The organism is Nocardia aurantiaca (assembly GCF_009708175.1).
In the GTDB taxonomy this organism is placed as follows: Bacteria; Actinomycetota; Actinomycetes; order Mycobacteriales; family Mycobacteriaceae; genus Nocardia; species Nocardia aurantiaca.
In genome coordinates, this window is the sequence record NZ_WMBB01000001.1 from 171,252 (window position 1) to 285,470 (window position 114,219).

Annotated in this window: 101 protein-coding genes and 1 pseudogene (2 of these 102 running past the window's edge); 39 read left to right on the top strand and 63 right to left on the bottom strand. The window is 68.7% G+C overall.

The features are described from left to right. Window positions 1–43, top strand: the end of a protein-coding gene (locus GLP40_RS00760) for a LysE family translocator (RefSeq protein WP_328289528.1). 602 nt of this gene lie to the left of the window's left edge; the window shows 43 of its 645 coding nt (coding positions 603–645); its start codon lies off the left edge, out of view; its stop codon occupies window positions 41–43. 39 nt (window positions 44–82) lie between these two features. On the opposite strand, the gene GLP40_RS00765 is transcribed toward GLP40_RS00760, so the two are convergent. The 4 genes from GLP40_RS00765 to GLP40_RS00780 form a co-directional block, all read right to left on the bottom strand. Further along, on the bottom strand, window positions 83–1,486 hold the full coding sequence (locus GLP40_RS00765; RefSeq protein WP_154785875.1) for a M1 family metallopeptidase: 1,404 nt from the start codon (window positions 1,484–1,486) through the stop codon (window positions 83–85). Between the two features lie 61 nt (window positions 1,487–1,547). Further along, on the bottom strand, window positions 1,548–2,186 hold the full coding sequence (locus GLP40_RS00770; protein ID WP_154785876.1) for a LysE family translocator: 639 nt from the start codon (window positions 2,184–2,186) through the stop codon (window positions 1,548–1,550). 45 nt (window positions 2,187–2,231) lie between these two features. Further along, window positions 2,232–2,900, bottom strand: coding sequence for a DUF3239 domain-containing protein (locus GLP40_RS00775; RefSeq protein WP_328289529.1), 669 nt, complete (start codon window positions 2,898–2,900; stop codon window positions 2,232–2,234). 37 nt (window positions 2,901–2,937) lie between these two features. Further along, complete coding sequence (locus GLP40_RS00780; protein ID WP_328289530.1) at window positions 2,938–4,596, bottom strand: DNA repair helicase XPB; 1,659 nt, start codon at window positions 4,594–4,596, stop codon at window positions 2,938–2,940. Window positions 4,597–4,823: 227 nt separating this feature from the next. Here GLP40_RS00780 and GLP40_RS00785 point away from each other — a divergent pair, with 227 nt between their 5' ends. Both GLP40_RS00785 and GLP40_RS00790 read left to right on the top strand, forming a co-directional pair. Further along, window positions 4,824–6,392, top strand: a complete 1,569-nt coding sequence (locus GLP40_RS00785; RefSeq protein ID WP_154785877.1) for an endoglycoceramidase I — start codon at window positions 4,824–4,826, stop codon at window positions 6,390–6,392. A gap of 323 nt (window positions 6,393–6,715) precedes the next feature. After that, window positions 6,716–7,246 (top strand): LppU/SCO3897 family protein, encoded by a 531-nt coding sequence (locus tag GLP40_RS00790; RefSeq protein WP_328289531.1) that lies wholly within the window; start codon window positions 6,716–6,718, stop codon window positions 7,244–7,246. 248 nt (window positions 7,247–7,494) lie between these two features. On the opposite strand, the gene GLP40_RS00795 is transcribed toward GLP40_RS00790, so the two are convergent. From GLP40_RS00795 to GLP40_RS00810, 4 genes are all read right to left on the bottom strand, one after another. After that, window positions 7,495–9,822: a helicase-associated domain-containing protein gene (locus tag GLP40_RS00795; protein ID WP_328289532.1), complete on the bottom strand. Its 2,328-nt coding sequence runs from the start codon at window positions 9,820–9,822 to the stop codon at window positions 7,495–7,497. 160 nt (window positions 9,823–9,982) lie between these two features. Further along, the gene (locus GLP40_RS00800) at window positions 9,983–10,180 is read right to left on the bottom strand and encodes a hypothetical protein (protein ID WP_154785879.1); all 198 of its coding nucleotides are present in this window, start codon (window positions 10,178–10,180) and stop codon (window positions 9,983–9,985) included. A 309-nt stretch (window positions 10,181–10,489) separates the two neighbouring features. Next, window positions 10,490–11,122 carry a transglycosylase family protein gene (locus tag GLP40_RS00805; protein ID WP_154785880.1) on the bottom strand — a complete coding sequence of 211 codons (633 nt, stop codon included), beginning with the start codon at window positions 11,120–11,122 and terminating at the stop codon, window positions 10,490–10,492. Between the two features lie 390 nt (window positions 11,123–11,512). Further along, window positions 11,513–11,743, bottom strand: coding sequence for a hypothetical protein (locus tag GLP40_RS00810; protein WP_154785881.1), 231 nt, complete (start codon window positions 11,741–11,743; stop codon window positions 11,513–11,515). Window positions 11,744–11,923: 180 nt separating this feature from the next. On the opposite strand from GLP40_RS00810, the gene GLP40_RS00815 reads away from it, so the two are divergent. Further along, entirely contained in the window at window positions 11,924–12,361 is a 438-nt protein-coding gene (locus GLP40_RS00815) for a cold-shock protein (protein WP_328289623.1), read from the top strand. A 74-nt stretch (window positions 12,362–12,435) separates the two neighbouring features. Here GLP40_RS00815 and GLP40_RS00820 read toward each other — a convergent pair whose 3' ends face one another. The 3 genes from GLP40_RS00820 to GLP40_RS00830 all read right to left on the bottom strand — a co-directional run bounded on the left by GLP40_RS00820 (window position 12,436) and on the right by GLP40_RS00830 (window position 15,929). Further along, window positions 12,436–13,032 carry a DUF2771 family protein gene (locus GLP40_RS00820; RefSeq protein ID WP_154785883.1) on the bottom strand — a complete coding sequence of 199 codons (597 nt, stop codon included), beginning with the start codon at window positions 13,030–13,032 and terminating at the stop codon, window positions 12,436–12,438. 17 nt (window positions 13,033–13,049) lie between these two features. Then, window positions 13,050–14,981 carry an MFS transporter gene (locus GLP40_RS00825; RefSeq protein ID WP_154786313.1) on the bottom strand — a complete coding sequence of 644 codons (1,932 nt, stop codon included), beginning with the start codon at window positions 14,979–14,981 and terminating at the stop codon, window positions 13,050–13,052. A 153-nt stretch (window positions 14,982–15,134) separates the two neighbouring features. After that, the gene (locus GLP40_RS00830; protein WP_154785884.1) at window positions 15,135–15,929 is read right to left on the bottom strand and encodes a glutaminyl-peptide cyclotransferase; all 795 of its coding nucleotides are present in this window, start codon (window positions 15,927–15,929) and stop codon (window positions 15,135–15,137) included. A 47-nt stretch (window positions 15,930–15,976) separates the two neighbouring features. Here GLP40_RS00830 and GLP40_RS33495 point away from each other — a divergent pair. Together GLP40_RS33495 and GLP40_RS33500 are read left to right on the top strand one after the other, a co-directional pair. Next, window positions 15,977–16,673: pseudogene (locus GLP40_RS33495) on the top strand (DUF3027 domain-containing protein); the annotation flags it as partial. A gap of 734 nt (window positions 16,674–17,407) precedes the next feature. Continuing rightward, the gene (locus GLP40_RS33500) at window positions 17,408–20,656 is read left to right on the top strand and encodes a sacsin N-terminal ATP-binding-like domain-containing protein (RefSeq protein ID WP_456093998.1); all 3,249 of its coding nucleotides are present in this window, start codon (window positions 17,408–17,410) and stop codon (window positions 20,654–20,656) included. A 118-nt stretch (window positions 20,657–20,774) separates the two neighbouring features. Here GLP40_RS33500 and GLP40_RS00845 read toward each other — a convergent pair whose 3' ends face one another. Continuing rightward, the gene (locus GLP40_RS00845) at window positions 20,775–21,389 is read right to left on the bottom strand and encodes a TetR/AcrR family transcriptional regulator (RefSeq protein WP_230329135.1); all 615 of its coding nucleotides are present in this window, start codon (window positions 21,387–21,389) and stop codon (window positions 20,775–20,777) included. A gap of 112 nt (window positions 21,390–21,501) precedes the next feature. Further along, window positions 21,502–21,744 carry a DUF2530 domain-containing protein gene (locus tag GLP40_RS00850; protein ID WP_328289535.1) on the bottom strand — a complete coding sequence of 81 codons (243 nt, stop codon included), beginning with the start codon at window positions 21,742–21,744 and terminating at the stop codon, window positions 21,502–21,504. 110 nt (window positions 21,745–21,854) lie between these two features. Between GLP40_RS00850 and GLP40_RS00855 the strand changes: the two genes are divergently transcribed. Further along, window positions 21,855–22,292 (top strand): MarR family winged helix-turn-helix transcriptional regulator, encoded by a 438-nt coding sequence (locus GLP40_RS00855; protein WP_328289536.1) that lies wholly within the window; start codon window positions 21,855–21,857, stop codon window positions 22,290–22,292. Between the two features lie 3 nt (window positions 22,293–22,295). On the opposite strand, the gene GLP40_RS00860 is transcribed toward GLP40_RS00855, so the two are convergent. The 5 genes from GLP40_RS00860 to pdxH form a co-directional block, all read right to left on the bottom strand. Further along, the gene (locus GLP40_RS00860) at window positions 22,296–22,694 is read right to left on the bottom strand and encodes a YccF domain-containing protein (protein WP_407671513.1); all 399 of its coding nucleotides are present in this window, start codon (window positions 22,692–22,694) and stop codon (window positions 22,296–22,298) included. Between the two features lie 75 nt (window positions 22,695–22,769). Then, window positions 22,770–23,975: a GNAT family N-acetyltransferase gene (locus GLP40_RS00865; protein ID WP_154785886.1), complete on the bottom strand. Its 1,206-nt coding sequence runs from the start codon at window positions 23,973–23,975 to the stop codon at window positions 22,770–22,772. Between the two features lie 528 nt (window positions 23,976–24,503). Further along, window positions 24,504–25,817: a citrate synthase gene (locus GLP40_RS00870; protein WP_328289537.1), complete on the bottom strand. Its 1,314-nt coding sequence runs from the start codon at window positions 25,815–25,817 to the stop codon at window positions 24,504–24,506. Between the two features lie 187 nt (window positions 25,818–26,004). Then, on the bottom strand, window positions 26,005–27,288 hold the full coding sequence (locus tag GLP40_RS00875; protein WP_328289538.1) for an MFS transporter: 1,284 nt from the start codon (window positions 27,286–27,288) through the stop codon (window positions 26,005–26,007). Between the two features lie 176 nt (window positions 27,289–27,464). Beyond that, window positions 27,465–28,190, bottom strand: coding sequence for a pyridoxamine 5'-phosphate oxidase (gene pdxH, locus GLP40_RS00880; protein ID WP_154785887.1), 726 nt, complete (start codon window positions 28,188–28,190; stop codon window positions 27,465–27,467). 100 nt (window positions 28,191–28,290) lie between these two features. Here pdxH and GLP40_RS00885 point away from each other — a divergent pair, with 100 nt between their 5' ends. Beyond that, window positions 28,291–29,433, top strand: coding sequence for a citrate synthase 2 (locus GLP40_RS00885; RefSeq protein WP_154785888.1), 1,143 nt, complete (start codon window positions 28,291–28,293; stop codon window positions 29,431–29,433). Between the two features lie 143 nt (window positions 29,434–29,576). On the opposite strand, the gene GLP40_RS00890 is transcribed toward GLP40_RS00885, so the two are convergent. Then, window positions 29,577–30,353 (bottom strand): RDD family protein, encoded by a 777-nt coding sequence (locus tag GLP40_RS00890; RefSeq protein ID WP_230329136.1) that lies wholly within the window; start codon window positions 30,351–30,353, stop codon window positions 29,577–29,579. 142 nt (window positions 30,354–30,495) lie between these two features. On the opposite strand from GLP40_RS00890, the gene GLP40_RS34985 reads away from it, so the two are divergent. Both GLP40_RS34985 and GLP40_RS00900 read left to right on the top strand, forming a co-directional pair. Continuing rightward, window positions 30,496–30,660: a DUF1272 domain-containing protein gene (locus tag GLP40_RS34985; protein WP_154785890.1), complete on the top strand. Its 165-nt coding sequence runs from the start codon at window positions 30,496–30,498 to the stop codon at window positions 30,658–30,660. 50 nt (window positions 30,661–30,710) lie between these two features. Then, window positions 30,711–31,580 (top strand): polysaccharide deacetylase family protein, encoded by an 870-nt coding sequence (locus tag GLP40_RS00900; protein ID WP_328289539.1) that lies wholly within the window; start codon window positions 30,711–30,713, stop codon window positions 31,578–31,580. A 37-nt stretch (window positions 31,581–31,617) separates the two neighbouring features. Here the strand turns inward: GLP40_RS00900 and GLP40_RS33505 are convergent, their stop codons facing one another. Beyond that, on the bottom strand, window positions 31,618–32,670 hold the full coding sequence (locus tag GLP40_RS33505; protein ID WP_230329137.1) for a hypothetical protein: 1,053 nt from the start codon (window positions 32,668–32,670) through the stop codon (window positions 31,618–31,620). Window positions 32,671–32,867: 197 nt separating this feature from the next. On the opposite strand from GLP40_RS33505, the gene serC reads away from it, so the two are divergent. The 3 genes from serC to GLP40_RS00920 all read left to right on the top strand — a co-directional run bounded on the left by serC (window position 32,868) and on the right by GLP40_RS00920 (window position 36,277). Then, window positions 32,868–33,992, top strand: coding sequence for a phosphoserine transaminase (gene serC / locus GLP40_RS00910; protein WP_154785891.1), 1,125 nt, complete (start codon window positions 32,868–32,870; stop codon window positions 33,990–33,992). 267 nt (window positions 33,993–34,259) lie between these two features. Continuing rightward, window positions 34,260–35,300 (top strand): septation protein SepH, encoded by a 1,041-nt coding sequence (gene sepH, locus GLP40_RS00915; RefSeq protein WP_328289540.1) that lies wholly within the window; start codon window positions 34,260–34,262, stop codon window positions 35,298–35,300. Between the two features lie 233 nt (window positions 35,301–35,533). Continuing rightward, window positions 35,534–36,277, top strand: a complete 744-nt coding sequence (locus GLP40_RS00920) for a DUF6928 family protein (RefSeq protein ID WP_328289541.1) — start codon at window positions 35,534–35,536, stop codon at window positions 36,275–36,277. 10 nt (window positions 36,278–36,287) lie between these two features. Here the strand turns inward: GLP40_RS00920 and GLP40_RS00925 are convergent, their stop codons facing one another. Both GLP40_RS00925 and GLP40_RS00930 read right to left on the bottom strand, forming a co-directional pair. Next, the gene (locus GLP40_RS00925) at window positions 36,288–36,581 is read right to left on the bottom strand and encodes a DUF2537 domain-containing protein (protein ID WP_328289542.1); all 294 of its coding nucleotides are present in this window, start codon (window positions 36,579–36,581) and stop codon (window positions 36,288–36,290) included. Further along, entirely contained in the window at window positions 36,578–37,381 is an 804-nt protein-coding gene (locus GLP40_RS00930) for a TrmH family RNA methyltransferase (RefSeq protein WP_328289626.1), read from the bottom strand. The genes GLP40_RS00925 and GLP40_RS00930 overlap by 4 nt, the downstream gene beginning before the upstream one ends. 164 nt (window positions 37,382–37,545) lie before the next feature. Between GLP40_RS00930 and GLP40_RS00935 the strand changes: the two genes are divergently transcribed. Further along, window positions 37,546–37,908: an FKBP-type peptidyl-prolyl cis-trans isomerase gene (locus GLP40_RS00935; protein ID WP_154785893.1), complete on the top strand. Its 363-nt coding sequence runs from the start codon at window positions 37,546–37,548 to the stop codon at window positions 37,906–37,908. A gap of 77 nt (window positions 37,909–37,985) precedes the next feature. Here the strand turns inward: GLP40_RS00935 and GLP40_RS00940 are convergent, their stop codons facing one another. The 6 genes from GLP40_RS00940 to GLP40_RS00965 all read right to left on the bottom strand — a co-directional run bounded on the left by GLP40_RS00940 (window position 37,986) and on the right by GLP40_RS00965 (window position 45,030). After that, window positions 37,986–38,618 (bottom strand): RDD family protein, encoded by a 633-nt coding sequence (locus GLP40_RS00940; protein ID WP_154785894.1) that lies wholly within the window; start codon window positions 38,616–38,618, stop codon window positions 37,986–37,988. Between the two features lie 206 nt (window positions 38,619–38,824). Beyond that, the gene (locus GLP40_RS00945; protein ID WP_328289543.1) at window positions 38,825–39,982 is read right to left on the bottom strand and encodes a YhgE/Pip domain-containing protein; all 1,158 of its coding nucleotides are present in this window, start codon (window positions 39,980–39,982) and stop codon (window positions 38,825–38,827) included. Window positions 39,983–40,054: 72 nt separating this feature from the next. Continuing rightward, entirely contained in the window at window positions 40,055–41,458 is a 1,404-nt protein-coding gene (locus tag GLP40_RS00950; RefSeq protein WP_154785896.1) for a sensor histidine kinase, read from the bottom strand. After that, window positions 41,455–42,156, bottom strand: coding sequence for a response regulator transcription factor (locus GLP40_RS00955; protein WP_154785897.1), 702 nt, complete (start codon window positions 42,154–42,156; stop codon window positions 41,455–41,457). The genes GLP40_RS00950 and GLP40_RS00955 overlap by 4 nt, the downstream gene beginning before the upstream one ends. Window positions 42,157–42,375: 219 nt before the next feature. Further along, window positions 42,376–42,762 carry a hemophore-related protein gene (locus GLP40_RS00960; protein WP_154785898.1) on the bottom strand — a complete coding sequence of 129 codons (387 nt, stop codon included), beginning with the start codon at window positions 42,760–42,762 and terminating at the stop codon, window positions 42,376–42,378. Between the two features lie 126 nt (window positions 42,763–42,888). Then, window positions 42,889–45,030, bottom strand: coding sequence for an AMP-binding protein (locus GLP40_RS00965; RefSeq protein ID WP_154785899.1), 2,142 nt, complete (start codon window positions 45,028–45,030; stop codon window positions 42,889–42,891). A gap of 339 nt (window positions 45,031–45,369) precedes the next feature. Here GLP40_RS00965 and GLP40_RS00970 point away from each other — a divergent pair, with 339 nt between their 5' ends. The 6 genes from GLP40_RS00970 (at window position 45,370) to GLP40_RS00995 (ending at window position 53,353) form a co-directional block, all read left to right on the top strand. Next, window positions 45,370–49,365, top strand: coding sequence for an ATP-binding protein (locus GLP40_RS00970; RefSeq protein WP_154785900.1), 3,996 nt, complete (start codon window positions 45,370–45,372; stop codon window positions 49,363–49,365). Next, on the top strand, window positions 49,362–49,775 hold the full coding sequence (locus GLP40_RS00975) for a roadblock/LC7 domain-containing protein (protein WP_029930951.1): 414 nt from the start codon (window positions 49,362–49,364) through the stop codon (window positions 49,773–49,775). Before GLP40_RS00970 ends, GLP40_RS00975 begins: the two co-directional genes overlap by 4 nt. 7 nt (window positions 49,776–49,782) lie before the next feature. Further along, complete coding sequence (locus GLP40_RS00980) at window positions 49,783–50,157, top strand: DUF742 domain-containing protein (protein ID WP_067531005.1); 375 nt, start codon at window positions 49,783–49,785, stop codon at window positions 50,155–50,157. Further along, window positions 50,138–50,740 carry a GTP-binding protein gene (locus GLP40_RS00985; RefSeq protein ID WP_328289544.1) on the top strand — a complete coding sequence of 201 codons (603 nt, stop codon included), beginning with the start codon at window positions 50,138–50,140 and terminating at the stop codon, window positions 50,738–50,740. Before GLP40_RS00980 ends, GLP40_RS00985 begins: the two co-directional genes overlap by 20 nt. Window positions 50,741–50,829: 89 nt before the next feature. Beyond that, entirely contained in the window at window positions 50,830–52,377 is a 1,548-nt protein-coding gene (locus GLP40_RS00990) for a carboxyl transferase domain-containing protein (RefSeq protein WP_154785901.1), read from the top strand. 118 nt (window positions 52,378–52,495) lie between these two features. Continuing rightward, on the top strand, window positions 52,496–53,353 hold the full coding sequence (locus GLP40_RS00995; RefSeq protein ID WP_328289545.1) for an aldo/keto reductase: 858 nt from the start codon (window positions 52,496–52,498) through the stop codon (window positions 53,351–53,353). A gap of 2 nt (window positions 53,354–53,355) precedes the next feature. Here the strand turns inward: GLP40_RS00995 and GLP40_RS01000 are convergent, their stop codons facing one another. Continuing rightward, the gene (locus tag GLP40_RS01000; protein WP_328289546.1) at window positions 53,356–54,486 is read right to left on the bottom strand and encodes an NAD(P)-binding domain-containing protein; all 1,131 of its coding nucleotides are present in this window, start codon (window positions 54,484–54,486) and stop codon (window positions 53,356–53,358) included. 83 nt (window positions 54,487–54,569) lie between these two features. Between GLP40_RS01000 and GLP40_RS01005 the strand changes: the two genes are divergently transcribed. The 4 genes from GLP40_RS01005 to GLP40_RS01020 all read left to right on the top strand — a co-directional run bounded on the left by GLP40_RS01005 (window position 54,570) and on the right by GLP40_RS01020 (window position 59,388). Further along, complete coding sequence (locus GLP40_RS01005; RefSeq protein WP_154785902.1) at window positions 54,570–55,295, top strand: enoyl-CoA hydratase; 726 nt, start codon at window positions 54,570–54,572, stop codon at window positions 55,293–55,295. Between the two features lie 41 nt (window positions 55,296–55,336). Next, on the top strand, window positions 55,337–56,458 hold the full coding sequence (locus tag GLP40_RS01010) for an MBL fold metallo-hydrolase (RefSeq protein WP_154785903.1): 1,122 nt from the start codon (window positions 55,337–55,339) through the stop codon (window positions 56,456–56,458). Between the two features lie 34 nt (window positions 56,459–56,492). Then, entirely contained in the window at window positions 56,493–56,846 is a 354-nt protein-coding gene (locus GLP40_RS01015; RefSeq protein WP_154786325.1) for an antitoxin, read from the top strand. Between the two features lie 265 nt (window positions 56,847–57,111). Next, window positions 57,112–59,388, top strand: a complete 2,277-nt coding sequence (locus GLP40_RS01020) for an ATP-dependent DNA ligase (RefSeq protein WP_154785904.1) — start codon at window positions 57,112–57,114, stop codon at window positions 59,386–59,388. A 180-nt stretch (window positions 59,389–59,568) separates the two neighbouring features. On the opposite strand, the gene yczE is transcribed toward GLP40_RS01020, so the two are convergent. Then, window positions 59,569–60,210, bottom strand: a complete 642-nt coding sequence (gene yczE, locus GLP40_RS01025; RefSeq protein WP_154785905.1) for a membrane protein YczE — start codon at window positions 60,208–60,210, stop codon at window positions 59,569–59,571. A gap of 342 nt (window positions 60,211–60,552) precedes the next feature. Between yczE and GLP40_RS01030 the strand changes: the two genes are divergently transcribed. Continuing rightward, window positions 60,553–61,731, top strand: a complete 1,179-nt coding sequence (locus tag GLP40_RS01030; RefSeq protein WP_196054482.1) for a lipase family protein — start codon at window positions 60,553–60,555, stop codon at window positions 61,729–61,731. Between the two features lie 239 nt (window positions 61,732–61,970). On the opposite strand, the gene GLP40_RS01035 is transcribed toward GLP40_RS01030, so the two are convergent. From GLP40_RS01035 to GLP40_RS01065, 7 genes are all read right to left on the bottom strand, one after another. Next, on the bottom strand, window positions 61,971–63,263 hold the full coding sequence (locus GLP40_RS01035) for an RNA polymerase sigma factor (protein ID WP_154785907.1): 1,293 nt from the start codon (window positions 63,261–63,263) through the stop codon (window positions 61,971–61,973). An 11-nt stretch (window positions 63,264–63,274) separates the two neighbouring features. Further along, on the bottom strand, window positions 63,275–63,694 hold the full coding sequence (locus GLP40_RS01040; RefSeq protein WP_154785908.1) for a YciI family protein: 420 nt from the start codon (window positions 63,692–63,694) through the stop codon (window positions 63,275–63,277). A gap of 100 nt (window positions 63,695–63,794) precedes the next feature. After that, the gene (locus tag GLP40_RS01045) at window positions 63,795–64,313 is read right to left on the bottom strand and encodes a TetR/AcrR family transcriptional regulator (RefSeq protein ID WP_328289547.1); all 519 of its coding nucleotides are present in this window, start codon (window positions 64,311–64,313) and stop codon (window positions 63,795–63,797) included. Further along, the gene (locus GLP40_RS01050; protein ID WP_154785910.1) at window positions 64,306–64,731 is read right to left on the bottom strand and encodes a DUF4260 family protein; all 426 of its coding nucleotides are present in this window, start codon (window positions 64,729–64,731) and stop codon (window positions 64,306–64,308) included. The genes GLP40_RS01045 and GLP40_RS01050 overlap by 8 nt, the downstream gene beginning before the upstream one ends. Before the next feature lie 260 nt (window positions 64,732–64,991). After that, window positions 64,992–65,648 carry an ammonium transporter gene (locus GLP40_RS01055; protein ID WP_328289548.1) on the bottom strand — a complete coding sequence of 219 codons (657 nt, stop codon included), beginning with the start codon at window positions 65,646–65,648 and terminating at the stop codon, window positions 64,992–64,994. Between the two features lie 146 nt (window positions 65,649–65,794). After that, the gene (locus tag GLP40_RS01060; RefSeq protein WP_154785911.1) at window positions 65,795–66,559 is read right to left on the bottom strand and encodes an energy-coupling factor transporter transmembrane component T family protein; all 765 of its coding nucleotides are present in this window, start codon (window positions 66,557–66,559) and stop codon (window positions 65,795–65,797) included. After that, complete coding sequence (locus tag GLP40_RS01065; protein ID WP_328289627.1) at window positions 66,556–68,634, bottom strand: ABC transporter ATP-binding protein; 2,079 nt, start codon at window positions 68,632–68,634, stop codon at window positions 66,556–66,558. Before GLP40_RS01065 ends, GLP40_RS01060 begins: the two co-directional genes overlap by 4 nt. 380 nt (window positions 68,635–69,014) lie before the next feature. Here GLP40_RS01065 and GLP40_RS01070 point away from each other — a divergent pair, with 380 nt between their 5' ends. Continuing rightward, a complete protein-coding gene (locus GLP40_RS01070; protein ID WP_154785912.1) occupies window positions 69,015–69,395 on the top strand; it encodes a hemophore-related protein in 381 nt (126 codons plus the stop codon). A gap of 191 nt (window positions 69,396–69,586) precedes the next feature. Here the strand turns inward: GLP40_RS01070 and GLP40_RS01075 are convergent, their stop codons facing one another. Continuing rightward, window positions 69,587–71,041, bottom strand: a complete 1,455-nt coding sequence (locus GLP40_RS01075) for a flavin-containing monooxygenase (protein ID WP_154785913.1) — start codon at window positions 71,039–71,041, stop codon at window positions 69,587–69,589. Window positions 71,042–71,136: 95 nt separating this feature from the next. On the opposite strand from GLP40_RS01075, the gene GLP40_RS01080 reads away from it, so the two are divergent. Beyond that, complete coding sequence (locus GLP40_RS01080) at window positions 71,137–72,204, top strand: AraC family transcriptional regulator (protein ID WP_154785914.1); 1,068 nt, start codon at window positions 71,137–71,139, stop codon at window positions 72,202–72,204. On the opposite strand, the gene GLP40_RS01085 is transcribed toward GLP40_RS01080, so the two are convergent. The 4 genes from GLP40_RS01085 to GLP40_RS01100 all read right to left on the bottom strand — a co-directional run bounded on the left by GLP40_RS01085 (window position 72,185) and on the right by GLP40_RS01100 (window position 76,229). Further along, complete coding sequence (locus GLP40_RS01085; RefSeq protein WP_154785915.1) at window positions 72,185–72,964, bottom strand: metallophosphoesterase; 780 nt, start codon at window positions 72,962–72,964, stop codon at window positions 72,185–72,187. The genes GLP40_RS01080 and GLP40_RS01085 overlap by 20 nt on opposite strands. Window positions 72,965–73,100: 136 nt before the next feature. Beyond that, window positions 73,101–73,889, bottom strand: a complete 789-nt coding sequence (locus GLP40_RS01090; RefSeq protein ID WP_328289549.1) for an RluA family pseudouridine synthase — start codon at window positions 73,887–73,889, stop codon at window positions 73,101–73,103. A 74-nt stretch (window positions 73,890–73,963) separates the two neighbouring features. Then, a complete protein-coding gene (locus GLP40_RS01095; RefSeq protein WP_154785916.1) occupies window positions 73,964–75,322 on the bottom strand; it encodes a WS/DGAT/MGAT family O-acyltransferase in 1,359 nt (452 codons plus the stop codon). A 181-nt stretch (window positions 75,323–75,503) separates the two neighbouring features. Then, on the bottom strand, window positions 75,504–76,229 hold the full coding sequence (locus tag GLP40_RS01100; RefSeq protein ID WP_154785917.1) for a HalD/BesD family halogenase: 726 nt from the start codon (window positions 76,227–76,229) through the stop codon (window positions 75,504–75,506). Between the two features lie 225 nt (window positions 76,230–76,454). Here GLP40_RS01100 and GLP40_RS01105 point away from each other — a divergent pair, with 225 nt between their 5' ends. Beyond that, window positions 76,455–77,333: an LLM class flavin-dependent oxidoreductase gene (locus GLP40_RS01105; protein WP_154785918.1), complete on the top strand. Its 879-nt coding sequence runs from the start codon at window positions 76,455–76,457 to the stop codon at window positions 77,331–77,333. Window positions 77,334–77,346: 13 nt separating this feature from the next. On the opposite strand, the gene GLP40_RS01110 is transcribed toward GLP40_RS01105, so the two are convergent. Further along, window positions 77,347–77,751 (bottom strand): hypothetical protein, encoded by a 405-nt coding sequence (locus GLP40_RS01110; protein ID WP_154785919.1) that lies wholly within the window; start codon window positions 77,749–77,751, stop codon window positions 77,347–77,349. Window positions 77,752–78,012: 261 nt separating this feature from the next. Here GLP40_RS01110 and ctaD point away from each other — a divergent pair, with 261 nt between their 5' ends. The 3 genes from ctaD (at window position 78,013) to GLP40_RS01125 (ending at window position 82,567) form a co-directional block, all read left to right on the top strand. Continuing rightward, window positions 78,013–79,749: an aa3-type cytochrome oxidase subunit I gene (ctaD, locus tag GLP40_RS01115; protein WP_328289550.1), complete on the top strand. Its 1,737-nt coding sequence runs from the start codon at window positions 78,013–78,015 to the stop codon at window positions 79,747–79,749. A 178-nt stretch (window positions 79,750–79,927) separates the two neighbouring features. Then, window positions 79,928–80,827, top strand: a complete 900-nt coding sequence (locus GLP40_RS01120) for a quinone oxidoreductase family protein (protein WP_154785921.1) — start codon at window positions 79,928–79,930, stop codon at window positions 80,825–80,827. A gap of 204 nt (window positions 80,828–81,031) precedes the next feature. Continuing rightward, window positions 81,032–82,567 carry an AMP-binding protein gene (locus tag GLP40_RS01125; RefSeq protein WP_154785922.1) on the top strand — a complete coding sequence of 512 codons (1,536 nt, stop codon included), beginning with the start codon at window positions 81,032–81,034 and terminating at the stop codon, window positions 82,565–82,567. A 52-nt stretch (window positions 82,568–82,619) separates the two neighbouring features. On the opposite strand, the gene GLP40_RS01130 is transcribed toward GLP40_RS01125, so the two are convergent. Beyond that, complete coding sequence (locus GLP40_RS01130) at window positions 82,620–83,381, bottom strand: SDR family oxidoreductase (protein ID WP_154785923.1); 762 nt, start codon at window positions 83,379–83,381, stop codon at window positions 82,620–82,622. 119 nt (window positions 83,382–83,500) lie between these two features. Between GLP40_RS01130 and GLP40_RS01135 the strand changes: the two genes are divergently transcribed. After that, a complete protein-coding gene (locus GLP40_RS01135; RefSeq protein ID WP_154785924.1) occupies window positions 83,501–84,343 on the top strand; it encodes a helix-turn-helix transcriptional regulator in 843 nt (280 codons plus the stop codon). Window positions 84,344–84,362: 19 nt separating this feature from the next. On the opposite strand, the gene GLP40_RS01140 is transcribed toward GLP40_RS01135, so the two are convergent. The 6 genes from GLP40_RS01140 to GLP40_RS01165 form a co-directional block, all read right to left on the bottom strand. Then, window positions 84,363–85,358, bottom strand: coding sequence for a cation diffusion facilitator family transporter (locus tag GLP40_RS01140; protein WP_154785925.1), 996 nt, complete (start codon window positions 85,356–85,358; stop codon window positions 84,363–84,365). A 111-nt stretch (window positions 85,359–85,469) separates the two neighbouring features. Then, window positions 85,470–85,655, bottom strand: coding sequence for a hypothetical protein (locus GLP40_RS01145; RefSeq protein WP_154785926.1), 186 nt, complete (start codon window positions 85,653–85,655; stop codon window positions 85,470–85,472). 350 nt (window positions 85,656–86,005) lie between these two features. After that, window positions 86,006–86,662, bottom strand: coding sequence for a hypothetical protein (locus GLP40_RS01150; protein WP_154785927.1), 657 nt, complete (start codon window positions 86,660–86,662; stop codon window positions 86,006–86,008). 162 nt (window positions 86,663–86,824) lie between these two features. Beyond that, a complete protein-coding gene (dmpI, locus tag GLP40_RS01155; RefSeq protein WP_154785928.1) occupies window positions 86,825–87,010 on the bottom strand; it encodes a 4-oxalocrotonate tautomerase DmpI in 186 nt (61 codons plus the stop codon). 157 nt (window positions 87,011–87,167) lie between these two features. Then, window positions 87,168–88,049: a LysR family transcriptional regulator gene (locus GLP40_RS01160; RefSeq protein WP_328289551.1), complete on the bottom strand. Its 882-nt coding sequence runs from the start codon at window positions 88,047–88,049 to the stop codon at window positions 87,168–87,170. Window positions 88,050–88,091: 42 nt separating this feature from the next. Beyond that, window positions 88,092–89,033 (bottom strand): dienelactone hydrolase family protein, encoded by a 942-nt coding sequence (locus GLP40_RS01165; RefSeq protein WP_154785929.1) that lies wholly within the window; start codon window positions 89,031–89,033, stop codon window positions 88,092–88,094. Between the two features lie 245 nt (window positions 89,034–89,278). Here GLP40_RS01165 and GLP40_RS01170 point away from each other — a divergent pair, with 245 nt between their 5' ends. Beyond that, window positions 89,279–89,884, top strand: coding sequence for a hypothetical protein (locus GLP40_RS01170; RefSeq protein ID WP_230329138.1), 606 nt, complete (start codon window positions 89,279–89,281; stop codon window positions 89,882–89,884). Between the two features lie 187 nt (window positions 89,885–90,071). On the opposite strand, the gene GLP40_RS01175 is transcribed toward GLP40_RS01170, so the two are convergent. The 3 genes from GLP40_RS01175 to GLP40_RS01185 all read right to left on the bottom strand — a co-directional run bounded on the left by GLP40_RS01175 (window position 90,072) and on the right by GLP40_RS01185 (window position 93,527). Next, the gene (locus GLP40_RS01175; protein WP_154785930.1) at window positions 90,072–91,568 is read right to left on the bottom strand and encodes a flavin-containing monooxygenase; all 1,497 of its coding nucleotides are present in this window, start codon (window positions 91,566–91,568) and stop codon (window positions 90,072–90,074) included. Continuing rightward, the gene (locus tag GLP40_RS01180; protein ID WP_328289552.1) at window positions 91,561–92,631 is read right to left on the bottom strand and encodes an FO synthase; all 1,071 of its coding nucleotides are present in this window, start codon (window positions 92,629–92,631) and stop codon (window positions 91,561–91,563) included. The genes GLP40_RS01175 and GLP40_RS01180 overlap by 8 nt, the downstream gene beginning before the upstream one ends. 260 nt (window positions 92,632–92,891) lie before the next feature. Further along, window positions 92,892–93,527, bottom strand: a complete 636-nt coding sequence (locus tag GLP40_RS01185) for a DUF4097 family beta strand repeat-containing protein (RefSeq protein WP_154785931.1) — start codon at window positions 93,525–93,527, stop codon at window positions 92,892–92,894. A 129-nt stretch (window positions 93,528–93,656) separates the two neighbouring features. Between GLP40_RS01185 and GLP40_RS01190 the strand changes: the two genes are divergently transcribed. Beyond that, window positions 93,657–96,803 (top strand): BTAD domain-containing putative transcriptional regulator, encoded by a 3,147-nt coding sequence (locus GLP40_RS01190; RefSeq protein ID WP_154785932.1) that lies wholly within the window; start codon window positions 93,657–93,659, stop codon window positions 96,801–96,803. Here the strand turns inward: GLP40_RS01190 and GLP40_RS01195 are convergent. Beyond that, on the bottom strand, window positions 96,787–97,569 hold the full coding sequence (locus GLP40_RS01195) for an ABC transporter permease (protein WP_230329139.1): 783 nt from the start codon (window positions 97,567–97,569) through the stop codon (window positions 96,787–96,789). The genes GLP40_RS01190 and GLP40_RS01195 overlap by 17 nt on opposite strands. Further along, a complete protein-coding gene (locus GLP40_RS01200; RefSeq protein WP_154785933.1) occupies window positions 97,566–98,510 on the bottom strand; it encodes an ATP-binding cassette domain-containing protein in 945 nt (314 codons plus the stop codon). Before GLP40_RS01200 ends, GLP40_RS01195 begins: the two co-directional genes overlap by 4 nt. 167 nt (window positions 98,511–98,677) lie before the next feature. Between GLP40_RS01200 and GLP40_RS01205 the strand changes: the two genes are divergently transcribed. Both GLP40_RS01205 and GLP40_RS01210 read left to right on the top strand, forming a co-directional pair. Beyond that, the gene (locus GLP40_RS01205) at window positions 98,678–98,917 is read left to right on the top strand and encodes a hypothetical protein (RefSeq protein WP_154785934.1); all 240 of its coding nucleotides are present in this window, start codon (window positions 98,678–98,680) and stop codon (window positions 98,915–98,917) included. A 206-nt stretch (window positions 98,918–99,123) separates the two neighbouring features. Beyond that, entirely contained in the window at window positions 99,124–100,395 is a 1,272-nt protein-coding gene (locus tag GLP40_RS01210) for a diguanylate cyclase domain-containing protein (protein ID WP_154785935.1), read from the top strand. 197 nt (window positions 100,396–100,592) lie between these two features. On the opposite strand, the gene GLP40_RS01215 is transcribed toward GLP40_RS01210, so the two are convergent. Genes GLP40_RS01215 through GLP40_RS33510 form a run of 7 tightly spaced genes read right to left on the bottom strand, consistent with a single transcriptional unit; the run spans window position 100,593 to window position 108,771 of the window. Beyond that, on the bottom strand, window positions 100,593–101,603 hold the full coding sequence (locus GLP40_RS01215) for a DUF5914 domain-containing protein (RefSeq protein WP_154785936.1): 1,011 nt from the start codon (window positions 101,601–101,603) through the stop codon (window positions 100,593–100,595). Beyond that, a complete protein-coding gene (locus GLP40_RS01220; RefSeq protein ID WP_154785937.1) occupies window positions 101,600–103,189 on the bottom strand; it encodes an FAD-dependent oxidoreductase in 1,590 nt (529 codons plus the stop codon). Before GLP40_RS01220 ends, GLP40_RS01215 begins: the two co-directional genes overlap by 4 nt. Continuing rightward, the gene (locus GLP40_RS01225) at window positions 103,186–103,512 is read right to left on the bottom strand and encodes a lycopene cyclase domain-containing protein (RefSeq protein ID WP_328289553.1); all 327 of its coding nucleotides are present in this window, start codon (window positions 103,510–103,512) and stop codon (window positions 103,186–103,188) included. Before GLP40_RS01225 ends, GLP40_RS01220 begins: the two co-directional genes overlap by 4 nt. A 5-nt stretch (window positions 103,513–103,517) precedes the next feature. After that, a complete protein-coding gene (locus GLP40_RS01230; protein ID WP_154785939.1) occupies window positions 103,518–103,859 on the bottom strand; it encodes a lycopene cyclase domain-containing protein in 342 nt (113 codons plus the stop codon). Window positions 103,860–103,907: 48 nt separating this feature from the next. After that, a complete protein-coding gene (locus GLP40_RS01235) occupies window positions 103,908–104,852 on the bottom strand; it encodes a phytoene/squalene synthase family protein (RefSeq protein WP_154785940.1) in 945 nt (314 codons plus the stop codon). Next, window positions 104,849–106,381 (bottom strand): phytoene desaturase family protein, encoded by a 1,533-nt coding sequence (gene crtI, locus GLP40_RS01240; RefSeq protein ID WP_154785941.1) that lies wholly within the window; start codon window positions 106,379–106,381, stop codon window positions 104,849–104,851. The genes GLP40_RS01235 and crtI overlap by 4 nt, the downstream gene beginning before the upstream one ends. An 11-nt stretch (window positions 106,382–106,392) precedes the next feature. Beyond that, entirely contained in the window at window positions 106,393–108,771 is a 2,379-nt protein-coding gene (locus GLP40_RS33510) for a polyprenyl synthetase family protein (protein WP_230329140.1), read from the bottom strand. Window positions 108,772–109,589: 818 nt separating this feature from the next. Between GLP40_RS33510 and GLP40_RS01255 the strand changes: the two genes are divergently transcribed. The 3 genes from GLP40_RS01255 to GLP40_RS01265 all read left to right on the top strand — a co-directional run bounded on the left by GLP40_RS01255 (window position 109,590) and on the right by GLP40_RS01265 (window position 112,867). Next, entirely contained in the window at window positions 109,590–110,207 is a 618-nt protein-coding gene (locus tag GLP40_RS01255; protein WP_154785942.1) for a lipocalin family protein, read from the top strand. Between the two features lie 455 nt (window positions 110,208–110,662). Beyond that, entirely contained in the window at window positions 110,663–111,133 is a 471-nt protein-coding gene (locus GLP40_RS01260; RefSeq protein ID WP_328289554.1) for a MarR family winged helix-turn-helix transcriptional regulator, read from the top strand. A 108-nt stretch (window positions 111,134–111,241) separates the two neighbouring features. Next, window positions 111,242–112,867 (top strand): carboxylesterase/lipase family protein, encoded by a 1,626-nt coding sequence (locus GLP40_RS01265; RefSeq protein WP_154785943.1) that lies wholly within the window; start codon window positions 111,242–111,244, stop codon window positions 112,865–112,867. 73 nt (window positions 112,868–112,940) lie between these two features. Here GLP40_RS01265 and GLP40_RS01270 read toward each other — a convergent pair whose 3' ends face one another. Then, window positions 112,941–114,219 carry the 3' portion of a flavin-containing monooxygenase gene (locus GLP40_RS01270; protein WP_154785944.1) on the bottom strand. Its footprint extends 248 nt past the window's final position, so the window shows 1,279 of its 1,527 coding nt (coding positions 249–1,527); the start codon falls outside the window, past its right edge — the gene reads right to left on this strand; the stop codon is at window positions 112,941–112,943.

The window sequence follows — 114,219 nt, forward strand, 5'->3', positions numbered from 1 at the left end:
CGCGCTGGTGCTGTCGGATCGCACCCGTCCGCTGCCGGCCTGAACGGGTCGCCCGCCACGAATTCCCTTGGCGGGCAGTGTCTCACGCGCGCAGATTGCCGGGGTAGAGGAATTCGTCCGCGGGGCGATCGGTGCGGTCCAGCCAGGCGGTGAAGAAGCCCGTCAGGTCATGGGATGTACGGGTCTGCATGAACGTGCGGAACTCCGGCATGGACGCATTGCCGTACGTGTGCGCCATGACGAAGTCGCGGACCGCCGGGAAGTAGGCGTCATCGCCCATGGTGCGGCGCAGCGCGTGCAGGAACAGCGGCCCCCGGTAGTAGACCGAGGTGAATTCGCTGCCCTTGCCCGGATTCTGGAGCGCGATCTCCCAGAACCTCGGATCGTCATGGTACTTCGCGACGGTCTCTCGATACTGGGCGTCGACGTCCTTGCCCTCCTTGCGTTCCGGCCACAGATAGTCGGCGGTGTAGCTGGCGAAGCACTCGTTCAGACAGACATCCGACCACTGCTTCACCGACATGGAATCGCCCCACCACTGGTGGGTGATCTCGTGCACGACGGTGTCCAGGTCCGTCCAGGGGGCGTAGATCGGCCTCGACTGCGTCTCCAGCGAGAACTGGAGATCGGTGTCGACATAGATGCCGCCCGCGGTGTCGAACGGGTAGGGGCCGTACAGCTGCTCCTGGAAGTCCAGGATCTCCGGCAGCCGCGACTCCACGTCCTCGGCCTTCACAGCGTCCGGCGCGAACGCGCTCAGCAGCGGAGTTCCATTGGCGCGCCGCTGTTCCAGGAACTCGAACCGGTCGATGGCAATGGTGGTCAGGTAGCCGATGACCGGCTGGCGCATCTCCCAGGAGACGGTCCGATTCGCGCCCTGCACGGTGTCGGACACCTTGTCGCCATTGGACATCACCTCCCACTCCTGCGGCACGGTGGCGTGCAGTGTGAAAGTCGCCTTGTCCAAGGGCGTGTCGTTGAGCGGATACCAGCTGGCGGCCGAATGCGGTTCGCCCGCAACGAAAGCCCCGCCGCTGGGCGAGAACACCCAGCCCTCGCCGTCGGTGCCGGTCACCGCGCCCGCGTACTGCACCTGCACGGTGAACGGCAGGCCGGGCAGCAGCGGGATCAAGGGCGTGACGACCAGTTCGTGCTCATCGGTTCGGTCGAACCAGGCGGGCAGGTTGTTGACGGTCACCTTGGAGACCTGCGGCCCGCTGTAGTCCAGGTCGAAGGACCGCAGCGCCTGCGACGCCACCGCGTCGATCCGGGTCGACCCGATCAGCTGATGCGACGGGGGATCGTAGGAGATGGTGACGTCGTAGTGGTCGGCGTGGTAGCCGCCATTGCCGTCCATCGGGTAGTAGGGATCGCCCAGCCCGGGCGAACCCGCCAGCGGTTCACCCGAATTCGCCTGCGCGGGAGCCGCATTCGCGCCCGCCAGCAGTACCGCCCCCACCGCCAGGTACCGCCAGTTCCGTCTCATGCGCTCCAGCCACCCCTTTCCGCGCGATTATCGATGAGCCCGATGCTAATCGGCCCGAGTCTCAGTTACCGCCGCCCGACACGGCCACGCCGGCGCCCAGGCCGATGATCATCACTCCGCCGACGCCGCCGACCACCTCCAGCCGCTTGGGCGAGCGCGCGAACCAGTTCCGCGCGGTACCCGCCAACAGGGCGTAGACCGAGTCGGAGATCAGCGCGACCATCAGGAACAGCGCGCCCAGAATCAGCATCTGCACCGGGACCGCGCCCGCCGCCGGCTCCACGAACTGGGGCAGCACCGCCGAGAAGAAGATGATGGCCTTCGGGTTGGTCAGCCCCACCAGCACCGCCTGTCGCAGCACCCGGCCGTTCTCCATGGGTTCGACCTTCGCCTCGAAGGCCTCGCGCAGCGTCCGCCGCTCCCGGATGGCCTGGATGCCCAGGTAGATCAGATACAGCGCACCGGCCAGCTTCACCACCGATAACGCGATGGCCGATGCGGCCAGGATGGCGCCCAGCCCGGCGGCCACCAGCCCGAGGATCACCAGGACGCCGACCGAATGGCCCAGCACCGACAGCAGCGCCGCGCGCCGCCCGTAGGTCAGCGCCCTGCCGATCACGAAAAGCACACCGGGACCGGGGATTATGACAATGACGATGGATGCGACGAGGAATGCCAGCATATTCGCGGCGGGGATCATCGGATCATTGTATTTTCGGCGGCCCGGCCCGTCGTCCGGATTTGTTCAGCCGCGCAGTTCTTCCGGCAGCTGTTGCGGATCCAACAGCAGGCGCTTGGCGTCCGCGCCGCGCACCTTGGTGGCCAGATCCAGATTGTCGGTGAGCAGCTTCCACTCCACCTCGTGGATGGCCGCGCGGGCGCGCTCGATGATGTTCAGGTCCCGGGTGCCCCAGGCGATGGGCATGGCGCTCACCGTCTGCCACAGATCGCCGACCGGGCCGGGTGCGCGGTCCACGCGCACGGTCACGGCGGGGACGCGCTCTCCGGCGCGGGTCCGGTGGCCGGGTAGCGAGCGGACCGTGCGAGTCACCAGCGCGTAGCGCGGCCCCGCGGCATTCGGCTTGGCCAGATCGACCAGGGCCAACAGCGTCGCACCGTTCCCATGGGTCTCCGACACCACCGCCGGTATCAGCTCGCCCGCGGCGTAGAGCTTGTCGACCCGGCCGCGATGCGGCGTCCAGTACCCGATGAACAGCGCGGTCACCGCGGCGAGCAGGAACGCCACCGCCAGTAGCCATGACCACGGATGGTTCACCCAGATCAGGAATCCCGTGCCCAGCCCGAGCACGATGGCCGCGGTGTACGCCCAGATGCGAAGCCGGCGCAGGTACGCGACGACCTCGTTGACCGCCCGGGCATGATCGCGGTCCACCGCGAATTCGAAGCGCCGCACGTGCGTCCCTCCCGCCTTATGGAGGCTCTTCCTCCGCTTATCCTATCGTCGGCCCCAACAGGTCGTCCGCATCGGTGATGCGATAGGCATACCCCTGCTCCGCAAGGAAACGCTGCCGGTGCGCGGCATACTCGGCGTCCAGCGTGTCACGCGCGACCACGGAATAGAAGTGAGCCTGGCCGCCATCGTGTTTCGGCCGCAACAGCCGCCCGAGCCGCTGCGCTTCCTCCTGCCGCGACCCGAAGGTGCCCGAAACCTGCACGGCCACCGAGGCTTCCGGCAGGTCGATGGAGAAGTTGGCCACCTTCGACACCACCAGCACCGGAATCTCGCCGCGGCGGAAGGCGTCGAAGAGCTCCTCGCGCTCCCTGGTGCGGGTGGAACCCTGGATGACCGGGGCGTTCAGATGCTCGCCCAGCTCGTCCAGCTGATCCAGATAGGCCCCGATCACCAGGCTCGGCGCGTCCTTGTGCCGGGCCAGAATCGATTCCACCACCGGCAGTTTCGTGCGCGCGGTGGAGCACAGCCTGTAGCGCTCCTCCTGCTCGGCGGTGGCGTAGGTCATGCGCTCGGCGTCGGTCAGGGTGACCCGCACCTCGACGCATTCCGCGGGCGCGATCCAGCCCTGCGACTCGATGTCCTTCCACGGTGCGTCATAGCGCTTCGGGCCGATCAGCGAGAACACGTCGCCCTCGCGGCCGTCCTCGCGCACCAGGGTGGCGGTCAGGCCGAGTCGCCGGCGCGACTGCAGGTCCGCGGTCATACGGAAGACCGGGGCGGGCAGCAGGTGCACCTCGTCATAGATGACCAGGCCCCAATCACGGCTGTCGAAGAGCTCGAGATGCCGGTACTCGCCCTTGGTCTTGCGCGTGATGACCTGATAGGTGGCAATGGTGACCGGGCGGATCTCCTTGCGCTCACCGGAGTATTCGCCGATCTCGTCCTCGTTCAGCGAGGTGCGGGCCAGTAGCTCGCGCCGCCACTGCCGCCCGGCCACCGTATTGGTGACCAGGATCAGTGTGGTCGCCTGAGCCTTGGCCATGGCCGCCGCGCCCACCATGGTCTTGCCCGCGCCGCACGGCAGCACCACCACGCCGGAACCGCCCGCCCAGAAGGACTCCGCGGCCAGTTCCTGGTAGTCGCGCAGATGCCAGTCGCTGGACTCGTAGTCCAGGTCGATCCGATGCGCCTCGCCGTCCACGTACCCGGCGAGGTCCTCGGCGGGCCAGCCGATCTTGAGCAGCATCTGCTTGATGCGCCCTCGCTCGGAGGGATGCACGATCACCGTGTCGTCATCGATTCGCGCGCCCAGCATGGGCTGAATCTTCTTGTGCCGCAGCACTTCCTCGAGCACCGCGCGGTCCAGGCTGACCAGCACCAGTCCGTGCGCGGGATGCTTCACCAGCTGTAGCCGCCCGTAGCGGGCCATGGTGTCGACGATGTCGACCAGCAGCGGCTGCGGCACCGCATACCGGCTGAAGCTGACCAGCGCGTCCACCACCTGCTCGGCGTCGTGCCCGGCCGCGCGCGCGTTCCACAGCGCGAGCGGCGTCACCCGATAGGTGTGCACATGCTCGGGCGCGCGCTCCAGTTCCGCGAACGGCGCGATGGCCTGCCGCGCCGCATCGGCCGACTCGTGGTCGACCTCCAGCAGCAGCGTTTTGTCGCTCTGCACGATGAGTGGACCGTCGGTCACGACACCTCCTGGCTTTGTCCGGGCCCGAACGGGCCTCGTCCATTCTCCAGGAACCCACCGACATGGCCACGTGACCTGCGCCCTTTTCGCTCAGGGCGCAGGCTGCGGGGCGGAAAGCGGGGCATTTGTTCTCCCGAAAACGGTCAAGACCCGAGTTCCGGTGGCTACGATCACACGCAAATTGGACGGCTGTCCATTTGGACGATTGACCTGAACAGGGGGTGCCGATGCACAGGACCACCACGGCCCGGGGCGGGGGAAACCACATCGGGCGCTGGATCCGCCGACTGCTCGCCGCGGCACTCGCGGGCGCGCTGCTCACGCCCGCCGCTGTCGCACAGGCCGCGCCCGACACCGCCGCCCTCGGGCGGATACACACCGATGGCACGCACTTCGTGGACGACAGCGGCCGGGTCGTCGTACTGCACGGCGTCAACAATGTGGACAAGGAACCGCCCTTCATCGAGCCCGGCGACGGCCTCACCCTCACCGCCGACGACGCGGCGCTGCTGGCGCGGCACGGATTCGATACGGTGCGGCTCGGCGTGTCGTTCGACGGGCTGATGCCGACCCGGGGCGTGGTCGACACCGCGTACCTCGATCGGGTCGCCGGGGTGGTGGATACCTTGGCGCAGTACGGGATTCACACCCTGCTCGACAACCATCAGGACGGACTGTCGAAGATCTGGGGCGGCAACGGCTTCCCCGACTGGTCCATCCACGCGCGGCCCAGCGGGCTGGAACCCAATGTCGGCTTCCCGCTCTACTACCTCATGCCCAGCATGAACGCCGGCTGGGACGAGGTCTGGAACAACACCTACGGAGCGCTCGACTATCTGGGCGAGGCGCTCGGGGCGCTCGCGGCGCGGGTGAGCGGCCACCCGGGCGCACTCGGCATCGAACTGCTCAACGAGCCGTGGCCGGGCTCGGCCTTCATATCCTGCTTCCCGAACGGCTGTCCCGGCTTCGACGTGAAGTACCAGGCGGCCATGCGGAAGCTGACCGACGCGGTGCGCGCCCGCGGTGGCGATCTCATGGTGCTGTGGGAGCCGAACGTCACCTGGAACGAGACCATGCCCACCAACCTGGGCGAGAATCCGCCGATCAGCGCGCCCGACATTGCCTTCGCGCCGCACGACTACTGCGTGCCGAGCCAGCTCGCCATCTATATGGGGCTGCCCGCCTTCCTGCGCGGTCTGTGCCCGCTGCAGCAGGACAAGACCTGGAGCAATATCGACTCCTTCACCGCGCGTGCCCAGGTGCCCACCCTGGTCACCGAATTCGGTGACGGTGACGCGAGCGTCCTGCGCAATACCCTGATCCGCGCCGACGAGCGGTTCGTCAGCTGGCAGTACTGGCACTACGCGTCGCACTTCGGCGCGGGCGGCCCGAAGCCGGATCCGTTCCTCGGGGATATCGGCAAGCAGCTGGTGCGCACCTATCCGCGGGCGACCGCGGGCACGCCCGGGCGGATGATCTTCGATCCGGACACCGGTGACTTCGCCTACCGGTACACCCCGCGCCCGGCGGGCGGGCCGACCGAGATCTATGTCTCCGATGTGCACTATCCGGACGGCTATGCGGTGCGGGTCGACGGCGGGCATGTCACCTCCGCCGCGGGTGCGCGGGTGCTGACGGTGGAGGCGGACGCCTCGACGCCGGTGACCGTCTATCTCAACCGGCCGGGCTCGAAGGGCGCGACCGTGCCCAGCGGTCCGATCGGAACGGGCTCGGCGGACAGCGGTTCGGCGAGCGGTTCCGGGGGCACCGGATCGGGGACCGGCTCGGCACGGTAATGCGCGAACCTCTTGATGCGCTCATGTAACGAGGCGCGGGTGGGGAGCGACACAGAGCACGGCGGGCCACAGTTGGACGTGTGCCCAGTTTATTTCGATCGAGAGGTAGAGACCGTGAACGCCTTCAGCCTGCAATTGCTCGGCGCCCTTCCCACCATCCTCGTGAATCTCTCGTGGCTGGGCATGCGCGGACTGTCCATGCTGCACTGAGATTTCCATGCAGTCTTGATATAACCCCCATGTTGGATGCGGGTACGGTCGGCACACAGGTATTCTCACCGCGTTCACAGCCGTGAACTGTTCGGTGAGAAAGGTTTTCGCTAGTGAAGTTCGCAGGAACGAGGACGCTGGTGCGCCTCGTGCTCGCCCTCGTGGCGGTAGCCGTGGCCGTGCTGGCCGTTTCCGGCTGTTCGATGCTCGAGGACGCCAGCAAGTCCGACACCGCCAAGGCCAAGGTGGGCGACTGCATCAACGTCATCGAAGGCTCCGCCACCGACTCCAAGACCGCGCCCGTCGCCTGCTCCGATCAGAAGGCGGTCTACAAGGTAGCCGCGGTCTACGACAAGAAGACCGACTGCAAGGAGGAGCAGACCTCCTACGAGGAGACCCTCAACGGCGGCACCACGGCGTTCCTGTGCCTGAGCCCGAACTTCAAGGAGGGGGCCTGCTACAACGAGAGCCAGACCACCGGCTACAAGTTCGTGGCGTGCACGGCTCCCGAGGCGTCGTTCAAGGTGATCAAGCGGATCGACGGGCAGGCGGACGAATTCGCGTGCGACGCGAACACCGCCATCGGCTTCCGCATCGTGCCGGACCCGAAGACCACCTTCTGCCTGGGTAACCCCAAGGGGTAAACCAACTCTCGGGGCTCTCGGGTGCTTCGCCCCCGAACCCCAGGGATGCCGGGGCTCAGCCCCGAACACCCCGGAACTCTCGGGTGCACGATGCGAGCCGCGGAACCCTTGGGCGCTCGACCCGGGCCGCGGAGCTCTCGGGCGCTTCGATCCCAGCCCCGGAACTCCCGGGGAATCGACCCGGGCCTGGAAATCCCGGCCCGGTGCGCGGGCGGCATGGCGAATGCCGTTCGGGCGCCGGGCTTTTCCTATTCGACGAGGGCGACCGAGGCGATGCGGTGCAGGGTGAAGTGGCGGACCGCGCCGGTGACCGGGTCGAGGGCGTCGAGCTGGCCACCGCCGACCTTGAGGGGTTCCACCACCCGCTGGGTCGCGATGCCCTGGGCATCGACGTAGCCGATGTGGACAGGGCGACGGGCGCGGGCGGCGAGCTGGAGCAGGTTCAGGGTGGCGGCGGTGCTGGTGCGGGAGCCGTCGGAGCGAACCGCCTGCCCGGGACGGGCGTTCGCGGCGCGCTCGCCCGCGCGGAGTTCGGCCACCAGGGACTGGAGTTGCTCGGTGCTGGGCGGGTTGGGCCGCCAGTTGGGGCGCTGCTGCCGGCGTGCGGCCAGGCGGGCGCCGCGGGGGCGCAGATCCACGATCGACCCGGACGAGTCCTCGCCCGCCGGACTGAAACCCGCCGCGCGTAGTCGCTCCAGCACCTCGCCCAGCGGGGCCTGTGAGATGGCGACGGTCGGGGCCACCGCGCGCAGCGCCAGCTCCCCGGCCACGGGCGCGGCCAGCACCTCGGCCAGCAGTGTCGGATCCTCGCTGCGCAGGAAGCTCTGCGCCATGCCCGCGCGCAGGCGGCCGTGGCGGCGGGCCACGTCGTCGATGAGATAGGTCAGCGACTGGGGGACCGGGGTGCGGGAATGCGTGGTGAAAAGGTTGTGCAGTTCCGCGGCCGTCGCGCCCGCGTCCAGCGCGCGTCGCACCGAGGTCTCGCCGATGCGGTAAACCGTTGCGGCGCCCGCGGATTCGACATCGGCGACCATGGCGATCCGGTCCTGGAGTTCCGGTGCGAGCGGGCCCGGCGCGATGACCGTCAGATCCGCCTGCACCAGCACGTGATCCACCGGCTCCGGCAGCGCGATCGCCATCTCGGATTCGGCGTCCTCGGGACTGCCGTGCAGCAGGGCGCGCCCCGCGGAGGTGACGGCACCGCGCGCCACCAATCCGAGCGCCTCCGCCTCGGACAGCGTGCTCGCCACCGCGTTCAGCCGATAGTGCCGCCGCCGGCGCGGCTGCCGCCAGGCCAGGATGCGGCCCAGGTCGGCGGCGGAAACCTCGGTGCCGGGCGGGAATTCGGCCAGCAGGCCCAGGATGGCGTGCCGGTCGCGGACGGCGTGCGCGGTGCGCAGTTCCGCCGACAGCGCCGCGAGCGGTTTGTCATTGGCATCGCGCAGGCCGATCATCCAGGGGAACCGGTCCAGCTCCAGCCAGGCCTGGGCCAGCACCAGCCAGCGGCGCGGCGGCACCACCGCGAGCCAGGCGTCGGCGGTGGTGGTGGGCGTCCAGTAGTCCTCGGTGCCGTCGCTCTCGGGCGCGGGTTCGGGGGTGCCCTTGTCGATCAACCGAGCCGCGGTGAGGATTTCGGCCAGCAAGCCGACGCGGTTCTCGTCGATGCCGGTCTGCTTGGCCACGCGGCGCAGCTCGCGCACGCCGAGACCGCCGGAGCGCAGCACCGGGGCGGGCGCCTGGCCCAGCACGTCGAGGATGGCGGCGCTGTGCCGCAACAGCTCTCCGACCTCCCCCGCGGCCACCGCGTTGATGTCGGCGGGTGCGTGCTTGGTCGAATCGGGTTGCGGGGGCGTGAGCGCGTGCGGATCGGTGACCGGTTCATTGCGCAGCACCTGGCCGACCGCGACCGGCAGCTCCACGGTCTGCTCGTCGACCAAATTCAGCAGGCGGTGCGCCAGCAGTCGTTGCACCGGGCGTTCGGAGGGGGTGCCGGGCGCGGCGTCGCGGGTGCGGCCGCGCGGGCCGGTGCTCGCCAGCTTCTCCACCAGGGCGCGCTCCTGCGGCGAGGAGGCGGCCAGGGCCGCGGTGATCTCGGGTTCGGTGAGCGCGTCCGGCGGTGCGGTGGTGCTGCCCAGCGGCCAGGGCAGCGCCTCCTGGGCGGCGGGCGTCACGCGCAGGGCGGTGTCCGGGCCCCAGACGATGGCGCGGGCGCGCAGTTTCCGCAGCGCGGCATTGACGGCCGCCGCCGGCGCCCGGTCCGCCAGCTGTTTGCGCAGGGTCTTGGCGGGCAATGGCTCGCCGAGGCGGCCGTCCGCGGCCCCTTGCACGACAAGGGTTTCGATGACGGCGAAGTCGAGGGTGTCCAGCTCGTCGCCCGCCCGCAGTACGGAGGCGCGCTGTTCGGTGCGCGCGGCCAGTACGGCTATGGAGGCGGGCAGTGGGACGGCCAGATCCGGCCGCAATTGCAGCAGCGTGACGAGATCCTCGTCGCTGCGCTTGGAAAGCCATTCGGCCAGAGTCGCGTCCGCGCGCGCGGTGGACTTCGCAGACGTGGCCGGGGTGGGGGTTTCGGTCACTTCACCCGATCCATCGGGCAGCAGGCAGGCGGGACACGGTGCGGACGCGGTTCAGCGGCCGCCGCGGCGACCAGGCGGTAGACGAGGCCTGGAGTCGTATACGCGGCGGCCGCCCGGGAACGAGCGCCGTTAACCGCATGGTTGTCGGTCGGGCGTCGGATCAGCGGTTGACGACGGTGTGCGGGTGCACGTAAGGCAGCTGATCGGCCGGCAGCGGGAACTCGGTGTCCTCGCCGTACGGGGAGAGACCACCGGAGCGGGCCGAGGAGAGCTCGGTGACCGCGTGATCGCCATCGGCCATATCCGGCCAGCCATTGTCGACATAGGGTTTGTTCGATTTGTTCACCACGCCGCTCATTCTGGCATGCGGCCCTCGGGACCGCCCCCTCCGGCACTGCGTTATTTGCCTCCGCTTCGCTGTGGCGCGTTCGCGGCCCTGTTACCTCGGTCTTCCTTGCTCCGCCCGGCTCCACCGCTCCCAGGCGGAGCTCTGTCGAGCCCCGGTCCAGGCCGAGGCGGGCCCGCGAACCTACGGATTTCGGCGGGCGAAAAGGCAACGCGGGCAATCGGACCGGTGAAGCTCCCCGGGCGGCAGGGCATAGGGCCCGAAACAGGAATGCCCCGCATCGACGTTGATGCGGGGCATTCCGGAGGGGGAACGTGGTCGCTACTGGGGCAGCAGGCCCTTGTTCGCCTCGAAGAAGTTCACGACGCTCGGGTCCAGCTTGGCGCCGCTGGCCTTGGTGGCGTTGAGGAAATCCAGCGCGGGCTGCGGGATCTGGACGCCCTGCGACTGGGCGACCGCGATGGCACGGTCCACGGCCTGGAAGACCTCCTGGGTGCCGTCGGTGCCGGCGCCGGGGCCCGCCTGCTGCGGGTTCCACTGCGGGGTGTCGGAGGTCGCCGGCGCGGGGGCGGTGCGCGGAGTGGATCCGCTGGTCAGGCCGAGGCTCGAGGAGCAGGCGGGCCAAGCGCTCCAGCCTTGCGTGGCGAGCACCTTCTCGGCGACCGCGATCTGCTGCTCACGGCTGGCCTGGTTGGCGGTGGGGGCGTATTCGCCGCCGCCGTGGGCGGTCCAGGTGCCGGGCGAGAACTGCAGCCCACCCTGGAAACCGTTGCCGGTGTTGATGCCCCAGTTGCCGCCGGCTTCGCACTGTGCGAGGCGATCCCAGTCGGAGTCGGGTGCCGCGCTGGCGTTACCTGCCATGGCCACTCCAGCGCCGCCGAGGGCGATGCCCGTCAGGGCAACCTTGGCGACAGTGCGGCCGGTGTTGGTCGGCTTGCGATGGCGTCCACTCATATTCGGGTCTTCCTCTCGTACGCGCCTGCGAGGCCGACTACCGGGGTCGAACTGAGAGGTCGTCCGGCCCGGCGCACTGGATGTGCGCTGTTCCTCGTCTTCGCCCCTTTTTCCAGTTGGGGGTCCGTACCCGCGGGGCGAAGTTCGGTGCGGCGGGCCGGTGGCGCCGGGCTGACCCGGCGTGGAAGACACTACGACGACCGCGGCGAAAAATCACCATTTGGTAACCGCTGTGTCCGTCCGGGTCACTAACCGGCGCAAGCGGTTCCGGTTGGCTTCTGCGCAGGTAGTCTCGGCGAGTCTCGGCCGATAGGGGTCCGTCACCGCTCTGTGACCTTCCTGTTATGTGACGAAGATCACAGGAATGGTCGGGTAACGAACTGGGCAACCTCAGCGCGCCCTGCGCCCCGACCAGAGCGCGTAGACCACCGACAGCAGGAACCCGAGCGGCGCGCACATGGCGAGCAGATACAGCCACAGCCCCGGCTTGGAATCGGACAGCAGGCCGACGCCGAAGATTGCGACAACGGCCAGCAACCCAATCGCGAACAGGCCCATAGCGATATACAGCAGCCAGCTCGAGGAACCGCGAGGGGCCTGCTTCGAAGAAATGTCGGACACCTCTCGACCGTAAAACTGATGTGCTCGGGCTATTCACACCGGGGTAGACTCGGGGCCAGTCGCGTCCTGCAAAGCTGTGGGGCGCGTTCTTTTCGCAAACGGAAAGGTCGCCGGCGTTCGCGTCCGGCGACTATGAGTGTGCCCGGCTGCCCGGGCTCGAGCGACGAACGGGTGAGCGCAGTGCCGACCGGCAAGGTGAAGTGGTACGACGTCGAAAAGGGCTTCGGCTTCCTTTCCCAGGATGAGGGAGAGGACGTCTATGTTCGATCGTCGGCGCTGCCCGATGGTGTCGAGGCGCTCAAGCCCGGCCAGCGCGTCGAATTCGGTATGGCCGCGGGTCGCCGTGGCCCGCAGGCGCTTTCGCTGAAGCTGCTCGAGACACCCTCTCTGCGCGAGGAGCGCGGCCGGGGCGAGCGTGGAGACCGCCGGGGCGGCCGCAACGACGCCCCCGTCAACCGCAAGACCCCGGACGAGCTGCACGGCCTCATCGAGGACATGATCACGCTGCTCGAGACCAAGGTGCAGCCGGATCTGCGCCGCGGCAAGTACCCGGATCGCAAGACCGCCCAGCGCATCGCGGAGGTCGTGCGCGGCGTGGCGCGGGAGCTCGACCACTAGGTCGAACCCAGGAATCGAGCGGGCCCCGGTGATTCGATCACCGGGGCCCGACTTGCCTTGGGGCGCGCTCGATCTCAGCTGAAGAGCGCGGGGTCGAACTCGGGGGTATGGATGGCCCAGATCCCGCGGTTGATGACGCCCTGGTTTCCGTTCTCATCCTGGGCGGGGACAGGCAGGTGCAGTTCCATGATGGCCAGGCGCACATGTTCGTTCGCGGGGGTCTTGATCGTCACGGTGAGCGGCTTGGCCCACCCCGGGTCCTCGTCCCGCTCGGGTTTGCCCGACAGCCTCCAGGGTTTCTGGGACGTCAGGATGTCCCCGTTGGCCTTGTTGTTCGGCAGGCGGTACCCGATCAGGATTTCCCACGGAGCGTCGGCGATCTCCTTCGGCAGCGATAGCTGCACCGTCGAGCCCGGCGGTATATCCATATCGGAGATGTCCTGGGTCGAGTCGCACTTGCCCATCGAGAGGCGGTCTTTCGACACCTCGAGATCGCAGTACAGGAACGGGCTCACCGACACCGACTTACCGTGCGCGTACGCGGTGATCTCGGGATCCGGCTTGTTGGTGTCGCGTACCGCGATCGTGACCACGGCGGCTACCGCTGCGACGAAAACCAGCAGTGCCACTCCGGACAGAGCGACGATAGTGCGGGTTTTGGTTTGGCTCACCGGGTTTCCTTTGTCCGTCACTGGGTGGTGGGTTCCCCCGCGCCGTGCGCACCGGGGACTTCCTGCTTGGCGTGCTGGGGTCGGTTACCGCCCAAACCGGGCAGCAGCGAATGACCACGGTAGCTGAACGCCGTTTGGATCAAGCCCAGCGCCATCACCGACCCGACCACGGTGAAACCGATCCGCCAGGTCGTGGGCAGCAGGACGCCCATCGCGCCGCCGACCACCCAGGACAGCTGCAGCACGGTCTCGGAACGGCCGAAACCGGAGGCGATGGATTCGGGCGGCAGATCGTCCTGGATCGAGGCGTCGAGCGAGACCTTGGCCAAGGCGCTCGCGGCCGAGGCGACCAGCGTCGCGAGGGCCGCGCCCATCAGGTTGCCCATCACCGCCGCCATGACCGCGACGGCCACGCACGCGCCGGTGCAGCTGACCACGATCAATTGCGGGCGGCCGAGTTTCATGCGCGCGCCCGAGGCATTGCCCGCGAAATTGCCGATGCCGGCGGCCGCACCGATGACGACCAGCATGGCCACTTGCTGTACCGGCCGATGCTCGGTGGACTTCGCCACGAACGCACCGTAGAAGGTGAGGAAGCCGGTCAGGATGCGCACGGTGCTGTTGCCCCACAGACCGGTCACCACCGAACGGCCCAGGGGCTGACGGCGGATGCTCGGCCGCACCGCGTCGGCCTGGCCCGGGTCCAGCACCTCGGTACGGGCGTCGTTGCCGTGATAGCCGAGGGTGGCCGGGACCTCGCCCTCGGTGACCTCCACCCAGGACGGAATGCGCAGGCTCAAAATCGCGCCCGCCGCGGCGAGGGCCGCCGCGAACAGCAGCGCGCCGGTCGAGCCCGCGATCTTGGCGGTCAGCGCCGCCACCGCGCCCGCGCCGATGGTGCCGCCGACGAGGCCGAACACGGTGAGCCGGGAGTTGGTGCGCACGAGGTCGATTCCCGGCGGCAGCACGCGCGGGGTGACCGCGGACTTCAGCACCGAGAACGACTTGCTCAGGATCATCATGCACAGGGCCAGGGGATACAGCGCCCAGTTGTCGATATTGAAGATGAGCAGCCCCGCGATGAGTACGCGGATGGCGAACGAGCCCGCCAGCGCCACCCGGCGACCGCGTTGCAGGCGGTCCAGCATGGGGCCGATGACGGGGGCGATCACCGCGAACGGAGCGATCGTGATCAAGAGGTACAGCGCCACTTTGGTTTTGGATTCCGCCGTGGCGCTGGCGAAGAACAGCGTATTGGCCAGGGCCACCGCGATCGCGGCGTCGGTGGCGAAGTTGGCCATGGTGGCGTAGATGAGCGCGGTGAGCCCCGACTCCTCCGCACCGTCGGCCTTGGCGGCGCGCTGGAAGGTCGCGAAGCCGCGTTCGGTGAGTTCGATGCTGCGGCGCGCCGCGACCCGGGTGACGGTCAGCTTGCGTGGCGGCTTGTGCAGGCCGCTGTCGTGCGCGCCGGGGTCGTGCTCCTGCGAATGCGATTGCGGGTGAGCCGATTCCGGCGACGGCTGATCCGTGTGCGAGTGCCGGGTCGGGTCGGGTCGGTCCGAATGCCCCGGCCACCGCGATGGGGAGTGCGGTGCGGGTTGCGGGTCGTAGCGCTCGGGGTCGTAGCGCTCGGAGCGAGTGGCCGGTGGCTGCGATTCGTAGGGCCGGGTCGATTCGTAGGGCCGGGTCGTGTCCGAGTCGTACGGCAGAGTCGTGTCTCGGGAGTCCGGTTTCGTGTCGTGGTGGCGGCGGCGTGCCCAGCGTGAGGTGGGCTGGTCCGGCTCGCGCGGCGGTTCGGCGCGGCGGCCGGACTCGGTTCGCCTGGGCTGCGCGGGGGAGCGGTGGGTGAGGAACGCGGGCACCTCGGACTCGTCGCGCGGCGGGACGGGCCGCCGGCCCGCGCGGTTGGCGGGCGGATAGTGGTCGTATCCCGGATGCCGTTCGATCATGGGTGAGTCCTCGTCACCCCAGCGACCGGGATCGGCACCGGGGTCACGGGGAGCAGTCACATCCCCAATTCTTGCAGTGCTACGGGCCGGCGGCTGCACTGCCGTCGATGTGGACCGGCAGAACTTCGGAGCGACCGGTCGCGACGGTCCTGATCAGACGGGGACGAAGCGGACTTCATAGGAAGTCGGCCACTTTTTGCCGGTGAGGAGGAAGTGGTCGGTGCCCGGGAGGTGGGCGATGCCGTTGAGGACGTCGGTGTCGGGGGTGCGGGCGCTGCCGGGGAGCAGTCCGGAGGCGCCGATCCGGGCCAATACCTCACCGGTGTCCGGATCGATGCGCAGGATGGTGTTCGTCGGCCAGGTGTTGGCGTAGACGGAACCGTCCGGTGCGCAGTCGAGTTCGTTCAGCCGGGCATCCTCATGGCTGGTGAGGGCAACGCTGCCGGTGATCGCGAAGGTCTGCGGGTCGCGGAAGGTCAGGGTCGAACTGCCGTTGCTCATGACCACGCGATTGTCGTGGGTGCACAGCCCCCAGCCCTCGCCGTCGAAATGCGTGGTGCGCAGTTCCGCGAGGGTGGCCGGATCGCGGGCGATGGCCACGCCGTCCTTGTAGGTGAGCTGCCAGAGCAGGTCGCCGGCGCGGGTGATGCCCTCGCCGAACAGGGGTGCGGGCAGGTCGGCGCGGGCGAGTTCGGCCCCGGTGCTCAAGTCGATGGCCCGGACGTAGGAAGAGCCGGACAGACCGGTGCCCTCGTAGAGAACCGACCCGTCTACTTCCAAACCTTCGGTGAACGCGCCCGGGTCGTGTGGCCGAGTCGCGACCACTTCGACCCGCAGCTTCGGCGTGTTGTCGCTGCTGGTGCAGCCGGTGGCGGTCCCGGCCAGAGCCAGCGCCGTGGACAGCGTGATCGTGGCGGCCGCTACCGGTGCACGGCGTTTGCGCTCCATACGGCAAAATGTAGGGCGTGAGCGCGGTTGGAGTTTCGGAATCCGGTGTGCGACCGATCCTGGCGGAGGCGGTCGAGCTGGCCCGCCGTGCGCTCCTGGATCTGGAGCCGGTCGGGGTGGGCGCGCATCTGGGCGTGACCGGCGAGGACGAATCCTCGGCCACTCACCATTTCGAGGCCACGCTGCCCGGCTATCGCGGCTGGCAGTGGGCTGTCGTGGTGGCGGCCCCGCCGGAGGCGACCGTCGCCACCGTGAGCGAGTCGGCGCTGCTGCCCAGCCCGGACGCACTGGTGGCCCCCGACTTCGTTCCGTGGGAGCAGCGCATCCGCCCCGGCGACCTCGCGCCCGGCGATCTGCTGGCCCCGCCGCCCGGCGACCCGCGCCTGGTGCCCGGCTATGTTGCCACCGGTGACCCGGCCGTCGACGAGGTCACCCTCGAGATCGGCCTCGGCCGTACCCAGGTGTTGTCCCGCGAAGGCCGCGAGGAGTCGGCGGACCGCTGGTTCTCCGAATACGGCCCCGACACTGACATGGCCCGCGCCGCCCCGTCCACCTGCGGCCTGTGCGGCTTCTATGTCCCGCTGGCCGGCGCGCTCGGCGCCGCCTTCGGTGTCTGCGCCAATGCCATGGGCGCCGACGGCCACGTGGTCCACGTCGCCTATGGCTGCGGCGCCCATTCCGACGTCGAACTCCCCACCGGCAACGGCTCCCCCATCTACGAGGCCTACGACGACGCCGCAGTCGACCTGATCCCCGCCGCCGACCTTCGCGAGGAGTCCTCTGCGATCGCGGATCGAGTCGAGGCCGGGGACGCCGCCGTTGGTGAAGCGCAGGCGGCCGATGCCGCGGATACGGAACCTGTTGCGAATGCGCCGATTGCCGACGTCGCGGACGCCGGGGCTGCGGAGGCCGAGGTCGCGGACGCCGACGTGGCGGATGCCGGGGCTGCGGAGGTCGCGGAGGCCGAGGCCGCGGACGCCGGGGCTGCCGAGTCCGACGTCGCGGACGCCGACGTGGCGGATGCCGGGGCTGCGGAGGCCGAGGTCGCGGAGGCCGAGGTCGCGGAGGCGCGGGCGGCCGTGGTCGGCTCGGATGTCGATGTGACCGCTGTTGCGGTCTCGGGTGAGGGGGACTCGGCGGGTGCCGGGGCCGAGGCGGCCGAGAACGCGGTGGCCGCGGAGGATTCCGCGGCGGCTGCCGAGGAGCCCGCGCCGGCGGTCGAGGCCAGTGCCGTCGGGTTGTTCGAGGTGGGCGATCCGGATGCGGTGTACGACGATGCGTGGGCCGTGAACGCGGTGCGGGCGGAGCCCGAGGCCGGTTCGCCCGAGTCGCGCTGAGGCGATCGCCCAGCTAGGTTGTAGCGCCGCCGGATTCCCGGCGGCGGGTGCGGTTTTCGGTGGATCGTGCCGGAATTCTATGAACTACCCGGATGCTTGGCTCTGGCGTGCCATCAACCGTTGTGCGGAAGGGGTTTAGGCGTGGTCGCGACCGATGTGGGGGACCCGTTCGGGACGGCGGAGTTGCGGGCCGGGGTGGTGGCGGCCTGGCGTGGCTCGCCGACCCGGCTGCGGGAGGACGCCGCGACGGAGGCGGACCTCGTGCGGTCCGGATACCGGGACCGGTTGCTGACCGAGCTGGCGCAGAACGCCGCCGACGCGGCCGTCAAGGCGGGTGTTGACGGGCGTATCGCGGTGTGGCTGGACGGGCGCACCCTGCATGTGGCCAATACCGGCGCGCCGCTGGAGGTTTCGGGGGTGCACGCGCTGACCGCGCTGCGCGCCTCGGGAAAGACGGAGGGCGCCGCCGTCGGCCAGTTCGGCGTGGGCTTCACCGCGGTGCTGACGGTGTCGGACGAGGTGGAGCTCCGGTCGACCAGCGGGTCGGTGCGGTTCTCGCGGGCCGAGACCTGGGCGCTGCTCGGGGCGCAGGACATCGAGATCCCGGACCTGCCCGAGGGTTTCGAGCCGCCCGCGCTGCGCCTGGCCTGGGCCGTCGAGGAGATGCCCACGAGCGGATACGACAGTGAGATCGTGCTGCGCCTGCGGGAGAGCGTGGACACCGTCGCCCTGTTCGCCGAAATGCGGGCGGAGGCGGCCGACCTGCTGCTGGAACTGCCCGCGCTGCATGGCATTCGCATCGGTGATGACGAGATCGCCAGTGCGGAGCGGGAACTCGGCAATGGTCTCACCGAACTGCGTGTCACCGGTCCGAACGCGGATGAGCGTGTGTGGTGGCAGTACCGGACCGGTCGCTCTCGCTGGCTGCTGCCGGTACGTGGCGGCCGCCCGGTCGCCACCGCCCCCGACGTGCTGCGCGCACCCACCCGCTCCGACGAGGAGCTGTCCCTGCCGGCCCTGCTGATCGCCGATATCCCCATGCAGCCGGACCGCCGCCGTCTGCTTCCCGGAGCGCGCCTGAACGGTCTGGCCACCGGCTACGCCGACTTCGCCCGCGCCCTGCCGCCCCGCGACCGCTTGGTCCTGGTCCCTACCCCCGGCTTCGCCCGCAGCGAGGCGGACAGTCTGCTCCGCGAGGCCCTGATCGCCGAGCTCCGCGACAATGAGTGGCTCCCGGTCTTCACCGCCCGCCCGGAGCGTACGGGCGAATATGCCCTCGCGCCAGAGGAATTCGGCGCGATGCCCGGCGAGGCGGGATCCGCGGCCGCGCCGGGTGCGGGCGGCCCCGAGGCGCTGACATCGAGTGACCGCGATACCTTGGCTGCGAGTGAGTCGGCCGCCGTGCGGGATACCGACCTCGAGGTGTCGTCCCCGGGTCGGGGCGCCGTCCCGGCGGCCGCCACCGCGTGGGAGCAGGAAACCCTGCCGCTGTGGGATCTTCCCGCCCCGGACGAATTGCCCTACGACGCGGTCGAACCCCATGACGCCATCGGGCCGCACGACGTGGTCGCGACCTATGTCCCGGCCGAGTCCGGGGATCTGGCGGCGGCCGACGAGGCGGCCGAACTCGCCTCCTCCGAGTCATCCCCATCGGCGCCGGGTATGACTGTGGATGACTCGGCGACCGCGGAAACCGCCGGAGCGGGCCGGGATTCACGTGTGACGGTGGCGGCGCCGCGGCGCGCCACCGTATTCACCGGCGTGACTCCGGAATTGGCCGAGCTGCTGGCCGATATGGTCGGTCCGCTGGTGATTCCGGAGCTCTCCTCCCGCATGTACGCCGACGCGCTGGCGGTGCTGGATGTGCACCGCATCGGGCTGGCGCGGATCGCCGAGCTGTCGAGCAGCCTGGAACGCGAACCGCAGTGGTGGTATTCGCTCTACGATTCCCTGGAGTCGTTCGCGGTGGACCCGCTGGCGGTGGAGGAACTGGGCGCGCTCGCGGTGCCGCTGGTCGATGGCCGCCTGGTGACCGGGCCTCGCACAGTGGTGCTGGATGACCGCCTGGAGCAGGCGATTCCGGTGCACTGGGCACGGTTGGTGCACCCGGAGGCGGCGCACGAGCTGCTGGGCCGGCTGGGCGCGCGCCCGGCGACGCCGGAGGATCTGCTCAATGATCCGGGGCTGCAGGCGGTGTTGGAGGACGACCCGAGCGATCCGGACACCGTGGACGCGGTGCTGAACCTGGCGGCGCACACCCTGGTTGCGCCGGGCGCCCTGCCGACGTGGCTGGGCCTGGTCGAATTGCCCGACGTCGACGGTGAATCGAGGCCGGCCGACGAACTCCTGCTGCCCGACGCGCCACTGGGCCGCGTGCTGGTCGAGGATTCGCCGTTCAGCACCCTGGACCCCGAGGTACTCGAGCGCTACGGCCCGGATGCCCTGCGCGCCGTCGGTGTCGGCTGGAGCTTCACCCTGGTCGCCGAATCCGATCCGACCGGCCCCGACCACCACCTCGACGACGAGGAGACCTGGTGGGAGGGCCTGGCCGAGGATCCGGCCGAACTCGTGGCCGTCCGCGACCTGGACCTGGTGGACGACGCCGAATGGCCGGAGGCGCTGCGGCTGTTGCTGTCCGATGCGACCACCCGCCGTTTGCTCGCGGATCGCGACGGCTACACCGCGTGGTGGCTGCGCCAGCACGCCCACATCGACGGCATTCCGCTGGGCCTGCTGCGCCATCCCGACGACACCCTGTTCGCGGGCCTGCTCCCGCAGCTGCCGGGTTTCGACGCGAATGATCTGGCGGCGCTGCGCGGCGTCCTCGCCGATCCGGAGGTGCTGACGCCCGCGCTGGCCGAGGAACTCCTGGACGCTCTCGCCGATCCGGCGAGAGCGCCCACCCCCGAATCGATCTCACAGACGTATCGCCGTTTGGCCGAGTCCCTCGACGCGGGCCGTCTGGACACCGAGGACCTGGTGCTGCCGGGCCAGGTGCGCGCCCTCACCGGCGAGGTGATCCCGGCCGCCGATGCCCTGGTGCTGGATCGCCCCTGGTTCGGCCCGGCCCTGCCCGCCGACCGCCTGGTGGTCGGTGACATGGCCTCCGCGCGTTCGCTGGCCACCCTGCTGGATCTGCCGCTGGCCTCGGAGGCGGTGACGGCGGAGGTGGTGAGCGCCGGCCGTGAGACCAGCTGGACCGCCGAGCCATTGGGCGTCCTGCTGCGTCTGCAGTTCGATTTGCCGCTGCCCGCAGGGGATCTCATGGTGCACGACGAACTCCGCGTACGGCTGTCGGGCGCGTTCGAGGCGACGGTGACGGTCGCATGGTGGCGTGAGGGCGATACCACCCACGTGCAGGCGCAGCCGCAGAATTTCGCACGCCGCTGAGGACGCCCGGGAACTCAGCGGAATACCAACGCGGGCACGCGAACTCGGGTCCGGCGCGGGCGCTGCTACCCGGCGCCCGCGCCGAAACGGAGGAGGTCCGGGGCGAACCGAGCCCGGGTCAAACCGAGTGGGCTGCCACGGTGGTGGCCAGGACGTCCAGTTGCTCCCGGACGGCGGCGCTGTCGTTGTCGACCAGCCAGCGCAACACGATGCCGTCGATGGCGGCGAGCATGAAACGGGACAGGGTGCCGACGGGAACGGTCCACTGGGTGCCGGTGGCTTCGCGCGCGTGCTCGATGACATCGGCGACCGTGGAGTCGTTGAAGGTGTACTGCTCGCGTGCGATGGCGAGTTTCGCGGGGGTTTGCTCGCCTTCGCGCAGGGCGTAGGTGGTGGTTTCGTAGGTGAGTAGTTGGCGTTCCGCGGTGGCTTCGATGTTGAGCCACATGAGTTCCAGACCCGCGCGCACCAATTGCTGCAGCGCTTCTTTTCCGGTTCCGACGTCCTGCCATACCGCTTCGTTGGCATCGACGGAATCACGCAATTCCATCGAGAGCGCCTTGACCAACTCGGTCATCAGCTGATCTTTGTTTTCGAAACAGTAATGCACCACACCGAGGGAAACACCGGCTGCCTGGGCAACATCGCGCGTGGTAACTCCTGCCACGCCCTTTTTTTCGGCAAGGCCGATGGCCGCCTCGATCAGGTGGGCCCGTCGTTCTTCGACGCTCAATCGGGAGGACACTCCAGGGAGTTAAGCGTCCGCGGCGCGTGCAGTCAATTCGCACGCTCCGCAAGTTCGTTTTGTCGGACCTCGCTGGGCGGACGACCAGTTGCTTCGCGCGTTAATCCAGACCGAGCTGCGCGCCTTTGTCACCGCGGCGCGCGCTCCGGCGCTGAATCGCGAAGATCGTGTAGGCGAGCAACCCCACGGCCAGACCCATCAGGCAGACCGGTCGCGCGGCGGCCCACGCGTCGTTCAGCCATACCGCCGCGGTCGCGATCAGGAAACCGAGGGCGCCCACGGCCAGGACGGGACGTGGATCGGTGAAGCGGTGCGGAATCTCCGGGACGGGCGGGGTGCTCACCCAGACCAGAGTAGAGGGCGAGGCGGTTCTGGTGGTGCGCCCGGGGCGGACCCCGGCCGCGCACCGGAACCGCCGACCCCCGCGCGAGCGGTCCCGTATCGTTTGCCTCTGTGACAACGCCTTCCGACATTCGAGCGCTCGCCGGTGAACTCTCGCTGGCGGTGGTGCGCTTGACTCGGCATCTGCGAGGCCGGCGGGCCGATGCCCAGATTTCGCTGACCCAGCTGTCCGCGCTCGCCACACTGAATCGGGAGGGCGCCATGACGCCGGGCGCGCTGGCCGCCAAGGAGCGGGTGCAGCCGCCGTCCATGACCCGGGTCATCGCCTCGCTGTCGGAAATGGATCTGGTGGAACGCAATCCGCATCCGACCGACGGGCGGCAGATCATCGTGTCGCTGTCGAATGCCGGTCGGGCGCTGATCGCGGATGAGAACCAGGCCCGCGAGGCGTGGATGACCGATCAGCTCTCCCGGCTTTCCCCCGACCAGGTCGCCGTCCTCGCCCAGGCGGTGGGGATCATGAAGCAGATCGTCGACGAGTCGGAGTAGGAGTCAGTAGCCGAAACGCCGGTCGCTGTCGACGATTTCGCGGCCCAGCGGGAACAGCGAGATCAGGATCAGCTTGAGATTGGCCCAGGCGAAGGGGATTCCGATGATGGTGACGGCGAGGGCGATGCTGGTCATCAGGTGACCCAGGGCCAGCCACCAGCCCGCCACGATGATCCAGATGATGTTGCCGAGCATCGAACCCACGCCCGCGCCCGGCTTCTCCACGGCCTCGCGCCCGAAGGGCCAGAGCACGAAATTGGCGATCCGGAACGACGCGATGCCCCACGGGATGGTCACGATCAGCACACAGCAGATCAGCCCGGCGATGACATAACCGATGGCCATCCAGAATCCGACCAGCACGAGCCACACGATGTTGAGTATCAGCTGGATGGGTTTCACGTTCTCAGCATGCCAGCGCCGGACGGCCACCCACCACCGGGAAAACCCTGATCTTCGCGGTGGGGGTGACATCGGTCAGAAGAACCATCCGAGTTCGGCGTCGCGTTCGGCGGTGAATGCCTCGTCGAAGGCGCGGAGCACGGCCGCGTCCTTGGCCTGGATTCGGTTGGCGGCGGCGAAGACCTTGGCCCGGTAGCCGCCGAAGTAGAGACTGCCCAGCACGTCGATGCCGAGCTCGAGGTCGGGCGTGCGGTCGGTGCGGGCGCACTCGGCGACGCCGTCGCGCACGCGCAGGGCGAAGCTGCCGCCCGCGTCCCGGAACGGATCGTCCACCGACAGCACCAGATCCAGATCCCGCTGGTAGGTGCGGGCGGTCAGGGCGGCGGGGATGTCCATGATGCGGGTCCACAGCGCGTCGTGGCGGCCGGTGACGCGCACCAGGCGCGGGTTCGTCACCAGGTAGGGGAGCGGATCGTGGTCGCTGAGGGTCGCTTCGACGGTGTGCACCAGATCCAGGCTGAGCAGGATCCGCCACAGCGCGGCATGGGCTTCGGCGGTGACGGCGCGCACTTCGCGGACGGTGGCGATGTTCTTGTCCTCATGCCAGGCGCGGCGCAGGATGGCGTAGCCGTCCGGGTGGATCAGGAAGAACTGGGGCGAGCTCTCCTCGTTCTGCACCGCGTCGGCGAAGAACCGCTGCTGCCAGCGGCCCTCGGGCCGCGCCTGGGCGCCGGGCACCAGCCGCCGCCAGCGGTCGTAGATCTCGGGCAGCCGTACCTTGGCCTCGTCCAGCGAGGCGACCTGCACGCCGCCGGGATCCGGTGTGGTGGGCCGGAATTCGGCGGTGCGGCCGCGCACCGAGATCTCGTTCGCGACAATGGACGGGCCGTAGCCGAAGCGGCCGTAGATGGTGCCCTCACTGGCGGTGAAGATGGTGAGCGGAACGCGCTCGGCCTCGGTGCGCCGATGCTGCTCGGTGTAGAGCGCCCGCAGAATGCCGCGCCGCCGATGGGTGGGCGCGACCACCACGCTGGTGACGCCGCACGCCTGAACGGTGCGCGCGCCCGGAACGGTGACGGTCATGGTGCGGTCGTTGGTGTGCCCGACGATGCGATCGCCGTCCACGGCCACCAGGGCCCGTTCGATGGGAAAGACCTGTCCGACGTATTCCAGATCGGCCGGGCCGAGCCGCATCCCGAAGCAGACCTCCGACAATCGGACGATCTCCGCCCGCTCATCCGCTCGCGCCGAACGCACGGTAACGCCATTCGTCGATGCCATACTCCGAACATCCCATGAGTTTCCGGCGACCGCACCCGATTTTCTCCGGTGTCACCTGCCGCCCCCGCCGCGGCAGGTGACACCGGAGTTCGGGTCCCCGACCCCTTGCCCCCGACCCCGTTGCCCCCAGGTCCCCCGGTCCCCCCGGGTCCCCCGGCCCCCCGATCTCCCGCATCCCCCGATTCCCTTTCCCCTGGAACCCCCCTTCCCCCGGTCCCCCCGAACCAGTTACGGGTGCGTCAGCACTCCGATGATGTTGAGGATGTTGCCGATCGCGGCCGTGGCATTGGCGGCGATGGACGATCCGAGATCCAGCAGACCCAGCATTGTGTTCCCCTCTTCCTCATGTATGCCCCTGCGGCGCATACCTTTTCGGTGTCAGTGAGTTCGTTTCCGGCTCACGGGAACAAGATTGCCGCCCCACCCCAGCGAGATCCTTAACAAGTCCTTGTAAACGAAAAACCCCGCCGCAACGATGCGTTGCGGCGGGGTTGTCCGGAAACCCTTCGGGCGCAGGGCCCGTCCGTGTCAGCGACCGGCGATTTCGATGTAGTCGCGCTCGCCGTAGCCGGTGTAGATCTGGCGCGGACGGCCGATCTTCAGCGGCTCGCGGTGCATTTCGCGCCAGTGCGCGATCCAGCCCGGCAGGCGGCCCATGGCGAAGAGCACGGTGAACATGCGCGTCGGGAAGCCCATGGCCCGGTAGATGACGCCGGTGTAGAAGTCGACGTTCGGGTACAGGCGGCGCTCGATGAAGTACTCATCGGTCAGCGCCGCTTCCTCGAGGGCCTTGGCGATGTCGAGCAGCTGGTCGTCGCCGCCGATCTTGGACAGGATGCTGTCCGCGACCTTCTTGACCAGCGTGGCGCGCGGGTCGTAGTTGCGGTAGACGCGGTGCCCGAAGCCCATGAGCTTCACGCCGTCTTCCTTGTTCTTGACCTTGCGGACGAACTCCTTGACGTCGCCGCCGCTGGCCTTGATGTCGTCCAGCATCTCCAGCACGGCCTGGTTGGCGCCGCCGTGCAGCGGGCCCCACAGCGCGTTGATGCCACCGGACACGGAGGTGAACAGGTTGGCGTCGGAGGAACCCACCAGGCGCACGGTCGAGGTCGAGCAGTTCTGCTCGTGGTCGGCGTGCAGGATGAGCAGCATGTCCAGCGCCGCGGCGATCTCCGGGTCGACCTCGTAGGGCTCGGCCGGGAAGCCGAAGGTCATTCGCAGGAAGTTCTCCACCAGCGACAGCGAGTTGTCCGGGTAGAGGAACGGCTGGCCGACCGACTTCTTGTAGGCGTAGGCCGCGATGGTGGGCAGCTTGGCCAGTAGTCGGATGGTGGACAGCTCGACCTGCTCGGGATCGCGCGGGTCCAGCGAGTCCTGGTAGTAGGCCGACAGCGCGTTGACCGCGGAGGACAGCACCGGCATCGGATGCGCGTTGCGCGGGAAGCCGTCGAAGAACCGCTTCAGGTCCTCGTGCAGCAGGGTGTGCCGGCGAATCCGGTCGGTGAAGTCCTCGAGCTGGGCCTTGGTCGGCAGCTCACCGTAGATCAGCAGGTAGCTGACCTCGATGAAGGTCGACTTGCCGGCCAGCTGCTCGATCGGGTACCCGCGGTAGCGCAGGATGCCCGCCTCGCCGTCGATGTAGGTGATGGCCGACTTGGTCGAGGCGGTGTTCATGAAACCGGGGTCGTAGGTGACGTACCCGGTGCTGGCCAGCAGCTTGCCCAGGTCGATCCCGTCATTGCCCTCGACAGCCTTGGCGACGGTCATCGGGTACTCGCCGCCCGGGTACTGCAGTACCGGCTTGGCGTCGTCGTCGACGTTGATGATGTTCTCAGCGGGCACGGAAGGATCCCTCTCAGGCTTGTAACCGTAGGCATCGGACGCGGGTCGGCGCGCGATGCGCTCGAGTCAACGCTAGCCGCTGTCCACTACGCCCGACCAATGAGGGTGGCTCTTTTGCTACCTCACAGTCACATCGTTCGCAGGTGAGGAGAGCGGCGGTCATGTGCTATGTGCATGGACTCCGAAATCAGGCGAGCTGCACCTCCGAATGGCCATGTGCCACCCGGTAGCGCACGAACGCCGGAAATGCCACGGCCGAGATCATCATGCCGATCACGACCAGGACGCCACCGCCGGCCGCCGCTGCCGCGGTACCCACCGCCGCCGCCGTGAAACCGTGCGCAACATCACCGATGCGCGGTCCACCCGCCACGACGACGATGAACACCCCTTGTAGCCGTCCACGCATCTCGTCGGTGGCCACCGACTGCAGCATGGTGGTGCGCAGGGCCGCCGAGAACATGTCCACCGCGCCGCCGAAGGCCAGGCAGGCCAGCGCGATCCAGAGCGCGAGCGTCACGCTGAGCCCGTGCCCCACCAGGCCCACGGCCAGGCCGAACCCGATCATGCCCGCGCCCCACAGCACGATGCACACCATCACGGCCAGTCCCTGCTGCCGCACCCGCGACAGCCAGCCCGAGAACACCCCGCCCAGCACCGCGCCCACCGACATGGCCGCGAACAGCAGGCCCAGAGCCGTTCCGCCGGAAGCGGAATCGCCGAAGCTGTCCTGAGCGATCTGCGGGAACAGGGCACGCGGCATGCCGAACACCATGGCCACCACGTCCACCGCGAAGGAGGCCAGCAGGATGCGCTGGGTGGCCAGATAGGCGAAGCCGTCGAACACCTCACGCAGGCCCGCGCGCCGGGCCTCGCCGTGCGGCGGAACGGGTGGCAGCCGCCAGGTGGCCCACAGCGTGGCCAGCAGCGCGATGGAATCGAGTAGATACAGCGTGGCCAGGCCCGCGAACGGAATCAGCATGCCCGCCAGCACCGGTCCGGCGATCGCGCCGAACTGAATGACGGTCATGCTCAGCGAATTGGCCGCGGGCAGCTGTTCGGGTGGCAGCAAGCGCGGGTAGATGGCGCTGCGCGCGGGCTGGTTCATGGCGAAGAACGCCTGCTGCACCGAGAACAGGACCAGCACCACCCAGGCGTTGTTCAGTCCGGCCGCGGCCTGCGCCCAGAAGGCCAGCGAGGTCAGACCCGTGCCCGCGCCGGTGATGAGCAGCATCTGGCGGCGGTCCATGGCGTCGGCGAGCGCGCCGCCCCAGAGACCGAAGACGATGAGCGGGATGAGGCCGAAGAGCCCGGCCAAGCCGACATACGAAGAGCTGTGGGTGATGTCGTAGAGCTGCTTGGGAACGGCTACGACCGACAGCTGCGCGCCGATCACGGTGACGATGCCGGTGGTCCACAACCGGCGGTAATCAGGATTCCGTAATGGAGTTATGTCGGCGAGCAGCTTCACCGACCCAACCTAGCCAGGCGATGGGGCGCTCGGCTAGGTATTTTGGACCGATCATCCCACCATTTGAACGTGAGATATCCAACTCTTCGACGCCTCGGCGGGGCCCCGGGAAGCCCCGGTGGTGGACAGGGGGTTCGATGGAGCCCCTGGGAGTCACGAGAGACGCGGAAACCCCATCAGGGTTGCAGGCGTTCGATTTTCATGGCCGAGACGTCGGCGTTGCCCGGTTCGACGGTGACCCGGATGCGGTTGTGCATGCGGCTGCGGCGGCCCTGCCAGAACTCGACGGTCTCCGGCCTGATCTGGAATCCGCCCCAGAACGGTGGCACCGGAATGTCGTCGACCTCGGCGAACCGGGCCGTGGTCTCGTCCATGCGCCGGTCCAGGTCGGCGCGGGAGGCGATGGGTCGCGACTGCTCCGAGGCCCACGCACCCAGGCGGGATCCGCGCGGGCGGGAATGCCAGTACGCCTCGGTGGCCTCGGCCGGGATCCGGTGAACCGGGCCGCGCACCGTCACCTGCCGCCCCATGGCAGGCCACACGAAAGTGGCCGAGGCATACGGGGTTCGGGTCAGCTGGCGGCCCTTGAATGATTCATAATTCGTGTAAAAAGTCACACCTTCGGGAGAAAGCCCCTTGCACAGGACAGTTCGCGACGAGGGGCGCGGACCGGTCTCGGTGATCTCGACCGTGCTCAGCACCATGGCGTTCGGATCGATCATGCCCGCGCTGGTGGCGTCCTCGATCCAGTTGCGCAGCAACGGCTCCCAGCCGTCGATCAACCAGGTCTCGTCGAGATCGGTGTCCAGGTCGGGGTGGTTGTCGCCCTGATCGACTCCGTACTCGACGCGCAGGGCCCTCAGATCGAGGTCGGGCGTGGGGAATTTCTCCTGGTCAACCATGGGGCAGACGTTACTCCGGAGTAATGCGGGGTTAAGCTCCAGGTGATCGGCGTGGCCTCCCAGAGATCGGGCGGCCCGACTTTGCAAGGAGAGTCACAACATGACTGCCAGCGCTGCGGTTCCAAGTTCAGTCGTCCCCGAAGGCTTCGTGAGCGGTCTCGAAGGAGTAGTGGCCTTCACCACCGAGATCGCCGAACCGGACAAGGACGGTGGTGCGCTCCGGTACCGCGGCGTCGACATCGAGGACCTCGTCGGGAGTCGGGTCACCTTCGGTGACGTGTGGGCCCTGCTGGTCGACGGTGAGTTCGGCCGCGGCCTGCCGCCCGCCGAGCCGTTCCCGCTGCCGGTGCACACCGGCGACGTGCGCGTCGACGTGCAGGCCGGTCTGGCCATGCTGGCCCCGATCTGGGGCTACGAGCCGCTGCTGGACATCGACGACGACACCGCCCGCGAGAACCTCGCCCGTGCCTCGGTCATGGCGCTGTCCTACGTCGCGCAGTCGGCGCGCGGCATCTACCAGCCGGCCGTGCCGCAGCGGAAGATCGACGGCTGCACCACCATCACCGAGCGATTCATGACCCGCTGGAAGGGTGATCCGGACCCGCGCCACATCGAGGCCATCGACGCCTACTGGGTGTCGGCCGCGGAACACGGCATGAACGCCTCCACCTTCACCGCCCGCGTCATCGCCTCCACCGGCGCCGACGTGGCGGCCTCGCTGTCGGGCGCCATCGGCGCGATGTCCGGCCCGCTGCACGGCGGCGCCCCCGCCCGCGTGCTGCCCATGATCGAGGCGGTCGAGAAGTCCGGTGACGCGCGGGCGCTGGTCAAGGGCATCCTGGACCGCAAGGAGAAGCTGATGGGCTTCGGCCACCGGGTCTACCGCGCCGAGGACCCGCGCGCCCGGGTGCTGCGCGCCACCGCCAAGCGCCTCGACGCCCCGCGCTACGAGGTCGCCGCGGCCCTGGAGCAGGCCGCCCTGGCCGAGCTGCGCGAGCGCCGCCCCGACCGCGCCATCGAGACCAATGTCGAGTTCTGGGCCGCCGTGATCCTGGACTTCGCCGAGGTCCCGGCGCACATGATGCCCGCCATGTTCACCTGCGGCCGTACCGCCGGCTGGTGTGCCCACATCCTCGAACAGAAGAAGCTGGGCAAGCTGGTCCGCCCGGCCGCCATCTACACCGGCCCGGCTCCGCGCAAGCCGGAGGCCGTCCCGGGCTGGGACCTGGTGTCGCACAAGTAATTCGACGGAAGAACGATGGCCCGCAGCGAAAAATGCTGCGGGCCATCGTTGTCGGATTCGGAGCGGATAACCCGGGATCCGGGGCAGCCCCGAAATCCGCGGGGTTGAGCGGGTAAAGCCCCTTGGGAGCTACGAAAGTTGGTTCACGCCTTGACGACGATCGTGCCCACGGCCTTGTCGGCGAAGGTTTGCTTCTTGTCGTCCCACAGCGGCCACAGGAAGCCCACGTAGCAGGGGAGGGCGTCGATGACGTGTAGCAGGCGGCGGCCGAAGGCCAGCCCCATGCCGACCGGCTGCCCGGTGGCCTCGCGGATCAGCCTGATGCCCGCCACCTTCTTGCCGGGGGTCTGCCCGGTGGTGCCCTCCATATAGGACAGGAACAGTGTGCCGCCGAGGCCGACCACGATGACCAGCAGCAGGCAGATCCAGCCCAGCGCGTTGTAACCACCACCGCTGCAGACGGTGTGGTAGGTGCCCGGGGTGACGGTGCACTTCGGCTCGGCGGTGCCCGCGGTGCCGGCCACGATGTCCAGGATCCAGGCGGGCACGACGGTGATCAGAGCGTCGACGACGTATGCCCCGACTCGGGCGCCCCAGCTCGCGTACTGTGCCCCGTACCCCCCGAACGGAGCATAGACGGGCTGGGGAACGCCATAGGCGGGCTGCGGCGCGCCGTACGCGGGTTGCGACGCGCCGTAAGCGGGTTGCGGTGCGCCGTAGGCCGGTGCGGCCTCGTAGCCGGGCTGGGGCACCCCGTACCCGGGCTGCGGTGCGCCGTAAGTGGGCTGGGGAGCCCCGTACGCGGGTTGCGGTGCGCCGTAAGCGGGTTGGGGGGCGCCGTAGCCGGGCGCGGGCTGGTCGGCGGGCGGGTAGCCGTAGCCGGGCTGCTGCTGCGGATACGGGTTGTTCGGGTATGTCAATGCGCTTCCTTGCAGAAGGGTCGTTTCGGTCGGGCAGGCTACAGTCTGGAGCAATCGGGCCTTGGAAATGAACTGGAAATCGATCACGGCCGCTCGGCCGGGCCGGTAGCGTGCGGTGAAGGCGGCCGGAAATGGGCTCGAGATGCGAATACGCTGTGAACGCTGCGAGATTGCTGTTTCGCTCGACGACCCCGCGCCGATCGCCTCGTGCGCAGACATTTTCTGTGAATCCTGCGGTCGAACAATGGATTACGTCCGCCCCAACTATGGTGGCGAACCGGTTGCCGGACCGCGACGGTTGAAATAACCCTGATCGCGGTGCTGGCTACCGCGACCGGATTCACATAACCTGCACCGGTGCTCGTCACAGGACTTTCCAGGCGCGGCTTCTTCGCCGCGGGCGCGGCGCTCGCCGCGAGCCTCGTCACCGCCGGATGCGGTGTGGCGAACGGCAATTCGTCCGACCGCATCCTCGAACCGCCGCGCGCGGGCGCCGATCAGGCCACTACGCCGGCGCGGTTGCCGATCGCCACGGTGTCACCGGACGCCGTGGCGGCCAAACACGCCGGTCAGAGCCCGAAGGCCTGGGGCATGGACCTCGACGGCATCATCACCGGCTTCAACGCCACCGGCAAGCAGTTCGCCGTCACCTTCGACGCCTGCGGCGGCCCCGGCAACAACGACATCGACGAGAACCTGCTGGCCTTCCTGCAGGCCCAGCGGATTCCGGCCACGTTGTTCCTGAACAAGCGCTGGATCGACGCCAATCCCGCCCGGGCCGGTCAGCTCGCGGCCAACCCGCTGTTCGAGATCGGCAATCACGGCACCGCGCACTGTCCGCTGTCGGTGAACGGCCGCGCCGCCTACGAGATCGGCGGCACCGCCTCCGCCCAGGCGGCCGTGGACGAGGTGTGGGGCAACCACCAGCGCATCATCGCCCTGACCGGGCACGCGCCGCGATTCTTCCGCGCGGGCACCGCGCACTACGACGATGTGGCCGTATCGATCGTGCGGGAGCTGGGCGAGACCCCGGTCGGCTTCTCGGTCAACGCCGATTTCGGCGCGACCGCCTCCTCGGGCCAGGTCCAGTCCAATATGATGACCGCCGAATCCGGCGGCATCTCCCTGGCGCACATGCACCGTCCCAAGTCGGGCACCGGGGCGGGGATGCTGGCCGCGCTCCCGGCACTCGCGGCCAAGGGCTTCGAATTCGTGCACCTGCCATAGCTTTTCGAGCTCTTCCGGTCGGCCCGGCCCCGGCGGTTCAGTGGGCGCGCGAGGCGACCCAGTCGACGGCGACGGATTCGCCGCGGTCGACGGTGAGGAACGCGACCTCCAGATGCCGGCCCAGGTCGACCAGTTCCATGGCCGACAGCGGGACCGGCCGCACCACGCGGACCCGCCACGGCGCGGGCTCGCCCCGGGCGTGCAGCTCCAGGTCCAGCCGGAGGACGGGATCGTCGCGTCCGGTGTAGTCCGCCGCGACCGGCGTGGCCGCCAGCACGGTGGCGCGGGCCCGCCGGCCGTCGGCCAGGATCTTGGCGACATCGGTACGCGAGGTCTTCTCGGGCGCGGGCAGATACAGCACCACCCGATCGCGGTCGCCGGGGTCGACCCGGCAGCGGACGACGTCACCGGCCTGCATCCACTCTTGGTCGGCCGCATTCACCCGCTGCCGCACCCGGGTCTCGTAGGCGTCCAGGCCCTCGAGCTGGATCCGCACCCAGAACTCCCGACCCGGTTCGGCGATGTCCACATCTGGGGTCTCGGACCGTCGCCCGGCCGCCGCGCGGGCGTCGACCCGCCTCTCGCCCCGGGTGCGAAGATCCGCTGCAGGCCGCTCCCGGTCATGTGTGTCGCCGCGCTGCGTACCCGGGCTGTGGGCTCGGGTGTCCGGCTCGTCGGCGGCCGCTGTCGCGGCGGCGGCACCGCTGTCGTCGGTGCGCTGGGCGCCGGTGGTCGCGCCGAGTTCGCCTGGAGCGCGGGGGGCATCCGGAGACGCGAGGGGGCCGGGCGCCGAATCGGCCGGGGCGGGGGTGGCGTCGACGGTGGATCGGACGCTGAGGATGGTGGCGGCGCCCTCGACGCCGTGCATCAGGAGTTCGCGGCGGGCGGCGCCGTCGAGGGCGGGCCCGCGGCGGATGAGTCCGCGCGAGCCGAATTGCGAGGACAGGCGGGCCAGCAGACCGAGACGGGGCGGGGCGTCCGGCCGGCGTCGCGGCCGCCCGGAATTCGCCGCGGCGGGGGACTCCCCGGGGGCGGAACCGGGGCGCTGGTCGGCGCTGGTGCTCGGTCGCTCGTCTGCGGCCATGTCCATGGCGGTAAACCGTAACGCGTATATGGTGTCCGCCACAGCGATACGCGCATGCCGGGGTCTGGAGTCCGCAGCATCGACCCCGGGCATACCACTGTTCTTCGCCGGGTTGTCCGAGGTAACCAGTCGTAGGGGCCGAAGCGTCCGCAACGGTGTACCCGATGGCGTGCGTCAGCGTCAGGACCACTACCCTTGTCGCCATGACCTCTGCGTTCCCGACCATCCCCGACGATCTCAAGCCCGCCGACGGACGGTTCGGCTGCGGCCCCTCCAAGGTCCGCCCCGAGCAGCTGCAGTCCTTGGTGGATACCGGCGCTTCGGTGTTCGGCACCTCGCACCGGCAGAAGCCGGTCAAGGACGTGGTGGCGCGGGTGCGCTCCGGTCTGCGCGAACTGTTCTCCCTGCCCGACGGTTACGAGGTCGTGCTGGGCAACGGCGGCACCACCGCGTTCTGGGATGCCGCCGCCTTCGGCCTGATCCGTGAGAAGTCACTGCACCTGAGCAATGGCGAGTTCTCCTCGAAGTTCGCCGCGGTCGCCAAGGGCAACCCGTTCATCGGCGACCCGATCGTGGTGAAGTCCGAGCCGGGCGATGCCCCCGAGCCGACATCGGACCCGTCGGCCGACCTGATCGGCTGGGCCCACAACGAGACCTCCACCGGTGTCGCCATCCCGGTGTCGCGTCCGGCCGGTTCCGAGCACGCGCTGATCGCCATCGACGCCACCTCCGGCGCGGGCGGCCTGCCGGTGAACATCGCCGACGCCGACGTCTACTACTTCGCCCCGCAGAAGTGCTTCGCCTCCGACGGCGGCCTGTGGATCGCGCTGATGAGCCCGAAGGCGCTCGAGCGCGTGGAGGAAATCAAGAACTCGGGTCGCTGGACCCCCGAATTCCTGTCGTTGCCGATCGCGATCGACAACTCCACCAAGGATCAGACCTACAACACCCCGGCGCTTGCGACGCTGTTGCTGTTCGCCAACCAGATCGAATGGCTGAACGGCAATGGCGGTCTGGACTGGGCCGTGAAGCGCACCGCCGATTCCTCCTCGCGCCTGTACTCGTGGGCCGAGACCAGCGAATACGCCACGCCGTTCGTGCAGAACCCGGCGCTGCGCTCGCAGGTCGTCGGCACCATCGACCTCGCCGACAGCGTGGATGCCGCGCAGGTGGCGAAGGTGCTGCGCGCCAATGGAATCGTGGACACTGAGCCGTACCGGAAGCTGGGCCGTAACCAGCTGCGCATCGGCATGTTCCCGGCCATCGACCCCGAGGATGTGTCCCAGCTGACCCGCTGCGTCGACTGGGTCGTCGAAAAGCTGGGCTGAGCAGCCAGATCGAGTTCGCGGCGCGTGTCGATTCCGACTGACGGAGCGGGGGAGCGGAGGAGGAAAGAATCGATGCCCGCAGCGCCGCGAACCCGCCCCGCGGCGATGTGAAGGGGTAAATATATACAGCGCGGAAGCCTGGGAACAGATCTCCGCGCCGCGTGTCTTGCCCCACGATTCTCGGAAGTGCACTACTGTTCCAGGATGTGGGCGGTGTCGCGAGCCTAGCTATGGCTGTGAGTTGCGCAGCGAACAGGAGGTAACGGTGTGCGTGAACTTCGAGTGATCGGATTGACGCCCGATTCCACGCACATCGTGTGCATCGATACCGAGAGCGGCCAGAAGTACCGACTCGCCGCCGACGACAAACTGCGCGCCGCTGCCCGCGGAGATCTTGCCCGATTCGGCCAAATCGAGATCGAAACGGAAGCGACGATGCGTCCTCGCGATATCCAGGCCCGTATCCGCGCCGGCGCTTCGGTGGAGCAGGTCACCGAAGAGTCGGGCATGCCGCTGTCGCGGGTCGAACGTTTCGCGTATCCCGTTCTGCTGGAACGCGCCCGGGCCGCCGAACTGGCGCAGAAGGCGCACCCGGTGCGCAATGACGGCCCCGCCGTGGAAACACTGATCGAGATCGTGTCGGCCGCTTTCGCCGAGCGCGGCCACAATATCGAGGTCGCCGAATGGGACGCCTGGAAGGACGAGAAGGGCTACTGGGTGGCCCAATTGCAGTGGCAGGCAGGCCGTTCCGTGATCGCCGCGCACTGGCGCTACCAGCCGGACGCGCACGGCGGCTCGGTGGTGCCGCTGGACGATCCGGCCTCGGATCTGATCGATCCCGACTTCGGCCGGGCTCTGCGCGGTCTGGCGACCATCCTGCCCAACCAGACCGACCTCGTGATGGCCGAGGCTGCGGCGCCCGCCCCCGCTCCGCGGGAGGAGCGGACCGCCGACTACGAGTCCGCGCCGGCGCGAGTCGCCAAGCAGCAGAACGTGGACGACTACTTCGAGCAACGCGCTGCGGTCGGTGACGGCACCGTGCCGGTCACCACCGCCGCTGCCCCGGCTCCGGCGCCCGCTCCTGTCCCCGCGGCCAAGGAGCAGCCGGTTCCGGCGTCCGCGCCCGGCCCGGCTCCCGCCGCTGCCGCCGACGAGCCCGCGGAACCGGCTCCGGCGCAGCCCGCCGCGAAGACCAACGCGCAGAAGCCGAATCGCAAGCGCGGGGAGGCGGAGCGCAAACGCGGCGGCAAGGCGCCGATGCCGTCCTGGGAGGATGTGCTCCTAGGCGTGCGTTCCTCGGGCCACTAGCCCGCCCGCGCGACCTTTCGGATGCTAGAGGGTTGCTAGTACCTGCGGCCATCCACTTGCCGCCGCGCCGGGAAACGGCGTTGGCAACAGCGATATTTCGGCCGTCGCCGAGGTAGATTCCTTACTGTTGGCGGGTCATTGCCGAGCCGATCCGCGTCGGCGCAGACGTCCGGCCGCCTAGTGTTGCTCAAAAGTAGCCATCTTGTGTGCAATGACTGAGGGAGGTGACGTCGGTGCCGTCAACGGTTTCATCCCTCTGGTATGTCGACGCCCCCGATCCGTTGGCCGTGCTGCGCGCTCACCCCGGACCCGATCCGGATGCCGCGTTCGCGCTCGCCCGGCAGCTCAATCCCGACCGGGACGTGGTGCCCGCCGCGTCCGGGACCATGAAGGTGTGGGCGGGGCCGGATCCCGAATCCGTCTATATCGGTTGCTATCCCGGCGTCACGGTCGTGTGCTCCACCCGGGCCGCGCTGCCGCGCCCCAAGAAATTGCCGGAGCTGCTGGTGCGTCCGCTCGCCTCCGAGCACACCTACCTGATCTGCTATGACCTTTCCCTGGGCTGGGGCGCGTTCGCGTACTGGGAGCGCGGTGAATTCCGGCGCTCCTTCAGCGCGATCCGGGTCAATATCCTCGAGGACGAGGGCATGCCGCGGGTATGGGAGCGGCCCTACTGGGCCGGCGAACATCCCATCGAACTCGCGCCCGGCGAACTGCTCGATCCGCAGCTGCTGCCCTTCGACCCGCCGGACTTCGCCGAAGCGGCCAATCAGGAGTGGCTCGGATTCCGTTACCGCGGCAAGGCTTCCGAGACGGACCTGACCGCAGACGGGATCGAGGTATGCGGCTTCTCACTGTTCCCGAAAGGGGAGGCGCCCGGGGCTCCGGAGGCCGTGCCGGAACCGCACGCCGAGCACAACGGCGGCAGCCGGCGTGGTCTGCTGCGCTGGCTGCGCGGGGGCGACCGGGTCTCGTAGAAGGCCCGGCTCAGAACAGCAGCAGGCCCAGCCAGGCCAGCAGCACGCCCACGCCGAGGCCCGCGATCACCCAGCGGGTCACCGGTGCGAACCGCCAGCGCCAGGCGGTCGGCGCCGCCCCGCCCACCGCGATCAGATTGACCACCACCGACAGCAGCGGATGGATCTGGGCCAGCGCCGCACCGAAGGCGTACACGCCCACGGCGGTCAGCGCTGCCACCAGGACGACCACGGCGATGCCGCTGGCCCACGGGGTCGGCTCGGAATAGCCGTATCCATACGGTCCGTCGGGCGGATGGCTCACTGGGCACGCACTCTCTCGTAGAAGGCCATGGCGGCTGCGGTCGCCACATTAAGCGAATCGGTGCCCGGAGTCATGGGGATGCGGGCGCGAACGTCGCTGGCCCGCATGGTCTCCTCGGTGAGGCCGGGGCCCTCCGCGCCGAGCAGCAGGGCCACCCGGTCGCCGGTCATGGCGGTGGCGAGGGTGTCGGCCTTCGGGTTCGGGGTCAGGGCGATGATCTGGAAGCCTTTGTCGCGCAGCACCTCCAGCCCCGCGGGAGACGGCGGCAACTGGGCGAAGGGGACCCGCAGCACGTGCCCCATGGAGACGCGCACGGCGCGCCGATACAGCGGATCCGAGCAGCGGTCGCCGAACAGTACGGCATCCGCGCCCAAGCCGGCGGCATTGCGGAAGATGGAGCCGATGTTCTCGTGATCGTTCACGCCCTCGAGTACCGCCACCGTGCGCGCGTCCGCGAGTACGTCGTCGACGGTGAGTTCGCGCGGCCGGTGAGCGCCCGCGAGCACGCCCCGATTCAAATGGAATCCGACGACCTCGGCCATCACCTCGGCGCTGGTCCGGTAATACGGAATATCCACTCCGGTCAGGTCCTCGGCCAGCTGCTCATATCGCTTCGCGACTCCGAATAATGCGAACGGCGTGAACCGCGAGGCGAGCATGCGCTGCACGACCACGACACCCTCGGCGATCACCAAACCCTTGCCGCCGGGCAGGTCGGGCCGTCGATCGGCATTGTTGAGGTCGCGGAAATCGGCGACCCGCGGATCACCGGGGTCGTCGATGTCGATTACCGTGCTAATGGTTGCCTCCGCTTCACTCCGGGCGGCTTCGTGGCCCTGGAGGTCTCGAGCCTCCACCGTATTGCATTCCGAATCGTTGTTTCGGGCTGGAGGTTCCTGGCCGAAGCGCGGGGCCTAAGGTGATCAACGACCCAAGATCCGCGATCTATCGAAGAGGACAGCGCATGAGCAGCAAGCCGGAAATCGAGTTCCAGGATGGCCCCGCCCCCGCCGAGCTCGTGATCAAGGACCTCGTCGTGGGTGAGGGCGCGGAGGCCAAGCCCGGCGACACCGTCGATGTCCACTACGTGGGCGTCGAGTACGACACCGGCGAGCAGTTCGACGCCTCCTGGGATCGTGGCGAGTCCATCGTCTTTCCCCTGCGCGGCCTGATCCAGGGCTGGCAGGACGGCATCCCGGGCATGAAGGTGGGCGGCCGCCGCCAGCTGACCATCCCGCCGAAGCTGGCCTACGGCGAGGCGGGTGGCCACCACCTGTCCGGCAAGACCCTCGTCTTCGTCATCGACCTCCTCGACGTCGTCAACTGACGATCCTCGGTCGACGAAAAACACGTGCCCGCCGCGCTTTTGTGCGCGGCGGGCACGGTTGTCTCTGCGGCCGGACCTCAGACCTTGACGACGATGCTGCTGATGATCTTGTCGGCGAAGGTCTGCTTCTTCGCATCCCATAGCGGCCACAGCCAGCCGATATAGCAGGGCAGGGTGTCGACGATATGGCAGATCTGGCGGACGAGGGCCATGCCGAAGCCCAGGGTCCGGCCGTCGGCCTCGCGGATCAGCTTGATGCCCAGCAGTTTCTTGCCTGGGGTCTGGCCGGTGGTGCCCTCCATGTAGATGAGGTACAGGCCGCCGATGATGGCGATGGCCGCGCCGATCAGGACCAGGACGAGTCCGCCCGCGGACAGTCCGCCCGAGCATGAGGTGCTATAGGAGGAGTCGGTCGATTCGGTGGTGCAGTTCATGTCCTTCGACCCGACCGCGAAGCCGATGCCGTAGAAGATGGCCGCGGGCACTCCGATGATCAACCGGTCGATGAGGTAGGCGCCGACGCGCCCGCCCCAGTTGGCATACGGCGGTTGGGGATACGCGGCGTAGCCGGGGCCGGGCGGATAACCCACTGGTTGTCCCGGATAGCCACCCATGGGCTGCCCGTAGCCAGGCGGTGGCTGCTGTCCGTACCCGGGTGGCTGCTGCCCGACTCCGGGCTGTTGCGAGTAGGGATCGTTGCCGTAGGTCATCGGTTCCTCCCCAAGGGGATGCGGGGGCATGGCCCCCGCATTGTCTCCCGAATCGCTGGGCCACGACGACTTTAAGAATGTTCCGGCGCTCATGGCGGTCGCGCCGCCGAGCAGGGCGTCGCCGACCATCCTCGGGGACGTCGAACCGCCGCCCCACTTCTCCCGCGCGCACGGTGGGTGAGGGCCGCGATGCCGGTGTGGGAAGGCTATTTCCGAACGATGTCCACCGGATCGGTGAGAGCGGCCGCGATCGCCGTCTGCTGGGGCACGCCGAGCTGCGGGAGTGCGCCCATGGCCTGATTTGTCTGATTGCCCAGAGCCTTTGTGACGGCCTGCAATTGGGTGACACCGCCGGTCAGTGCCTGCGTGGCCGCCACCAGCTGGGTGCCCGCCTCATCGGCGATGGCCGGAATGCTCTGCGCCAGCGACGCGCCCTGATTCAACTGCGTGCTGGCGTCGTTCAGCTTGCCGGCCGCGTCGCGCAGCAGTTGCCCGACCTTGGTGTCCGGAGTGACTTGCGTGCCGGTCAGATTCGCGAAGCCGCTGAGTTGGGTGTCGGCCTGATCGGCGACGTTCTGCAGGCCCTGCAACAGCGTGATGACATTCGCCAGCTGCGGGTCACTCGCGAACGGCAGCGCCTGCAACAGCGGCACCACGATATCGAGCCCATTGGACAGCGCGCTCGCCGACTGTGAGATCTGTCCCATGGTAACGCCGGTCGAATCCAAGGCCGTGGCCAGCTGATTCGCCTGCGTGGTGGCGGCGGCGAGGGTGGAGTTCAGGGCGTCGATGCCGGAAGTCAACTGTCCCGCACCGGCTTTCGCCTGGCCCAGGAAGTCCGTCATCTGGTCGGCGCCGCCCGAGAACTGCTGCGCGCCGTCGGCGGCGGCCTGCACGCCCGCGCTGAGCAGCTGCGAGGTGCCCGCGATCTGCGACATCTGCAGGCGCGCGGAGTTCACGGTCGAGAACAGGGTGTCCAGCCCGGCGGCGCTGATCTTCTTGGTCACCTCGTTCACCGCGTCATTGACCAGGTTGGAGTCGGCGCGACCGTGCGTGGCCACGGCGACCTGCGCCTTCTTCGGCTTATCGGTGGCCAGGGAGTTGATGTCGGCGCTGAGATCGGTGGGCAGCGTGACGACGGCGGCGTAGTCCTTGGTGCTCGCCTCGTCCACCACATCCCAGTGCCGGGTTCCGCTGCCCTGTAGTTCTTTCGCGATGCGCGCGCCCAGCGGGCCGGTATCGGCGTTGATGAGCGCGACCGCGGTGGGAGCGGAGCGCAGTCGAAGGACGCTGACGGTGCCCGCGGTGGCCGCGGCAGCGAGCAGCAGGACGATCAGGACCCAGCGGGTGCGTTTTCCGGACACCATTAAGACCGTAGAGGTGTCCCGTGCCCGGAGCCTTGATTGTTGTCTGAGAGTTCAGTAAAGACCGATACGTCACATCGGGCGGCCGGACGGCGCTCCCGCGGGCCGCGCCTCACGGTCCGGGATCTCCAGCACCAGCCGCACCCCGCCCAGCATTCCGTCATCGAAATACGCTCGGCCACCGTGTAATTGGGCCTGCTGCGCCACCAGCGCCAGCCCGAGCCCGGAGCCGCCCTTGGCGGCCTGGCTGCCCCGGAAGAAGCGCTCGAACACCGCCCCGCGCTCCGTGTCGGGCAGTCCGCGCCCGTTGTCGTCGACGGAGATGACGATGCGCCCGTCCTGTGCCCGGTGCGCCGACACCAGCGCCTCGGTGGCCCCGCCGTGCCGCGCCGAATTGGTGAGGGCGTTGTCCACGGCCAGCCGCAGCCCGGTGGGCAGGCCCCGGGTGACGAGTTCGGCATCGGTGTCGATGCGCACCTGGAGCTGCGGGAAGTGCCGCATGGCGTCGTGCGCGGCGGCGTCGCAGAGTTCGGCCACATCGGTGACCACGTGGTCGCGCTCATTGGTGAGGTCTCCGGCGGCGAGCCGTTCCAGCGCGGCCAGGGTGGTCTCCACCCGGTTCTGGCCGCGCTGCAGGTCGCCGAGGATCTCGCGGCGCTGGTCCTCGCTCAGGTCCAGGGTGCGCAGCACCTCGAGGTCGGTGCGCATGGCGGTGAGCGGGGTACGCAGTTCGTGCGCGGACACCGCGGCGAAGTCGCGGGCGGTCTCGAGCGCGGCCGCGATCTCGGCCTGTGCCCGGTCCAGTCGCTCCAGCATGGTGTTGACCGCTTCGGCCAGCTTGTCGGCCTCCTTGACCCCCGAACCGTCCACCGGCAGTGGCGCACCGGGGCCGCCGGTGGGCCCGCGCTGATCGACCTCCTGGGTGAGCCGGACGATGGGGCGCACCGCGCGCCCGCCGAACAGCCAGCCCAGCCCGGCCGAGGCGGCCACCGCGGCCAGGGCCGCGAAGAATACGAACCGCCGCTGCTCCGCGGTGGCGTGCTCGGTCTCGGTGGTCGGAATACCGAGGGAGACAACGCGTCCCGTGGGCTGGTTCTCGGTGGTGGTGAGCACCCGGTAGGTATTGCCGTCCACCGTCACGGTGTGATTGCCGACCGAGAGCGCGGGCAACTGCACCGACGTGCTGGTCATCGAGCCGTCGGCATTGTGGACGGTCAGCGCCAATTGGTTGGTGGGCCCGAGCACGTCGAGCACGGTCACCGCGAGCTGCGGTTCGATGAGCACGATCCGCGAGGTCAACGCCAGCTGTTGATCGGCCTGGCTGAGATTGTTGCGCTCGATGGCGGTGACGGTCACCCAGCTGAGCACCGCCACGATGATGGTGGCGCCCAGCGCCGCCGCCGCCGCGACCCGGAATCGCAGCGAATAGGAGTGGCGGCGCCGACGCGGCGCGGAATCCGTTGTGGTCTGGCTCATTTGGGCGCGCGTAAGACGAATCCCACACCGCGAATGGTGTGCAGCAGGCGCGGTGTGCCGTCCCCCTCGAGTTTGCGGCGCAGATAACCGACGAAGACATCCACCACATTGGTGTCGGCCGCGAAGTCATAGCCCCACACCAGTTCCAGCAGCCGCTCGCGGCTCAGCACGACGCCGGCGCTGCGAGCCAGGGTGGACAGCAGTTCGAATTCCCTTTTGGTGAGCTCGACTTCGGTGCCGTGCAGCAGCGCGCGATATCCGGCGACGTCGACTTCCAGGGGCCCCACGGCGATCGCGCCCGGAATCGCGGAGACGGGCACGTCGCTGCGCCGCCGCAGCAGCGCCTTGATGCGGGCGACCAGCTCGGCGAGCACGAACGGCTTCACCAGATAATCGTCGGCCCCGGACTCCAGCCCGGCGATCCGGTCATCGACCGAGCTGCGCGCCGACAGCACGCAGATCGGCACCTCATTGCCCATGGCGCGCAGCGCGGTGACCACGCCCGCGCCGTCCAGCACGGGCATATTCATATCGAGCACGACCGCATCGGGGGCGGATTCGTTGACACTGCGCAGCGCCGCCGCGCCGTCTCGGGCGATGACGACCCGGAACCCCGACAGCCGCAGCCCGCGCTCGACCGATGCGAGAACGTCCTCGTCATCGTCGACGACCAGGACTGTGGGTACCGCTGTGTCCAATGTGCCCTCCGCTTCGCTCCGGACGGGTTCGCGACAAGGCGCAGGTCTATGGAGCCGCAGGTCTGTCTTCCCTGCCCGTGGGCGCGGGTCCGAGGAGCCGTTCGCTCCCCCGCTCCGCTCGGTCCAGAACCGGCGGCTCCATCATTCTGTGCCTTGGCCGCGAACCTCATGTGGTGTGCCACCCGGGCGGCACACCACATCAGTATCGTCCGACAGAGGTCAGTAGTTGTGGCAGGTGTCGGCGACCTGCTGGATGGCGGCGGCGATTCCACCGGCGCGCGGGTCGGCCGCGGCCTGGTCGGCGGCGTCCGGGTTGTCCTTCAGGTATTGGTCGAGCTCGGCCTGGCGCTCGGCGGGCGACTGGTCGAACTTGGCCTTCAGTTCGGCCTTGGTGTCGGGGTTCTGGTCCAGGAACTGGGCCAGGGCGGGGGCCTTGTCGTGCAGAGCGGCATCCACCTGCGTGAAGGTGCAGGTCGAATTCAGTAGCGGCGCGACCAGATCCGCGGGGGAGGCGGAGGCGGTGGCGGGCGCGAGGGTGAGGGCCACGGCGGCGACCGCGCCGGCCCCGAAGAGGACACCGGCGCGACGATTGCGGACGAAGCTCATTCATCGACCTTTCTTTTCGACCAGCACGGTCGAAGGTTCGGCGCGCGAATCCGGCGATCCGCGCCCGCCCGACGCTAAACCACCCGCATGGGAGGCCGGTGAGTCAATTCTGAAAACTCTCTGAGGCTAGCCCGAGACGGTCGAGTCCCCGGTCGGCGCGGCCGGCGGCGCACCGGTATCGAGGGTGTCAGGGTCGACGCGGTGCATCGGGGTGGTGGCCACCGCGGCGGCCTCGGCGGCGGCGATGCGCTCCTTGTCCTCCATGAGGGTGACCGCGTCGCGGATCTGCTTCTCCAGCGTCGGCATCATGGCGTCGTCGTCGATGGTGGGCGGCACCTCGAAGGAATCGCCCGCGGCGATCTGACGCATGGTGCGGCGCAGGATCTTCCCGGAGCGGGTCTTGGGCAGTGCGGTCACCGCGACCACGTCGTAGAGGGTGGCGATGGCCCCGACCCGCTCCCGCACGCGCTCGATGACCTCCGCGCGCAGCCGCTCCGGATCGATGTCGACGCCGGTCTTGAGCACCACGTACCCGATGGGCCGCTGGCCCTTCAGCTCGTCCGGGATGCCGACCACCGCGGTCTCGGCCACGGCGGGATGGCTGGCGATGGCCGCCTCGATGCCGCCCGCGGAGAGCCGGTGCCCGGCCATATTGATGACGTCGTCGCTGCGGCCGAGGACGAACAGGTAGCCGTCCTCATCGAAGAAGCCGGAGTCGCCGGTCAGATAGTGCCCGGGATAGGCGGAGAGATAGGAGCGCTCGTAGCGAGCGTCATCGCGCCACAGTGTGGTCAGCGTGCCGGGCGGCAGCGGCAGCCCGATGACGATGTTTCCTTCTGTCTTGGGTGCGACCGCATTGCCCTCGGAGTCCAGTACCCGCAACCGGTATCCCGGCACCGGCACCGACGCCGAACCCGGCTTGATCGGAAGCTGCTGGAGTCCGAGGGGATTCGCGCAGATGGGCCAGCCGGTCTCGGTCTGCCACCAGTGGTCCACCACCGGGCAGTCGGGCCGGTCGGCGAGCAGGGTGTCCACCGTCCACTCGTAGGTGGCCGGATCCAGCCGCTCACCCGCGCAGAACAGCGCCCGCAGCCGGGACAGATCGTGCTGATGCGCGAGCGCGGCCTCCGGATCGGCGCGGCGAATGGCCCGCAGCGCGGTCGGTGCGGTGAACATCACGTCCACCTGGTATTCGTCCACCAAACGCCAGAACGCGCCCGCGTCCGGGGTCCCGGTGGGCTTGCCCTCGTAGAGGATGGTGGTGGCCCCGACCAGCAGCGGCGCGTACACGATGTACGAATGCCCGACCACCCAGCCGATATCGGAGGTGGTGAGCATGGTCTGCCCCGGGCCGACCTCGTAGATATTGCGCATGGACCAGGCCAGCGCGACGGCGTGCCCGCCGTTGTCGCGCACGACGCCCTTGGGCTTCCCGGTGGTTCCCGAGGTGTAGAGGATGTAGAGCGGATCGGTCGCGGCCAGCGAGACCGGGTCGGCAGGTTCGGCGTCTATCTGCGCCTCGTCCCAATCGAGCCAGCGGGCGGCGACGGTCTCCGACGACGCGGGCAGGTGCTCGGTGGCTTCCTGCTCGGCGGGGAAGCGAATGGTGGGGAAGCCCGCGCGCTGCTTGACCAGGACGGTACGGGGCGCGGTGGTCTGCGCGAGGTCGAGGGCGGCCAGCACGATGGGCGGGTATTCGATGCGGCGGCCGGGTTCCAGCCCGCCCGAGGCAGTGATGATCAGCACAGGTTCGGCGTCGTCGATGCGGGCGGCGAGTTCGTGGGCCGCGAACCCGCCGAAGACCACCGAGTGCACCGCGCCGATGCGGGCACAGGCCAGCATGGCCACGACGGCTTCCGGAATCATCGGCATATATATGACGACACGGTCACCGGTCTGGACGCCGAGCCGGAGCATGGATCCGGCGAATCGGGCGACTTCGTCCAGTAGCTCTTGATAGGTGTAGGTCCGCTTGGACCCGGTCATAGCCGAGTCGTATATTAGGGCCGGTTGTTGAGCGCGACCCCCCTCCTGGCCGTGGGATGACCCGCCCGTTGGTGTGATATCGCGCACATGGCGATCGAGCGCATTGTAGGAGGTATTCAGGCGGGCGTCGGGAAACCACCGCGCGGTCGGACGGGTCGCGGAGTCCAGAATTTGAGTGGGGGGCACATCCCAGCTGATGGCATCGGCCGCGGTGCGCCAGAACTCCGAGGGATCGACCAGGCTCAGCTGATAGGCCGGTCGGTACTCGTGCTTCGCGTTCAACCCGGTGACTCCCTAGCTCCGCCTTGTGTCCTTGAGATGCGCTGAAACGCCCGCCTCGATAGATCGACCTGATTGTGGCAGACTTCACGCGACGTCCGGGCGGACGCCGCGACCTTTGATTTTGCCTGCAAATGGCAGGTCAGAGACCGGCGGTTGCCAAGAGGTCACACAAGAAGTTATTGATCCGTTAGAATCGCATGTCACATATTTCGGCCGTCATGGACGCAATTTCTCGGCCAGCCGCAGTTCTCGGCCAGCTGTGCCTGTCGAGCCCAGCGTGCGATCGCGGAGGCTCGCTGATGGCGCGTGGCTGGGGCCAGTTTGGAAAGTGAGTGGGAGATGCGCGACGCCGCTAGGTCCGGCAGCAACAAGCGCTGGGCGCTGAGCAACTGGGACCTGCGATGGAAGGTTACGGCGGTGCTCGCCGTGCCGCTGTTGGTCGCGGTTGTGCTGGGAGCGTCCAGGATTTCGGCGGAGTTCGCCGACTCGAGCCGGCTTTCGACGGCGACCGATCACGTCGGGGTGATCCCGGCGATCACCGGTCTCAGTGCGGATGCGGCGCAGGTCGCGGGTGGACAGATGGTCATGCTGGGCCCGACCCAGTCGCTGACCTCCGACCCCGAGCTCGCGCAGTTGGACACGGCGATCTCCTTCGCCGAGAAGGCCGCCTCGCGGCTCAGTGACATTCCCAGCGCCCGTCAGGCGCTGGACGAGATGATCGTGGGCGCCAAGGCCATCCGGTCGCAGGGTCTGGCACCGTCCAAGTCGATTCCCGACACGGTCGCTCAGGTCGAACGGATTCGCGGCAACAGCGTGCGCACGGTGGAGAACATCGTGTCCACCATCGCCGACAAGAACGTGGACCAGTCCAAGCTGCGCCTGGTCGACTCGCTGAACTCCCGCTGGATGCTGTTCAACGAGGTCGCCGGCATGGCGGAGGCACTGCGGAGCAACCCCAAGGACGGGTTGAAGGACATCCAGATCGGTGTCAATACCGAGCGCCAGATGCTGGCCGTGCTCGCGCACCGCTTCCCGGATGGCGACCCGCTCATCGCCGACCTGCAGCGCGGCGCCGACACCCGTGTTCAGCTGGTCAACGGCCCGCAGGCGCTGGCCGGCCAGCTGCCGGTGGCCGAGATCAAGGACTCGCTGGTCGCGAGCATCAACAGCTATCAGCAGATCGCCACCAACGCGACCAAGGACATCGTGTCCCGAGTCGATGATCTGGCCTCCAGTGCCCGCTCCGGCGCCATCCGGTACTCGATCATCGTCGTCGCCACCATCCTCGGCGCGCTCGCGCTGGCCGTGCTGATCGCGCGCGCGATGATCGTCCCGCTGCGCCGTCTGCGCCTGGCCGCCCTGCGCGTCGCCGAATACGACCTCGGCCAGGAGGTCTCCGCGCTGCGTGATGGCGCGGACCCCGAGGACGTGCCGCTGGAACCGATGCCGGTGCACACCGACGAGGAGATCGGCCAGCTGGCTCGCGCCGTCGACGACATCCACGGTCAGGCGCTGCGCCTGGCCGCCGACCAGGCCGCCATGCGTACCCAGGTCAACGACATGTTCGAGACCCTGGCCCGCCGGTCCAAGTCCCTTGTCGACCATCAGCTCTCGCTCATCGAGGCGATGGAGTACGACGAGAAGGACCCGCGCCTGCTCGAGAACCTCTTCCGCCTCGACCACCTCGCCGCGCGTATGCGGCGAAACGGCGACAACCTGCTGATTCTGGCCGGCACCAAGCAGCGCCGGACCAAGTCCGCGCCGGTCGAGATCGCCGACGTGCTGCGCGCCGCCATCTCCGAGGTGGAGGACTACGAACGCGTCAAGCTGGGCGCCACCCCGCGTGGTTCGCTCGTCGAGCCCGCCGCCTCCGACCTCGCGCACCTGTTCGCGGAGCTCCTGGACAACGCGCTGCGCGCCTCGCCCCCGGAGACCGACGTCAAGTTCACCTTCGCGCAGGCGCACGATCAGGGTCTGCTGATCGAGGTCGCCGACCGCGGCATCGGTATGCCCCCGGCCGAGATGGCCGAGATCAACCGCCGACTGGAGGCGGTGGCCGAGGTCGGTCCGGATACCGCCCGCCACATGGGTCTGTTCGTGGTCGGCCGACTGGCCGAGCGCCACGGCCTGACCGTGCGGCTGCGCCCGACCTTCGACATCGCTCGGGACCCGGGTGTGACCGTCACCGTGCACGTGCCCAAGCCGCTGATCGTGTCGGCGGGCGGGGCGATCTCGGTGCCGCCGCAGCAGGGGCAGCAGCCTCCGGCGCCGTCCGCGCCGCAGGGTGCGGGCAACCAGGCCGGTGCGCCGGCCTCCATGCAGATGCGCGCGGTCACCCGCACGGCGACCGGCAATGTCATGGTCACCGTGGATCCGGGTGTGAGCGGGCCGATTTCGGCTCCGGCGAGCCCGGCAGCGGGCGCCGCCCCGAGCCCGGCTCCGGCAGCGGCCAGCGCCGCGACCGGGCTGCCCACCCGGCAGCCGGGCGCCCAGGTGCCGGGCGGCCTGCCGCAGCGACAGCCCGGTGTGAACGGGCCCACCATCAAGCACACCGTGACGCCCCCGCCCCCCGCCCCCGGCGGGTCGAGACCAGTCGGCCTACCTCAGCGGGATCCGGGTGCGCACGGTCCGTCCGCGCCGTCGGCCCAGCCCGGGTCCGGCCTGCCGCAGCGCGGTCAGGGCGACGGCCAGGCGCAGCCGCGCGGCGGTCTCGCCGCCAATATGCTCAAGCGTCAAGGCGCGCCGGGCGGCATGCCGCCGCGACCGGGGGAGCCCGGGGCCGCGCCGCGCGGTCCCGAAGTACGGGGCGGCGGAGCGCAGGGCGGCCTGCCGCAGCCGGGTCAGTCCGGTGCCATGCCGCAGCGCAATCCTTCTGTCGGTTTGCCGCAGCAGGCGCGGGGCGGCGGAGCGGATGCGACGCCGGGCGGCGCTCCGTCGGGACCTGGTGGTCTGCCGCAGCGTCAGCCGGGCATGAACGGTGCGCCGGGTCGCGAGGCCGGTCTCGGCCAGCCGCAGCGTCCCGCGCCGGGCGGTCTGCCGTCGCGCGAGCCGGGTGCCAATGGTGCGCCGCAGCAAGCGCGGGGCGCGGACTCGGGTCCGACCCGCCGCGAGCCCACTGCCGGTGGTCAAGCGCTGGGAGGCGGAGCGGCGCAGCGCGATTCGGCCGCGGGTGGTCTGCCGCGCCGGGAGCCTGGTGCCAATGGCGCTCCGTCGCAGCGTGGTCCGGGTGCGCCGGGCCAAGCGCTGGGAGGTGGAGCGGCGCAGCGTGGTGCCGCACCGCAGCGGGATGGGGCCAACGGCCTCGCCGCCGCGGCGGATTCGGACAGGCCGGGCTTGCCGAAGCGCGATGGCCTCGCGCCGCGCGACGGCGGTCGAGCGCTGGGAGGCGGAGCGGCGCAGCGCGGTGCCGCCGGTGCGGATCCGCTCTCGGGCGGTCTGACCCAACGTGACCCGCTGTCGGGTGGTCTGCCGCAGCGTGATTCGGCCGCGGGCGGTCAAGCGCTGGGAGGCGGAGCGGCGCAGCGCGGCGCGAACGGCTTGCCGCAGCGCGGCGCGAACGGACTGCCGCAGCGCGACCCGGGCAATGGCCTGCCGCAGCGTGATGCCGGTAATGGTCTGCCGCAGCGTGACGCGGGTAGCGGTCTGCCGCAGCGGGAATCGGCGGGTGGCCTGCCACAGCGTGGTGCCGCCGGCGTTGATCCGCTGTCGGGTGGTCTGCCGCAACGGGATCGGGGCGCGGGGCAAGCGCTGGGCGGTGGCGTGCCGCAGCGCGGCGTGAGCGGTCTGCCGCAGCGCGATCCGGGTGCGGTGCTGCCGCAACGTCCGACTCCGATTCCGGGTGTCGGTCTGGCGCAGGGAAGTGGAGCGACTCAGAACGGGGCCGATGGCGCCAAGGAGCCGGGACGCCACAGCTTCCGCTCGAACCCGCAGAAGGCGGCCTCGTTCTTCCAGACCCGTTTGCAGCCCGCCGATTCCGGCGGCGACGCCGTCATGGGCGGAACGCCGATCTTCGCGGAGATGATGTCGGCGTGGCTCTCGGATCCGAATGCCGACCGGTCCCAGGTGGCCTCTTCCTTCGAATCACCGGGTGACGAAGGCTGGCAGGCGGCCCGGCGGGTCAACGAGTCCGCGCCGGACAGGCGGACGGCCGCGGGCCTGCCGCAACGCGATCCCGGTAACCGACTTGTGCCCGGCGGTGTCACCGGAAACGCTGACAAGGTGGCCCATCGGGACCCAGAATCCATCAGGTCAAGTCTGAGTCGTCACCAGCAGGGCGTCCGGGATGGCCGCGCGATGAAAGCTATGAACCTAACCGGAGATAAAGGAGACCGATGAACCCCGATCTAGGTGGTACGAAGCGTCAGCTGGATTGGCTGGTTTCGAACTTCGCCAATGAGGTTCCCGGCGTTGCGCATGCGGTCCTGGTATCCGCTGACGGCCTGCTGATGGCCGCGAGTGCGCAGCTGCCCGTGGACCGTGCCGAACAGCTGTCAGCGGTGACCGCGGGGCTCGCGAGCCTCTCGGTGGGTGTGTCGAACTTGTTCGAGGGCGGCACCGTGTTGCAGTCGGTGGTCGAGATGGAACACGGCTACCTGCTGCTCATGGCGGTCGGCGACGGCTCTTACCTGGCGGTCCTGACGAATACGTCTTGCGACATCGGACAGGTGGGATACGAGATGGCGTTGTTGGTCGAGCGGGTGGGCCAGACAGTTCAGGCCACACCTCGCGTCACGATGGGTTCCTGATGGCGGGATGGACATAGACAACGAACGCGTTGGGAGCGCCGAACCGAGCTTGGTTCGCCCCTATTCACTAACGGCCGGTCGCACCCGGCCGAAGGTGGAGCTCGCCCTGGAGGCGCTCGTCGCATCGCATCCGGTCGCCTTAGAGCGGCAGTTCGAACTGACCAATATCGAGACGTCAATCGTGGAGTTGTGCAGAGAATCGCCGTCGGTTGCCGAAGTAGCCGCGCGCCTGGGCATCCCGATCGGGGTCGCCAGGGTGCTGGTCGCCGACCTCATCGAAGCCGGCCATGTGCGGGTATCGGCGACATTGAAAGACGATTCCAGCGACGATGAACGTCGCGAGCTGATCGAAAGGGTTCTCAGTGGACTCCGGCGTATTTGATTCGACGACACAGGTCGACACCCGCACCAGCAAGCCCACTTCGGCCAAGATCGTCGTGGCCGGTGGCTTCGGTGTGGGCAAGACCACCCTGGTCGGTGCTGTGTCGGAGATCGTTCCGCTGCGCACCGAGGCTTTGGTGACCAATGCCAGTGTCGGCGTGGACTCCCTGACGGGTGTCCCGTCCAAGGCCACCACCACGGTGGCCATGGACTTCGGCCGTATCAGCCTGGCCGACGACCTGGTGCTGTACCTGTTCGGCACGCCCGGCCAGTACCGCTTCTGGTTCATGTGGGACGACCTGATCCGCGGCGCCATCGGCGCGGTGGTGCTGGTCGACACCCGTCGGCTGGAGGACAGTTTCGCCGCCGTCGACTATTTCGAGGCGCGCAACCTACCCTTCCTGGTGGCCATCAACGAATTCGATGATGCGCCACGGTATCCGGTCGAGGACATCCGTCAGGCCCTGGCGGTGCCCGCGGACGTGCCGATCCTCTCGATCGATGCCCGTCGCCGGGAGCCGGTCAAGCAGGCTCTGGTCGCGGTCACCGAGTACGCGCTGCGCAAGGTAGTGCAAGGCTACTGACATACGCGGTAATCGGCGTCGGCCGTAGCGACGCCGATCACCGATATGCTCGCCCAGATCAATCCGCCCGGAGCGAAGCGGAGGGCACATTGGGCACGGCGCGGGAGCTGCTCGGCGAATTGCTCGATCCCGGTTCCTTCGTGAGCTGGGATCGGCCACCGGTCGCGGTGGCGGCGTCGGCCGAGTATCGCGAGGATTTGCTGGCCGCCGCGGCAGTGGCGGGCACCGATGAGGCGGTGCTCACCGGGGAGGGGTTGCTGCGCGGACGGCGGGTTGCCGTGATCGCGTGTGAGTTCGCGTTTCTCGCGGGGTCCGTCGGGGTGGCGGCGGCCGAGCGGATCGTCTCGGCGGTGGAGCGCGCCACCGAGCTGGGATTGCCGCTGCTCGCCTCGCCGACGTCCGGTGGTACTCGAATGCAGGAGGGCACAGTCGCTTTCGTGCAGATGGTGAAGGTCGCCGGAGCTTTGGCCACGCACAAGGCGGCGGGGCATCCCTATCTTGTCTATCTGCGTGATCCGACCATGGGCGGCGTGTTCGCGTCGTGGGGATCGTTGGGGCACATGACATTCGCCGAACCGGGCGCGTTGGTCGGTTTTCTGGGGCCGCGGGTCTACCGGGCGCTGTACGGGAAGAAGTTCCCCGAGGGTGTGCAGACGGCCGAGAACCTTTACCGCAACGGCGTTATCGACGGCGTCGTGCCGATTCCGGTGTTCCGCCGTATCGCGCACCGCTCTCTGGCGGTGCTGTGCGACGGTCCGCTGCCGCTGCCCGGAAAGGACGGCGACCCACACCGTTCCAAGGAAGGCGTCGGTTGTTTGCCGGCGGGTCCGCGGGAGCGCGGCGGCCCGGCGTTGCCGGATGCCGGCGGTGTCCATGCCTGGCAGTCGGTGCTCATCTCGCGACGGGCTGATCGGCCGGGGATTCGCGAGTTGCTGCGCCACGTCACCGATCGAGTTCCGTTGTCCGGTACCGGACAAGGGGAGCTGGACCGCACCGTCGTGCACGCTCTGGCTCGGTTCCGGGGTCAGCCCTGCATCGTCTTCGGTCATGACCGGGCTGGCCAGTCGCCCGAGAACACCATGGGTCCGGCCGCCCTGCGCGAGGCCCGGCGCAGCATGCATCTCGCCGCCGAGTTGCGGGTTCCCCTGGTCCTGGTGATCGATACCGCGGGTGCCGCGTTGTCCCGCGAGGCGGAGGAACGTGGCCTGGCTCCCGAAATCGCCCGTTGCATCGCCGATCTCGTCACCCTGGACACCCCGACCGTCTCGGTGCTGCTCGGTCAGGGCACCGGGGGCGGCGCGCTGGCCCTGTTGCCCGCCGACCGGGTGCTGGCCGCCGCGAACGGCTGGTTGGCTCCCCTCCCGCCGGAGGGCGCGAGCGAGATCGTCTACCGCGATACCCGGCATGCCCCGAAACTGGCGGCCGCCCAGCGCATTCGCGCGCTGGATCTGGCGGCCGACGGGATCGTGGACCGCATCGTGCCCGAGTATCCGGACGCAGCCGACGAGCCGGTGGATTTCGCACTGCGCATGGTGGCGGCCATTGCCGAGGAACTGGCCGGTCTCACCAGTCGGTCCCCCGGGGATCTGCTCGCGGCGCGGCATGTGCGATACCGCCGCCTGGGTCTCGGATCGTAGTTCTCGTCATCTCGAGCAGGTGTAATGCTCGAAATTTGCTGCTCAGTCAATTCGATCGGAATCATCCCCAGCGGTCGCTCGGTTGACGAGGCGGAACCGCGCTTCTACCTTCGGAACGGTGACTTATCGGTTCGAGGCCAGCGATATTCCAGCGATCGTGCTCAGAGATGGCCAGGTCATGCCGAAGCTGGGACTCGGCGTGTACCAGGTCGTCGGCGACGAGGCGGTCGGCACCATCTCGACGGCCCTGGAGCTCGGTTACCGCAGCATCGACACCGCCGCGTTCTACGGCAACGAGGCGGAGGTCGGCCGTGCCGTCCGCGAATCGGGCCTGCCGCGCGATGAGGTGTTCGTCACCACCAAGCTGTGGAACGCCGACCACGGCTACGACGCCGCACTGCGCGCCTTCGACGCCAGCGCCAAGCGGCTGGGCCTCGACACCATCGACCTGTTCCTGATCCACTGGCCCCTGCCCGCGGCCGGCCTGTACGTCGACACCTTCCGCGCCCTGCAGGCGCTCAAGCGGCAGGGCCGGGTGGTCTCGATCGGCGTCTCCAACTTCACCCGGGCGCATCTGGAGCGGGTGATCGGGGAGACCGGTGAGGTGCCCGCCATCAATCAGGTTGAGCTGCATCCGTATTACGCGCAATCCGAGCTGCGCGCCTTCCACGCCGCGCACGGCATCGTGACCGAGGCGTGGAGTCCGCTGGGACGCGGGGCGGAGTTCAACGACTCGGTCATCATCGCGCTGGCCGACAAGCTGGGCCGAACCCCGGCACAGATCATCCTGCGCTGGCACATGCAGCTGGGGAACGTGGCCATTCCGAAGTCCACGACGCCGTCCCGGATGGCGGAGAACCTGGCCGTCTTCGATTTCGAGCTGTCCGGCCGGGAGATGACGCAGATCGCCGGGATCGACAAGGGCGCGCGGCAGGGCGGGGATCCGAATCTCGTCGATCTGGACGCGCCCGCCTGACCTCAGCCCTGTGTGTGGCCGGGAATGCCCAGGTACGAGGTCAATTCGACGGCGGCGGCCCGGCCCGCGCGATTCGCGCCGATGGTGCTGGCGGACGGTCCGTAGCCGATCAGGTGGATGCGTGGATCGGCCTCGACCTGTGTGGCGAGACGTCCGCCCATGGTGATGCCCCCGCCGGGGCCGCGCAGGCGCAGCGGGGCCAGATGGTCGAGGGCGCTGCGGAATCCGGTGGCCCACACGATGACGTCGGCGCGCTGGAAAGTGCCGTCGGCCCAGCGGATTCCGTCGGGTTCGAGGTGGTCGAACATGGGCCGTCGGTCGAGGACGCCGCGCTCGCGCATGCCCCGCACCCGCGCGTCCTCGCGCAGGCCGGTGACGGAGACCACCGAGCCCGGTGGAAGTCCGCGCCGCACACGGTCTTCCACCAGGGCCACGGCCGCCCGGCCGTCCTCGGGCGCGAATGGACCTGAGCGGAATACGGGTTCGCGCCGGGTCACCCAGGTTGTGCCGGCGACCTGCGAAATCTCGTCCAGCAGTTGGATGGCCGTGATCCCGCCGCCCACCACGACCACGTGCTTGCCCGTGAATTCGGCGGCGGTGCGGTAGTCGTGGGCGTGCAGCTGGCGGCCCGCGAAGGTCTCCGCGCCCCGGTAGTAGGGAATGAACGGCTTGTCCCAGGTGCCGGTGGCGTTGACCAGTCCGCGGAACCGCAGTGTCGCGTGCGGCTTCAGCTCGGCGTGCAGCAGTCCGTCGACCTGTTGATTCGGGCAGGTGTCGGCGGTGGCCCGGTCGCACACCACGGTGACCGAGACGGGCCGGTGCACGCGCAGGTCGAAGCGCTTCTCGTAGAGCTCGAAGTAATGCGGGACCGCCGTGGCCGCCTGCGCGTGCTCCGACCCCTCGGGCAGCGTCTCCGCGAACGACATGCCCGGCAGGTCGTGCACCCGGTTGACCGTGCCCAATGTCAGTGACGGCCACCGGAACTGCCATGCCCCGCCCGGCGCGGGGGAGTGGTCGACAATGAGAAAGTCCTGTTCCGGCCGCAATCCGAGCCGGCGCAGGTGATAGCCGACCGATAGTCCGGCCTGCCCGGCACCGATCACGAGGATGTCGACATCGGGTGTTGCGGTCACCGACCCGACGGTACGCGCACCTAGAGTGAAGGCCGATCAATGGGTCACCAGCGCAGGTGAGTAGGACAGTGGGGAAGGGACAGATGCTCGGAGTCAGCCGCGATGGCGAAGTCGTCACCATCGAACTGCAGCGTCCGCAACGCCGGAACGCCCTGAACGAGGAGCTCATCGGCCGCCTGCGCGCGGCCGTGGAGGAGGCCGCCACCATCGCCCGGGTGATCGTGCTGACCGGGCAGGGGCCGCTGTTCAGCGCGGGCGCCGACCTGGACGGGGTCTATTCGGACAGCTTCCTCTCGGGCCTGCTGGGCATGCTGCGCACCATCGAGACCGTTCCGGTCCCGGTGATCTCGGCCATCAATGGCGGGGCGCTGGGGGCGGGCGTGCAACTAGCCCTGGCCTCGGACCTACGGGTCATGACGCCGGACTCCTTCATCGCCATTCCGGCGGCGAAACTCGGTATCTCCGTTGACCGTTGGACCGTGCGCCGATTGTCCAACCTGATCGGGCAGGGCCCGGCCCGCACCATTCTGATGGGCGCCGAGCGGGTACCGGCCGCGGACGCGTACGCCTTCGGCTTCGCCAACAAGATCGGCACGCTGGCCGACGCGCAGGCCTGGGCCGCCCAGATCGCCGAACTCGCGCCGCTGTCGTTGCGGCATCTGAAACTGGTCTTCAACGACGACGACACCCGGGGCCCCGATACCGCCGAGCAGATCGCCGCCCTGGACGCGGCGTGGCAGAGCTCCGACGCGCAGGAGGCGCGCACGGCACGCCGGGAGAAGCGGTCCGCGAAGTTCGAGGGCCGATGAAAGGGCAGCGCGCGACCGCGAATGCGCGGAAACTGGCGAGTATGACTGCGGGTGCATTCGGTATTTCCTGGTTGGTCCGGGCGGCGTGGGGGATGCCGTCCGCCATGGGCGCGTCCATATCCGCGATCGCGCCGACCGCGCACGGGGCGACCACCTATCGCAATCGTCAGTTCCACAACACCGAGCCGAGTAGCCAGATCACCGGTTCACCCCTGGAGCTGCTGTACCAGCTGGCCACCCAGCGCAATAACGGCCGCCCGGCCGGGACAATCCCGCTGGTGACGCCCGCGTTGCCGGAGCAGGCCGGAGATCTGGCGGTCGCCTGGTACGGGCACGCCACCTGCCTGATCGAGGTGGACGGCTATCGGGTGTTGACCGATCCGGTGTGGAGCGAGCGGGTCTCGCCCTCACCGCTGGTGGGTCCGGCTCGGTTGCATCCGGTGCCCGCGCCGCTGTCGGAGCTCCCGCAGCTGGACGCGGTGCTGATCTCTCACGATCACTACGACCACCTCGATCGCGACACCGTGACCGAGCTCGTCGAGAGCCAGGATTGCGTGTTCATCGTGCCCGTCGGCATCGGCGCGCACCTGCGGCACTGGGCGGTGCCCGAGCACCGCATCGTCGAGTTGGACTGGGCCGCTTCGGTTTCGCTGTCCGAGCTGAAGCGCGATCGCGGCGACGGCACCGATCTGGTGATCACCTGCTCGGAGGCGCGCCATTTTTCGGGCCGCGGTCTGGTGCGCAACACCACGCTGTGGGCGTCCTGGTCCCTCACCGGTCCCACCCGGCGCGTCTACTTCGGTGGCGACACCGGATACACGAAGGCGTTCGCGCAGACGGGTGCGCGGCTGGGACCGTTCGATCTGACGCTGCTGCCCATCGGGGCCTACGATCGGCACTGGCCGGACGTGCACATGAACCCGGAGGAGGCGGTGCGCGCCCATGCCGATCTGTGTATCGGCGATCCGGGTCACGGGCTGCTGGTGCCGATCCATTGGGCCACTTTCAATCTGGCCTTCCACGGCTGGTCGGAGCCGGTGCGGCGCCTGGTCGAGGCGGCGGAGGCGGCGGGGACACGCATCGCCGTCCCGAAGCCGGGGGAGCGGATCGACCCCATGGGCCTGCCACCACGGGATTCGTGGTGGGAAGATGTTCGCCAATAAGGACCGAGAGTGAAGGAGCAGGGCTGTGAGTCTCATGGACACGCTCAAGGACTTGGTCGGCAAGGGCAAAGAGATGGCGGCCCACAACGCCGAGAAGATTGAGCATGCGGTCGACAAGGCCGGACAGGTGATCGACGAGAGGACCGGGGGGAGGTTCTCCTCCCAGATAGACAAGGGCGTGGAGGCGGTCAAGTCCGCCATCCCGGCCGAAGCGGCCGCCGAGGCTCCGGCGGAGGCCCCCGCGGAGGCGCCCGCCGCCGAACCGGCAGTGACGCCCGAACCCGCCGAGAAAGCATCCCGACCCGCCGAGGCGGCGGCCGAACCCGCCGCGGAGCCGGCGCCGGAACCCGCCCCGGAAGCCGCGACGGGCGAACAGCCCTCGGCGTAGTACCGCAACGGCACCCTCGCCTCCGTCGTCCCGGCTTGTTTTTGGCCGGGATCCACCTCGAACGCTGTGGATTCCGGCCGAAAGCGCGCCGGAATGACGGGCGTGCCGTTGAAGTACCGTGCGCACCGGTCGTTCCACGGGCCGTTCGGGAGTGGCGCTATCCCTGTCGCTGACCTGAACGGCCCGTTGGCTTTTCGTGAGTAGTGATAGCGCGGGTGGGTTCGGGTTGCCGGTTTTTGTCGGGGCCCGGCCCTAAACTGCTGTTATGAGGTCCCGCAGGGATTTCGGGGGTATCGGGGTTGGGTTGACCAACCTCGACAAGGTGCTGTACCCGGCCACCGGGACGACCAAGGGGGATGTCGTCGACTATTTCACTGCCATCGCCCCGGCCATTCTGCCGCACATCGCGGAGCGGCCGGTGACCCGCAAGCGGTGGCCGAACGGGGTGGACGAGCCGTCGTTCTTCGAGAAGAATTTGGCCGAGCACGCGCCGAAGTGGTTGGAGCGGAGGACAGTTCAGCAATCGGACCGGCCGGTGGTGTATCCGCTCATCGACAGTGTCGCCGGCATGGCCTGGCTGGGGCAGCAGGCGGCGTTGGAATTGCATGTGCCGCAATGGCGTTTCGACGGGGCCGAGGTCGGGGACATCACCCGGCTGGTGTTCGACCTGGATCCCGGACCGGGAGCCGGGCTGGCGCAGTGCGCCGAGGTGGCGCTCATCCTGCGGGATGTGGTGCGCGGGGTGGGGCTGAAGGCGTACCCGGTCACCAGCGGCTCCAAGGGAATCCACATCTATGTGCCGCTGGACCGCAAGGTCGGGCCGAGCGGGGCGTCGGCCGTGGCCAAGCAGGTGGCCGCCAATCTGCAACAGCTGCGGCCCGAGCTGGTGACGGCCACCATGGCCAGGTCGGCGCGCGGTGGGAAGGTGTTCCTGGACTGGAGCCAGAACAATCCGGCCAAGACCACCATCGCGCCCTACTCACTGCGCGGGCGCACCGAACCGTGGGTGGCCGCGCCGCGGTCATGGGTGGAGATCGAGAAGCCGAAGAAGCTGCGCCACTTGCGATTCGAGGAGGTGCGGCGGCGGTGGGAGGAGCAGGGGGATCTGCTCGAGGGACTGGACGAGCCACTGCCGGAACAGGTTCCGGACCGGCTCGACATCTACCGGTCCATGCGAGACCCGCGGCGCACGCCCGAACCGGTGCCGCCGGGCCCGCCCGCCCCCGGTCCGGGAGATCGGTTCGTGGTGCAGGAGCATCACGCGCGGCGGCTGCACTGGGATCTTCGGTTGGAGCGTGAGGGCGTGCTGGTGTCCTGGGCGGTGCCCAAGGGCCCGCCCACCGATACCGGCGAGAACCGGCTGGCCGTGCGTACCGAGGACCATCCGATGGAGTACCTCACCTTTCACGGGACCATCCCCAAGGGCGAGTACGGCGGCGGTGAGATGACCATCTGGGACACCGGCACCTACGAGACCGAGAAGTGGCGTGACGACGAGGTCATCGTCTGGCTGCGCGGGCGGCGGCTGGAGGGGCGGTACGCGCTGATCCAGACCAATGGGAACCAGTGGCTCATGCATCTGATGAAGGATCAGACGCCGCTGGAGGTGGAGGGCGATAGGGCGCGGCAGGTCTCGGTCTCGCCGCGGCGCGCGCCCGCGCCCATGCCGCGTGGTGTGACGCCCATGCTGGCCACGGCGGGGGATGTGACGACCCTCGACGCGGAGCACTGGGCCTTCGAGACCAAATGGGACGGCTTCCGGCTGATCGCCGAGATCGAGGACGGCGCAGTGACCTTGCGTAGCCGCGCCGGGCATGTGGTCACCGGGAAGTATCCCGGCCTGGCGACGCTGGGTTCGGAACTGTCCGGGCACAGTGCGGTGCTCGACGGTGAGGCGGTGGTCTTCGACGATCATGGCGGCGCGAATCTCGGCCTGCTGCGGGAGGATTCGGCGCGCGCGGTCTTCCTGGCCTTCGACCTGCTCTATCTGGACGGCACCTCGTTGGTCCGCAAGCGCTACGACGATCGGCGGCGGGTGCTGGAAGCGCTTGCCGAGCAGGCGCGTTCGCTCATCGTGCCGAAGCAGTTGCGGGGGACGGGCGCGGAAGCCCTGCGGTACAGCCAGGATCACGGCATGGAGGGTGTGGTCGCCAAGCGGCGGGACTCGGTGTACCTACCCGGGCGGCGCGGGCAGTCCTGGATCAAGACCCGGAACTGGCGGACGCTGTCGGTGGTGATCGGCGGGTACCGGAGATCGGAAGTGCGGCAGTTCGCTTCGCTGCTGGTCGGCGTTCCGCACGAGGGGGAGCTGTACTACCTGGGCCGGGTCGGCACCGGGTTCAGCGAGCAGGAGATGAGCGACCTCGCGGACCGGCTGCGTCGCCTGGAACGCAAGACCAGCCCGTTCGACAATGAGCTGACCGCTGACGAGCGCAAGGACGCGGTCTGGGTGGCGCCGAAACTCACGGGCACCGTGCGCTTCATGAACTGGACCGAGGCCGGACGCCTGTGGCATCCGGCCTGGATTCCCAGTTCCGACTGACCTTTTCGCCTAGCTCGGCCTTTCGACAGGCGCGTGCGGCGCAGGCCGATCAGCTGGTGGGACGCGGGCACACCACCGGCAAGGTCGTACCCACCGTCGCCGACCCCGTCCGCTTCGGTGCGACGGCATCGCGCGAGGTCCGGCGCTTTCCTCCGGCACGCCCGGAATAGTCGCCGCTGTTCAGGCGACCATCGGCTTGGTCTCCGGCGTGGATGAACCGGCCCGCTCCGGCCGAGGGAAGCCCGGCAGGAACCGATCCGCGAAGGGGATCATCAGCTGGATCAGCGGTCCGATGGCGAACGCGTACACAACCGTGCCCACACCCACGCTGCCGCCGAGGATCCAACCCACGGACAACACCGTCGCCTCCAACCCTGTCCGGATGACCCACACCGGCTTGCCCGTGCGCCGAACCAGACCGGTCATCAGGCCATCGCGCGGCCCCGGTCCCATGCCCGCGCCGATATAGAGCACCGTCGCAATCGCATTGAGCACCACCGCTGTCCCCATGGCCCCGATCCGGATCGGCAACCCGTGCAGATCCGGCAGCAGCCAGAGCCCCGCGTCCACCGAGACAGCGATGACCACGACATTGCTGACCGTGCCCAGACCGGGCCACTGCCGCAGCGGAATCCAGGCCAGCAGCACCACCGCGCCGGTAATCGCCACGACCGTACCGAAACTCAGCGGAACCTGATCGGTCACGCCCTGGTGGAACACATCCCACGGGTCCAGGCCGAGCGCGGCCCGGATCATGACTGCCATGGAGAAGCCGTAGAGCCAGAGCCCGACATACAGGGCGATGAGGCGGCGCAACAACATTGACCGAGCATGGCGGCAACTGGCATGTACCCGGTAGATCCAGTCACCAAGATCTGGCCTCTAGCTGGAGTGATCTCTTCGTGCAGGAAGCCGCGCAACGCCGTGTTCACGACGCGCGGAGACGCGTTGACCGCGAGTACCGGCCCGCAGTAATTTTGGTTCTGTGATGCGCCGGAGTTCTTGTCGGCGCGAACAGCGGTCCGTGGGGTCTGGAGTGTCGGGTGATTCGACGCTGGAGGCGTTATGCGGCGGGATGGCGCATGGTTCGGGGTACGCACACGTGGATTCACGGAGCGCTCACGCAGAGTTCGACACTGGTGGCGCGCCGGGTTGATAGGCGCGGTGACGCTGCTGGCCGCGGCGGTCGCGGTACCCGGCACGCGCGCCGACATCCCCTATCCTGATGATGATCCGTTCTACTCGGCGCCGATCAACCTGAGAGAGTTCGCAAACGGGGCTGTCCTCAAATCCCGGCCCATCGCCGTCCTCGGGCTGCCGCTCCCGGTGGCGGGCTGGCAGGTGCAGTACGGCACCACCGATTCCGCCGGCGAGGCCGTCGCCGATATGGCCACCGTCATGACGCCGCTCGCGCCCTGGACCGGTCCCGGCGATCGGCCGCTGCTGTCGTATCAGATCGCCGAGGACAGTCTCGGAACCCGTTGCGCCCCATCGTTCGCGCTGCGCGGCGGGCGGGACTTCTCCATTGCCACCACCCTGCTGGACGTGCCGTTCCTGGCCGAGGCACTGCGCCGCGGCTGGGCCGTCGTGGTGTCGGACTACGAGGGCCCGCGGTCCCGCTTCTTCGACGGCGTGAACTCCGGCCGGGCGGTGCTGGACGGTGTGCGTGCCGCCAAATCCTTTGCGCCGCTGGGAATCACCGATGCCAGCCCACTCGGAGCCTGGGGCTACTCGGGCGGCGCCTTCGCCACCCTGTGGGCCATGCAGCTGCGGGCGAGCTACGCGCCCGAGATCTGGTTCGCGGGCGTGACCTCCGGTGGCGTACCCGCCGATATCCCCGCCCTCGCGCACAAAGTGGACGGCAGCTATCAGGCGGGGCTCGCGGTGCTGATCCTGATCGCCCTGGCTCGTGACGATTCCGGCTCCGGTCTGGCGGACACGCTCAACGACAGCGGTAAGGCCCTGCTGGCGCAGGAGGCGACCTCCTGTGGCGGCGACCTGGTGGTCCACCACGTCTTCCGGCACGTCGACGATTACTCGAGCGTCCCGGATATCCTTGGCAGCCAAGCCTTCCGGGCTGCGGCCAGCCGCCAGGAGCTGGGCGGCTGGGCGCCCGACGTGCCGCTGTACCTATACCACAGCAATGACGACGATGTGATTCCGTCGACCGGTTTCAGCGCCCTCGTGGACCGTTACTGCGCCCTGGGCGCGAATCTCACCGCCGTGCACTCGGCGATCCCGGGCCACAATCCCGCAGCGGTCGGAGAAGCCCTGGGCGCCATGAACTTTCTGTCGGATCGCTTCGCCGGCGACCCGGTGGCTGCCGGATGCACCGTGCGCTGAGCCGGCTGATCGCCGTCAGCGTCCGGTTCGCCCGCGCTCGGGTGGTACCGGTCGCCGGGCCGAGCCCACTCGGTGGCGCCGGGCACGGCGGCCGGCATGCTCGGCAGATCGACATCGGCGATGAGCAGGGCCGGGCCGTTCACCGGAAGATACCCGATGATCGGGCCGACGCCCGCGGCGATCGATACGTCGCCGAACCGAAAGCGCCACCGCGTCCACGGATTCCACGCCCTGTCGGCTCATGTCCGTGCGGAGCGCAGCTCGGCCAGTTTGCCTTCGAGCACGCCGCGCTCACTGTCGTTGCCGCACAGCCGGATCGCGCGTTCGAACTCGGTGCGAGCTTCGGGGGCGCGTCCCAGTTTGGCGAGCAGTTCACCGCGCACACTCGGCAGGAGGTGGGAATTCGGCAGTGCCGCGGAATCGTCGAGCTCGTCCACGATCTCGAGCGCGGCGGCCGGTCCTTGCGCCATGCAGACGGCGACCGCGCGGTTGAGATCCACGATCGGTGACGGGGAGAGCCGGCCGAGCGCTTCGTAGAGCAGCACGATGCGATCCCAGTCGGTGCTGTCGACGGATGCGGCGACCGCATGACATTCGGCGATCGCGGCCTGCAAGCCGTACGCGCCGAGACCGCGCCCCGCCCGGGACGCCTGCTCCAATGCGGCCCGCCCGCGGCGTATGGCCGCATGGTCCCAGCGCCCCCGATTCTGCCGCTCCAGCAGGATCGGCCGTCCTCGTGCGTCGGTGCGGGCCGGGAACCGCGCGGCGGTCAGCTCGAGCAGCGCCAGCAGGCCGTGGACCTCGGGCTCCGCGGGCATGAGCCGGGCCAGCACCCGCGCCAGGCGTTGGGCCTCGGCCGCGAGATCCAGCCGGATCAGGTCCGCGCCCGAGGTGGCCGAGGAGCCCTCGGTGAAGATCACGTAGAGCACATTGAGAACCGAACCCAGACGGGCTCCGCGCTCGTCCGCGGGCGGCACCGCGAACCGAACACGCGCCGCCGCAAGGGTTTTCTTGGCCCGGGTGATCCGCGCCTGGACGGTGGCCGTCGGAATCAGGAAGGCTTTCGCGATCTCGTCGCTGGACAGGCCTCCGACCACGCGCAGGGTCAGCGCGACCCGTGCCTCGCGGGACAGCACCGGATGGCAGGACACGAACATCAGGGCTAGGACATCGTCATCGATCTGATCGGGATCCCAGAGCGGTTCCGCGCCGGGCGCTTCCGGGGCGGGCCCGCCGGCGGCCGCCCCGCCCTCGCCCAGTTCGCGGGCGAGGGCGGCGTACCGGTCGTCGCGAAGGGCCCGGCGGCGGAAGGCGTCGATCGCCCGCCGCCGGCCCACGGTGAGCAGCCACCCCGCGGGATTGCGCGGCACGCCGGCGCGCGGCCAGGTCACCAGCGCCTCCGCCAAAGCTTCCTGGGCGAGGTCCTCGGCCAGGGCGAAATCGCCGGTGTATCGGGCCAGCGCACCGACAATGCGCGCGGATTCGATGCGCCACACCGCGGCCACGGCCTCCCGACCGCTGGAGTGGGCCATGTCTCAGCGGCTCACAGCTGCCCGGTGGCCTCGCGCCACGCGCGTTCCTTCTGAATCCACTCGTTGTCCTGCGGGAATTCGTCGATGGTGGTGACCCGCCGGATCTCGGTCTTGAACCCGGGCCCGAACGACGGCGCCCGCTTGGCCCATTCCACGGCCTCCTCCTTGGAGGCCACGTTCAGGATGTAGAAGCCGCCGAACAGCTCCTTGGTCTCGCCGTACGGTCCGTCGGTCACCAGCGGCGGCTCCGACGAGAAGTCCACCACCACGCCGTCTTCCGCACTGTCGAGGCCCTCCGCCGCCAGCAGCACCCCGGCGCGGATCAACTCGTCGTTGTACCGCCCGACCGATTCCATCACCTTCTCGAAATCGGACTCTGCCATGGCGGCATTGCCCTTGTCGTCGGCGCGCCAGATCAGCATGTACTTCATGGTCATCCTCCTCGTCGCGGGTCGCTGTCCGACCCTCTCATGCCAAGGTCGAACGGGGAGGACGGCAGATCGACACGGCGCGAAAAAAATTTCGACGGCATCAGCGGAAGGAGTCGAGACCTGCTCGCCACGCGGCTGCCAGGTCGGCGTCGCCGGGAAACCGGCCGTCGATCTCGAGGCTCACCATGCCGTGGGCGAACGCCCAGAGGGCGCGGGCTCGGGCCGGGTCGCCGCCGACGGCGGCGACCAGTGGCTGCGCGGTTCGTTCCTCGAGGCCCGGCGGTAGTAGATCTCGACGTAGGGGGCGGTAGTTCATGAGTCGGTAGACATGCGGGTGGGACAGGCCGTAGTCGCGGTATGCCTCGGCGACTCCGGGGAGACCCTGTGGCGCGGCCGCTTCCAGCGCTTCGGCGAGCTCGGCGAAACCCTGTGCCACCACCAGGGTTTCGAGGGCGGTCTTGTCCGGGACGTGCTTGTACAGGGATGGGGCCTTGATGCCCAGGGCTGCTGCGACATTGCGCATGGTGAGAGCCTCGGGGCCCTGCTCGTCCAACAGCGCGCGAGCGGCCGCGGCGATCTGCCGCTGTCGCCCGGTGAGCGTTGCGGTCGGGTCAGCCACGGAGGAAGCCGTCCGCGGTGCGCAGGCCGTAGCCGACGATGCGGTCGATGCCGATGTGCAGCATCCAAGCGAGCAGGAAGGTGAACAGGGCCGGAACCCGCAGCGGGGCAAAGGCATAGATGATGGCCAGGGCCAGCGGGATCCAGATGCGGTGCGCGGCATTGTAGAACGGGACCGCCTGGCGGGGCAGTTGCCCTTGCCGCACAGGGCCTTTCGCGCCGATGGCGGCGAAGAAGGTCAGATCGGGTGCGATGAGGCCCGCCACCAGCGCCAGCCAGGAGGCGGTGCCATGGTTGACGCCCTCGAGAATGGCGAAGGCGGCGAGGAACACCGTCCACGTGACCCAACCGGCCTTGCGGACGAGGGCCGGGATGTGGTGGCCGGTGGTGGCCGGCGGGTTGGTGGCGATGGTGGTCATCGGACCCTCCGAGGCTTCCAGCAGAGGCTAACGTTGTTAGCTTCTACGGTAAGGCGAACGCCGTTAGCCTGTCAATCCCGGAGGGTTCAGGCGGCTATGGCGCTTCGGCCTCTCGGCGCGGGGTGAATCATCGGGCACCGGCTGGCGTAAGCCTGGCGGACACCGATTCACGAGCGGAATCAGAAGCCGATCACCGCCGGGTGCCCCGCGCGCTGCGGTGGCTGAGCAGCTCGACCGCGCGGTGCACCCGGCGCCCGGTGTCAGATGTCGCCAGGCTGGACCCACTTGGTGGTGCCGGGCGCCGCGTTCAGCGTGTTCAGCAGATCGACACCCGCGATGATCAGGGCCGGACCGCCCACCACCAGAGTGCCGATGACCGCGCCGATGCCCGCCGCGATCGGCACGGTCGCCAGACCGAAGGCGCCGCCGAAGAATCCGACAGCGCCGACCGCAGCGCCCACCGCGAGGCCCAGGAAGCTGCCGATGGCGGTGGCGATGCCGAACTGGCTGCTGAAGGCATCCATGGCGCGCTGGTTCTCGTTGTTCGAGGCCACCGGGTGCAGTACCGGCGTGGCCGCGGCGACGTCCTTGACCGCCGTCAGGCTGAGGGTGGCGCCGTCATCGCTGACAGTGCCGGGCAGTGGGAAGCTCAGGCCGTCCTGCTCGAAGGCGAGCGGCAGACTGAGAACCGTGGCGCCGGCGGCGTCCTTGATGTTCACCGCGGCGCCCGCCAGTTCGAAGCTGCCGTTGGTGAGGGTGGTGACGACGGTATTGCCGACCAGCTGGGTCTGGTAGCCGATGTCGGGTACCGATGGATTCGCGTGTGCCACACCGGCTCCGGCGATGGCGACCGCCGTGACCACCGGCGCGGCAACAGCAGTGATCTTGCGCAGCATCATGGGTCTTCCAATCTTCATCAGGTTCTCGAGGCAACACACGGCTCGATAGAAAGAATTCCCCCTTTGTGAACTTGCGAGCCGGGCGGCATTCAGCAACATGTTCTACTGGCGAACACGGTAGCGCGGCCCACCGACAATCCGAGCGATTCTCGACTCGAGTGTTGCTAGAGAAGCACTTCGACGCCGATGCCCAGCGCGCACACCAATGCCACCACCAACAGCGCCACCGCATCGGCGCGGCCCGGCGCACCCGGGCGGGCGGTGAGCTCGCCGGTGCCGCCGCGGGTCGTGATGGCCTCGCCGAGTTCGGCCGCGCGGCGGCTGGAGACCGCCATGCTCGCGGTCAGAATGTCGACCAGCGGATTCTCCGACGCGCGATGCAGCAGTGAATCCTTCGGCCGCAGTTTGCGCGCCGCGCGGAGCACTCGCATCTCCTCGAGCAGGAGCGGCAGGCCGCGCAGGGTCAGCGCGACCACCACGGCCCACTCGTCGACGGGAATGGCGTGGCGGACCCCGTTGCGGGTCCAGGCGATCCGCTTCAGCGGTGCGCCGAGTTTGGCCAGCGCGGGCGCGACCTCCCCCATGGGGGTGGTCCAGGCGACCAGGAAGGACGCACCGAGCAGCAGGAATCCGAAGACGATCACCTGCGCGTATCGCAACAGTGCCGACGTGCTGACCGGTGCGTTGATGGCCGCGCCGATCAGCACGCCCGCCCACACCCACCACGGAAAACGGGGCACTGTGCCCAGCGGCAGGCGCGCCAGCAGGAACACCGCCACCAGGAACACCGTCGCCACGCCCAGCAGCCCCCAGGACGGTATGAACATGAGCAGCAGGCTGATGGCGAAGACGCCGATCATCTTGGTACCGGCCCAGAGTCGATGCACGGGGCTGTCGACGGGGACCTCGCGGAGGACGACACTGCTCATCGGACACCTCCGGTGAAATCATGGGCCTGGCCGTATCGCACTGCGGTGGAATCATTTTCGACGAGACGACCATCGCGCAGATGGACGGTGCGGTCGCACACCGCGGCCATGTCGGACACGTCGTGCGAGATGACGATCAGGGTCAACCCCGAATCCCGTAGTCGGGCGAGCAGTTCCACGACTCCGGCGCGGCCCGCCGGATCCAGCCCGGCCAGCGGTTCGTCGAGCACCACCACCTGGGGGTGGCTCGCCACGATGGCGGCCAGCACCACGCGTTTGGCCTGGCCGCCGCTGAGTTCCTCGATCGAGCGAGAGGCCAGTGCCCGGTCCAGGCCCACGGCGTCGAGGGCACGGGCCACCGCGTAACTGCCGCGGCCGCCCCAGTCCTCGATCTCGGTGCCCACATCCTGGCGCTGCAATTGCAGTCGGGAGTGCTGGAAGGCCAGCTGTACGGCCCCGATTCGCTTGTGCACCGGGCGGGTGGTGCCCATGGGTTCGCGCAGGACGCAGGTACCCGAGGTGGGCGTGGTGAGGCCCGCCATGATCCAGGCCAGCGTGGACTTGCCGGAACCATTGCCGCCCACGATGAGCAGGGCTTCGCCGCGGCGGACACTCAGGTCGATGCCGTGCAGGGCCGGGGTCTCCCAGGGGGTGACGCGGTTGTAGGTGTGCCCGACGCCGCGCAGTTCGAGGACGGGATCGCCCATGGGCCGGCGGCGCGGATCGCGGACCGGGCGCGGCCAGGCGGGCAGATGGCCGACCGAGCGGCCCTGTTCCAGATGGACCACGCGGTCGGCGGCGGCCGCGTCGGCCTCGTGGTGGGTCACCAGGACGACGGCCATCGGATGCCTGCGGGGCAGGTCGGCCAGCAGCGCGACCAGGTCGCGACGGCCTTCGGGGTCGATCATCGACGTGGCCTCGTCGGCGATGAGCAGCGTCGGCTGCCGGGCCAAGGCGGCGGCCACCGCGAGCCGCTGCTGCTGACCACCGGACAGGGTCGCGGTCTCACGCCCGCCCATGCCGGTCAATCCGACCTCGGTCAGCAGCGCGTCGACATTCACGGCCGCGGCGTCCTCGGTGGGCAGGCCCCACACCACGTCGTCGGCGACGAGGACACCGAGGGTCTGGCTCTCGGGCCGTTGCAGCACCATGGCGGTGCCGCCGCGCACGCCCAGACCCGCCGCGCCCGGCCGGGTAACGGTGCCCGCGGTCGGCGGGCGGCCCGCGAGAATCCTGGTGAGCGTGGACTTTCCGGAGCCGTTGTGGCCGACCACCGCCACGAACTCGCCGACGTCCACGGTCAGGTCGATGTCGTGCAGGGCATCGGTGCGCGCGCCCGGATAGCGGAAAGCGACCTCCCGCAAGGTGACCGGCAGCGGCGCGACCGGCCGCGGGTCGGCGGGCGCGTCCAGCAGGCTGTCCCGGCCCGGCAACCAGGCCAGCCGATCCAGCACCCGCCCCAGCACGAACCAGGAGAACACCCCGCTCACCATCATGGCGGCGATGATGCCGCCGCCCACGAACGCCCACCACCAGTGCAGAACGGTGTCGGTGTAGTCGGCCACCGCCCGGCCCAGCGGCTTCAGCGAAGGCTGGCGCGCCGCGAGGTTTTCGATGCCCTGCGCGGAATTGCGGATGCTGTCGAACAGCAGGTGCCGCGACTGCGCGAAGGCCAGCAGCATGCCGATCGACAGAGCGGCCATCACGAATCCGGCCAGCGCCGACAGCGCCACCACCGCGGGCAGTCCGCCGCGCCTGCGCTTGACCGTTCCGATGATCCCGCCGATGACGGCGACGCCGACCAGATTCTCGGCGGGCAGCAGGCCCGCCGCCACGAAGGTCACCAGCGCCCCCGCGATGGTGGTCGCCAGCTGCGCCCGGAACCGGTGCCGATGCGCCAGCAACCCCATCGGCACCGCCGCCACCAGTTGCAGCGCCGCCGCGAACGGCACCAGCGACCCCAGGGTCACCAGCCCCACCGTGGCCCCACCCAGCACGGCCCCCGCCGCAAGTTCGATCGGGCGCAGCGCCCCCGTCGGCAGCGTCGCCCCAGCACGTCTCCCGGCGCGGGACACGCCGGCCTGTTCAGCCAGGCCGCCGCGAATCCGGTACGAATCGGTCACGCCTACCAGTCTGCCGTGTTCTCACCCCAACCCACCGCGACCTCTCAACATCTCCACAGACTCCAGGCACGACGCCCGCAATCCGGACACCCGCCGCGCCGTTGACCGTCCATCCCGGGCCGCCCCTCGCCCCGGAGCCGGTTCGTGAAGCTCGCCCCTTCTGATGCGCGCACCCAAAGCCCTGCCGGGCTGACAGCATTGTCGTCGGCACAGAGATGGTGGGGCGGCGTGTGCGGCCGCCGGGAAGGGGGTGTCTTCGGTAGCGTGCTGTCCGGCCCGCGCAGGGCTGGTTGTCATCCGCTGATCCCGCTACTACGAAAGGTTGGTCTCACATGAGGTTGATCGGTGCGCGGTACGCAAGCGCGATCGCAGTGACGATTGCCGGGTTCGGTGCTGCTGTGGCGGTGTCCGGGGCGGGGGCGGCGGTCGCCGACCCGATGAGTGATCTCGAACCGCTGTTGAGCTCGACGTGCTCGTTCGACCAGATCGACGCGGCCTTCCACCGGGTGGAACCTGCGACCGCGGCGCAACTCGACGCGGCACCGGAGCGGAAGGCCCCTTTCCGGCTCGCCTATGACCAGCCGATCCCTCAGCGGCGAATCGCGTTCCAGGCCCTCATCGTTCAACAGCAGCTGATGGGTGCTCCCGCCGATATCAACCCGGACTTCATTCCCCTACTGCGCCAGGTTGTCGATTCGTGTCACCAGTACTGACCATCGGGCTGCCCTTCTGATCCATCGAGCCGAGTGCCGGCAGGAGACGCTCGTGAGCGTTCCGTGTCGGCTGCCGGCACCGTGTTCCTTGCGGACGGAGGGCGAGATCGCCTGCGAGCAGGGGATCGCGGCAGGCGCCGCTGTTCGTAGGCTCGGGCGCATGCCGTGAATGCATCCCAATGTGTTGCTGATCAGCCTCGAATCGAGGTGAAGGTGTAGTCGGAGAGTCGGAGGTCGCGAGTGCGGCGGCGGTAGCTGCGGGTAGTGCCGGGCCAATTGTTGGTGATGCGCCCGGAAGGCGTGCGATACCAGCTGGTGCAGAAGTTCCAGGGCGTGCGGGCGAGCCGCTTCTGGAGGGCGTCGTTGAAGGCCCGTTCGGCCTCGGGGCGGACTTCGAGATAGGTGCGGGGTCGTTCGCCGAGGAGTTGCAGGGCACGGCGGATGTAGTGGGTCTGGGATTCGATCATGTAAATGATGGACCCGACGCCGAGGTTGGTGTTGGGCCCGTAGACCATGAACATATTGGGGAATTCAGGGACCGTGAGGCCCAGATAGGCGTGTGCGCCGCCGTCCCACACGTCGCTCAGGATGCGGCCGCCACGGCCGCGAATCTTCATCGGCCACAGGAATTCCGTGCCCTTGAAGCCGGTGCCGTAGATGATCACGTCGGCCTCGTGCAGGGCGCCGTCGGCGGTGCGGACGCCCTCGGGGACGATCTCGCTGATGGCCGTGGTCTCCACGGTGACATTGGGCTGGGTGAGCGCGGGGAAGTAGTCGTTGGAGAACAGTCCGCGCTTGCAGCCGATCGGATAGTCGGGGGTGAGCTTGGCGCGCAGCACCGGATCGGAGACCCGCTCCTCGAGATGCTTCTCCGCGATCCGCGAGACCCCGCGCACGATGCCCGGAAACTCCACCAGCCCCAGCGCCACGAATTCGGCGAGGAGCCACCACGAAAGGCGCTCGGCCACCGGCATTCCCGGAATCTCGACCAGGATCCGCTGATGCACCGGCTTGTAGTCGGTGTCGAATTTGGGCAGCACCCACGCCGCGGTGCGCTGGAACACCGTCAGCTGCCCGGCCCGCGGCTGGATCTCGGGGATGTACTGGATCGCGCTGGCTCCGGTGCCGATACAGGCCACCCGCTTTCCGGTCAGCTCCACGTCGTGATCCCACCGCGCGGAGTGGAAGTACTTCCCGCCGAAGTCTCCGATGCCCGGAATCGGCGGCATGGCCGGTCGCGACAGCTGCCCCACCGCCGACACCAGCACATCCGCGGTGCGCGCCACGCCGTCGGCGGTGTGCACCGTCCACTGCCCGGTCGTCTCGTCGAATTCCGCCTCGGTGACCTCGGCCCCGAACACGAGGTGGTCGGACAGCCCATGCCGATCGGCGATGCCGCGCATGTACTCCCAGATGTCCTCGCGCGTCGCATACCGCTGCCGCCACCGGGGTTTGGGTTCGTGCGCGAACGAGTACAGCGGCGACGGCACATCGCAGGCCGCGCCGGGATAGGTGTTCTCCCGCCACACCCCACCCAGGTCGGCGGCCTTCTCCAGAATGGTGAACTCGCGGAATCCATTGCGCTGCAACTCGATCGCCATGCCGAGCCCGCCGAAACCCGCACCGATGATGATGACCGACGGCATTGTGGTGCTCCTCACATCGAAGTCCCTTCTCACTGTAGGAGCGAGCATTCGATTTAGTGCGCGACCGGATCGAGAATTTCGGCCATAATCGGGCCATGGGCACGATGCAGGAGGCGGGAATCCGCGATTGGGATTTCCCCCGCGGCGTGGCGAGTGTCGCTCTCATGGTCGGATTCGCGCGCGAGCACGGCGTGCCGGCCGCGCGGATGCTGCAGGGCAGCGGGCTGAGCGAGCGGCAGCTGGCCGATCCGGACGAACAGATCGACGCGCACACCGAATTGGCGGTGATCCGGAACCTGGTGCGCGAACTGGGCGCGCGCCCGAACCTGGGGCTGGAGGTGGGGCGGCGGTATCGCATCACCACCTTCGGCATCTTCGGCTTCGCCTGCGTCAGCAGTCCCACCCTGGGCGAGGCCATCGCCTTCGCGCTGCGCTACCTGGAGTTGAGCTTCACCTTCTGTATTCCGGCGGCCAGCTGGCGCCCGGGTGAGTTCGTGGCCCGCATCCACGACGAGCGGGTGCCCTTCGACGTGCGGCGCTTCCTGGTGGAGCGCGATGTCGCCGCCATGCACCAGGTGATGTCGGATCTGATGGGCCGCCCCATCCCGCTGCTGCGCGCCGACTTCGACTTCCCGGCGCCGGAGAATCTCGGCCCGTACACGGAAATGTACGGTCTGACACCGAGTTTCGAGGCCGAGCACAATCTGTTCGCACTGGATCCGGCCATTCTGCAACAGCCCCTGCCGCAGGCCAACGAGCACACCTGGGCCATGTGCCTGGCGCAGTGCCGCGACCTGGTCTCCCGCCGCCGCGCCCGCACCGGCATCGCGGCCGAGGTGCGGGAGCGTCTGGTGCCGCGCGGCGGCCTGGACGGATTCGCGGTGCCGCCCGGAATCGATTCGGTGGCAAAGGATCTCAATATGAGCACCCGCACCCTGCGTCGTCACCTGGACGCGGCCGGCACCAGCTACCGGCAGCTGCTGGACGAGGTGCGGCGCGCGCTGGCGGAGGAGATGCTCACGGCCACACCGCTGTCGGTGAGCGATGTGGCGATCCGCCTCGGCTACGCGGAGGCGTCGACCTTCATTCACGCCTTCAAACGCTGGACCGGCACCACGCCGTCGGCCTATCGGCGTAGTGCGATCACTCCGTCGGTTCGCTGAGCCAGCCGCCCATGGCGATGGGCCGGAACATGGACAGCAGTCCGTTGTCGGTAATGGAATGGAAGATCATCGACGGGTCGGGCGCGAAGTCGATGGGCACGTGACCCGGTGCGGCCGTTTCCCATTCGCAGCCGATGGTGGAGGAGACGCCCGGCGCGACGATCAGCGGCTTGCCCGCGAACTGGGTCATGAGCCCGGCGTGCACGTGGCCGGTCAGGACAGCGGCGATGCGGTCATCGCCCGCCACGATCTCGGCCAGGCGCTCCGGATTGATGAGCCGAATCGGGTCCACGACGGTGGACTGCACGGCCACCGGCGGATGGTGCATGGCCACCAGCACCACATCATCGTCGGGCGTGGACACCAGCAGATCGGTGAGGAAGTCGTAGGTCTCATCCTCCAGCAGGCCCTCCGGCTTTCCGGGGATGCTGGAGTCGAGCAGGGCCAGGGTCACGCCGTTGACCCGGTAGTACTGGTTGATCGGGCCGCTGCCCTCGGTCCCGGGGAAGAACACGCTGCGCATATTGACGCGATCGTCGTGATTGCCGGGCAGGATCAGCACCGGAAGGTCCGCGGCCAGCGCCGCGCGCGCCTGCTGATACTCCTCGATATCACCCTCGTCGGCGATATCTCCGGTGACGATGATGGCGTCGGGTCGCTGCGGCAGCTCGGCGAGAAAGGCCATCACCCGTTCGGCGCGTTCGACATTCCGTGCGCCCATGTTGAAGTGGGTGTCACTGAGCTGAGCCAGCAGAACCATCGGCGTTCGCTTTCTGTAAAGGGCAGCATCAGTGCGCCCGGCTGTGCCCGCCGCACCGCGGTCACCTCATTCAGGCTAATTGACCTGCCCTGATGCGGTCTCGGTGAAACCCGCCACCCAATATAGCGAAGTTATATCAGTGTCCGGTCGGTGTGGTCCGGGCTATGAGTTCGCTTGCGCTGCTCAGCAGTTGCCGCGGATCGGTGGCGACGATGGCGTCGCCGACCCGCCAGAAGTCAGCACCCGGCTCGGCTTCCAGTTCCAGTGTGCCGGTGGGTCGCCAGGGCGCGTCCAGGACCAGACGCCACGAATGCAGATGGGTGCGAGCGAATGTGCCCGACCTGTCGAAGAGCGGGTCGCCGACAATGGGGTGCCCGATCCAGGCCAGGTGCACGCGAATTTGGTGCCGTCGCCCGGTGATCGGACGCAGGGCCAGCACGGTATGGGAGTCGGTGCGGGCCAGCGTGGTGAATTCGGTGACCGACGGATAGTTCTTGCCCGCCAGAACATCCTGTTCGTCCACCAGCCAGGTGTCGCCGTCGCGACGAATGCTCTCCCGGGGCGCGGCGATCCGCACCCGGTTCTTGCGGCCGACACTCAGCGGCAGGTCGATGACGCCGCGATCGGGCAGACCGGTGGAGGCGGTGACGGCCAGGTACGCCTTCTCCGCGGTGCGCTTGTTGAACTGCCGGGTGAGCTGCCCGTGCGCGGGCAGTTCCTTGGCCAGCAGGACCAGGCCCGAGGTGACCTTATCGATGCGGTGCACCGGATACAGCGTCTCGCCCCGCGCCGCGGCCATGTCCACGATGTCGGTGTCGTGGCGCTCGCCGGTCACCGAGATGCCGGCGGGCTTGTTCAGAGCCAAGACCGCCTCATCCTCGAGAAGCAGACACGCTTTCCGCAGTTCGGGCCACGACGTTTCCACGTGGCAAGCCTAGAGAACCGACTCCCGAAGCTCGCACGGGCAAGCCCCGGGAACGGCGAATGGACGGTCGGCGTTCAGGCGACGGCCAGCTCCAACTCGGCCAGGCCGTTCTCCAGATGATCGATCATCCGATCCAGATCGGGCACGGTACGACGGCAGCCGACCAGCCCGAAATCGAGATTGTCGCCATTGGTGGTGACCGTGATGTTCATGGCCTGCGACTCGAACGGAATCGACAGCGGGTAATTGGCGTCCAGCCGCGCGCCCCGCATATAGACCGGTTTGCGCGGCCCCGGCACATTCGAGATCACCAGGTTGAACGGCATGCGCGGCAGTGCCTCGAAACCAGGTAGTAGGGACACTCCGAGCGGGGTCATCAGGGCGGCCGACAGCAGCAGGGCCTCCAGCTTCGGCAATTGCGTGAACACCCGTTTGGCGTCGTGCATGGAGGTGCGGATGATTTCCAGCCGGGCAGCTGGATCCTCGATATCGGTGCCGAGATTCGCCAGGCAGGCCGCCACCTGATTGCCCTCGGACGTGTCGGATTCGGCGGCGCTTCGAATATTGACCGGCACCATGGCGATCAGCGGTTCGTCCGGCAGCGCGTCGCGCTCGATCAGATAGGCGCGCAGCGCCGCGGCGCTCATGGCCAGCACCACGTCGTTGACCGTGGCCCCGGTGGCCTGCCGAATCCCGTTGATGCGTTCCAGCGGCCAGGACCGCACCGCGATGCGCCGGGCCCCGCCGATGGAGGTGTTGAGCAGAGTGCGTGGCGCGGTCATGGGCAGGGTGAGCCGCCCGTCGATGGCGCCCCGCAGGGGTGCGGCGATCGATCCGGTGGCGCGCAGGATCCGCGGCACCGCCTTGCGCAGCTGCGACCAGGGGCTCGTGGGCTCGCCGCTGTCGTCGCGCGGCAGCGGCGCCGCGCCCCACGGGACGTTGACCCGGCTGTCGAACGGGTCGTCGGTGAGGGTGCGCTGCAGCAGCCGCATGGCCGAGACGCCGTCGATGAGCGCGTGGTGCATCTTCATATAGACCGCGAAGCGGCCGTCGGACAGGCCTTCGATGAGCCGGCCCTCCCAGAGCGGCCGGTGCCGGTCGAGCAGGATGCCGTGCAGACGCTCGGTGAGATCCAGCAGATCACCCAGGCCGCCGGGCGCGGGCAGCGCGGACCGCCGCAGGTGGTAGCTCAGATCCACGTTCTCGGCGTGGGACCAGGCGAGGCTGGAGAAGCCGCCCAGTAGCCGGCTGGGCTTGCGGCGGAAACGGGCCCGCACCTCGGTCATCGCGGCCATCTCCTCGAACAGCTCATGGGCGAACTCGGGCCCCGCGTCGGCGGGCGGTTCGAACAGCTGCAGACCGCCGACGTGCATGGGATGCTCGCGGGATTCGATGGCCAGGAAGATCGCGTCGAGAGGGTTCAGAAGATCCATTGGGAGCCACCTAAGCCGAGTGGGCACAACTGCCGAAGCGGATACGGTGTGGCGACGCTGCCCCCCGCTGCGTGAACGGTGATCAGGCTATCACTGTATATGACTCAGGACACATCGACCGGATGAGCGCAGACCCTCGAGCGGTGCGCTGAGCATCAGCGGACGCGGGCCGATCCGGCGTCTAATGCGGTGTCGGTTCGGCGTCCCGCCGCCGGATCTCCCGTTCGCTGTCCGCCCCCGACGCGAAGGTCATGGCGACGATGGTGCGGCGGCCGTGCGCGAAGGGATGCACCCGGTGCAGGGTGGTGTCGGTGCGCATCAGGTAGAGGTCGCCGGGCTGCAGTTCCCAAGAGTGGATCGGATTGCGGGTCAGGGTCCGGTACACGTCGGCGTGGTCCCAGTCGCGGCGGGTGTGCGCGACCGTCTGCACGAAGCCGCCGTCCTCGAGCGGCGGGCACTCCACCACCAGGACGAGGGCGAAAGCGTAATGGTCCCAGTGCCATTGGCTCAGTGAATCGTCGTGGTGCAGGCGGCTGACGCGGTACTTCTCGGCGTCGGGGCAGGACAGCACGGGTTCGGCGGCGACGACGGAGAGGCTGTGCCGCAAGGATTCGCAGTGGTAGAGCTGGGGGATGCACTCGGCGTGCGCCGATACCTCCTGTTCGGTCAGGTCGACCTGCCGGCGACCTACGCCCTCGTTCTCGGGCAGCAGGTCACCCCACTGCCTGTGGTGGTCGAGCAGGGTCAGCGCCTCGGCGGCGAGGATGCGTTTGACCTGGTGGGGGAGCAGGAATCCCAACCGTGCGATTCCGGTCTCCGCCAGTCGGTTCCGCGCATGCCGCAATGCCGAGGGATCGACTTCCTTCAGGTGTCGCTGGGCCGATTCGACCGTGCTGTGAACCCGCACTGGGCACGTCCTTTCATCCGGCCGCCTCGCGAACGGCCCGACTGCCGAAAAGACCGGGCCGCTTCCCCGGACGGCCCGGTCTCAATTGTATTCCGTTGCCCGGCAACGACTATGGATTCCGGTTGCCACTTGATCACGATCTGAAACGGGTGCCGTCGCCCGGACGCGCCGAAGTCGCTCGATTTCGCCCGGGTACCCATCCGGAGCGGTAGCTTGATATTCGCTATGGCGGATTACGGGCATGAGCTCAGGTTCGGGATCTTCGTTCCGCCCGTGGCGGCACGCGGGCGCGCGCTGCTGCGCCTGGTGCGGCAGGCCGACCAGTCCGGACTGGAAGTGCTGGCCGTTCAGGATCATCCGTATCAGCCCGCCTTCCTGGACACCTGGACGCTGCTGTCCTATCTGGCCGGCGTCACTCGCAACCTGACCCTCATGCCCGCGGTCGCGAACCTCCCGCTGCGCCCGCCGTCGGTACTGGCCCGCAGCGCCGCCAGCCTCGACCTGCTCAGCGGCGGCCGGGTCGAACTGGGCCTGGGCGCGGGCGCGTTCTGGGACGCCATCGAGGCCATGGGCGGCGCCCGCCGCAGCCCCGGCCAAGCCCTCACCGCGCTGCGCGAGGCCGTCGCCGTCATCCGCGCGCTCTGGGGCGAGGGCGAACGCTCGAGCCTGGAGGGCGAGTTCTATCCCCTGCGCGGCGCGAAACCCGGCCCGCGCCCGGCCCATCCGATCGGCATCTGGCTCGGTGTCTACGGCCCGCGCGCGCTACGCCTGACCGGGGAGCTCGCCGACGGCTGGCTCGGCAGCTTCGGCTACGCCCCGCCCCGCAACCTGCCCGCCCTGATGGCCGCCATCGACACCGGCGCCCGCGCCGCGGGGCGCGTCCCGGCCCTGATCCGCCGCGCCTACGTCATCGACCCCACCATGACCCCCGGCCAGCTCACCGAAGTGGCTCTGGTTCACGGCCTGAGCGAATTCCTGCTCCCGGTCGATCCCGAAGGCGAGCGCGCCACACATCATTTCGCGACCGAGATGGTCCCCGCGGTGCGCGCCGCCGTGGCGTCCGCCCGCGCCGGGTATCCGCCGCCGCAGCCCTCATCTGTCTAGGGGCCTGGCGCGGTTATCCAGCGACGAAGAACCTGTGTTGCATGATCTGCCGGATGGGGGACAGCAGCCCGTCGAAGGTCACCCGGTCCGAGCGGACCGTGTGCAGGCTGACGTCGCCGCGCTTGGGGTCCTCGCAGATGACGCGGAGCTTCTCGGCATTGCTGTGCACCGCGCCCAGCGTGAGGGTGACCGTCCCGTCCGGACCGACCGCGCCCCACGGCCCGCTGATGCCCGACCCCGCGATCTGGCAATTGTTGTCCGGCTTCTCGCCGGTGACGCGGGCGGTCACCTCGCTGCGACCGTGAATCACGGCGTGAGGTTCCCCGTAGGCGGTGGTGGCGGTCTCCACGGCGAGCACGGCACCGAGGATGCCGACCACGGCGACAGTGAGAACGCGAGTGCGCAGCGATCGTGACATAGCCCAGATATTGGACCGTGCCTCATGAGTATTTCGTGATTGCGCGGGATGAACTGACGATGAACAACGCGTCAAACCTGTGCCGAGCCGACGGGCGGCCACTGTCGACTCGGGGGGCTGCCCTGCAGTATCGTGCGTTTCTATCCCGGTTCACCCCGACCGGAGTGTTCTCGGCGAAAATCGAATTGCTGTCGGTACGCTGTGCGCCGTTCTATGTGCCCGATCGGTAGAGCTGGACGGAACCCTCCTGAGGAGGATGTGGTGACTGCAGTTGCTCCAAAGCCCGAACAGAACCTCGAGGCGGTCCGGCCCTACCCGGCCCGTAAGCGCCCCACAGGCTCGTTCATCTATCAGCTGTTGACGACGACCGACCCCAAGATGCTCGGTCAGATGTACCTGTTCACCTCGATCACGTTCTTCCTGATCGGCGGCGTCATGGCGTTGCTGATGCGTGCCGAGTTGGCACGGCCGGGCCTGCAGTTCCTGTCGGCCGAGCAGTTCAACCAGCTGTTCACCATGCACGGCACCATCATGCTGCTGTTCTATGCGACCGCGGTCGTGTTCGCCTTCGCCAACATCGTCCTGCCGCTGCAGATCGGCGCGCCCGATGTGGCCTTCCCCCGGCTCAACGCGCTGAGCTACTGGCTGTACCTGTTCGGCGCGACCATGGCGACCGCGGGCTTCGTCACTCCCGGTGGCGCGGCCGATTTCGGCTGGACCGCCTACACTCCGCTGTCGGACATCGTCCACTCCCCGGGCGTCGGCGCCGACCTGTGGATCCTGGGCGTCGGCGTCTCCGGTCTGGGCACCATCCTCGGTGGCGTCAACATGCTCACCACCGTGGTCTGCCTGCGCTGCCCGGGCATGACCATGTTCCGGATGCCCATCTTCACCTGGAACATCGCGATCACCAGCCTGCTGATCCTGCTGGTCTTCCCGATTCTGACGGCCGCCGCGCTGGCCCTGTTCTACGACCGGCACCTGGGCGGTCACATCTACGACCCGGCCAGTGGCGGCAATATGCTGTTCCAGCACCTGTTCTGGTACTTCGGCCACCCCGAGGTGTACATTATCGCGCTGCCGTTCTTCGGCATCGTGTCCGAGATATTCCCGGTGTTCTCGCGCAAGCCGATCTTCGGCTACACCACTCTCGTCTACGCGACGATGGCCATCGCGGCGCTCTCGATCGCGGTGTGGGCGCACCACATGTACGCCACGGGAGCCGTGCTGCTGCCGTACTTCTCGTTCATGACCTTCCTCATCGCGGTCCCGACCGGTGTGAAGTTCTTCAACTGGATCGGCACCATGTGGCGCGGTCAGCTCACCTTCGAGTCGCCGATGCTGTTCTCGGTCGGCTTCATCGTCACCTTCCTCTTCGGCGGTCTCTCGGGCGTCATCCTGGCCTCGCCGCCGCTGGACTTCCACGTGTCCGACACCTACTTCGTGGTGGCGCACTTCCACTACGTGCTCTTCGGCACCATCGTGTTCGCCACGTACGCGGGGATCTACTTCTGGTTCCCGAAGATGACCGGGCGCATGCTCGACGAGCGTCTCGCGAAGTGGCACTTCTGGACCACGTTCATCGGCTTCCACACCACGTTCCTGGTGCAGCACTGGCTGGGTACCTCGGGTATGCCGCGCCGGTACGCGGACTACCTGCCCTCGGACGGCTTCACCACGCTGAACACCATCTCCACGATCGGATCGTTCATTCTGGGCGCGTCGGTGCTGCCGTTCGTGTGGAACGTCTTCAAGTCCTACCGCTATGGCGAGGTCGTGACCGTGGACGACCCGTGGGGCTACGGCAATTCGCTGGAGTGGGCGACCTCCTGCCCGCCGCCGCGGCACAACTTCTACGAGCTGCCGCGGATCCGGTCCGAGCGTCCCGCGTTCGAGCTGCACTACCCGCACATGGTCGAGCGCATGCGCGCCGAGGCCCACGTGGGCTGGGGTACCGGGCGTCACGCGGTGGCGGAGTATGAGAAGGCCTCCACGTAGTTCGTCCTTATGGACAGCGCGGCGGTCGTCCTCGGACGGCCGCCGCGTCTTTTTGTTGCCCTGATCAGTGCCTATGTGGCGACGAAAATATTGGGTTTGACATAAGAACCGTATAAAACTAATTTTGTGTGCGACCTAATAAGCTGCGATCCGCCTGGCCCACCGAAAGGCATTGCCCATGCGCAAGATTCAGTTCTCCGGCCGCACTCCCGCCGTCGTGACCGCCGCGGAGCTCATGCCTGGCCCGGGCCGGCTGCTGGTGCGTACCGAGCTGGCGGGCGTCCACCTCGGCCTGGTGCGCATGCTGCAGCGGGACAGCGGCCCCGACGGCGGCGAGATCGTCGGCACGGTCGTGGCGGCCGGACCTGACCTCGCTGAGTGGGTCGGCAAGCGGGTCGGCGGTGTGGTCTTCGAGGGCGCGTACGCCGAATTCGCCCTCGCCGCACCGCAATTGATGTCCGAGATCCCCGCCGGGGTGGATGCCGCCGACGCGCTGGCGCTGGTGCGCGGCGGGGTCATCGCGCTGGGTCTGTTGCGGACGGCCCGGTTCACCGCGGGGGAGTCGGTCATGGTCACCGGTGCGGCCAGTGGTGTCGGGCATCTGGCCGTGCAGCTTGCCCGGGCGCTGGGAGCGTCACGCGTGATCGCGGCCGTCGGCAGCGCGGACAAGGCCGATTTTCTACGCGGCTGCGGAGCGGACGAGGTCGTCACCTATGACGAGGCCTGGACCGAACGCGTGGACATCGTCCTCGACGGCGTCGGCGGTGAGATGGCGCAGCGCTGTGTGGAAACCCTTGGCCCGAACGGTCGTCTGATCGCGTTCAGCGCCTTCGGCGGTGCGATCGAGTCGGGCAGTCTGCTCGGCGAGCTGAAGACCGTCACCGGATTCTCCATGGGCCTGCTCAGTCGCACCCGCGCCGATCTGCTGGACACCTGGCGCGTCGAACTGTGGAATCTCCTGGCGGCCGGGCGGATTCGCCCGCGTCACACCGTGCTGCCGTTGGCGGAGATGGACGCCGCGATCGCGCTCATCGAGACCCGCCGCAATCTCGGCCGGGTCGCGGTGTGCACGGCCTGACCTCGGTGGCGGGGGCGGCGCCGGTGTATCGGCTGGGCGGCATGGTCTCGAATTCCGCTCGGTCGGTTTGACTGATCATCCGTCCATCTACGGCGCGAAGCGAATAGCGGTGGACTTGCTGCCCCAGTGCGGTACTGTCCGCAGTCGGAGCGTGAACCGCCGCGCTCCGGGCGCAATCCGCAGGTCTCGACTTCGGGAGGGACAATGCTCGCCGATTCTCCGGACGTTCGCGATACCGCACCGGCGTTCACCTGCGACGCCGGCGAGTCCGCCGCCTCGCCCTACGACTGGCAACGGCGGCTACGGCGGTGGAACGACACCGGCACCGCCGTCGCGCTGACATTGCCCCAATTGCTCATCCGCGCCGCGTCCTACGATCCGGAGGCCGCGGCCGTGGTGTGCGGGAACCTCACCCTCACCTACCGCGAGCTCGCCGAGCATTCGAACGGCTTGGCGCGCAGGCTGATCGGCGCGGGCCTCGGCCCCGAGGACGTGGTGGCGGTGGCGCTGCCGCGGTCGCCGGAATGGGCGGTGGCGGTGTGCGCGGTGGCGTACGCCGGGGCCGCCTTCCTGGCGATCGACCCCGACGCGCCGACCACCCGTATCGCCCCGATCCTCGCGGATTCCGGTGTGGCCGGCGGGATTACGACCGACGACCGGCGGGATCTGCTGCCCGCCTTGGCCGCCGGCGAGTGGCTGCCGCTCGATCCGATCCCGCACGCCGTGCGACGCCGCGCGGACGGTGGTGACCCACCCGAAGTCGTCGGCGCACGAGTCCGGGAACCGAGGGCGGAGGATACGGACGCGCCGCCGCGGCGGACGAGTGGCGAGAGCGCGCCCGGTCCGGCCGGGGTGCGGTCGGCGCCGGTCACGATCCAGGTCACCGACTCCGAGCGGATGCGGCCGCTGCGCCTGCAACACCCGGCCTATGTCGTCTATCCGCACTCGTCGAGCGGCATCATGCGGGGCGCGACCGTCACCCACGCCGGACTCGCCCACCTCGTGGTGACCCAGGCGCAACGCTGTGACTCCGACCCGGACGCGCGGGTGCTGGCCGCCGCCGCGCCGGGCCGCGACGCCGCGGTGTGGGAACTGTTGCTGGCCTTGGCCTCCGGGGCCACCTTGGTGCTCGCCCCGGCCGGACCCTTCGCGGGCGCGGACCTGTTCGAGCTCATGGTGGACGCCAGGGTCACCCACGCGGTGCTCACCCCGCACCTGCTGGCCACCCTGCCCGGCGCGGAACCGCTGCCGCAGCTGCGGCTGCTCGCCACCACGGGGGCGCCCTGCCCGCCCAAGCTGACCGAAATCTGGTCGGCCGGGCGGTCGTTCGTGAGCGGCTACGGCTGGGGCGAGGCCGGCCTGTGCGCGACCATGAGCCGCCCGCTGAGCCCGGTCGCGCCGCACGTGGCGGTGTCCATCGGCGGGCCCGTGGTCGGAGCCCGCTGCTACGTGCTGGACGAGAAGATGAATCCGCTGCCGCCCGGCGTGGTCGGCGAAATCTATGTGGCCGGTGCGGGATTGGCGCGCGGCTACCATCACCGGCCCGGCCTGACCGGCACGCGCCTGGTCGCCGACCCGTTCGGCGCGCGCGGCGACCGGATGTTCCGCACCGGCGAACTCGGCTGCTGGCGGGGCGACGGCGAACTGGACCATCACGGCCGGCTCGGGGCGCTGCCCATCGGACAGCTCGTCGGCTACGGCACCGCCACCGTGCTGAATACGGCGGCAGCGCTGTCCTGATGGAAGTGGCTGCCGCCCGGCCGGTTCGGCCGGGCGGCAGCCACGGTCCGGCTCATGCCTGCTGGGTCGGCAGGACGATGACCTGGCGCAGGTTCACGTGCGCCGGACGGCTGGTGGTGTAGGCGATCAGATCTGCGATGTCGTCGGCGCGCAGTGACTCCATAACCTGGAACATGCCGTCCAGCTGGCCGCTGAGCTCGGCATTGTCGATGTGATCACCGAGTTCGGTATCGGTGAGGCCGGGCTCGATATTGGTGACGCGCACCTTGCGCGCGCCGAGTTCGGCGCGCAGCGACGCCGACAGCTGGGTGATGGCCGCCTGGGTGGCCCCGTACACCGCGTAGCCGGGGAAGGCCACGTGAGCACCGATCGAGGAGATGTTCACCAGGTCGGCCGTGCGGCCCGTGTCGGCGGCGGTCACGAGATCGGGGAGAAAGGCGCGGATCACGCGCAGCCGACCGGCCACATTGGTGTCCAGCATGCGGGTCCACTCGTCCTCGCGGCCCGCGGTGATCGGGTTGGGCAGCATCACCCCCGCCGAGTTCACCACCAGATCGACAGGGCCGAACGCGGCGTGCACGGTCGCGGCCGCCGCGCTCACGCTCGCCGGGTCGGTGACGTCCACCGGCACCGCGAGCGCGGTCCCGCCCGCGGCCTCGATCTTGGCGGCCAGGGTCTCCAGCCGGTCCGCGCGCCGCGCCAGCAGCGCCACCCGAGCCCCGTTGCGGGCCAGCAGCAGTGCGGTGGTCTCTCCCATGCCGCTGGCGGCTCCGGCGATGACGGCGGTGCGGCCGGACAGGTTCTCGTAGCTCATCTCGAATGCTCCTTCGCTTTCTGCGTGTGCATTCATCCTGTGAGCGCGCGCAGATGGCAACGAGGGGCGCGGCTTTCCTGGGTCTGCCGGTACCAGGATGAGTTCGTACGCTGGTTCGCATGCAGAACGATCTCGGCGACTTCCTGCGCTCTCGCCGCTCCCGCATCCAGCCCGCGGACGCGGGACTGCGCGAATACGGTCGCCGCCGGGTCCCCGGCCTGCGCCGCGAGGAGGTGGCGCAGCTGGCCGGGGTGAGTGTCGACTACTACATCCGCCTGGAACAGGGTCGTGGCAAACATGTTTCGGACGCGGTGCTCGACGCGGTGGCCCGCGCGCTGCGATTGAGCGATCCCGAGCGCCTGCATCTGTACGCGCTGGCGCGCCCGGTTGGCACTGTCGACGCCCATCCCACCACGGTGTCGAGCGTTTACAGCGACACCGTCCATCCCGGTGTCCGCCTTGTGCTCGACGCTCTCACCGCGCCCGCCTTCGTGCTGGGGCGGCGCATGGACGTGCTGGCCTGGAATGGGCTGGGCGACTTGGTCTCCGGCTTCTCGCGCGTACCCGCCGCGGAACGCAACCAGGCCCGTTACCTGTTCCTCGATCCCGCCGCGCCGACCTTCTACCCCGATTGGGAGATGGTGGCCGCCGAAACCGTGGCCTTCCTGCGGCGCGATGCGGGACTGCATCCCGACGATCCGCGGGTGGCCGCGCTGGTCGCGGAGCTCTCCGCGCGGAGCGCGGTCTTCGCGCGCCTGTGGGCCGCGCACCCGATCAAGGAGAAGACGCGCGGGGCCAAGCTGATTCAGCATGCCGAGGTGGGCCGCCTCGAACTCGGCTACGAGACCCTCGCGCTACCGGGCGATCCCGATCAGCTGCTGGTGGTGTACACCGCGGCGCCGGAGTCATCGGCCGCGGCGGCGCTGGCCCGGCTCGCCGATCTGCACTCGGTCACCGCCTGAATCCGGATTCCCGTCGATATCAGTTCGTGGCGATCGATTTGCGATGCACCGGGCCGTGCGCGTCCTGGCAGTGCGGGATGTGGTCGTGTTCGGTATCCGGGCATTCCTCATGGTCGGTGTAGTCGACCTGCAGCACGCTGTGATCGATGTGGTGTGTGTCGGCGAGCATGCCGGCGACGGCCGCCCGCACCGCCTGGCTGTCCGCGCCGGGCGCGACCAGGATGTGCGCCGACAGCGACGGAGTGCCGGAGGTGATCTCCCAGATGTGCAGGTCGTGCACCTCGACGACGGAGTCCACCTCGGCCATTTCCCGGCCGATCTCGATTGGATCGAGGTAAGCGGGGGCGGCTTCGAGGAAGATGCGGCCGGAGGCGCGGACCAGGCCCACGCCCGCCTTCACCATGAGCACCACCACGATCAGGGTCGCGATGCCGTCGGCGCGGTCGAAGCCGGTGAACATGATGATCAGGCCGGCGACCGCGGTGGCGATGAAGGCGAACAGGTCGTTGAGGATGTGCTGGTACGCGCCCTCGACATTGAGACTGGTCCGGTTGGCGCGGTTGATCATCCAGCTGGCCAGCACGTTCACCACGATGCCCGCCAGCGCGGTGGCCAGCACCAGGCCACCGGTCACCTCGGGCGGATGGATGAGGCGGCGAACGGCCTCGTAGGTCAGCCAGATCGACAGGCCCAGCAGGGTCAGGCCATTGGCCTGGGCGGAGAGGATCTCGGCGCGCTTCCAGCCATAGGTCATGCGGCCCTCGGCGGGGCGGGCGGCCAGGCGGATGGCCCACAGCGCCAGCACGAGCGAGGCCGCGTCGGTGAGCATGTGCGCGGCGTCGGAGAGCAGCGCCAGCGACCCGGCGACCAGGCCGGCCACGACCTCAGCGAGCAGGAAGGCCACGATGACCGCGAGCGCGCCGGCCAGCCAGCGCCTGTCGCTGTCCGCGGTCGCGCCGTGGGAATGCCCGGCGTGGTCGTGTCCATGCCCGTGTGAATGCTCGTGCTCGCCCATAGCCCTCCTTCGGTAGTGCCCGACGAAAAACCATATGCATGAATCGCTATGTATGCAATATTTGTGATACACCCGATTCGGGCGGATTGCCCGCAGAAAGCTCCGACCGCCTCATGAGAGATCGCGGAACGTCATGATGAACGCGATGACGACCGCTCCGCCTCCCCGCGCTTGCGCGGCGAAGCCCAGCGCCCGCAGCCACAGCCAGGGCCAGTCCCGGACCCGGAGTCCGGTGAGCATGACCCCGACCAGCATCAACATCCCGTAGAACGCGGTCCGCTGCGGATGACCACCCATAACTCCTGCATACGCTTGTTTCGGAGATCGGGCATGTGTGGCGCGCCGGACCCGCGCCCGATCGATGCCGGGGCAAAGAAGGGGCGGGCGCGATCGATCGGACCGGGGTCCTCGACTGCCGCCACGCCGTCGTGACCGACTCGCTGACGATTCGCAGTCGGCGGCAGCGTCACTCGCCGACCACGCCTGCGGGAATCGCCGAAAAGCCTAGAATCACAAGGGTGGACGCAATCCTGACAACCATCGGTGTGGTCGCGGTGATCGGCATCTCGGGCGCGGCATACGCGGCTTTTCTGCTGCTACGCGGGCGCAAATAGTTCGGGGACGACGTTTTTCGCTCTTCCGCCTGATCAGCTCTGGACCCGGGGCCAAGGGTAGAAGGCCAGGTGGATGAGCAGCACCACGAGTGCGGCCAGCAGGATCGCGGCGACTGGATGGGCGCGGCGCTCCAGGTAGCCGATGGTGCGAAACAGGGTGGGAAAGGGGACATCCCGGCTGAAGAACATGGCCAGAATGCTCGGCACGATGACCCACATGAGGGCGATCGATCCGTAGAGGACATACGCGCCCAGGTAGGACTGCGCGTGCATGCCGCGGTCGGCGGCCGCGAACAGGATGCCGAACACGTAGGTGACGACGGCGGCCAGCAGATAGCCCGCGCCCAGCAGGGTGATCGGCGAATCCGGTTTGGTGACACGGCCGTTCACGGTGAGGGTGCGCCCGGCGACCCTCTGCGGGGTGGTCTTGGGCGGGATGGCCAGTTGTGGGACAGCGTAATACGCGAGCAGCACGATCACCGTGACGACGATGAGCCGCACCACCGAGTGCTTGGTCTCCAGATGTCCGATGGTATTCGAGATGGTGGGCCAGCCGGCCAGCCCGAAGACCGACGCCAGCTCCGAGACGGCGATCGCCAGTCCCGCGAGGCCCCACATGCAATAGCCCCAGAATTCCACCGAGCGTCCCGCCGCCGTCGGTACGGCGGCGCTGCCGACATCCTCCGTCATGCTGCCGTTGTATCACTAAAACAGGGTTCTACCTGGGATCATGCACAGTCGATGCCGGGTTGTCACGGCTCCGACATCTGACAGTACCGGCGGGTCGGTTCAGATGTGCCGCAGTCGGTTTCGGCCATCCGTCCGGTGTCCGGCGACCCGCCGGCGTACCGGCTATTTGCCGTCGACCGTCAGGCGACCGGCGGTGCCCCAGCTGTCGGCGGGGGTCTCGTGGATCCAGACCTGCACGGCTTCGGCCGGAATCTGATAGGCGTCGACGAAGGCGTCGGTGATGCGGCGGACCAGATCTCGCTTCAGCTCGACGGTGCGTGGACCCTGCTGCACGGTGACGATGGGCATGACTGCTCTCCTTCATGAAAACTGCTGGGATACAGGCCATCTCGGCGTTCCCGCTGCCGGGTTTCGTTCCGTTCGGTGGCCTGGGAACAGTTCACCGGAATTTCGCGCTCCGACCAATGGGCGGGTCGTGCACACAGCGATAAGCGATCGTTATCGTCTAGCCCGCGAGCAGCGCGCCCAGCAGGCGCAGGTTCGACGAGGCGGCATCCGCGCGCACGGCCAGCGCGATGGGCAGGCTCAGGTCCGTATCCGCGAAGGGGCGGAACGCGACCCGGGAGTTGTGCACTTGCCGGGCATTCGACGCGTAGACCACCGTCCACATGGGCGAACCCGCACCGATGGCGGCCAGCGTGTCCTGCAGGGTGGTGGAGGTGGGCGCGGGCACCGGCTCGAATCCGGCACGCACACAGGCGCTCAGCACCAGGTCCACCAGTGCGGGATGGTTGCGCCGCTCGGTCAGCCGCAGCGGCACCGCGGCCAGGTCCGCCAGCCGGACCGAATGCTGTTTCGCCAGTTCATGTCTGGCGGGCAGGGCCACCACCAGCGGATCGTCCCAGGCGGGCAGGAAGTCCAGGTTCGGATTCTCGCTGGGTTCCGGGGAGCGCACGAAGGCCGCGTCCAAGCGTCCATCGGCCACCTGCGCCAGGCGATCCCGCACCGGCAGCGCCACCAGTTCCACCTGAACCTGCGGGGCCTGTCCGGCGAAGGCGTCCAGCACCGCGTCCAGCCGCTCGCCGAGACCCGTCACCGTGCCCAACCGGAATACCGCGGCGCGCTCGCCTGCCAGCCCGACGACCGTGGCCCGCGCCTGGTCCGCCGCGGCCAGCACGCCCCGAGCGGCCGGCAGGAAGCGCACTCCGGCCTCGGTCAACCGCACCCGGCGCGGCGAGCGATCCAGCAACTGCACGCCCAGCTCCCGTTCCAGTCGCCGCACCTGCTGACTCACCGCCGGCTGGGCGATGTGCAGCCGCTCGGCGGCCCGCCCGAAATGCAACTCCTCGGCGACGGTCACGAAGTACCGCAACTGACGCAATTCCACGAGCCCATGGAACCATCCGGCGGCATCCGGCTCGCGGCGAGGTCAGGCGAGGTAGCGGCCGTACCAGTCGAGGACGCGCCGCCAGGCCTCGTCGGCGGCGGTGGGCTGGTAGCGGGGGCCGGTGTCATTGAAGAAGGCGTGGTCGGCATTGTCGGCGATGTAGCTCTCATGCGGGAGACCGGCCTTGTCGAGGGCGGCTTCGGCGGCCGGGCGGGAGGCGTCGACGCGGGTGTCGAGAGCGCCGTAGATCGCCAGCACGGCGGCCTTGGAACCGGTGAACTCACCACCGTCGGGGAAGGGGCCGTAGAAGGGGGTGGCGGCGGCGATTTCGGGGGTACCGGAGGTGAGCAGCAGCCAGGTCAGGCCGCCGCCGAAGCAGAAACCGGTGGTGCCCAGCCGCTTTCCGGGGACGCGGCGTTGCAGCTCGGCCAGCCCCGCGCGCAGGTCGGCGACGAAACGGTCCTGGGGGATCTTGCCGAGCGCGGCGGTGGCGGCCGCCTGATCGGTGAAGGCCGCCGTGCCGCCCTCCTCGGAGAGCAGGTCCACGGCCAGCGCCGAGTAGCCGACGCCCGCGAAACGGCCTGTCACCGAACGGATATGGTCGGTCAGGCCGCGGTTCTCGTGAATGACCAGCACGCCGCCCCGGGGCTGGGAGGCCTCCGCCCACGCGGCCTGCAGGGTGCGGCCCTCGGGGCCGGCGAAGGTGATGGCGGTGGGCTGCAGGGCCGTCGCGGTGCCGGGCGGCGCGGCCGCCGAGGTCGTGGGCGAGCCGGCTGCGGTCGTGGTCGCGGGAGAGCTGACAGCGGTCGTTGTCGTGGGGGAGGACTTCTTGCCGGAGTCGGCGCAGGCCGCCAGCAGCGCCACCGCCGCAGGTGTCCCCATGCCGAGCAACCCCAGCCGCCGCAGCGCCTCCCGGCGGCTGAGCAGGCCCTCGGCGTGATCGGTGGCGATTTCCTCTGCGATATAGCGCTGCAGCGGCGTCATATCCCCAGCCTAGGCCGAGGGACCGGTCCGGTCTCGGCGAAACGCGGTGGAAACGCTCCAGCCGCCGAGTGTTCATCCCGGCGCGGAGCGGTCGCGGCTATCGGGCACGATGGATGCCGTCAAGCCCGTCGATGTGGGGTCATTACGCGGACTAACAACCTCGTTCTCCACCGCGAATGTTCCTATGGGCCAATCGAACTGCCCGTGGCGCCCAGCTCGTCCCAGCGATCGAAAGCGAAGTGATCATGAGAGCGTTCCTCACCGCGGCCGCGGCCGTCCTGCTGGTCGGCGCCCTGGCCGGGTGCGAGCCCGACGGGACTCCGGCGAGTGCCCCGGGCACCACACCGGTCACGCAGCCCGCGCAGGTCACCACGACCGTCGCGACGGCCCCGAACTCCGCGCCCGGCACCACCCCCGCCCAGGCGACGACCCTGCCCAATCGAGACGACGTGAACGTCGATGCCCGCGACTTCATGGAACAGGGCCACTACTATTTCCAATCGCCCAGCAAGAACATCATGTGCGGCATCTACGTGGACAACCTCCACACCGTCGGATGCCAGTTGCGCAAGGCCACCGTCATTCCAGCGGGACTCGACTGCGCCAATAATCCGGCTCACGAGGTGGCCGCCGAAATCCGTGGCGCCACACCTCAATTCAGCTGTCTCAATCAGGGCGTGTTCGTCGGCCCGCCGCTCGACGGCTCGACCCAGGGCGGCGGCAAGGTCCTGGAGTACGGCCAGACCATCGGGGTGCGCGGCGTGATCTGCGAATCCATGACGTCGGGGGTGCGCTGCACGGTCGGCGACCACGGCTTCGTCATCGCCGCCGACGCGCAGTCGCTGTTCTAGCGGCCCGGCCGTTCCGGCCGCGGTCTGTCGAGATGACCGAATGATCGCCACCATCGGCGCGCGGGGCAATGCCGAACCGGCGCTGACCACCATGGTCATCACCGTGCTGGGCAGTGCCATCCGGCCTCGGTCGGCTCCCCGCCGCTATGGCCGCCATGTCGCGGGCCCCGTCCCGAGCGGCGGGGCGTCACCGGTAGGCGGAGATGTCGAAGGCCCCGTTGCGCTGCCGGAACGAGACCGCGGAGTCCGGCCACAGCAGCGTCACCCGACCGGTCTGCTCGTCCCGGTACCAGCTCGTGCAACGGCCCTGGGTCCATACCGTGTCGCGGGCGCGCTCCTCGATATCGCGCATGGAGGAGCGGACCGCCTCCGGCGTGACCTCCAGAACGGTGTCCGGGCTGGTGGCGAGATGGTCCAGAGCGCTGAGCACGTAGTCGATCTGCGTCTCGATCACATAGATCGCGGAATTGTGGCCGAGGGCCGCGTTCGGCCCGTCCAGCACATACATATTGGGGAAACCGTCGACGGTGGTCGAGGCGTGCGCCACCATGCCGTTGCTCCAGCGTTCGGACAGCAGCGACGCGCGGCCCCGGATGCGCTTGGCGATCGACGGCCGGGTCGCGTTGAAACCGGTGGCGAAGACCAGGATCTCGAGGTCGTAGGCGTGCCCGGCCGCGGCGATGGCCCGGCCGTCAGCGACGCGGGTCAGTTCGGTCGGCTCCAGCCGCACTGTGTCCAGTTGCAGGGACGCGTAGTAGTCGTCGGAGAAAAGGATGCGCTTGCAGCCGATTTCGTAATCCGGGGTCAGCTGCTGACGCAGGCCCGGATCGGGGACCTGGGCCGCCAGATGGTCCATGGCGCGCTGGTGCAGCAGATCGATCTCGGGATGACGGCGTCGCCGGGCGGCGATGCTGAGCTCCGCCTCGGCGAACAATTCGTCGCGCAGTTCGGTGATGGTGCGCGGATCGGCGGCGAAGCTCGACAGTTCATCGGGGGTGTAGAAGCGGTCGCCGCGCGGCAGCACGTAGGGGGCCGAGCGCTGGAAGACCACGACCTCGCTGGCCTCGCTCGCCAGCCTCGGCAGGATCTGAACCGCCGAGGCGCCGGTGCCCACCAGGCCGACCCGCTTCCCGACGAGGGAGACCTTCGGGTTCCAGCGGGCCGAATGCCAGTGGCGGCCACCGAAATTCTCCAGCTCGTCCACCGGCGGGATCTTGGGCTCGGTCAACCGCCCGGTGGCGATGACCAGGTTGGCGGCCGAGAAGTCGCCCTGCGAGGTCCGGACGAACCACCGCGCCTTCGCTTCGACCCACTGCGCCTGTTCCAGTGCGCAATTCAGCCGCAGATAGGGTTCCAGCCGCTCCTGCTGGACGCATGAACGCAGGTAGGCGTGGATCTCCGCGCCCTCGGCGAACACCCGCGACCACCGCGGATTCGGCCGGAACGAAAAGGAATACAGGTGGGCGGGGATGTCGCAGGCCACGCCGGGATAGCGGTTGTCGCGCCAGGTGCCGCCCACGTCCTCGGCCTGCTCGATGATGACGAACGACTCCCGGCCGCGGCGGGCCAGCTGGATGCCCATGCCGATACCGGCGAAACCGGCGCCGACGATCAGAACGTCGACCCGTTCCGGCCGCGTCGGCGAATGTCCTTCGGCGAGGCCCGGATCCGCTGCCTCAGGCATCGCCGTACCCGGTGGTGCGCCGGCGCAGTGATCGGCCCAGCTCGGCGGCGATCCGCTCCACATCGGCGACGGTGAGGCTGAGACCGGCCTCGGGGCCGGACTCCGGCTCGAGTCGGCCGTCGAGCAGCAGACCCCCGACGTCGTTCGCGCCGCCGCGCAGCAGCGCGACCGCCACCGCCAGCCCCAGCCGCGGCCACGCGGCCTGAATATTGTCGATACGCCCGTGCAGCAGCAGCCTCGCGACGGCATGGACCGCCCGGGTCCGCCGCCACAGCGCCTCGGGCACCGCGGGATCGAGGAAGCTCGATGCGGCGGTCACGGGAACCATTGGCATGGCGATGAATTCGGTGAAGCCGCCGGTGCGGTCCTGGATATCGGCCAGCAGGCGCAGATGGGCCACCTGGTGCGCCGGGGTCTCCACATGTCCGTAGACCATGGTCGAGGTGGAGGTCAGGCCCGCGCGATGCGCGGTCTCGATCACCTCGACCCAGCGGCTCACGGGAAGGTCGGGGCCGCCCTTCAATCGGGTGCGGACATCGTCGTCGAGAATGCGCGCGCCGGTGCCGGGGACCGATCCGAGCCCGGAATCCTTGGCCTGCGCCAGGAATTCGTGCAGTGGCATCGAGCGTCGCGCCGCGCCGTCGAGCAGCTCCTCCGGGCGGAAGGCATGCAGATGCAGGGGAGCGGTCTCGGTGATGGCGGCGATCAGCGCCAGATAGTCGTCATCGCTGTCGGCGGGGAGCGGGCCCTGCATGCAGATCTCGGTCGCGCCCAGCGCGTGCGCCTCGGACACCAGCGCACCCAGCCGCTCCCGCGCCGCGGAGCCGCAGACCACAGCGGTATCCAGATTCCGATTGACGACATAGGTCAGCGCGTCGCCGACCGTCTGCCGTCGCAGGGAATCCGCCAACCGGCACAACTGCTCCAGCTCCGAGCCGTCGGCATGCAGCAGCGCGACGTATCCCTCGTCCGGCAGCCCCGCCGGGTTCCGCTCCGCTTCCGCGAGCCACTCCCGCGCCCGGCCCACATCGGACAAGCCAACCTCGGCGACACCACGATCCACGATCGCCACGATACCGCCGCCTTTCCACGTGCCCCGGCCCGCTCGGTGGTGCGCATACGTGGCGAGCGGGCGCTACCACCGACGGCGCGTGACGCAATGACCGCCTGCGCCGCCGGCGCGCGCATGCCGACCGCGGGATTCGCGGCGGGGCTGGGATTCACGCGGGCCGAACGCGCCCGGGCAGAGCGGGAAGCTCTGGCCGGGCTGCCACAGCGGCGGCCCCGATCCTGCGATCCGAGAACCATTCCGAGCGGGCGGGTTCAGACGGCGGCGGCGTGGCCGATGGTGATGTTCCCGTACGAGGTGCGGGCGTGGACCCGCACGACGTCCTGCGGGTGGTCGACGCGGCCCAGCTGGTTGTGCACGGTGCCGCTGGGGGTGTTGGTTTCCATCCGGGCCGCGCTGCCCGGGTGGATGCCGACCGTGAGGTCGCCCATGGAGGTCTCCAGTCGCAGCTCGCCGCGCGTCGCCTCGCCGATGCGAATATCGCCCTTGGCGGTCTTCGCCGTCACCGCGCCGAGGGGACGCTCGACGGTGATGTCGCCCATGGAGACCTCCACCTCGCACGGCCCGAGCGCACCGGCGCCCAGCAGATGTCCCACGCCGAGGGTGCCGGTCAGCCCGGAGCCGGTCGGCACCTCGATGATGACGTCCACCGACGCGTTGCCGCTGAACGGGCTGTAGGTCCGCCAGCCCTTGGGCGTCTGCACAGTCAGGGCGCCGGCGGTGAAATCGACCTGGATCTGCTTGGCGGCGCGCACATCGTTCTTCTTGGACGCATCGGTCGGGCGGACCTCGACGACGGTGTCGGTGCGGTCCGACGCGACGAGCGTGATGTTGCCGGCGGCGACGTCGAGGGTGACGGCGATGGGGCCCGGGGTCTGGAAAGCGGTCATCGTGGTGCTCCTTCAGTGTGTGAATCGGTTGTGTGTGACCACTGTCGCGAGTCCGGCTGATACCGGCCTGACGCTGGACTGACACCCCCGCTGATACGCGTTCTGCCCCCGTGGAGGCTCCACGGCAGAATGGTCCGGGTGCAGATCGGGATGCTTGGGCCGCTCGAAATCCGGGCAGACGACGGCGGATTGATAGAGGTACCGGGCGCCCGGTTGCGGGCGTTGCTGGTCGCGCTAGCGCTCGAACCCGGTCGCGCGGTCTCGAAAGGGCGACTGGTCGACTGGATTTGGGGTGAGGAGCCGCCGTCCGATGCGGCGAATGCCCTGCAGGCGCTGGTATCCCGACTGCGCCGGGTACTGCCGGACGGGTCGATCGAGGTGCGGGCCGGCGGATACCGGCTGGCCGTGGCTCCCGGCGATGTCGATGCCGTGCGGTTCGAGCAGCTACTCGAGCAGGCGCGGAGCGGCGACGACAGGCAGCGGGCCCCGCTGCTGCGCGAGGCCGTCGAACTGTGGCGCGGCGCGCTCATGCAGGACGTCGGCATGCCGGCCGGCTCGGCTTTCGAGGCGGTGCTCGCCAGGTTCGAGGCGCTGCACCTCGGCGCGCTGGAGGATCGATACGAGGCGGAGATCCGCCTCGGCCGAGGCGCGGAGCTCGTCAACGAGCTGACCGATGTGGTTGCCCTGCATCCGGTCCGGGAACGGCTCGCCGCCGCGCTGATGCGCGCGCTCGCCGCCGCGGGCCGGGGCGCGGAGGCGCTGGTCGTCTACCAGCGGATCCGGGAGGCCCTCGCCGAGGAGCTGGGCGTGGATCCCGCACCGGAGCTGTCCGCCCTGCACGTCGCGCTGCTGCGCGGTGAGGTGGGCGCGCGGGAGGACGACCGCAGGACGAACCTGCGGGCCGAGCTGACCCGGTTCGTCGGCAAACGCGACGATGTCGCCGCGGTGCGCAAACTGGTTGCGCGGCACCGGCTCACGACCCTGACCGGACCCGGAGGCTGCGGGAAGACCAGGCTGGCAACGGAATCCGGCCGGGCACTGCTCGACGACCTGCCGGACGGGGCCTGGCTGGTGGAGCTGGCCTCCGCGGGCGCGGGCGGTGACATCGCCCAATCAGCCCTGGCGGCACTGGGACTCCGCGACGCGTTGCTCGGCGGCGCACCCAGCGCGGAACCGTTGGACCGGCTCATCGCGGCGATCCGCGAGCGCGACATGCTGCTGATCCTCGACAACTGCGAGCACGTGATCGAATCCTCGGCCGCCTTCGCGCACCGCCTGCTCGGGGAGTGTCAGCGGCTGCGCATCCTCGCGACGAGCCGCGAACCTCTCGGCATCACGGGTGAGGCGCTCTGGCAGGTCGAGCCGCTGGCCCTGCCCGCCGCGGACGCCGAGCCGGATGCGATCGAAGCCTCCCCGGCGGTGCGGCTGCTGCGCGACCGGGCCGACGCGGTGCGGCAGGACCTCGTCGCCGATGCCCGCACGCTTGCCACCATGGCCCGGGTCTGCCGCGCGCTCGACGGGATCCCACTGGCGATCGAACTGGCCGCGGCCCGCCTGCGCACCATGTCCCTCGATCAGCTCGCCAACCGTCTCGACGATCGGTTCCGCCTGCTGACCGGCGGCAGCCGCACCGCGCAGCCGCAGCATCGGACGCTGCGGGCGGTGGTCGACTGGAGCTGGGAACTGCTCACCGACGCCGAACGCATGGTGTTGCGCCGGCTTTCGGCGTTCTCCGGCGGCGCGAGCCTGGAGGCGGCCGAGCGGGTGTGCGTGGGGGAGACGGTGGAGCAGTGGGAGGTGCTCGAGCTGCTCACCGCGCTGACCGAGAAATCGCTACTGGTCACCGTGGCGGACAACGGTCCGCGATATCGGATGCTCAGCACGATCGAGCAGTACGCCCGGGACCGGCTCATGGAGTCGGGCGAAGCGGATTCGGCGCGGGAGGCGCATCTCGCGTACTTCACCGGGCTGGCCGCGACCGCGGAACCGCATCTGCGCCGCGCCGACCAGCTGGAGTGGCTGGCCGTCCTCGAAGCCGAGCACGACAACATCGCGGTCGCCATGCGGGGCGCGCTCGCCGCCCAGGACGCGACCGGGGCCATGCGGCTGGCGGCGGCCGCCGGTTGGTATTGGTGGCTGAGCGGGCACAAGGCCGAGGGCACGGAACTGGTCACGGCGGCCGCCGAGACGCCCGGCGAGGCCGATGACGAGACCCGGGCCATCGTGTACGGGCTCGTCGTGCATTTCGTGACCTCCGGCCCGAATGACGAACGCCAAGTGGAGGATTGGATCCGCAAGGCGTATCGGGCCAGTGGGGGCGGACGGACCGGCCATCCGGCGTTGGCGTTCGTCGCTGCGCTGGAACGCCTTCTGCAAGGGCCGGACGAGTACCTGCCCGCATTCGAGGCGCTGCTCACACATGAGGATCCATGGGTGCGGGCGCTGGCCCGGCTGCAACTGGGCAAGATGCGGATCGTGCTGGGCCGTGCCGGGAGTGACGCCGACGAGCAGCTCGAGCTGGCGCTGGCCGAGTTTCGGGCCCTCGGCGAACGCTGGGGGACGTCGTTCGCACTGACCGAGCTGGCGGATCGTCTCGCCATGCGCGGCGAATTCGCCGGTGCGTGTGAGTATTTCGGGCAGGCCATCGCGGTGGTCACCGAGGTCGGCGCGATCGAGGATCTGGTGCGGATGTGGTCACGACAGGCGCAGCTGTCCTGGCTGCTGGGTGACGCGGAGGCGAGCGCGGCCGCGATGGCCGAGGCGCGGAAGTACGCGGATCAGACCGGCTGGCCGACCGCACTGGCCGAAATGGCGCTGGCGCGAGCGGAACTGGCGCGGTGGAACGGCGATGCCGAGCAGGCGCGCCGACAGATCGGCATCGCGACCGCCCTGTTGGACGGCGATCGGGAGCAGCCGTTCATCAGCACGCTGATCCACGATCTGCTCGGCTATCTCGCCGACGGTCTCGACGAAGCCCGCGAGCATCGTGCCGAGGCCTTCCGGGTGGCGTGCGCGGCGGGGCACGCGCCGCTGCTGGCCAAGGCGCTCGTCGGCATCGCGGACCTGGCGCTGCGGGTGGAACAGCACGAACAGGCCGTACGGCTGCTCGCGGCCGGTGATGCCGTGCGCGGACTGCCCGATCGGTCGCAACCCGATGTGGCCAGGATCGAGCGGACAACGCGAAGTCGCCTCGGTGAACAGAAGTTCACCGAGGCGATGGGGGAGGGGACGCGGGCGGACTGGCGCGAGCTGGCCGAGATCACGCTCGCTTGTTGAAAGTGGCTCGCGACCACAGGTATCCGACGATGGCGAACCCGGCGCACCAGGCCAGCGCGGCGGCGGTGTAGCCGCCCGACGGGTTGCCGGCGAGGAATCCGCGCAGCGCCTCGATGATCGGGGTGAAGGGCTGATACTGCGCGAACTGCCGGATGCCCTGGCCCATCTGCGCGGCCGGCACGATCGCGCTGCTGATGAAGGGCAGCATGATCAGCGGCACGACCGACATGCCCGCGGATTCCGGGGTCTTGGCCGCCATGCCCAGCGCGACGGTGAGCCAGGCGGCCCCGAACGAGGTGGCCACGATGACGCCGAGGGCGCCGAGCCAGTCCAGCGCGCTGGCCGACGGCCGGAATCCGAGCGCGAAACCCACCCCGAGCACGGCGGCGATGGCGACCACATTGGTGAGCATGGTGGCCACCACGTGGCCGGTCAGCACGGCGCCGCGGGAGACGTCCATGACCTTGAACCGGTTGATGACGCCCTTGGCCATGTCCGAGCTGACCGAGACCGCGGTGCCCGAGAGCCCGTAGCTGATGGCCAGCAGGATCATGCCCGGGGTCGCGTAGTTGATGTAGTGCTCGCCGACATCGAAGGCGTTGCCGAACACGTAGACGAAGATCAGCATCATCACCACCGGCATGAGCGCGGCATTGAAGATCGCGACCGGCGAACGGGCGATGTGTGTGAAGTTGCGGCGCAACATGACCGAGGCGTCGCCGAGTGCGGAGGTCAGGGTGTTCGGTGCGGTGACAGTGGTGCTCATCGTGCGTCGGCCTCCGTGGTGGCGTGCCCGGTCAGGGCAAGAAAGACATCGTCGAGATCGGGGGTGTGGATGGAGACCTCATCGGCCTCGAGGGAGTGGTCGGCGAGCCGATCCAATAGGGCCCGTAGGGATTTCGAGCCGCCATTGCCCGGAACCCGCAGGGTGAGGGCGTCGTCGTCGCGGGTGGAGCCGGGCACGACGCGCGCCGCGGCCTCCAGCTCGGTGAGGTGGGTGAACCGCAGCCGGATGTGGCTGCCGGGAACCCGGCGCTTGAGGTCGTCGGGCGCGCCCTCCGCGACGATGCGTCCCTGGTCGAGCACCGCGATGTGGTCGGCCAGCTGATCGGCTTCCTCGAGGTATTGCGTGGTGAGGAAGATGGTCACGCCGTCGGCGGTCAACTCCCGCACGATCTCCCACATGGTCCGCCGGCTGCGCGGGTCCAGCCCGGTGGTGGGCTCGTCCAGAAAGACGATCTCCGGCTTGGTCACCAGCGTCATCGCCAGATCCAGCTTCCGCCGCATGCCGCCGGAGTACGTCGCCGCCTGCTTCCGCGCCGACTCGGTCAGATCGAACCGCTCCAGCAGCGAATCGACCACCTGCTGACGCGCGTTCCCCCGCAGCCGGTGCAGATCCGCCATCAGCTGCAGGTTCTCCTCACCCGTCAGCAGATCATCCACCGCCGCGAACTGCCCGGTCACCCCGATGGCCGCCCGCACCGCCTTGGTCTCACTGGCGATATCGTGTCCGGCCACCCGCGCCGTCCCGCCGTCCGCCTTCAACAGCGTGGTGAGCACGTTCACCGTCGTCGTCTTCCCCGCCCCATTCGGCCCGAGCAGCGAGAAGATGCTGCCCGCACCGATATTCAAATCGATCCCGTCGAGGATCGTCTTGTCCCCGTAAGCCTTCCGCAGCCCCGAGGCGGCGATCGCTGTGCTGTTCATGTGAACGACGATCGCGACCTGACCTGACACCGCCCTGACACCAACCTGATACGCCCCCTGACGCCGTCAGCCCCGAACGTCAGTAGCCCCAACTGTCAGGTCTATCGGTCCCCGCCCCGCGACTTCCATACTGACTCCCGCCCATATCGAAACCGATGGAGTCCCAAATGAATTCGAAGAAGAAGATCCTCGGCGCTTTCGCCGTCTCGGCCGCGCTGCTCACCCCCGCGGCGCTCCTCGCCGCCCCAGCCCAGGCCGATCCGCTGCCCCTGACCGCCGCTCAGCCCGTCGACACCACCGGCCCCGCCACCGGCTCCTCGAACGGCTCGTATTCGGCCGCAAACTACTTGGTCTGCATCCTCTTCCACACCAGCCTGAACGGCTCGGTGGGAATCCCGTTCTGCTGACGCCTCATGCGAGCGATGGGGTTACCGGTCCGCGGCCGGGCCGGATGCGGTTGTCGACTCGATCGGGCGGCTGCCCCGTAGGGCGGCCGATTGCGGCCGGCGCCCACACAGACACAGCCCTTCTTTGTATGCTCATTGTTAGCGAGCGGGGGAGGGTTGTCAGTGCTGGGCCTTGATGGTCCAGCGGTGGAGGAAGGTCCTCACGGATGGACAGTCGTGAGGTTGCCGACATGGCGCGGGACTGGTCGGCAGCCCTGGTCGATTGCGGTGGCGTGTCGGCATTTGTGCCGCACGACATCCGCCGGTTGACGACACGATGGATCGTCGAGCTGGAAGCTGCCTTGTCGGCCGAGTCCTTCGACCCGTCGCCCGCATGTCGAGTCGGGATCGAGATGGTCCAGTCGAACCTGACGGTTCCCGCCATGATGACCCCGACCGCGGCGGTGCTGGCCGGTTTGCTGGAACGGTCACGGCGGGCGGACCGAGCGCAGCGGTTCGGCGCGCTCCTGGGAGAGCTGGGCCGCGGCTACACCACCGAGTTGCTGAACGTCCACGCCCGCAGCCAGGAGGCTGCCGACTATCGCTTCCGCGTGGTGTTCGACAACGCCGCGGTGGCCATCGCGCTGTACGACAGCTATGGCATCACGCTCGAGGCCAATCCCACGACGGCGCGGATGGTCGGGATGAACCCGGAGGATCTGCTGGGGGTTTCCGCTCTGAACTTGATGCACCCCGACGACCGCGACAAGCTCCGTCACGCGGTCATCGGTTTGCTCAAGCGCAGACGCGGCACCGCGCACTTGGAAGGCCGCTTCTGTCGCCCCGACGGCACCGTCTGCTGGGGTGCGTGGACGATGACGCTGGTGCCAGGCGTGGACGGGGATGATGTGCGTGTGATCGCCGTCGGGCAGGACATCACCGAGCGGCGGGCTATGGAGCAGAAACTGTGGTGGCAGGCCCGTCACGACCCGTTGACGGGTCTGGCGAATCGTCATTGCTTGCTCGAGCAGTTGGAGGTCATTGTCGCGGCGGCCCGTCCCGCCGATCACATCGGCTTGTGCTTCCTCGATCTCGATGCCTTCAAATTGATCAACGACCGCTACGGCCACTGCGCGGGAGACAGCGTGCTGGCCGAGGTCGGCCGCAGGCTCGACGCGACCCTGACGTCGCCGACGATCACGCTGGCCCGCATCGGAGGAGACGAGTTCGTCGCGCTGCTCGCACCGCCCTGCGATGACGACACGGCCCACGCGGCCGCCGAGGCCATGCTTGCGACGCTGCGAGATCCGGTTCCGGTCGGTCCCGGCGATCTGCTGTCGATGTCGGCCAGTATCGGCGCCGTCGTCACCCCGGTTGCCGGCGCGAATGCCGAAAAGCTGTTGGACGAGGCCGATACCGGCCTGTACCGCGCGAAGGCCGCCGGCCGCGGCACGTGGGTGCTGCACCGCACCGACAACGGCCCCGCAACCGGGCAGTAGGCCATGGCCCGGCAGCGGCGCGGGACAGTTCGGCCGCTGCCGGAAAGGTCGGCGACGGCGTCCTCGGCCGCAGATTCGTGGCTGGGGGGGCGCCGAGGGCCGGCCTCGGCATTCGGGTGATCCTCCTGGCCGACGGGGTCTACCGCCCAGGTGCGCGGTGAAGATCAGGTGCAGCGGGACCGGTGCGAGCCCGAGGGCTATCGATGCTCAGTGCGCAGGTGATATCGGCGTTCGGCATAGGCCAGATCATCGCGCCACAGGCGTGCTGAGGCGTGATTCATCAGTGGGCGTAGCGCCGGCAGTATTCGGTGCGCATACCGGAACCCCGGCCGGTTCGACGTCGCTACGACCGCTTCGATCACCGCGGTGCGTGCTCGGCCATCGGAACCGAAACCTATTGGGGTGGTGTGGGTTTCCACCACACTTCCGGCTCCTTCTCCGGAGACGACGCGCATCACGATGGTGCGGGGGTCGGGGCAGGTGAACTCGGCCTCGACCGGTACCCCGAGCCCGCGCGCGACCCGGAAGGTCACGGTGAGCACGAAGCGGTGGTTTTCCTCGGTGATCCCCTCGCGCGGCGGCGTCTGTGTCACGTCCAAACGTGCGAACGAATGTGGATGAAACCAGGAGCCGTGCCATGGATCGAGCCGGTTGGCGATGATGTCGCGCGGCTCGCAGACTCCGGTCAGACAGGTCACCGCGTGCACCGTGGTGTCGGCGGGGCGCGGGGCGAGGAAGGGGGTGTCGGTCGGGTTTTCCCTTCCGACGGCGTCCAGTCGTACCCAGGCCAGAATGCCGTCGTCGTAACTGGGGAACGGACACCATCGGGAGCCACCTGTCGTGGCGCCGACCCGCAGGCCGTGCCAGCGACAGATCAGCGCGTCGTGCTCGATGGCCGCCGTGGCCAGCGGCGCGCCCAGATGCGGGCATGCTCCGGGGCCGATGTGCAGGTGGTCATGTTCATCGCGCCATGCCACGACCTCGACCCCGGCGACGGTGGTGCCGAGTGGGCGGTCGCGGCGCACACTGCGGCTCGCGGCGAAGACGTACCAATTGCCGGAGGGCCGCCGCTGTGACCAGCGCAGCGCCGCCGCGATGAGGCCGGGATCCGCATCCTGGTAGGTGGGTCGCTGCTGTGACCATCGTTCCGGTGAAAACCGTTGTAGTGGAAAGGTCGGCAATTTCACGAATTCGGTGGGCTTTTTCATCGCAGTTGCCTGTCGCGAGTCGCGAGTGTACGCAGCATGGCCGATCGGCCGTGGCCGGGAACGGTCTGGAGGGTGTGCCCGGCGCCGCCCCACTGGCGCAGCAGGGTATTGGCCGCGATCCATCCGGTGGTCGCGGCGCGTTCCATCAGCGCCACCGGAAGATCGACGCGGATACCATCACCGGCGAGCACCAGCCGCGGGTGCGGTGTCGTCACACCGGGGCGGCGGGCGAAGTCGCCCGGCGCGAAACGCGGGCAATCCTGGCGCCACAAGACCGTCTCGCCGAGGACACGGGCGCCCGAGGTCTCGGGGTAGAGGTCGTGTAGTCGCGCCAGCAGCCGATCGCGGAGGTTCTGTCGCGTCGCCGCGGGTGGTGTCCGTTCCGCTACCGCGTATGCGTGCAGTTCCACGACGCTGCCGTTGTTTTCGCGCGCCCATGCCGTGGCCTGACGTTCGTATCGGTCGAGCACGCTGATGTTGTCGAGCGGATCCAGCCGGCCGGTGCCGAGGAAGCCGGGCCGATCGGCGCCTACCGGCCGGTCCAGCCACAGGCGATACACGGCGAAAGCCGGTGCGGTGCCCAATTCGGCTACCTGGATACGCCATGCGTCGTCACCGAGCGCCGGTGACGCGGCGACGATGCGGCGCAGCCCGGCGACATCGGCGGCCAATACCACGGCGTCGGCGGGCAGGCTGGCTCCGGTGTCGTCGACGACGGCGAAGCCGGCTGCCGTCGGCTCGACACGGTCGACCGTCACACCTGTGTGGAATCGGACCGTACCCGGTCGGCCCGGTACGTGGGCAGCGGTGAGATATTCCGCGAGCGGCTGCCACAGACCGACATCGAAATTCTCCCGCGCCACATCGAAGATCAGTCCTTCACTGGAGCCGAGGAAGTAGATATGGAACATCGTCGCCAGTTCCGCGGCGGACGTGTGCTCGGGCTCGGCGAAGAAGCTGCGCGAGAACACCTCGAAGGCCAAATGGCGGGCCGCGTCCGGAAAATTGATGTCGCGCAGGAAGGTGTGCGCGTCCATGTCATCGAGCCAGTGGTAGATCTGCGGCACCGAGACCGCTGCCAGCGGCGCCGCGGCGCGCGCATTGATGCGCAGCAGGTCGCCGAGTCGGAAGGTAGGGCTGCGCAGGGCGAAGGCGAGCGCGTTCCACGGCGGCGTGCGTGGCAGGCCGCGGAAGGTGTCGCGGTGGCCCTGGGCATCGATCAGCGGATAGTCGTCCATTCTGCGCAGACCGCGCAGTTCCGGATCACCGCGTGTCAAGAGCTTGCGCAGGTTGTAGTACTGGGCGAAAAAGGCGTGGAAGCCGCGATTCATGCCGACTCTGGTGCCATCGGCCCACTGTTCGGTCCAGCCGCCGACCCGCCCGCCCAGATACCGTTCCCGCTCGATGACCTCGACCTGGAATCCGCGTTCGGCCAGGCCGGTCGCGGCGGCCAGGCCCGCGATGCCCGCGCCGACCACGATCGCCCTCGGCTGTCGCCCGGTATCGCCGACGTCGAGCCGCCCGGGCGCGGCCGGATACTGCGCCCGCCGCGGATCGCGGCCGAGCCGGGAACCGTCCTGGTTCATCGGGGCGCACCTTCGCGTCGCTGCCGGGCCCGCTCCCAGGAGAGCAGCACCGATGTCACCAAAGCGAAACCGAACAAGAAGTCCTCCACCGGGATATCCCACGGGAATCGAAGTCCGAGAATGTGTTTCTGGTTGTACAGCACGATCGGCGCGTCGAGTCTGGACAGCCATCCATCCACCGGGATCTGGAACCCCAGCACGATCACCATCGTCAGCCAGTAGGCGGGCCGGCGGAACAGCCCCGTCCGCAGTACCGCGCACTCCGCGACACACACGATGACCACCGCCGTGGCCGCGGGCAGCGTGTAACCGATGCCGGCCACGCTCATCACCGCGGCCGAATCGGCCGCGCACCCGTGTGAACACGGCGGTCGAGCAGGGACTGGACCGCCACGAAGGTGAGCAGTCCGCACAGCGGAACGACCAGGAAGAACAGGAATTCCTCCACCGGCATTGCGCCGGGCAGCCGTACGCCCAGCAGGTAGCGCGGGGCGAAGGTCCAGACATCGGTCGCGATCGCCACCAGATCCCAGATCACGAAGGCGCCGATGGGCAGCAGGGTGGCCAGCAACAGCCGGGGTCTGCGGTAGACACCGGGACCGAGGAATTCCAACGGAGCGGTCGACACCAGGCAGACGCCCAGAACAAGCAGATAGTGCCAGCGGTCCATATGCGCTCCTTCAGCGATGTTCACGCGGATGCGGATGCGGGTGCCGGTTCATGGATCCTCGACGAGCTGTGCGGGCACGCTGCTGCGGCGTGCTCGCCACGCCCGCAACATGCCGAGGGTGCCGACCCGGATCCGCCGCCCGGTGCCGACGGTGGCGCGGCGGCCGAACACCTCGAAGTCGTTGTCCTCGATGCGGTCGAGGATCTCCGAGTACAGCAACAGTGCTGTCGTGACGCACGGCCGCGACCGCGGGGCCAACAGCGCGATCCCGCCCCGCGCGTATTCGTAGATATCCCTGGTGATCCGATGTTGCGCCGCGAGCGCGCGCCGCACCCTCGGCTCGACTCGGCGGTGTTGTCTGCACCAGGACAGCAGCTCCCGGTCCACCCCGTACGCGGCCAGTTCGTCCGCGGGCAGGTACACGCGGTCACGTGCCAGATCCTCATCGACATCACGGAGGAAGTTGGTCAGCTGGAAGGCCTTGCCGAGCGCGGCGGCGTACGGCGCCGCCGCCGCATCCACAACACCGAGAATCGGCAACAACTGCAGCCCGATCACCTCCGCCGAGCCGTAGACATACCGATCCAGCGCCGTGCGGTCGGGATAGTCGGTGATGCGTAGATCCATCCGCATCGAGGCCAGAAAGGCGTCGAACAGCCGATCGGGTATGCGGTACATCCCCGCGGTGTGCAGAACCGCTGCGAGCACGGGATCGCCGGCGGCGTCGGCGGTGGCGAATTGCCTTGCCAGCCTATCCAATCGAGCTTCTCGGTCGACCGTGGTCAGTCGTGGATCGCGCTGGTCCACTATGTCGTCCGCACGCCGGGCGAAGCCGTACAGCGCGTGCACCGCGGGGCGCTGATCGGGCGCGAGCAGGCGAGTGGCGAGGAAGAAGGTCCTGCCGTGCTCGGCATTGAGCTCGCGGCAGCGCTGGTATGACTGCCGCAGAGCGGGATCGGTGATGCCGGCGGCGTCGAGTTCGGCGCGCGTCATCGCGTGGTCCGATCGGCGAAGGACCGCCGCGGCGGCAGGGCGGGGCCGGCGCCGAATCCTGGGCCGGTTATCCGATCTGCCGCAAGGCGTCCCGAGATGAGCACCGGCGGAATCCCTACACCGGGCACAGTCGACCCGCCCGCCAGAACCGCGTTCTCGATCCCGCGAATCATGTTGGCAGGCCGGAAGGGGCCGGTCTGTCCAAAGGTGTGCGCCAACGCGAAAGGACTCCCCGCGAGCATGTCCTGCCGTGCCCAGTCGGCCGGAGTGACCACCCTCAGCAGTTCCATGCCGCGCAACGGCCGCGGACCCAGCCTGCGCTGCGCGATATCGAGCAGGCGATCCGCGTACACTGTCCCGCTACGTTCCCAATTGATTTCTCCCCGAGCAAGATTCGGTGCCGGAGCCAGGATGTAGAGCAGATCACGTCCCTGCGGCGCCAGGCTCGCATCGGTCACGGTGGGCCGGGTGACCAGCAGCGAGGGATCGGACATGACCCGGCCCTTCTCGATGATGTCGCGAAAGACGCTGTGCCAGGCGGCGCCGAACAGCAGGCAGTGGTGCGAGGTCTCCGCTAGGTGATCGACCGCGACGTGTAATACGACCGCGGACGGCGCGGGACGCACCGCGATCGGGCGGCGGGAGCGGTGCCCGAGCAACTGGTGACTTCGATGTCGTTCGGTCGTCAATACCACCGCGTCACAACCGATTCGCTCGCCCTGATCGGTGTGCACGGCGGTCACCCGGTCACCGGAGCGCGCCAATTCGGTCACCGCGGCGCCGTAGCGGAATCGCACGCCGGCCGCCGTCGCGGCGGCCGCGAGCGCATCGGGTAGTGCCCGCATTCCGCCGCGCGGGAAATAGACGCCGGAGATGGTGTCCATGTAGGCGATCACCGCGTACGCGGCCAGGGCTCGATCAGGTGCGACGCCGGCGTACAACGATTGAAAGGTGAAGACCCGCCGCAGATCGGGGTCGGTGACGAACTGGGCGACTTTGCGATCCCAGCGGCGCAGGCCTCCCAGCGCGGCGAGCCGGGCCAGCGCAGGGGTCAGCATGGACAGCGGGGAGTCGAAGTTCGCCGCGATGAACCGATCGAACTCGGCCGCGTACAGCCGGCCCAGCCAGTCGCGCAATCTGCGGTAGCCCGCGGCCTGAGTGGCGCCGGCGAACTCGGTGACCGCCTGCACCATCGACTCTTCGTGGCTGTGGACATCCAGGGTGCGCCCATCGGCGAAGGCCGCGTGATAGGCCGGGTTGACGGGAAGCAGATCGAGCCTGTCCCGCGCGCGCTCCCCCACCGCGTCGAAGACATCATCGATCAGCTCCGGCATGGTCAGCACCGTCGGTCCGGTATCGATGCGGTAGCCGTCGAGATCGAGCCTGCCCATCCGCCCGCCCGGCACGACTTCGCGCTCGACCACGGTTACCGTGCGGCCCCGGCCCGCCAGGTGCAGCGCGGCGGACAGGCCGGCCAGTCCGGCGCCGACGACCACGACATGATCGGTGCGTCCTACGACGGTGCGCATCGTCCTCCTCGTCACAGCTGCCGTGCCGTGCATAGCAGCGCCATATGCTCCAGTGCCGAGCGGCGCGCATCATCCAGCGCCAGCTCACGAACCACATCGATGGCCGCGTCGACCCGATCGGCGATCATCGCCTCGATGCGTTCGGGTGCGCCCGATGCGGCGATCAACGTCCGGCATCGGGCGACGGCCACGGTGTCGAGCACGGGCAGGTTCATCAGCTCCGAAAGCTCGAGCCGGGTGGTGGCATCGGCCATCTCCAGCGCGGCGATGACGACACTGGTCGCTTTGCGTTGGACGAGGTCGCTGTCCTGCGGCTTGCCGGTGATCGCGGCGGAGCCGAATATCCCGAGCAGATCGTCGCGCAGTTGGAACGCCTCACCGATGCGGGATCCATAGTGCCCCAACATATTCAGAGTCCGATCGGGACAACCCGCCAAGGATGCGCCCAGTTCGAGCGGTCGGCGGACGGTGTAGTTGCCCGACTTCGCGCGGGCGATGGCGAGCACCGATTCCAGCGTCGGCCCGCTGCGCGCGTCATTGGACAGGTCCGCGAACTGGCCGGCCGCCAGTTCGATCCGCATCGCGTCGTACCTGGGCCACAGGCGAGTCAGCGCGTCCGCCGCGACTCCGCTCTCCCGCAGCATCTGCTCGGCCCAGACCAAGCACATGTCGCCGAGCAGGGTCGCGGCCGACGCGCCGAAGCGCGGCGCGGAGCCCGGCGCACCGTTGGCGCGGTAGTGCTCGCACAGCCGCAGATGGGCCGCCCTCTCGCCACGCCGCAGCACCGCATCGTCCATGACGTCGTCCTGCAGCAGGGCGAACGCGTGCAGCAATTCCAGGCTGGCCGACGCGCGCAACGCGGCCGGATCGGGGTCACGGCCACACAGCCAGCCCAGATACATGAAGGTCGAGCGCAGGCATTTTCCACCTGAGGCGTATTGCCGTAATACCTCGTCCACACCCGCCGCGCTCAACGCGGTGACACGGAGGGCCTCTTGCACGAACGCGTCGACTTCGTCGAGTACCCGGCGCCGGACATCGGCGCACCAACGTTCGAGGCTCGCCGTCGCCGACGCCGCGGTCGTATCGGGGAGCGGCAGCGATGCGGAAAATGCGGTGCTCATCGTGGCACTCCTTGCTCGGTAGCCGGTGCGCCGACCTCGCTGTGCGGGTGGCGCCGGGCTCGGGGTCACCTCCGCCAGCACGGCCGCGATCGTCTCGAACGGCGAACGAGCTACCATGGCCGCGGCCAAACGTTTTGCCGCAGTGCGGAATTCGCTGGACTGCACTCGATCGACGGCCGTGGCGATCGCGGCGGGCCGGGGTCTTGCGGTACCGAGGTCGATGCCCGCGCCGGTGTAGGCCACCCTGGCGGCGACCTCCGGTTTGTCGGCGGTATCGCCGGCGACGACGAGCGGCACGCCGTAGCCGAGCGCCTGTTGCACTCCGCCGTAACCGCCATTGGTGACCATCACATCGACCAACGGCAACAGCTTCGCGTATGGCACGAAGTCGGTCACATGCGCATTCGCGGGTACCGGACCGATCGCGGCGCGCGAACCACCGGTACATGCCACTATCACGACATCGTCGCGACCGCCCAGCGCGGACAAGGTCGGTCGGAGCAACTGCGCGTAGTCACTGTTGTTCCAGGTTCCCTGGGTGACGTGGACAACGGTCTTGCCGCTGTGCAGCGCGCTCCACCAGTCCGGCAGTGCGATATCGGCGGGTGCGGTTATCGGAATCGGTCCGGTGAACACGACCGTGGACGGCAGATCGCTGCGCGGATACTCGAATTCGGGCACGGTGAACTGCAGCAAACGATCGGCGAGCACGGGCCAGTCCAGCAGGGGCACCGGCGTGTTCTGCACACCCAACTCGCGCAGGACAGCGTTGAGCCGAATCAGTTCGCTGCGGAACAACACCCGATGCACGAACCGGTTCATCGTCGTGTAATCCCGGCCCGGTCTCGGCTGCCAGCCGAGCCCGAACGGCGGGCAGTCCCGGCTCGCCGCCATCAGCGGAACCACGCCGCAGGCGAGCACCGGAGGACGTGATCTCCCGGACAACAGCAATGGAATGGCCCCGGTGTACATCACATCGACCAGTACGGCGTCGAAGACCGCGCGACCCAGCTCCGCTGTCAGGGCACTGTATTGGGGCACGATCGGGTCCAGAAAGCTCGACCGTATCTCCACGCGGCCGGTGCTCCACCGCCGCATCGGATCCGGCACCCAGCCACGCCCCGGATCCGATGGCGTCACTCTCGCCGACGAGGGCAATGCCGCAACCCGGACATCCTGCATACGAATGGCTTCCTGAAACACCGAATCGGTGAGCAGGCACACCTCATGCCCGCGCCGCCGTAGATCGGCCGCGACAACCGCCATCGGTGCCACATGACCGGGTATGGGCGCCGCCGCTAGTAGATATCGAGCCACGCCGACATTCCTTCGCCGCTCTCTCGCCGCACATGACGGGTTCTCACCTGGTCGATCCGCACACTCCGGCACGCGACAGCCGGCTGCCGCATAGCCCGAACGCACTCGGGAACACATAGGCGAGGCGAACCCACATCCACTCCCATCCGAGGGTGAACAGCGACCATTCTACAAACAAACGACGCAAAAACGATGCAAATTTCCGTGGAGCCCAAGCCGAGCTGTCCCGACTTGCAGGAGGGACCTTCGGCGCTCGATATCCGGTTCTGCTCGACTCCCGAACCGCGCGGCCCGGACGGTGTGACACCGCGCGCGGAGTCACACCGAATTCCGCCCTAGGCAACGCGAACTTCAGGGGTCGAATCACCTAACCCTGCTACGGCAGGCTGGTGTCCGACCACGAACCGCTAACGCCGATACGAGGTCGGAACCTTGAACGTTCAGCTGCAACGTTACTCTCGACGATGCTGGTTTCTCGGTCGCGGAGCCGGGGTGTCGATACGAGGGCTCGAGACATCCTTGGCCGTTGTGCGGCGAAAGATGCTTGTCCGGGCTTGGCTGCGGTCAGCGACATGCCGAGGCCCGTATACTGTCGTCGCCGCACCCGTGGGTGCGGGGCAGACCACCTATCTGCATTCATCGTTCTGAGACCTGCGTGCTGAACCTGCGAGTGAACGACTCAGATATGCATTGATTGCGCATCGTTACGGGCTACCGTGTCGAGCATGCCATCGCCAACATATCTGGTCCGTACCAGAGGAGTCCGCATGACATCACATCGTGTGCTTCGCTGCATCCTCGGCCTCGTGGCCGGAGTGATCTCCACCTTCGCGCTGCTGCCCGCGGGTAGCAGCGCCGCCGCACCGCGGCCGGTCGACGGTCCCGCGCCGGTCGAATCGCTCGACCTGAACCAATACCTGGGCACCTGGAATCAGCTCGCCGCCGTCCCGCAGTTCTTCAATCTTCAATGCGCTCGCGATACCCGCGCTGACTACACCTTGGACCCGCAGGGCAACGTCGCCGTATACAACTCGTGCACAACCTGGTCCGGCGATCGCAACGAGATCCGCGGTACCGCGAAGGTCAACGATCCGGTGACTCGCGCGCAGTTCCACGTCAGCTTCCCGAGCGTCCCCGGTCAAGGCCAGCTCGACGGGCCGACGAACTACATCGTCACCGCGCTCGGCCCCGACTACTCGTGGGCGCTGGTCACCGATCCGACTAGACTCTCCGGTTTCGTCTTGGCTCGCAGCCCGGCGCTCGACGCCCCGACCTGGGATCGAGTGCGTGAAGCCATCACCGCGGCGGGCCAAACCCCCTGCATGTACCTGACCTCACCGGTAACCGGCGGACAGACCGATCTGGCTCCACTGTGCTTGCGATGAGCGCAACCTCGATCGCCCTGTTCGCCCGCGACCCGCGAGTGTCCGGCAACGCTTCAGGGCAAGGCGCGTAATCCGTTTGTAGGCAACGGGTCTCGTGCGTCCGGGTATGACAATGCCCCGATCCCCGCCGTAGATCGGGGCACCGTCGTATCCATCGAAGGTCCGAGGAAGCGGACCTGGAGTGAACTTCGACTGCTGTTGTGCATCGCCGGGCGGCCTCGACAGAAAGAAGGGGCATGCGATATCGGTCTGCCGGTCGCATCGCGACGGCATCTGCGATGGCGTGAAATCGTCGGTGCTGGACGGCGTTCCGGTAGCCGGAAGGACGTGAGGCAGGCCCGGACGCGGTTCGTGGTACAGCATTGTCGGTGTGAGCGCGAAGCGATTGCCGCGGATTTAATTTTGCAGGAAAAGTAATCACGGATGGTCGCGTATCGCAGGGGCAGAATGACTGCGTGGACACCCGCACCGGCCGGCCCGAATCGACGGCGACGACCCCGCCCGAGGCGCAGCTCAGTACTCTCCTCGGACCGCTGCGGCGGGCGGTCCTGCGGCGGACGCGCACCGCGGAGGGGCTGCCCGACCTGCCGGAAGCCCAGATCGAGCTGCTGCGACTCCTGGTCGCGACGGGTGGCCTCGCTCCGAGTCGAGCGGCCGCCGAACTCAAAGTGGCGCAGTCCACCATCAGCAACCTCATTCGGGCCATGACGGCGGCCGGCCTCATCGAGCGCCGCCCTCTGCCGTCGGACGGGCGCGGGGCGCTACTCGTGGCATCGACGCGGGCGCGGCAGCTTCTCGATCGATATGACCGGGCCAGCGCCGCCGTGCTGCGCGAAACCCTGCGCGGGCTGCCTGTCGCTGATCGGCGCGCGCTGCAAGCCGCACTCCCCGCGCTGCAACGCTTGCTGGTGGCCTTGAGCGAATAGTCCACGCGCAGTGGATATTCGGCGATCTCGACCGAAAGTCGCCCGGGTGCGCTATGGGTCGTTTAGAGTACTTTTGCTTCAAAAGTATATTGACCGTGGGAGTTACGCATGCGGATCGCCACAGACGACTCCACGCGCCGCCGGCGCATGGCGTGGTTGTACTCGATAGCGGCCGTGATCAGCCTCATCATCCTGTCGGCACCGGCCGGCGCGGCACCCGCCGACGCCCCCGCGGACCTGATCGCGACCGTCACCGCGGGCGCCATCCGCGGCATCCACGCCGACGGCATACAGGAATATCTCGGAGTGCCGTTCGCGGCGTCGACGGCGGGCGCCGACCGGTTCGCGCCCCCACGGCCGGCGCCACAATGGACCGGCATTCGCCCGGCGGCCACTCACAGCCCCCAATGCCCGCAATCGCCTCCGTTGCCCAATGTTCCTGCGCTGCAACCGTCTAGCGAAGACTGCCTGACCATCGACCTGTACGTGCCCGAGCACACCGCCGGCGCCAACCTGCCTGTCATGGTGTGGCTCTATGGCGGCGCGTTCGTTCTGGGATCCAATGCCCAATACGACTCTCCCGCTCGACTTGTCCGCGAGGGACAGGTCATCGTCGCTATCCCGAACTATCGCGTGGGACCCTTCGGATTTCTCGCGCTGCCCGAACTGGCTGCCGACAACGGTGGAATCACCGGCACCTACGGCACTCTCGATCAGCAAGCCGCGCTGCGCTGGATCCGAGACAACGCGACCGTCTTCGGCGGAGATCCGGGAAACGTCACCCTATTCGGCGAATCCGCCGGCGGCATGAGCGTCTGCACCCAGCTCGCCTCGCCCTCGTCGCGCGGTCTCTACGCCAAAGCCATTGTCGAGAGCGGTTCCTGCGCTCGCAGTCCGCTGACCCCGCCCACCAAGGAGGTCGCCTATCAGCGATCGGCCGACTACGCCGCCAGCATCGGCTGCGGTGACCCCGCGACCCGGCTGCGATGCCTGCGCGAGTCTCCCGTCGATCAGCTATTGAGTTCCCCGACAACGACATTGAACACGATGGACGTCGCATGGAGCCCCGTCAGGGACGAGGTCGTGGTGACGTCCGGCCCGGAAGACGCCCTGGCGAACGACGCTGCCCAGGGTGTCCCGTTGATCGTCGGCAGTAACGCCGGAGAAGGCGCGACCTTCATCGCGCTGCTCGACTACGCGCGGGGCGTCACGCCCGCCGCCGCGGACTACGCGCCCTGGGCGCAGACCCTGTTCAACGACGACAGTGCTCGAATCCTCGACCGGTATCCATTGTCCGACTTCGTTTCCCCCGCCGCGGCCAAGGCGCAGGTGATCACCGACGGGTTCTTCGCATGCCCGGCTTTGTTCACCGCGGAGGCGGCGCGTCGCGGTGGCGCGCGGGTGTGGCAGTACCAGTTCAACGACGCGCCGCTGGGATGGAATCCATTGCTGCCAGGAGCCTTCCACGGTGCGGAGGTCCCGTATGTCTTCTCCGCGCTGATGGGGGTGAACATTCCGCTGCCGCCGGCCGCCGACCTGCTGTCTCGGCGCATCCAGCAGAGCTGGGCACAGTTCGCGCACACCGGCAACCCGGAGATTCCCGCCTTCGCGCCCTGGCCATCCGACACATCGGACGCCACGCTCGAACTCGGCAGCGACCATGTCACCCTCGGCGACTCGTTCTCCCAGCAACACCACTGCGACCTGTGGTCGGATATCGACCACATCGGATAGCGAAGAGACCGGATCGAGAAGCCGAGGCCCGGCCCGAACCCCGCGCGATCCCGCGCGGCGGGAAGTCTGATTCCTAGTTGTAGGTGTAGTCGTCGAGGGGGAAATTGCGGCTGGTCCACCAGGCTTGCAGTCCGGTGGTGGGGCGCAGGGAGCTGAAATCGCCGTGGTGGTCGAAGTAGTAGCTGTTGGCGGGGGCGCAGTTGCTGATGGCGAGCAGTGAGCTCTGGGCGCGGGCGCGCACGAATTCCAGGAAGCGAGCGTTGGCTTCGGGACGCACGGCCACCCGGTCGGCGCCGCGGCGCTCGGCTTCGCGCAGGACCCGGATGATGTGATTGGCCTGAGTCTCGACCATGATGTGGTACGAGCCGCCCGACCAGGAATAGGGACCGAACAGCGAGAAGGCATTGGGCAATTGGGGAAGGCTGACGCCTTCGTAGGACTGCAGGGCTTCGGTTTCGAAGAATTCCGCGAGGTCGAATCCGTCGCAGGTCCCCACCGGGGAGATCCGGTAGTTGATCGGTTCGTGAGCGAAGTGGAAGCCGGTGGCCAGGACGAGGACGTCCAAGCGGTGCTCGGCGCCGTCGGCGGTGCGGATGCCGGTGGGGGTGATGCGATCGATGGAATCGGTGACGAGACTGACGTTGTCGCGGGTGAACGTGCGGTACCAGGCATTGGACACGCTGGGTCGTTTGCAGCCGAAGTCGTAGTCGGGGGTGAGCTTTTCACGCAGTTCGGGGTCGCGGACCTGAGCGAACAGCAGTGCGCGGCTGGTGGCGGAGAGCCCGCGCGCCAGTGGTACGACCGATTTGCCGTAGGCGGCCACCGCGACGAGCAGGACTTCGACCTGCGCGGTGAAGGCCAGCCGTAGCGCGGTCTGGGCGCCGGGGACGGTGGCGATCACGCGCTGCACCGGGCCCGGGACGGGGACATCGAGTTTGGGCAGTACGTGGATGGGGCGGCGCTGGAAGACGGTGAGGTGTGCCGCCGTTTCGGCGACTTTCGGGACCAGTTGCACAGCGCTGGCGCCGGTGCCGATGACTCCGACCCGTCGAGCCGTCAGGTCCAGGTCGTGGTCCCAGTGCTGGGACTGCATGACGATGCCGGTGAAATCCTCGAGTCCCGGGATGGCGGGAGTGCGGGGATTGACGAAGGGTCCGAGAGCGCTGATGACGTAGCGGCTGGTGAACTCGCCGTGGTTGGTGCGCACATGCCACACCCGCTCGTCTTCGGACCAGCGGCGTTCGAGCACCTCGGTGCCGAGTTCGATGTGCCGCGCGATGTCGTATTTCTCGACGCAGTGGTCGAGATACCGCTTGATCTCCTCCCCCTTGGGAAACAGTCGCGACCAGCCG

Excerpts from the sequence above, each read along its gene's own strand:
- GLP40_RS00765 (WP_154785875.1), bottom strand. The coding sequence starts at position 1,486 with ATGAGACGGAACTGGCGGTACCTGGCGGTGGGGGCGGTACTGCTGGCG.
- GLP40_RS00770 (WP_154785876.1), bottom strand. The coding sequence starts at position 2,186 with ATGATCCCCGCCGCGAATATGCTGGCATTCCTCGTCGCATCCATCGTC.
- GLP40_RS00785 (WP_154785877.1), top strand. The coding sequence starts at position 4,824 with ATGCACAGGACCACCACGGCCCGGGGCGGGGGAAACCACATCGGGCGC.
- GLP40_RS00800 (WP_154785879.1), bottom strand. The coding sequence starts at position 10,180 with ATGAGCGGCGTGGTGAACAAATCGAACAAACCCTATGTCGACAATGGC.
- GLP40_RS00805 (WP_154785880.1), bottom strand. The coding sequence starts at position 11,122 with ATGAGTGGACGCCATCGCAAGCCGACCAACACCGGCCGCACTGTCGCC.
- GLP40_RS00825 (WP_154786313.1), bottom strand. The coding sequence starts at position 14,981 with ATGATCGAACGGCATCCGGGATACGACCACTATCCGCCCGCCAACCGC.
- GLP40_RS00830 (WP_154785884.1), bottom strand. The coding sequence starts at position 15,929 with ATGGAGCGCAAACGCCGTGCACCGGTAGCGGCCGCCACGATCACGCTG.
- GLP40_RS00865 (WP_154785886.1), bottom strand. The coding sequence starts at position 23,975 with ATGGCATCGACGAATGGCGTTACCGTGCGTTCGGCGCGAGCGGATGAG.
- pdxH (WP_154785887.1), bottom strand. The coding sequence starts at position 28,190 with ATGGTTGACCAGGAGAAATTCCCCACGCCCGACCTCGATCTGAGGGCC.
- GLP40_RS00885 (WP_154785888.1), top strand. The coding sequence starts at position 28,291 with ATGACTGCCAGCGCTGCGGTTCCAAGTTCAGTCGTCCCCGAAGGCTTC.
- GLP40_RS34985 (WP_154785890.1), top strand. The coding sequence starts at position 30,496 with ATGCGAATACGCTGTGAACGCTGCGAGATTGCTGTTTCGCTCGACGAC.
- GLP40_RS33505 (WP_230329137.1), bottom strand. The coding sequence starts at position 32,670 with ATGGACATGGCCGCAGACGAGCGACCGAGCACCAGCGCCGACCAGCGC.
- serC (WP_154785891.1), top strand. The coding sequence starts at position 32,868 with ATGACCTCTGCGTTCCCGACCATCCCCGACGATCTCAAGCCCGCCGAC.
- GLP40_RS00935 (WP_154785893.1), top strand. The coding sequence starts at position 37,546 with ATGAGCAGCAAGCCGGAAATCGAGTTCCAGGATGGCCCCGCCCCCGCC.
- GLP40_RS00940 (WP_154785894.1), bottom strand. The coding sequence starts at position 38,618 with ATGACCTACGGCAACGATCCCTACTCGCAACAGCCCGGAGTCGGGCAG.
- GLP40_RS00950 (WP_154785896.1), bottom strand. The coding sequence starts at position 41,458 with ATGAGCCAGACCACAACGGATTCCGCGCCGCGTCGGCGCCGCCACTCC.
- GLP40_RS00960 (WP_154785898.1), bottom strand. The coding sequence starts at position 42,762 with ATGAGCTTCGTCCGCAATCGTCGCGCCGGTGTCCTCTTCGGGGCCGGC.
- GLP40_RS00970 (WP_154785900.1), top strand. The coding sequence starts at position 45,370 with ATGCGCGACGCCGCTAGGTCCGGCAGCAACAAGCGCTGGGCGCTGAGC.
- GLP40_RS00975 (WP_029930951.1), top strand. The coding sequence starts at position 49,362 with ATGAACCCCGATCTAGGTGGTACGAAGCGTCAGCTGGATTGGCTGGTT.
- GLP40_RS00980 (WP_067531005.1), top strand. The coding sequence starts at position 49,783 with ATGGACATAGACAACGAACGCGTTGGGAGCGCCGAACCGAGCTTGGTT.
- GLP40_RS01005 (WP_154785902.1), top strand. The coding sequence starts at position 54,570 with ATGCTCGGAGTCAGCCGCGATGGCGAAGTCGTCACCATCGAACTGCAG.
- GLP40_RS01010 (WP_154785903.1), top strand. The coding sequence starts at position 55,337 with ATGACTGCGGGTGCATTCGGTATTTCCTGGTTGGTCCGGGCGGCGTGG.
- GLP40_RS01015 (WP_154786325.1), top strand. The coding sequence starts at position 56,493 with ATGGACACGCTCAAGGACTTGGTCGGCAAGGGCAAAGAGATGGCGGCC.
- GLP40_RS01020 (WP_154785904.1), top strand. The coding sequence starts at position 57,112 with ATGAGGTCCCGCAGGGATTTCGGGGGTATCGGGGTTGGGTTGACCAAC.
- yczE (WP_154785905.1), bottom strand. The coding sequence starts at position 60,210 with ATGTTGTTGCGCCGCCTCATCGCCCTGTATGTCGGGCTCTGGCTCTAC.
- GLP40_RS01035 (WP_154785907.1), bottom strand. The coding sequence starts at position 63,263 with ATGGCCCACTCCAGCGGTCGGGAGGCCGTGGCCGCGGTGTGGCGCATC.
- GLP40_RS01040 (WP_154785908.1), bottom strand. The coding sequence starts at position 63,694 with ATGAAGTACATGCTGATCTGGCGCGCCGACGACAAGGGCAATGCCGCC.
- GLP40_RS01050 (WP_154785910.1), bottom strand. The coding sequence starts at position 64,731 with ATGACCACCATCGCCACCAACCCGCCGGCCACCACCGGCCACCACATC.
- GLP40_RS01055 (WP_328289548.1), bottom strand. The coding sequence starts at position 65,648 with ATGAAGATTGGAAGACCCATGATGCTGCGCAAGATCACTGCTGTTGCC.
- GLP40_RS01060 (WP_154785911.1), bottom strand. The coding sequence starts at position 66,559 with ATGAGCAGTGTCGTCCTCCGCGAGGTCCCCGTCGACAGCCCCGTGCAT.
- GLP40_RS01070 (WP_154785912.1), top strand. The coding sequence starts at position 69,015 with ATGAGGTTGATCGGTGCGCGGTACGCAAGCGCGATCGCAGTGACGATT.
- GLP40_RS01075 (WP_154785913.1), bottom strand. The coding sequence starts at position 71,041 with ATGCCGTCGGTCATCATCATCGGTGCGGGTTTCGGCGGGCTCGGCATG.
- GLP40_RS01080 (WP_154785914.1), top strand. The coding sequence starts at position 71,137 with ATGGGCACGATGCAGGAGGCGGGAATCCGCGATTGGGATTTCCCCCGC.
- GLP40_RS01085 (WP_154785915.1), bottom strand. The coding sequence starts at position 72,964 with ATGGTTCTGCTGGCTCAGCTCAGTGACACCCACTTCAACATGGGCGCA.
- GLP40_RS01095 (WP_154785916.1), bottom strand. The coding sequence starts at position 75,322 with ATGGATCTTCTGAACCCTCTCGACGCGATCTTCCTGGCCATCGAATCC.
- GLP40_RS01105 (WP_154785918.1), top strand. The coding sequence starts at position 76,455 with ATGGCGGATTACGGGCATGAGCTCAGGTTCGGGATCTTCGTTCCGCCC.
- GLP40_RS01110 (WP_154785919.1), bottom strand. The coding sequence starts at position 77,751 with ATGTCACGATCGCTGCGCACTCGCGTTCTCACTGTCGCCGTGGTCGGC.
- GLP40_RS01120 (WP_154785921.1), top strand. The coding sequence starts at position 79,928 with ATGCGCAAGATTCAGTTCTCCGGCCGCACTCCCGCCGTCGTGACCGCC.
- GLP40_RS01125 (WP_154785922.1), top strand. The coding sequence starts at position 81,032 with ATGCTCGCCGATTCTCCGGACGTTCGCGATACCGCACCGGCGTTCACC.
- GLP40_RS01130 (WP_154785923.1), bottom strand. The coding sequence starts at position 83,381 with ATGAGCTACGAGAACCTGTCCGGCCGCACCGCCGTCATCGCCGGAGCC.
- GLP40_RS01135 (WP_154785924.1), top strand. The coding sequence starts at position 83,501 with ATGCAGAACGATCTCGGCGACTTCCTGCGCTCTCGCCGCTCCCGCATC.
- GLP40_RS01140 (WP_154785925.1), bottom strand. The coding sequence starts at position 85,358 with ATGGGCGAGCACGAGCATTCACACGGGCATGGACACGACCACGCCGGG.
- GLP40_RS01145 (WP_154785926.1), bottom strand. The coding sequence starts at position 85,655 with ATGGGTGGTCATCCGCAGCGGACCGCGTTCTACGGGATGTTGATGCTG.
- GLP40_RS01150 (WP_154785927.1), bottom strand. The coding sequence starts at position 86,662 with ATGACGGAGGATGTCGGCAGCGCCGCCGTACCGACGGCGGCGGGACGC.
- dmpI (WP_154785928.1), bottom strand. The coding sequence starts at position 87,010 with ATGCCCATCGTCACCGTGCAGCAGGGTCCACGCACCGTCGAGCTGAAG.
- GLP40_RS01165 (WP_154785929.1), bottom strand. The coding sequence starts at position 89,033 with ATGACGCCGCTGCAGCGCTATATCGCAGAGGAAATCGCCACCGATCAC.
- GLP40_RS01170 (WP_230329138.1), top strand. The coding sequence starts at position 89,279 with ATGAGAGCGTTCCTCACCGCGGCCGCGGCCGTCCTGCTGGTCGGCGCC.
- GLP40_RS01175 (WP_154785930.1), bottom strand. The coding sequence starts at position 91,568 with ATGCCTGAGGCAGCGGATCCGGGCCTCGCCGAAGGACATTCGCCGACG.
- GLP40_RS01185 (WP_154785931.1), bottom strand. The coding sequence starts at position 93,527 with ATGACCGCTTTCCAGACCCCGGGCCCCATCGCCGTCACCCTCGACGTC.
- GLP40_RS01190 (WP_154785932.1), top strand. The coding sequence starts at position 93,657 with ATGGTCCGGGTGCAGATCGGGATGCTTGGGCCGCTCGAAATCCGGGCA.
- GLP40_RS01195 (WP_230329139.1), bottom strand. The coding sequence starts at position 97,569 with ATGAGCACCACTGTCACCGCACCGAACACCCTGACCTCCGCACTCGGC.
- GLP40_RS01200 (WP_154785933.1), bottom strand. The coding sequence starts at position 98,510 with ATGAACAGCACAGCGATCGCCGCCTCGGGGCTGCGGAAGGCTTACGGG.
- GLP40_RS01205 (WP_154785934.1), top strand. The coding sequence starts at position 98,678 with ATGAATTCGAAGAAGAAGATCCTCGGCGCTTTCGCCGTCTCGGCCGCG.
- GLP40_RS01210 (WP_154785935.1), top strand. The coding sequence starts at position 99,124 with ATGGACAGTCGTGAGGTTGCCGACATGGCGCGGGACTGGTCGGCAGCC.
- GLP40_RS01215 (WP_154785936.1), bottom strand. The coding sequence starts at position 101,603 with ATGAAAAAGCCCACCGAATTCGTGAAATTGCCGACCTTTCCACTACAA.
- GLP40_RS01220 (WP_154785937.1), bottom strand. The coding sequence starts at position 103,189 with ATGAACCAGGACGGTTCCCGGCTCGGCCGCGATCCGCGGCGGGCGCAG.
- GLP40_RS01230 (WP_154785939.1), bottom strand. The coding sequence starts at position 103,859 with ATGGACCGCTGGCACTATCTGCTTGTTCTGGGCGTCTGCCTGGTGTCG.
- GLP40_RS01235 (WP_154785940.1), bottom strand. The coding sequence starts at position 104,852 with ATGACGCGCGCCGAACTCGACGCCGCCGGCATCACCGATCCCGCTCTG.
- crtI (WP_154785941.1), bottom strand. The coding sequence starts at position 106,381 with ATGCGCACCGTCGTAGGACGCACCGATCATGTCGTGGTCGTCGGCGCC.
- GLP40_RS33510 (WP_230329140.1), bottom strand. The coding sequence starts at position 108,771 with ATGGCGGTTGTCGCGGCCGATCTACGGCGGCGCGGGCATGAGGTGTGC.
- GLP40_RS01255 (WP_154785942.1), top strand. The coding sequence starts at position 109,590 with ATGACATCACATCGTGTGCTTCGCTGCATCCTCGGCCTCGTGGCCGGA.
- GLP40_RS01265 (WP_154785943.1), top strand. The coding sequence starts at position 111,242 with ATGCGGATCGCCACAGACGACTCCACGCGCCGCCGGCGCATGGCGTGG.